This is a genomic window from Phocaeicola plebeius DSM 17135 (assembly GCF_000187895.1).
Classification (GTDB): Bacteria; Bacteroidota; Bacteroidia; order Bacteroidales; family Bacteroidaceae; genus Phocaeicola; species Phocaeicola plebeius.
Map to the genome: position 1 here is coordinate 115,343 of NZ_DS990133.1, position 115,343 is coordinate 230,685.

General features: G+C 43.2%; 93 protein-coding genes and 7 tRNA genes (2 of these 100 running past the window's edge). 48 read left to right on the forward strand and 52 right to left on the reverse strand.

Features of this window, described 5'->3' with window-relative positions:
* The 8 genes from fucP to BACPLE_RS13345 form a co-directional block, all read right to left on the reverse strand.
* On the reverse strand, positions 1-1,207 hold the 5' portion of the coding sequence (fucP, locus tag BACPLE_RS13310) for an L-fucose:H+ symporter permease (RefSeq protein ID WP_007562852.1). It extends 107 nt beyond the left edge of the window; the window shows 1,207 of its 1,314 coding nt (coding positions 1-1,207); the start codon lies at positions 1,205-1,207; its stop codon lies beyond the left edge, outside the window.
* Positions 1,208-1,249: 42 nt separating this feature from the next.
* Positions 1,250-2,593: a rhamnulokinase gene (locus BACPLE_RS13315; RefSeq protein ID WP_007562854.1), complete on the reverse strand. Its 1,344-nt coding sequence runs from the start codon at positions 2,591-2,593 to the stop codon at positions 1,250-1,252.
* A complete protein-coding gene (locus BACPLE_RS13320) occupies positions 2,590-3,228 on the reverse strand; it encodes a class II aldolase/adducin family protein (RefSeq protein WP_007562856.1) in 639 nt (212 codons plus the stop codon). Before BACPLE_RS13320 ends, BACPLE_RS13315 begins: the two co-directional genes overlap by 4 nt.
* A gap of 72 nt (positions 3,229-3,300) precedes the next feature.
* Entirely contained in the window at positions 3,301-5,073 is a 1,773-nt protein-coding gene (fucI, locus tag BACPLE_RS13325; protein ID WP_022054688.1) for an L-fucose isomerase, read from the reverse strand.
* Positions 5,074-5,177: 104 nt separating this feature from the next.
* On the reverse strand, positions 5,178-6,164 hold the full coding sequence (locus BACPLE_RS13330) for a GntR family transcriptional regulator (protein ID WP_007562859.1): 987 nt from the start codon (positions 6,162-6,164) through the stop codon (positions 5,178-5,180).
* 143 nt (positions 6,165-6,307) lie between these two features.
* Positions 6,308-6,380, reverse strand: a tRNA-Lys gene (locus BACPLE_RS13335).
* 15 nt (positions 6,381-6,395) lie between these two features.
* Positions 6,396-6,467: transfer RNA gene (locus tag BACPLE_RS13340), tRNA-Cys, on the reverse strand.
* A 25-nt stretch (positions 6,468-6,492) separates the two neighbouring features.
* Positions 6,493-6,564: transfer RNA gene (locus tag BACPLE_RS13345), tRNA-Cys, on the reverse strand.
* A 194-nt stretch (positions 6,565-6,758) separates the two neighbouring features.
* Between BACPLE_RS13345 and rfbA the strand changes: the two genes are divergently transcribed.
* Entirely contained in the window at positions 6,759-7,652 is an 894-nt protein-coding gene (gene rfbA, locus BACPLE_RS13350; RefSeq protein WP_040313217.1) for a glucose-1-phosphate thymidylyltransferase RfbA, read from the forward strand.
* Between the two features lie 20 nt (positions 7,653-7,672).
* Positions 7,673-8,248: a dTDP-4-dehydrorhamnose 3,5-epimerase gene (gene rfbC, locus BACPLE_RS13355; protein ID WP_007562862.1), complete on the forward strand. Its 576-nt coding sequence runs from the start codon at positions 7,673-7,675 to the stop codon at positions 8,246-8,248.
* A gap of 63 nt (positions 8,249-8,311) precedes the next feature.
* Here the strand turns inward: rfbC and BACPLE_RS13360 are convergent, their stop codons facing one another.
* Positions 8,312-9,865 carry a carbon-nitrogen hydrolase family protein gene (locus BACPLE_RS13360; protein ID WP_007562864.1) on the reverse strand — a complete coding sequence of 518 codons (1,554 nt, stop codon included), beginning with the start codon at positions 9,863-9,865 and terminating at the stop codon, positions 8,312-8,314.
* A 109-nt stretch (positions 9,866-9,974) separates the two neighbouring features.
* Here BACPLE_RS13360 and BACPLE_RS13365 point away from each other — a divergent pair, with 109 nt between their 5' ends.
* Entirely contained in the window at positions 9,975-11,168 is a 1,194-nt protein-coding gene (locus tag BACPLE_RS13365; protein ID WP_007562866.1) for a dicarboxylate/amino acid:cation symporter, read from the forward strand.
* An 8-nt stretch (positions 11,169-11,176) separates the two neighbouring features.
* Here BACPLE_RS13365 and BACPLE_RS13370 read toward each other — a convergent pair whose 3' ends face one another.
* Together BACPLE_RS13370 and BACPLE_RS13375 are read right to left on the reverse strand one after the other, a co-directional pair.
* On the reverse strand, positions 11,177-11,605 hold the full coding sequence (locus BACPLE_RS13370; protein ID WP_007562868.1) for a DUF4405 domain-containing protein: 429 nt from the start codon (positions 11,603-11,605) through the stop codon (positions 11,177-11,179).
* Between the two features lie 77 nt (positions 11,606-11,682).
* Positions 11,683-12,213, reverse strand: a complete 531-nt coding sequence (locus BACPLE_RS13375; RefSeq protein ID WP_007562872.1) for a Crp/Fnr family transcriptional regulator — start codon at positions 12,211-12,213, stop codon at positions 11,683-11,685.
* A 144-nt stretch (positions 12,214-12,357) separates the two neighbouring features.
* Between BACPLE_RS13375 and BACPLE_RS13380 the strand changes: the two genes are divergently transcribed.
* Positions 12,358-12,792 carry a DUF6078 family protein gene (locus BACPLE_RS13380; protein WP_007562874.1) on the forward strand — a complete coding sequence of 145 codons (435 nt, stop codon included), beginning with the start codon at positions 12,358-12,360 and terminating at the stop codon, positions 12,790-12,792.
* Positions 12,793-12,969: 177 nt separating this feature from the next.
* On the opposite strand, the gene BACPLE_RS13385 is transcribed toward BACPLE_RS13380, so the two are convergent.
* From BACPLE_RS13385 to uvrA, 3 genes are read right to left on the reverse strand one after another with little or no spacing between them, the layout of a single operon-like run.
* Positions 12,970-13,755, reverse strand: coding sequence for a DnaJ domain-containing protein (locus BACPLE_RS13385; RefSeq protein WP_007562876.1), 786 nt, complete (start codon positions 13,753-13,755; stop codon positions 12,970-12,972).
* 26 nt (positions 13,756-13,781) lie between these two features.
* Complete coding sequence (gene ybaK, locus BACPLE_RS13390) at positions 13,782-14,264, reverse strand: Cys-tRNA(Pro) deacylase (RefSeq protein WP_007562878.1); 483 nt, start codon at positions 14,262-14,264, stop codon at positions 13,782-13,784.
* Complete coding sequence (gene uvrA, locus BACPLE_RS13395; protein ID WP_007562880.1) at positions 14,264-17,101, reverse strand: excinuclease ABC subunit UvrA; 2,838 nt, start codon at positions 17,099-17,101, stop codon at positions 14,264-14,266. Before uvrA ends, ybaK begins: the two co-directional genes overlap by 1 nt.
* Positions 17,102-17,296: 195 nt before the next feature.
* On the opposite strand from uvrA, the gene BACPLE_RS13400 reads away from it, so the two are divergent.
* Genes BACPLE_RS13400 through BACPLE_RS13420 form a run of 5 tightly spaced genes read left to right on the forward strand, consistent with a single transcriptional unit; the run spans position 17,297 to position 21,509 of the window.
* Positions 17,297-19,096 (forward strand): amino acid ABC transporter substrate-binding protein, encoded by a 1,800-nt coding sequence (locus BACPLE_RS13400; protein WP_040313221.1) that lies wholly within the window; start codon positions 17,297-17,299, stop codon positions 19,094-19,096.
* A 1-nt stretch (position 19,097) separates the two neighbouring features.
* On the forward strand, positions 19,098-19,805 hold the full coding sequence (locus BACPLE_RS13405) for a porin family protein (RefSeq protein WP_040313285.1): 708 nt from the start codon (positions 19,098-19,100) through the stop codon (positions 19,803-19,805).
* A gap of 5 nt (positions 19,806-19,810) precedes the next feature.
* Positions 19,811-20,569 (forward strand): exodeoxyribonuclease III, encoded by a 759-nt coding sequence (locus tag BACPLE_RS13410; RefSeq protein ID WP_007562885.1) that lies wholly within the window; start codon positions 19,811-19,813, stop codon positions 20,567-20,569.
* Between the two features lie 8 nt (positions 20,570-20,577).
* Positions 20,578-20,955 carry a diacylglycerol kinase family protein gene (locus tag BACPLE_RS13415; RefSeq protein ID WP_007562887.1) on the forward strand — a complete coding sequence of 126 codons (378 nt, stop codon included), beginning with the start codon at positions 20,578-20,580 and terminating at the stop codon, positions 20,953-20,955.
* Complete coding sequence (locus tag BACPLE_RS13420; protein WP_007562889.1) at positions 20,952-21,509, forward strand: phosphatase PAP2 family protein; 558 nt, start codon at positions 20,952-20,954, stop codon at positions 21,507-21,509. Before BACPLE_RS13415 ends, BACPLE_RS13420 begins: the two co-directional genes overlap by 4 nt.
* 73 nt (positions 21,510-21,582) lie before the next feature.
* On the opposite strand, the gene BACPLE_RS13425 is transcribed toward BACPLE_RS13420, so the two are convergent.
* Positions 21,583-22,047 (reverse strand): MaoC family dehydratase, encoded by a 465-nt coding sequence (locus tag BACPLE_RS13425; RefSeq protein ID WP_007562891.1) that lies wholly within the window; start codon positions 22,045-22,047, stop codon positions 21,583-21,585.
* A 155-nt stretch (positions 22,048-22,202) separates the two neighbouring features.
* Positions 22,203-22,409, reverse strand: a complete 207-nt coding sequence (locus BACPLE_RS13430; RefSeq protein ID WP_007562893.1) for a hypothetical protein — start codon at positions 22,407-22,409, stop codon at positions 22,203-22,205.
* Between the two features lie 171 nt (positions 22,410-22,580).
* On the opposite strand from BACPLE_RS13430, the gene BACPLE_RS13435 reads away from it, so the two are divergent.
* Positions 22,581-23,495, forward strand: coding sequence for a cation diffusion facilitator family transporter (locus tag BACPLE_RS13435; RefSeq protein ID WP_040313224.1), 915 nt, complete (start codon positions 22,581-22,583; stop codon positions 23,493-23,495).
* Between the two features lie 72 nt (positions 23,496-23,567).
* On the opposite strand, the gene BACPLE_RS13440 is transcribed toward BACPLE_RS13435, so the two are convergent.
* The 4 genes from BACPLE_RS13440 to BACPLE_RS13455 all read right to left on the reverse strand — a co-directional run bounded on the left by BACPLE_RS13440 (position 23,568) and on the right by BACPLE_RS13455 (position 26,648).
* Entirely contained in the window at positions 23,568-23,771 is a 204-nt protein-coding gene (locus BACPLE_RS13440) for a winged helix-turn-helix domain-containing protein (RefSeq protein ID WP_022053671.1), read from the reverse strand.
* Between the two features lie 133 nt (positions 23,772-23,904).
* Positions 23,905-24,372, reverse strand: coding sequence for a C-GCAxxG-C-C family protein (locus tag BACPLE_RS13445; RefSeq protein ID WP_007562898.1), 468 nt, complete (start codon positions 24,370-24,372; stop codon positions 23,905-23,907).
* Between the two features lie 12 nt (positions 24,373-24,384).
* Entirely contained in the window at positions 24,385-25,344 is a 960-nt protein-coding gene (locus tag BACPLE_RS13450) for a D-2-hydroxyacid dehydrogenase (protein WP_007562900.1), read from the reverse strand.
* A gap of 29 nt (positions 25,345-25,373) precedes the next feature.
* Entirely contained in the window at positions 25,374-26,648 is a 1,275-nt protein-coding gene (locus tag BACPLE_RS13455) for a replication-associated recombination protein A (protein ID WP_007562902.1), read from the reverse strand.
* Positions 26,649-27,106: 458 nt separating this feature from the next.
* Between BACPLE_RS13455 and BACPLE_RS13460 the strand changes: the two genes are divergently transcribed.
* Positions 27,107-28,846, forward strand: coding sequence for a glutamine--tRNA ligase/YqeY domain fusion protein (locus BACPLE_RS13460; RefSeq protein WP_007562905.1), 1,740 nt, complete (start codon positions 27,107-27,109; stop codon positions 28,844-28,846).
* A 264-nt stretch (positions 28,847-29,110) separates the two neighbouring features.
* On the opposite strand, the gene BACPLE_RS13465 is transcribed toward BACPLE_RS13460, so the two are convergent.
* A complete protein-coding gene (locus BACPLE_RS13465; RefSeq protein ID WP_007562906.1) occupies positions 29,111-30,025 on the reverse strand; it encodes a DUF368 domain-containing protein in 915 nt (304 codons plus the stop codon).
* A 128-nt stretch (positions 30,026-30,153) separates the two neighbouring features.
* On the opposite strand from BACPLE_RS13465, the gene tpx reads away from it, so the two are divergent.
* A complete protein-coding gene (gene tpx, locus BACPLE_RS13470) occupies positions 30,154-30,657 on the forward strand; it encodes a thiol peroxidase (protein ID WP_007562908.1) in 504 nt (167 codons plus the stop codon).
* Positions 30,658-30,745: 88 nt separating this feature from the next.
* On the opposite strand, the gene BACPLE_RS13475 is transcribed toward tpx, so the two are convergent.
* A complete protein-coding gene (locus tag BACPLE_RS13475; RefSeq protein ID WP_007562911.1) occupies positions 30,746-31,810 on the reverse strand; it encodes a mannose-1-phosphate guanylyltransferase in 1,065 nt (354 codons plus the stop codon).
* Between the two features lie 82 nt (positions 31,811-31,892).
* Here BACPLE_RS13475 and thiD point away from each other — a divergent pair, with 82 nt between their 5' ends.
* From thiD to BACPLE_RS13500, 5 genes are all read left to right on the forward strand, one after another.
* The gene (gene thiD, locus BACPLE_RS13480; RefSeq protein ID WP_007562913.1) at positions 31,893-32,726 is read left to right on the forward strand and encodes a bifunctional hydroxymethylpyrimidine kinase/phosphomethylpyrimidine kinase; all 834 of its coding nucleotides are present in this window, start codon (positions 31,893-31,895) and stop codon (positions 32,724-32,726) included.
* A gap of 60 nt (positions 32,727-32,786) precedes the next feature.
* Positions 32,787-33,674, forward strand: a complete 888-nt coding sequence (fabD, locus tag BACPLE_RS13485; protein WP_007562914.1) for an ACP S-malonyltransferase — start codon at positions 32,787-32,789, stop codon at positions 33,672-33,674.
* A gap of 113 nt (positions 33,675-33,787) precedes the next feature.
* On the forward strand, positions 33,788-35,488 hold the full coding sequence (locus tag BACPLE_RS13490; RefSeq protein ID WP_007562916.1) for an alpha-amylase family glycosyl hydrolase: 1,701 nt from the start codon (positions 33,788-33,790) through the stop codon (positions 35,486-35,488).
* Between the two features lie 126 nt (positions 35,489-35,614).
* Positions 35,615-37,273 carry an AMP-binding protein gene (locus tag BACPLE_RS13495; RefSeq protein ID WP_007562918.1) on the forward strand — a complete coding sequence of 553 codons (1,659 nt, stop codon included), beginning with the start codon at positions 35,615-35,617 and terminating at the stop codon, positions 37,271-37,273.
* A gap of 11 nt (positions 37,274-37,284) precedes the next feature.
* On the forward strand, positions 37,285-38,532 hold the full coding sequence (locus BACPLE_RS13500) for a hypothetical protein (protein ID WP_007562920.1): 1,248 nt from the start codon (positions 37,285-37,287) through the stop codon (positions 38,530-38,532).
* Between the two features lie 35 nt (positions 38,533-38,567).
* On the opposite strand, the gene BACPLE_RS13505 is transcribed toward BACPLE_RS13500, so the two are convergent.
* Positions 38,568-39,158 carry a Crp/Fnr family transcriptional regulator gene (locus tag BACPLE_RS13505; protein WP_007562922.1) on the reverse strand — a complete coding sequence of 197 codons (591 nt, stop codon included), beginning with the start codon at positions 39,156-39,158 and terminating at the stop codon, positions 38,568-38,570.
* A 21-nt stretch (positions 39,159-39,179) separates the two neighbouring features.
* Positions 39,180-40,067: a YitT family protein gene (locus BACPLE_RS13510; protein WP_040313286.1), complete on the reverse strand. Its 888-nt coding sequence runs from the start codon at positions 40,065-40,067 to the stop codon at positions 39,180-39,182.
* A gap of 157 nt (positions 40,068-40,224) precedes the next feature.
* Here BACPLE_RS13510 and BACPLE_RS13515 point away from each other — a divergent pair, with 157 nt between their 5' ends.
* From BACPLE_RS13515 to BACPLE_RS13530, 4 genes are all read left to right on the forward strand, one after another.
* Positions 40,225-41,454, forward strand: coding sequence for an LL-diaminopimelate aminotransferase (locus BACPLE_RS13515; protein WP_007562925.1), 1,230 nt, complete (start codon positions 40,225-40,227; stop codon positions 41,452-41,454).
* A gap of 55 nt (positions 41,455-41,509) precedes the next feature.
* Positions 41,510-43,699, forward strand: a complete 2,190-nt coding sequence (locus BACPLE_RS13520; RefSeq protein WP_007562927.1) for a glutamine synthetase III family protein — start codon at positions 41,510-41,512, stop codon at positions 43,697-43,699.
* A 161-nt stretch (positions 43,700-43,860) separates the two neighbouring features.
* Entirely contained in the window at positions 43,861-45,522 is a 1,662-nt protein-coding gene (locus BACPLE_RS13525) for a putative transporter (RefSeq protein ID WP_007562929.1), read from the forward strand.
* A gap of 23 nt (positions 45,523-45,545) precedes the next feature.
* A complete protein-coding gene (locus tag BACPLE_RS13530; protein ID WP_007562931.1) occupies positions 45,546-47,543 on the forward strand; it encodes a fructose-1,6-bisphosphatase in 1,998 nt (665 codons plus the stop codon).
* A 153-nt stretch (positions 47,544-47,696) separates the two neighbouring features.
* On the opposite strand, the gene BACPLE_RS13535 is transcribed toward BACPLE_RS13530, so the two are convergent.
* From BACPLE_RS13535 to BACPLE_RS13565, 7 genes are read right to left on the reverse strand one after another with little or no spacing between them, the layout of a single operon-like run.
* Positions 47,697-49,775 (reverse strand): rhamnogalacturonan lyase family protein, encoded by a 2,079-nt coding sequence (locus BACPLE_RS13535; RefSeq protein WP_007562932.1) that lies wholly within the window; start codon positions 49,773-49,775, stop codon positions 47,697-47,699.
* 46 nt (positions 49,776-49,821) lie between these two features.
* On the reverse strand, positions 49,822-51,573 hold the full coding sequence (locus BACPLE_RS13540) for a RagB/SusD family nutrient uptake outer membrane protein (RefSeq protein ID WP_007562934.1): 1,752 nt from the start codon (positions 51,571-51,573) through the stop codon (positions 49,822-49,824).
* 18 nt (positions 51,574-51,591) lie between these two features.
* A complete protein-coding gene (locus BACPLE_RS13545) occupies positions 51,592-54,612 on the reverse strand; it encodes a SusC/RagA family TonB-linked outer membrane protein (RefSeq protein ID WP_007562936.1) in 3,021 nt (1,006 codons plus the stop codon).
* Between the two features lie 40 nt (positions 54,613-54,652).
* A complete protein-coding gene (locus tag BACPLE_RS13550) occupies positions 54,653-56,635 on the reverse strand; it encodes a RagB/SusD family nutrient uptake outer membrane protein (RefSeq protein ID WP_007562938.1) in 1,983 nt (660 codons plus the stop codon).
* Between the two features lie 19 nt (positions 56,636-56,654).
* A complete protein-coding gene (locus BACPLE_RS13555; RefSeq protein WP_007562939.1) occupies positions 56,655-59,822 on the reverse strand; it encodes a SusC/RagA family TonB-linked outer membrane protein in 3,168 nt (1,055 codons plus the stop codon).
* 23 nt (positions 59,823-59,845) lie between these two features.
* The gene (locus BACPLE_RS13560) at positions 59,846-61,444 is read right to left on the reverse strand and encodes a fimbrillin family protein (RefSeq protein WP_007562941.1); all 1,599 of its coding nucleotides are present in this window, start codon (positions 61,442-61,444) and stop codon (positions 59,846-59,848) included.
* A 19-nt stretch (positions 61,445-61,463) separates the two neighbouring features.
* On the reverse strand, positions 61,464-62,489 hold the full coding sequence (locus BACPLE_RS13565; RefSeq protein WP_007562943.1) for a fimbrillin family protein: 1,026 nt from the start codon (positions 62,487-62,489) through the stop codon (positions 61,464-61,466).
* Between the two features lie 771 nt (positions 62,490-63,260).
* Here BACPLE_RS13565 and BACPLE_RS13570 point away from each other — a divergent pair.
* Both BACPLE_RS13570 and BACPLE_RS13575 read left to right on the forward strand, forming a co-directional pair.
* Positions 63,261-63,332, forward strand: a tRNA-Glu gene (locus tag BACPLE_RS13570).
* Positions 63,333-63,375: 43 nt separating this feature from the next.
* Positions 63,376-63,447: transfer RNA gene (locus BACPLE_RS13575), tRNA-Glu, on the forward strand.
* A 58-nt stretch (positions 63,448-63,505) separates the two neighbouring features.
* Here BACPLE_RS13575 and BACPLE_RS13580 read toward each other — a convergent pair.
* Genes BACPLE_RS13580 through BACPLE_RS13590 form a run of 3 tightly spaced genes read right to left on the reverse strand, consistent with a single transcriptional unit; the run spans position 63,506 to position 65,342 of the window.
* A complete protein-coding gene (locus tag BACPLE_RS13580; protein WP_007562945.1) occupies positions 63,506-64,132 on the reverse strand; it encodes an outer membrane beta-barrel protein in 627 nt (208 codons plus the stop codon).
* Between the two features lie 18 nt (positions 64,133-64,150).
* Positions 64,151-64,774: a DUF4136 domain-containing protein gene (locus tag BACPLE_RS13585; protein WP_007562947.1), complete on the reverse strand. Its 624-nt coding sequence runs from the start codon at positions 64,772-64,774 to the stop codon at positions 64,151-64,153.
* Between the two features lie 16 nt (positions 64,775-64,790).
* Entirely contained in the window at positions 64,791-65,342 is a 552-nt protein-coding gene (locus BACPLE_RS13590) for a DUF4251 domain-containing protein (protein WP_007562949.1), read from the reverse strand.
* Between the two features lie 174 nt (positions 65,343-65,516).
* Here BACPLE_RS13590 and BACPLE_RS13595 point away from each other — a divergent pair, with 174 nt between their 5' ends.
* The gene (locus BACPLE_RS13595) at positions 65,517-66,176 is read left to right on the forward strand and encodes a hypothetical protein (RefSeq protein ID WP_040313288.1); all 660 of its coding nucleotides are present in this window, start codon (positions 65,517-65,519) and stop codon (positions 66,174-66,176) included.
* Here the strand turns inward: BACPLE_RS13595 and BACPLE_RS13600 are convergent.
* The 4 genes from BACPLE_RS13600 to BACPLE_RS13615 all read right to left on the reverse strand — a co-directional run bounded on the left by BACPLE_RS13600 (position 66,139) and on the right by BACPLE_RS13615 (position 70,242).
* Positions 66,139-66,765 carry an epoxyqueuosine reductase QueH gene (locus BACPLE_RS13600; RefSeq protein WP_040313226.1) on the reverse strand — a complete coding sequence of 209 codons (627 nt, stop codon included), beginning with the start codon at positions 66,763-66,765 and terminating at the stop codon, positions 66,139-66,141. The two genes, BACPLE_RS13595 and BACPLE_RS13600, sit on opposite strands and share 38 nt — an antisense overlap.
* Positions 66,766-66,779: 14 nt before the next feature.
* Positions 66,780-67,169, reverse strand: a complete 390-nt coding sequence (locus BACPLE_RS13605; protein WP_007562955.1) for a MarR family winged helix-turn-helix transcriptional regulator — start codon at positions 67,167-67,169, stop codon at positions 66,780-66,782.
* 2 nt (positions 67,170-67,171) lie between these two features.
* Positions 67,172-69,616 carry an FAD-dependent oxidoreductase gene (locus BACPLE_RS13610; RefSeq protein WP_007562956.1) on the reverse strand — a complete coding sequence of 815 codons (2,445 nt, stop codon included), beginning with the start codon at positions 69,614-69,616 and terminating at the stop codon, positions 67,172-67,174.
* Between the two features lie 131 nt (positions 69,617-69,747).
* Positions 69,748-70,242, reverse strand: coding sequence for a GNAT family N-acetyltransferase (locus BACPLE_RS13615; RefSeq protein ID WP_007562958.1), 495 nt, complete (start codon positions 70,240-70,242; stop codon positions 69,748-69,750).
* 118 nt (positions 70,243-70,360) lie between these two features.
* On the opposite strand from BACPLE_RS13615, the gene BACPLE_RS13620 reads away from it, so the two are divergent.
* The 5 genes from BACPLE_RS13620 to BACPLE_RS13640 all read left to right on the forward strand — a co-directional run bounded on the left by BACPLE_RS13620 (position 70,361) and on the right by BACPLE_RS13640 (position 76,443).
* Positions 70,361-70,434: transfer RNA gene (locus tag BACPLE_RS13620), tRNA-Ala, on the forward strand.
* Between the two features lie 80 nt (positions 70,435-70,514).
* Positions 70,515-71,210 (forward strand): response regulator transcription factor, encoded by a 696-nt coding sequence (locus BACPLE_RS13625; RefSeq protein WP_007562960.1) that lies wholly within the window; start codon positions 70,515-70,517, stop codon positions 71,208-71,210.
* On the forward strand, positions 71,207-72,577 hold the full coding sequence (locus BACPLE_RS13630) for a HAMP domain-containing sensor histidine kinase (RefSeq protein ID WP_007562962.1): 1,371 nt from the start codon (positions 71,207-71,209) through the stop codon (positions 72,575-72,577). The genes BACPLE_RS13625 and BACPLE_RS13630 overlap by 4 nt, the downstream gene beginning before the upstream one ends.
* A 180-nt stretch (positions 72,578-72,757) precedes the next feature.
* Positions 72,758-75,412 (forward strand): magnesium-translocating P-type ATPase, encoded by a 2,655-nt coding sequence (gene mgtA, locus BACPLE_RS13635; protein ID WP_007562964.1) that lies wholly within the window; start codon positions 72,758-72,760, stop codon positions 75,410-75,412.
* Positions 75,409-76,443 carry a carbohydrate porin gene (locus BACPLE_RS13640; protein WP_148374565.1) on the forward strand — a complete coding sequence of 345 codons (1,035 nt, stop codon included), beginning with the start codon at positions 75,409-75,411 and terminating at the stop codon, positions 76,441-76,443. Before mgtA ends, BACPLE_RS13640 begins: the two co-directional genes overlap by 4 nt.
* 6 nt (positions 76,444-76,449) lie before the next feature.
* Here BACPLE_RS13640 and BACPLE_RS13645 read toward each other — a convergent pair whose 3' ends face one another.
* The 4 genes from BACPLE_RS13645 to BACPLE_RS13660 form a co-directional block, all read right to left on the reverse strand.
* Positions 76,450-78,507 carry a glycoside hydrolase family 20 protein gene (locus BACPLE_RS13645; RefSeq protein ID WP_235777938.1) on the reverse strand — a complete coding sequence of 686 codons (2,058 nt, stop codon included), beginning with the start codon at positions 78,505-78,507 and terminating at the stop codon, positions 76,450-76,452.
* A gap of 134 nt (positions 78,508-78,641) precedes the next feature.
* A complete protein-coding gene (locus BACPLE_RS13650; protein WP_040313289.1) occupies positions 78,642-80,408 on the reverse strand; it encodes a RagB/SusD family nutrient uptake outer membrane protein in 1,767 nt (588 codons plus the stop codon).
* A gap of 13 nt (positions 80,409-80,421) precedes the next feature.
* Positions 80,422-83,655, reverse strand: a complete 3,234-nt coding sequence (locus BACPLE_RS13655; RefSeq protein WP_040313228.1) for a SusC/RagA family TonB-linked outer membrane protein — start codon at positions 83,653-83,655, stop codon at positions 80,422-80,424.
* A 353-nt stretch (positions 83,656-84,008) separates the two neighbouring features.
* Positions 84,009-84,093, reverse strand: a tRNA-Ser gene (locus BACPLE_RS13660).
* A 147-nt stretch (positions 84,094-84,240) separates the two neighbouring features.
* On the opposite strand from BACPLE_RS13660, the gene BACPLE_RS13665 reads away from it, so the two are divergent.
* The 8 genes from BACPLE_RS13665 to bla all read left to right on the forward strand — a co-directional run bounded on the left by BACPLE_RS13665 (position 84,241) and on the right by bla (position 93,229).
* Positions 84,241-86,742, forward strand: coding sequence for an endonuclease MutS2 (locus BACPLE_RS13665; RefSeq protein ID WP_007562973.1), 2,502 nt, complete (start codon positions 84,241-84,243; stop codon positions 86,740-86,742).
* Between the two features lie 71 nt (positions 86,743-86,813).
* Complete coding sequence (locus BACPLE_RS13670) at positions 86,814-88,022, forward strand: L-serine ammonia-lyase (RefSeq protein ID WP_081458135.1); 1,209 nt, start codon at positions 86,814-86,816, stop codon at positions 88,020-88,022.
* A gap of 195 nt (positions 88,023-88,217) precedes the next feature.
* Positions 88,218-88,724, forward strand: a complete 507-nt coding sequence (locus BACPLE_RS13675) for a methylated-DNA--[protein]-cysteine S-methyltransferase (RefSeq protein ID WP_007562975.1) — start codon at positions 88,218-88,220, stop codon at positions 88,722-88,724.
* Positions 88,725-88,730: 6 nt separating this feature from the next.
* Complete coding sequence (locus BACPLE_RS13680) at positions 88,731-89,375, forward strand: HAD family hydrolase (protein ID WP_007562976.1); 645 nt, start codon at positions 88,731-88,733, stop codon at positions 89,373-89,375.
* Between the two features lie 148 nt (positions 89,376-89,523).
* On the forward strand, positions 89,524-89,841 hold the full coding sequence (gene rplU / locus BACPLE_RS13685; RefSeq protein ID WP_040313291.1) for a 50S ribosomal protein L21: 318 nt from the start codon (positions 89,524-89,526) through the stop codon (positions 89,839-89,841).
* A gap of 21 nt (positions 89,842-89,862) precedes the next feature.
* Positions 89,863-90,126, forward strand: a complete 264-nt coding sequence (rpmA, locus tag BACPLE_RS13690) for a 50S ribosomal protein L27 (protein ID WP_007562978.1) — start codon at positions 89,863-89,865, stop codon at positions 90,124-90,126.
* 180 nt (positions 90,127-90,306) lie between these two features.
* A complete protein-coding gene (locus BACPLE_RS13695; RefSeq protein WP_007562980.1) occupies positions 90,307-92,226 on the forward strand; it encodes a BACON domain-containing protein in 1,920 nt (639 codons plus the stop codon).
* Between the two features lie 109 nt (positions 92,227-92,335).
* Complete coding sequence (gene bla / locus BACPLE_RS13700; RefSeq protein WP_007562981.1) at positions 92,336-93,229, forward strand: class A beta-lactamase, subclass A2; 894 nt, start codon at positions 92,336-92,338, stop codon at positions 93,227-93,229.
* On the opposite strand, the gene BACPLE_RS13705 is transcribed toward bla, so the two are convergent.
* Positions 93,208-94,506, reverse strand: a complete 1,299-nt coding sequence (locus BACPLE_RS13705; protein WP_007562982.1) for a cytidylate kinase family protein — start codon at positions 94,504-94,506, stop codon at positions 93,208-93,210. The genes bla and BACPLE_RS13705 overlap by 22 nt on opposite strands.
* Before the next feature lie 125 nt (positions 94,507-94,631).
* Here BACPLE_RS13705 and BACPLE_RS18630 point away from each other — a divergent pair, with 125 nt between their 5' ends.
* Complete coding sequence (locus BACPLE_RS18630; RefSeq protein WP_007562983.1) at positions 94,632-95,528, forward strand: helix-turn-helix domain-containing protein; 897 nt, start codon at positions 94,632-94,634, stop codon at positions 95,526-95,528.
* Here the strand turns inward: BACPLE_RS18630 and BACPLE_RS13715 are convergent.
* The 5 genes from BACPLE_RS13715 to BACPLE_RS18980 form a co-directional block, all read right to left on the reverse strand.
* Positions 95,525-96,301 carry an SDR family oxidoreductase gene (locus tag BACPLE_RS13715; RefSeq protein ID WP_007562984.1) on the reverse strand — a complete coding sequence of 259 codons (777 nt, stop codon included), beginning with the start codon at positions 96,299-96,301 and terminating at the stop codon, positions 95,525-95,527. The two genes, BACPLE_RS18630 and BACPLE_RS13715, sit on opposite strands and share 4 nt — an antisense overlap.
* A 91-nt stretch (positions 96,302-96,392) precedes the next feature.
* Positions 96,393-98,729, reverse strand: a complete 2,337-nt coding sequence (locus tag BACPLE_RS13720) for a CHAT domain-containing protein (protein ID WP_157131894.1) — start codon at positions 98,727-98,729, stop codon at positions 96,393-96,395.
* A 53-nt stretch (positions 98,730-98,782) separates the two neighbouring features.
* Positions 98,783-99,532: a hypothetical protein gene (locus BACPLE_RS13725; protein ID WP_007562986.1), complete on the reverse strand. Its 750-nt coding sequence runs from the start codon at positions 99,530-99,532 to the stop codon at positions 98,783-98,785.
* A gap of 3 nt (positions 99,533-99,535) precedes the next feature.
* Positions 99,536-100,045: an RNA polymerase sigma factor gene (locus BACPLE_RS13730; protein WP_148374566.1), complete on the reverse strand. Its 510-nt coding sequence runs from the start codon at positions 100,043-100,045 to the stop codon at positions 99,536-99,538.
* Between the two features lie 86 nt (positions 100,046-100,131).
* A complete protein-coding gene (locus tag BACPLE_RS18980) occupies positions 100,132-101,058 on the reverse strand; it encodes a caspase family protein (protein ID WP_040313229.1) in 927 nt (308 codons plus the stop codon).
* Positions 101,059-101,245: 187 nt separating this feature from the next.
* Here BACPLE_RS18980 and BACPLE_RS13740 point away from each other — a divergent pair, with 187 nt between their 5' ends.
* Entirely contained in the window at positions 101,246-101,824 is a 579-nt protein-coding gene (locus tag BACPLE_RS13740; RefSeq protein ID WP_040313294.1) for a hypothetical protein, read from the forward strand.
* Between the two features lie 30 nt (positions 101,825-101,854).
* A complete protein-coding gene (locus tag BACPLE_RS13745) occupies positions 101,855-102,274 on the forward strand; it encodes a DUF4878 domain-containing protein (RefSeq protein ID WP_007562996.1) in 420 nt (139 codons plus the stop codon).
* Between the two features lie 85 nt (positions 102,275-102,359).
* Here BACPLE_RS13745 and BACPLE_RS13750 read toward each other — a convergent pair whose 3' ends face one another.
* The 3 genes from BACPLE_RS13750 to BACPLE_RS13760 form a co-directional block, all read right to left on the reverse strand.
* Complete coding sequence (locus BACPLE_RS13750; protein ID WP_007562998.1) at positions 102,360-103,223, reverse strand: fimbrillin family protein; 864 nt, start codon at positions 103,221-103,223, stop codon at positions 102,360-102,362.
* 250 nt (positions 103,224-103,473) lie between these two features.
* Entirely contained in the window at positions 103,474-104,235 is a 762-nt protein-coding gene (locus BACPLE_RS13755; RefSeq protein ID WP_007563000.1) for an SDR family NAD(P)-dependent oxidoreductase, read from the reverse strand.
* Positions 104,236-104,265: 30 nt separating this feature from the next.
* The gene (locus BACPLE_RS13760; protein ID WP_007563002.1) at positions 104,266-104,499 is read right to left on the reverse strand and encodes a putative signal transducing protein; all 234 of its coding nucleotides are present in this window, start codon (positions 104,497-104,499) and stop codon (positions 104,266-104,268) included.
* 138 nt (positions 104,500-104,637) lie between these two features.
* Here BACPLE_RS13760 and BACPLE_RS13765 point away from each other — a divergent pair, with 138 nt between their 5' ends.
* The 5 genes from BACPLE_RS13765 (at position 104,638) to BACPLE_RS13785 (ending at position 109,422) form a co-directional block, all read left to right on the forward strand.
* On the forward strand, positions 104,638-105,228 hold the full coding sequence (locus BACPLE_RS13765) for an FKBP-type peptidyl-prolyl cis-trans isomerase (protein ID WP_007563004.1): 591 nt from the start codon (positions 104,638-104,640) through the stop codon (positions 105,226-105,228).
* Between the two features lie 83 nt (positions 105,229-105,311).
* The gene (locus BACPLE_RS13770; RefSeq protein ID WP_007563005.1) at positions 105,312-106,166 is read left to right on the forward strand and encodes a hypothetical protein; all 855 of its coding nucleotides are present in this window, start codon (positions 105,312-105,314) and stop codon (positions 106,164-106,166) included.
* 194 nt (positions 106,167-106,360) lie between these two features.
* On the forward strand, positions 106,361-107,065 hold the full coding sequence (locus BACPLE_RS13775) for an SIMPL domain-containing protein (protein ID WP_007563007.1): 705 nt from the start codon (positions 106,361-106,363) through the stop codon (positions 107,063-107,065).
* Between the two features lie 199 nt (positions 107,066-107,264).
* Positions 107,265-109,049 carry a 30S ribosomal protein S1 gene (rpsA, locus tag BACPLE_RS13780; protein ID WP_007563009.1) on the forward strand — a complete coding sequence of 595 codons (1,785 nt, stop codon included), beginning with the start codon at positions 107,265-107,267 and terminating at the stop codon, positions 109,047-109,049.
* Positions 109,050-109,146: 97 nt separating this feature from the next.
* Positions 109,147-109,422, forward strand: coding sequence for a putative quinol monooxygenase (locus tag BACPLE_RS13785; protein ID WP_007563011.1), 276 nt, complete (start codon positions 109,147-109,149; stop codon positions 109,420-109,422).
* Between the two features lie 131 nt (positions 109,423-109,553).
* On the opposite strand, the gene BACPLE_RS13790 is transcribed toward BACPLE_RS13785, so the two are convergent.
* The gene (locus BACPLE_RS13790) at positions 109,554-110,939 is read right to left on the reverse strand and encodes a threonine/serine exporter family protein (RefSeq protein WP_007563013.1); all 1,386 of its coding nucleotides are present in this window, start codon (positions 110,937-110,939) and stop codon (positions 109,554-109,556) included.
* A gap of 85 nt (positions 110,940-111,024) precedes the next feature.
* Here BACPLE_RS13790 and BACPLE_RS13795 point away from each other — a divergent pair, with 85 nt between their 5' ends.
* From BACPLE_RS13795 to BACPLE_RS13805, 3 genes are all read left to right on the forward strand, one after another.
* Complete coding sequence (locus tag BACPLE_RS13795; protein WP_040313230.1) at positions 111,025-111,330, forward strand: nitrous oxide-stimulated promoter family protein; 306 nt, start codon at positions 111,025-111,027, stop codon at positions 111,328-111,330.
* A gap of 179 nt (positions 111,331-111,509) precedes the next feature.
* Positions 111,510-112,706: an efflux RND transporter periplasmic adaptor subunit gene (locus BACPLE_RS13800; protein WP_007563016.1), complete on the forward strand. Its 1,197-nt coding sequence runs from the start codon at positions 111,510-111,512 to the stop codon at positions 112,704-112,706.
* Positions 112,707-112,729: 23 nt separating this feature from the next.
* Positions 112,730-115,343: the 5' portion of an efflux RND transporter permease subunit gene (locus BACPLE_RS13805; protein ID WP_007563018.1), read on the forward strand. The gene runs 491 nt beyond the window's last position; the window shows 2,614 of its 3,105 coding nt (coding positions 1-2,614); the start codon lies at positions 112,730-112,732; its stop codon lies beyond the right edge, outside the window.

Sequence of the window (115,343 nt, forward strand, 5' to 3'; positions counted from 1 at the left end):
AATCAATGATAGCGGCCTGCAAAGGAGGAAGTACCGACCCGCCCAAAATAGCCATAATCAATCCTGCGGCACCAAACTTGGCATCATCGCCCATTCCTTTCAATGCGATACCGTAAATGGTAGGGAACATCAGCGACATGCAGGCTGAGATGCCTACCAGACAATACATACCGTATATGTTCTGCAAGAAAATTACTCCCAGCACACACAAGGAAGCAGCAATGGCCAGCACTTTCAATAACTGTCCCGGATTAATATACTTCAACATCAGGGTACACACAAAACGGCTGATACAGAAAATGACCATGGCCACGATGTTATATTTCTGTGACAAGACTTCGGCTGCCTGTTCCTCCATTCCTTGTGCCATGAACAGACGGGTACCATACTGGATAATGAAAGTCCAACACATAATCTGTGCACCGACATAGAAGAACTGTGCCACTACTCCATAACGATAACGTTTCACGGCATACAAACGTTTCAATGTAGGAAGAAAGTTTATGGAATGAGACTGATCCGCATTCTTCGGCATCTTGGACATACGAATGATGAGAAGCATTACCAAGATTACAATACCAATGGTCAGATAAGGAGTAATGAGAATAGTCAAATCAGCGTCACGAATTGCTTCAAATTCAGCCTGACTAAGCTGGGCACGTTCGGCCGTATCCATCGGATGCAGCTGGTTCTGAATGAAGTTCATAGCGACAAACATCCCCATCAGTGAGCCTATAGGATTAAATGCCTGAGCCAAGTTCAAACGACGGGTGGCCGTTTCTTCCGTTCCCATTGACAAGATATAAGGATTACAGCTAGTTTCCAGAAAAGATAATCCGCAAGTCATGACAAAATAAGCCAACAAGAACGGATAATAGCTTCCGGTCAGCTTGGCAGGAAAGAAAGCCAAGGCTCCCACGGCATACAAGCCCAGTCCCATCATGACTCCGGCTTTATAAGTATATTTACGGATAAACATGGCTGCCGGAAAGGCCATAGCAAAATATCCGCCATAAAAAGCCACCTGAACCAAAGTCCCGTCGGTTACGCTCATCCTGAATATTTTGGAAAAAGCCTTGACCATAGGGTTTGTAATGTCGTTGGCAAAGCCCCATAGGGCAAAGCAGAAGGTAATCAGAATGAACGGAACCAGATAGCTTATTCCATCCTTCTTCAGTATAGATTTGTTTTCTGATGTATTACTCATGGTGTTAGATTTTAAGTGACGGCTACAGCCCTCTTGATTATTTTACTTCATTTGCTGCCTGATGTTACCGATGGCAGTTGCCTCAACCGGTCCTTCTACCACAGGAATGCCAATAGCTTCTTCTGTCAACCGGTTCAGGTATTTGTTCTGACTTCCTCCACCAATCACATAAAGCTTTGTTACTGGTTCAGGCAAAAGCTGGTTCAGTGCTTCCATACCCGTTTTATAGCGCAACGCCAATGACCGAAGGACACATTTCACAAATTCTCCCTGCGTGGAAGGTGGTGTTTGCTGATGTGCAATACAATAATTCGTAATCGCCTCAGCCATACTTACCGGACACTGGAAAGCTGTATCGTCCACGTCAATCAAAGCATCGGTTTCTGCCACTTCCGCAGCCGGCAGTAAGATGGAATAAGCTACATCCTTTCCCTCTTCCTTCCATTCCTGCATCAGTTTCTGAAGTATCCAAAGTCCGGTAATATTCTGTAAAAAACAAATTTTTCCATCCGAGCCTCCTTCATTGGTAAACCCTGCCAGACGGGCTTCTTCCGTCAAAATCGGTTCGTCGCTCATTACCCCCAGCAAGGACCAAGTGCCTGAACTCAGGAAAGCAACCTTTTCTCCTTTGGCAGACAGAGGCACTACACTGGCCGCGCTGGCCGTATCGTGTGAAGCTACAGCAATCACTTCTACCTCGTAGTCTATTCCTATCTGTTCCTTGATTTCCGGTTTCAAAAAGCCGCGAGAAGTTCCCGGCATAACCACTTCGCCGAAAAGGTGCTCCGGAAGCCCCAGTTCCCGAATCAACTTGAAATTCCAGGTACGTGCTTTGGCATCCAGCAGTTCCGACGTAGAAGCTATGCTATACTCATTATTAGCCACTCCCGTAAGATAATAGCTGAACAGATCGGGCATGAAAAGCAACTTGTCGGCTACCTTCAACTGCGCATTATCTTCCTTCTTCATGGCATACAACTGAAACAAGGTATTGATGGCCATGACCTGCGTACCCGATTCTACATAGTGCGCCTTTACGTCCACTTTCGAGAAAAACTCTTCGGGCATCCCTTCCGTACGACTGTCACGATAACACACCGGATTGCCCAACAAATTTCCCTGTTTATCTATCAGTCCGAAATCCACACCCCACGTATCAATTCCGATACTCTTCAACGTATAGCCTTTTTCTACTGCCATACGGATGCCGGTCTTCATATCCTCAAACAGGGAAAGGAAATCCCAGTATACATGTCCTCCCATCCGTACCTGACGGTTAGGGAATCGGTATATCGTATCCAGCACGAGTTCACCCTCGGAAAGGTAGCCGGCAATCACCCTGCCACTACCTCCTCCAAAGTCAATTGCCAAATATGCTTCTTTCATTTTGTCTTCTTGCCTAAAATGTACGTTTCAAGGTCGTCAATCTCTTCCTTTGTCAAGGTCTTGTATTTTCCCCCGGAAAGCACAATTATGCGACAAGCCATCTCAAAAAACATGGCCCGCTCAAAAGCCTGATTGAAGTCTTTTCCGCAAACCACCTGTCCGTGCTTCTGAAGCAATACGGAGTTATGGTCTTTCATGGCCGCAATCACGGCTTCGGCCAACTCTTTAGAACCCGGACGGAAATAAGGAATAACCGGAATCTCAGCCCCAACATGGCAAGGAACTTCGGCTGTCACATTAAAATCTTTCGGCGTATTTTCCATACATGCCACTGCGGTAGCGTATGGAGACTGGAAGTGAAGTACTACATTAACGTCGGGACGCTCTCTCAAAACACCTAAATGGAACACACTTTCCATAGAAGGTTTTACCCCATTGAGTATTTCACCCGTTTCCAGACGGCAAACAGCCACTTTATCTTTTGTCAAAGAAGGCACCCATGAACCTGTACCGGAAACCAGCACTTCATCGCCTACACGCCATGAAAGGTTACCACTACTGCATACCGTCAATCCGGCATCACCTACCCGATGAGCCTGTTTTACAAACTCTTCAATATGTTCGTTATGAATCATGATTTTTTTATTAGTAGAAAATAAAAGCCGGAACAGACGGAGAATCCGCCAGTTCCGGCAGCGTAAAATTAATTATTTATAGATCGGTCCGTAATTTTGACATGCTCTGTAATCAGCGCCTTCTTTATCCATACCGAAAGCATTCCATGCAGCAGGGCGGAAAATCTTATCATCTTCCACATTGTGCATACATACCGGTATACGAAGAATAGAAGCAAGCGTAATCAAATCCTGACCTATATGTCCGTAACTGATGGCACCGTGATTGGCTCCCCAGTTATTCATTACAGAATATACATCCTTGAAGGCTGGTTTATCGCACAAACGAGGTACAAACCAGGTAGTAGGCCATGTACGGTCGGTACGTTCATCAAGCAGCTTGTGGATTTCCGGATCAATTTCTACCGTCCATCCTTCTGCAATCTGGAGTACCGGACCCAGTCCCTTAATCAGATTCAAGCGGCTCATGGTCACAGGCATACCGCCTTTTGACAGGAAGTTAGAAGAGAAACCACCACCACGGAAATAATCCCGGTTAGCAGGATACCATGTAGTAGCTTCCAAACATTTTTCAACCTCAGCTTCTGTAATCTCCCATGACGGTTTCATGGTTGGATTACCTTCTGCATCTGTCTGCTGGCCGGTACCATCCAAAGTAGTTGCTCCAGAGTTAATCAAATGGATAATACCATTCTTTGCCAGTCCGGTCAGTTCCTTACCAGTCACACGTTTCACAGCTTCCGGGCTCCAATAAGTACGTACGTCAGAGAAAATCTGTGCACGGTTAGTCAGCAAATGGCCGAAGAGCATAGCTACTCCGTTGCAAGCATCATTTTCAGTAGCCAGTACGTAAGCTTCACGAATACCGTTCCAGTCGAAAGAAGTATTCAGCAAGGCTTCAGAGAAGTCACCGTTCGGGTAGAAGTCCGTCCACTGACGCTGTCCCTGGAAACCAGCCGCAATAGCATTGTGACCAAGTGCTTCTTCCTTGAATCCCATTTCCTTCAACTTCGGATTACCTTTCATCAAATCGCGCATGATAATGGTCATCTTCACAATGAAATCCCAGTCAGCATCTTTTTCCGCACGTGTCTTAGTCTTGGCTTCTACATTGAAATCCTTTCCTTCGTTTTTCTTGCAATATTTTTCAGTCCAAGCCATCGCTTTGGCGTATTCTTCCTTATCGTAAATTCCTTCAGTCATACGGCGAATGATTTCTGTCAAATCTACTGACTCACAACGCATGCCCAAATATTCCTGGAAGAAATCAGGATTCACAATTGAACCGGCAATACCCATAGACACACTACCCATAGAAAGATAAGACTTGCCTCTCATGGTAGCTACCGCCTGAGCTGCACGGGCAAAACGCAAAATCTTTTCTGCCACATCAGCCGGAATGGTATTATCTTCAATATCCTGCACATCACGTCCGTAAATACCAAATGCCGGCAAACCTTTTTGTGCATGCCCAGCCAGAACAGCAGCCAGGTATACGGCACCCGGTCTTTCCGTACCGTTAAATCCCCATACCGCTTTCGGGTAATACGGATTCATATCCATTGTTTCTGCTCCATAGCACCAGCAAGAAGTGACTGTAATGGTAGCTCCTACGCCTTCACGCTCAAATTTTTCGGCACAAGCTGCGCTTTCAGCTACACGACCGATAGTAGAATCCGCAATGACACATTCTACCGGACTACCATCACCGTTTCTCAAATTAGAAGAAATAAGTTCTGCTACGGCTTTGGCAAGATTCATAGTCTTTTCTTCAAGGCTTTCACGTACGCCACCCTGACGTCCGTCGATAGTGGGACGAATCCCGATTTTCGGATAATTTTTCATGTTTCGATTATTTATAAAGTTAATGCAATTTCTTTTCTTTCTAATTAAATCCATCCATACTGAACTGTGCTGACACTACAATATAATAATATTGAATTTTATACTTACACTGAATTCCGCAGATGTACTTCGGTGGGTAAAAACTCCTGCACCACATCACCCGTAAGAATAAAATGTGCTGCTTTTCGGCCCATTTCCTCCCAATTAATACTGAGAGCGGTAATCCCTTCGTCTATCACCTCGTATGCCGGCGTATCGTTATATGCTATCAGTCCAAAATCGACTCCACATTTCAAACCGTTCAGCCTGCTTCGCTTAATCACATTCACCACATCCGTCTGACGGATGACTACATACACCACCCCTTTTTCTACCTCTTGTATATCTTCCTCGTTCACTACTTCACCTACAAAATGATTATCTGAACAATAAGCTTCAAAACTTTGAACAGAGGTTTGTGGATGTTTAGACTCTTGGGGCAACTGGAATACAATTTTCCGGTAACGCTCCAGACGAGCAGTCAACTGAGTCAAGGCTTTATAAAAAGCATCATCAAAATTCTGACAGATATAGGAGTGATTTCCTTTTTCAAACTTACCGAAATCAAGCAGCAAAAGGCGGGAAGAAGGAATCTTATCAAATAAAGGAGAAAACTTCTCATTATCAAAGTTCATCACCACATAATAATTATACCTTCCTATGGCCTCGCATAAAATGGTATTAAAAATATGTTCATTATATTGATGAAACCAGAGATCTACCTTGTATGACACAGAAAGTTTCTTGACAAAACTATTATATAAGGTATTCTTGAAAGGAGAATATTCGTCCAGCAATAAAAAAATCTTTTCTTTCCGGTTAGTTACATAATACCCTTTACCGGGAGTAGAATCAATCAATTTTCGCTCACGCAAATCCGCAAAGGCTTTAAATACGGTATCCCGTGACACATGATAAGTCTTACTCAACGCATTAATGGAAGGCAGACTCGTATCGGTACGGTACTTTCCTACCAAAATATCCTGTTCGATGAGATCCGACAGCTGCTTCACTTTGGTAGACTGTTGCCCGAATTTTATATTCTTTTCCATATCAATACTTTATCTGTGCTGAACTATCCTGACACAAAGGAAAAGATTTTATACAAGACCGCAAAAGTATTAGCTATGTTTAAGAACAGATTTTAGAAAAAAGGCATAAAAAAAGAGATTACCACGATGGTAATCTCTCTTCGTACACCCTCAGGGATTCGAACCCTGGACCCACTGATTAAGAGTCAGTTGCTCTACCAACTGAGCTAAGAGTGCATTCAAACTTTCTAGAGGTTCCTGGCGGATTCGAACCGCCGTACACGGTTTTGCAGACCGCTGACTAAGCCACTCATCCAAGGAACCAGAAGTTCTCTCTTTCTAATTTGCGAGGTTCCTGGCGGATTCGAACCGCCGTACACGGTTTTGCAGACCGCTGACTAAGCCACTCATCCAAGGAACCAGATGCTCGCTGCACTTGTTTTTCTCAAATGCGTTGCAAAGGTACAACTATTTTTTAAACCTGCAATACCTGAAGACAGGAATTTGTATTTTTCTTTACAAAAACAACTTTTTATCCCCTTTTACCTCCTCTTATCTTTGAGTTCTCACAAAAAACGTCTTTCTTTGCAAGAAACCAATTTAAATACAATAGAAATGAAAGGTATTGTTCTTGCCGGAGGTTCAGGTACCCGCCTTTACCCCATTACAAAAGGAGTTTCCAAACAACTTCTTCCTGTTTTCGACAAACCCATGATTTATTATCCCATATCCGTCCTGATGTTGGCAGGAATACGTGACATCCTGATTATTTCTACTCCCTATGATTTGCCGGGATTCCGCAGACTGTTAGGTGATGGAAGTGATTTCGGAGTACACTTTGAATATGCAGAACAACCTTCACCCGACGGATTGGCACAGGCATTTCTTATTGGAGAAAAATTTATCGGCAATGATGCAGCCTGTCTGGTACTAGGAGATAATATCTTCCATGGCAACAGCTTTACCGTCATGCTGAAAGAAGCAGTACGCATGGCCGAAGAAGAAGGAAAAGCTACCGTATTCGGTTACTGGGTAAGTGACCCGGAACGTTACGGAGTCGCAGAATTCGACAAAGAAGGAAACTGTCTCTCCATTGAAGAGAAGCCACAGCATCCTAAATCAAACTATGCCGTAACGGGACTTTACTTCTATCCTAATAAGGTAGTAGAAGTAGCCAAACAAATCAAACCCTCCGCACGCGGAGAGCTGGAAATCACCACCGTCAACCAGCGTTTCCTGGCCGACGGTGAACTGAAAGTGCAAACTTTAGGCAGAGGATTTGCCTGGCTGGATACCGGTACACACGATTCATTGGCTGAAGCATCCACTTATATCGAAGTTATCGAAAAACGCCAAGGCCTGAAAGTAGCCTGCCTGGAAGGCATTGCCCTGCGACAAGGATGGATTACTCCTGAAAAGATGCGTGAACTGGCTCAGCCGATGCTGAAAAACCAGTACGGCCAATATCTATTGAAGGTAATTGACGAATTGGAAAGAAACAACCAATAAATGATTTTCATCATATAAAAATGGAAGTAATAAAGACTGAGATTGAAGGAGTGGTCATCATTGAACCTCGCCTGTTTAAAGATGAAAGAGGTTACTTTTTTGAATCTTTTTCCCAAAGAGATTTTGACAAACAGGTACGCACCATTCATTTTGTACAAGACAATGAAAGTAAATCCTGCTACGGAGTATTGCGTGGACTGCATTTCCAGAAACCACCCTTTGCACAAAGCAAGCTGGTAAGGGTCATAAAAGGAGCCGTACTGGATGTGGCGGTAGATATACGAAAAGGCTCTCCGACATTCGGACAGCACGTAGCCGTGGAGCTGACAGAAGACAACCACCGCCAGTTTTTCATTCCACGCGGATTTGCTCACGGATTCAGCGTATTGAGCGACGAAGTTATTTTCCAGTACAAATGTGATAACTTCTATGCACCTCAAAGCGAGGGAGCCATTGCCTGGAACGATCCGGCACTGAAAATTGACTGGAGAATTCCGACGGAAAAGGTCATCCTTTCAGAAAAAGACAAACACCATCCTCTATTGGCCGATGCGGAATGGCTGTTTGATTATCATGAAGATTTATACAAAGAGTAAGCATAAAAATCCCCGGGTTGCATTGAACGACTCGGGGATTTTTTATGCCTTTTATTTTACTCTTCAATTATTCTCCAACGCATTCTTCTTCATACGAAGTTCATACAAGTCGTTACGACGGTCGCGCAGATTACGTACGCTTCCGTAAGTATGAAGTGCATTCAGCAAATCCAAGTCAATATCTGAAACCAGAATCATTTCCGTATTCGGAGTAGCTTCCGCACGTTTTCCGTCGGTCGGGAAGGCAAAGTCACAAGGAGTAAAGACTCCCGACTGCGCATACTGGATGTCCATATTATGCACACGAGGAAGATTACCTACACTTCCGGCGATAACCACAAAACATTCGTTTTCGATGGCACGTGCCTGCGCACATACACGTACACGTGAATATCCGTTCTGCGTATCGGTCAGGAACGGAACAAACAGAATTTGCATGCCCTGATCTGCCATCAAACGAGACAGTTCCGGGAATTCTACGTCATAACATATCAACACACCGATTTTAGCACAGTCGGTTTCAAAGGTCTGCACTCTTTTTCCTCCACTCAATCCCCAGCTCTTTACTTCATCGGGAGTGACATGAATCTTTTCGTACATCTCGTATGTTCCGTCACGACGGCAAAGGAAACCTACATTATAAAGACCACCATCTTCCTTCACATAAGGCATACTACCGGTAATGATGTTGATGTTATGCTTAATGGCCAGATTAATGAAACGATCTCTGATTTCTTCCGTGTACTGTGCCAATGCACGAATAGACTGAGCCTCACCCATGTGGTTGAACTTTGCCATCAGCGGTGCATTAAAATATTCAGGGAACAGCACGAAATCGCTCTTGTAGCCCGATACGGCATCGATAAAAAACTCTACCTGCTCAAACACATCATCCAACGTCTGATAAGAACGCATCTGCCATTGCACCAGTCCGACTCTCACCGTCGTCTTTTTATCCACAAACGAGTCTGTAGGCGGCTGATAATAAATATTATCCCATTGAAGCAAGGTTGCACAGTGCTTTGACTCCTCGTCGTTTGGAAGGTAATTACGCATCACTCTGCGAACATGAAAGTCATTAGAGAGCTGGAAAGTCAGTACCGGGTCATAGATTTCACGCGAACGGACTTTCTCTATATACTCCTTCGGACGCATCTGGTCTGCATATTTGTAATAGTTGGGGATTCGGCCACCAAACATGATAGCTTTCAGGTTCAACTTTTCACACAACTCCTTGCGATACTCATACATACGACGTGCCAAACGTAATCCACGATATTCCGGATGAATAAACACCTCAATACCATACAAAATATTACCTTTCGGATTATGCGTATTGAAAGTCTCATTTCCGGTCACCTTGGCATAGGTATGATCACCTTTCACCATATCATAATCTACGATAATGGAAAGTGCACACCCCACTATCTTATCATCTACAACCGTTACAATCTGTCCTTCGGGAAAAATACTAATTAGTTTCTCAATTTGTTCGTGTGTCCAGAACACATCTTTATCTGCATATACGCGGGTAAACGACTGGGCAAGCTGTGCGTAGTCTTCAATCTGCAAGTTTCGAAGCTCTACTTTGTTAATCTTCTTTTGAGTCGATTCCATAATTTCGTTAAATTATTTTTTCACGGGCACAAAAGTAATCATTTCTTCAGGCAGGGTGTATCATTTATTCAGGATTATTATACTATCTTTGTTCCAAAAGGTCAACGATATGAAAAAGATTAAACTAGGCCTCCTGCCACAAATTCTGATTGCCATCGCATTGGGTATTGCCGCCGGAACGGTTTCACCGGAATTTCCCGTACGCGTGTTCGTGACATTCAACGCATTGTTCAGCCAGTTCCTGAATTTTATCATTCCGCTTATCATCGTCGGACTGGTTACTCCCGCCATTGCCGATATTGGGAAAGGTGCCGGGAAGATGCTGGTAGCCACTGTACTTCTGGCTTACGGAGCCACACTGTTCTCCGGTTTTCTTTCATTCGGTGTAGGAGAAACCTTCTTTCCTGACCTTATTACCCGAAATATTCCTTTATCCGAAATCAGTGAGGCCAAAGGTGTTACCCCTTTCTTCACGGTAGCCATTCCGGAACCTCTCAACGTGATGACTGCCCTCGTTATGGCATTTACTGTCGGACTAGGACTGGCACACCTAGATACAAATTACTTGAAAAATGCATGCAACGACTTCAAGGAAATCATTGTCAAGACCATACAGGCTGTCATACTTCCCCTACTTCCGATTTACATCTTTGGAATCTTCTTCAACATGACTCACTCCGGACAAGTATTCCACGTGCTGGCTGTCTTTGTCAAGATTATCGGAATCATCTTCCTCCTGCATATTTTCCTGCTGATATTCCAATACTGCATTGCCGGAATGTTCGTGGGCAAGAATCCGTTCCGCCTGTTAGGAAGAATGATGCCGGCCTACTTTACGGCATTAGGTACACAGTCATCGGCCGCTACGATTCCCGTCACCCTGAAACAGACTATACAAAACGGAGTGAATGAAGGTATCGCCGGATTTGTCATCCCTCTGTGTGCCACCATCCATCTGTCCGGAAGCACCATGAAGATTGTAGCCTGCGCCCTAGCTTTGATGATGATGCAGGACATTCCCTACGATTTCCAGATGTTCGCCGGATTCATCTTTATGTTAGGAGTGACAATGGTAGCTGCGCCGGGCGTTCCGGGAGGTGCCATCATGGCCTCGCTCGGTATCCTGTCGTCCATGCTGGGGTTCGATGAGAATGCACAGGCACTGATGATTGCTCTTTACATTGCCATGGACAGTTTCGGCACTGCTTGCAATGTAACTGGCGATGGAGCATTGGCACTGCTCATTGACAAATGGTTCGGGAAGTCGAAAACGAATACGTCCAGTACATTCCCTCAAAACTGACCGTAATCTTACATCCTACAATTCAGCGACTTACGAAAAACAGGAAGTCGCTTTATCACATGTCCAAGGGCTATAACTATGGTTATAACTCCTATTTTATAATGCCATAATCCCAACAGAGAGTTTGCCCCATTTATACCCAATAGTGCGAGACCTGTGACCGACAGCAATAAAAATATGACAGAGAGGACAGCTGTAACTTTACTCTTACTGCCTATTCCCTTTTTTATAATCCCTTTATACCATTCCAAGTGCATTGCCACGTGGAATATTACGGCTATAAGAAATAATATACTACCCAAAACATGAAACACAGCCCAGTTATGCCAGATTTCATGACTGCTACCATGTCCAGCCACATGCAAACCAAATCCTGAAATGGCTGACACAATAAATACAACTATCAATATCCAGTCAATTACAAAAATTCTTTTCATACATTTCCGTTTTTATTACGCGACAAAGGTTACTACTTTATTGGAAATGGACGATAACAATTGTAAAGAAATGGAGTTTAACGACGATTTCTAATACGGGACAGCGAAACAGGTGTAATACCAAGATAGGAAGCTATGTAATGTTGCGGTACCCGTTGAATAATATTAGGGTATTCCTTCAACAGTTCTTCGTACCTCTGCTGTGGCGTATTCTTGATACGGGACAGGAACAGGTGCTGATAGAAGCTGAACCGCTCTATAATTTTCTCTTCATATAGCAGTCTCAATGAAGGATTGCTTTCTATTTTGTGATAGAAATCTTCTTTTTTAATTGACACAACTTCAGACGGCTCAATGCTTTCCAATGAAAACAAGCTGGGTGTACCTCTATACAGACTGTCAAATGAGGCCACAAAATCACCTTCAAAAAAGAATTGAAAAGTTATATCCTTTCCTTCATTGTAAAAAAACAACCTCAAGCATCCTTTACGGACAAGATATATCTTATCCGCAATCTTGCCTTCCTCCAATAATACTGTTTTAGAGGGAATGGAAAGGGTTTCGATTTCTTTTACATTAAAAAATATATTATCTGACACTTCTTTCATCACCTGAAGAATAATAAAAGTTTTGGAAAGTCCTGTTCAAAACACAATTTGCTTTACAAATCAGACTTTCTTATCAATCAAGCATAAAAATCTGTTTTTTTGTATAACTTTGTCATCAAACTCAAACATAAAAAAAACACGTTTATGAAAAAGAATCCTTACAAAGAGGCTCCGGCCAATTTTTCCGTATGCGCACATACAGATTGCACTTGCGGTTCCACCTGTCTTCGTCAACTGGCTTATCCGGTATTGCTGGAAAGAGAAGCTTTTCTACATCTGGCCAATCCTACCCGATGCACTAAAGAACTTTCATGCCCGTATTACCGTGATGCAGCTCCCGTAACCTACATGCGTGGCTTCACACAAATGAAAAAGCGAATGTATCCCGAACAATACCAGAAGTTTATGAATTTTCTGATTGCACACTTCGGACGGAATCCTTACTTTGAAAGAAGAAGAGGAGACAGAAAACTGAATCTCCAAGAACAAGAAATCATTCGCAAGGCCCTGAAACAAGCAGGAGTCACAGAAAATCTGGACTTTGACCTGAAGGAAGAAGGATTCAACTGGTTCGATTAGCCAGTACTTTCTAAGAAGTACTCGAGTACTTTGCTGAAAGTACTGCAGTACTGCCAAGGAAGTACTACAGTACTCCTTAAGAAGTACTCACGGAATATATAGTACTGTATATCAAAACAATAAAAAGAAACACAATAAAGGCCTGCAACATAAGAACGAAGCAGGCCTTCATGCTATTTATTTCATTCCTCTTGCCTTGAAAATACGCTCCTTGGCATCATTGATGCGTTGCAGCTTTTCTTCGGCAGCTTTCCGAATGTCTTCACCCAATGTAGCCACACGGTCAGGATGATGTTTCAGTACCAGGTTACGATATGCCTTACGGACTTCCTCATCTGAAGCTGTAGGTTCGATTTCCAGCACCTTGTAGGCATCTTCCAGCGAATCGCCTCTCAGGTTCAACATGGAATCGACTTCCTGCATGGACAACTGCATGGACTGAGCCACTTCCTTTAAGGCATCCACTTCTGCCGAGCAAACATTTCCGTCGCTCTGTGCAATCTTCACCAGAAAATCGAGCAACTGCAGACGCTGTTCATACGTCAGATTGGCAGCAATCTGTGCCCCACACTCCCGAATGGTACGACGAAAGGCAGAAGGGTCATTCTGCTCCATGCGCTTGCGTTGTTCAAACAGATTCAGCAAAATACGCTCTCCTTCACTGACAGAAGCCTCTCCGAAATTCACGCGCAAGAACTGACGCACAAACTCCATTTCGCTGTGCATGATGCGTCCGTCGGCACGAATGATATACGAAGCCATGACCAGCATGGAGAACAAAAAACTGTTGCGCTGGCCTGTGTACACATCTTCTTGTGCCGTGCTTCCATAGCCACCGTCCATTTCCTCCTGTGCTGTCACGCTTTTATCAAACAAAGAACCGATGGCAAATCCTGCCAAAGCTCCAAGAGGTCCCATGGTCATAAATCCCATGATTCCCCCGATCCATTTTCCGTATCCCATAAATTATAAATTCTTTTTCTATCAAGTTAAAATAAAGTACAAACTTCAGCCTGACTCACTTTGATTAAATCAGCCGGAGCCAGTTTCACCTGCAAGCCTCTCACTCCTGCACTTACGTATATATAAGGGAAGTCATTGCATGTGTGATGAATATATGTAGGGAAATGCTTCTTCATCCCTATCGGAGAGCATCCTCCACGAATGTATCCCGTCAGCGGAAGCAGTTCTTTCATCGGTATCAGGTCGCATTTCTTGTTGCCTGAAATCTTGGCTGCCAGCTTCAGATCGATTTCGTGCTCACCGGGAATCACACAGACAAAGTAACCCGACTTATCTCCTTGAAGCACCAACGTTTTGAATACCTGTTCGATGTTCTCTCCTAAAGTAGCGGCTACGTGTACGCAACTTAAATCATTTTCATCTACCTCGTACGGAACCAGTTCATATTTCACCTTATCCCGGTCCAGCAAACGGGCCGCATTGGTTTTTGCAATCTTGTCTTTTGCCATTATTTTGTTACTCCTTTCAGTTCTTCTTTTAAAAATCCGGATGTATATCCTTTACCCGACTGGGCCACTTCTTCTGGTGTACCGCATACCAGTAACTGACCTCCGGCCTTTCCGCCTTCCGGTCCCATATCGATAATATAGTCTGCCATCTTAATGACATCCAAGTTGTGCTCTATGACAATGACGGTATTTCCTTTTTCTACCAGACGGTTTAGCACATTCATCAGTACTCGAATGTCTTCAAAATGCAGTCCGGTGGTCGGTTCATCCAAAATATAGATAGTCTTTCCGGTATCCCTTTTAGCCAGTTCAGTAGCCAGTTTCACACGCTGGCTCTCTCCTCCCGACAAAGTGGTAGAGGGTTGTCCCAACTTGATGTATCCTAATCCCACTTCCTGCAGCACCTTGATTTTGTTCAGTATCTGCGGCACGTTTTCAAAGAATTCCACTGCACGGTTGATGGTCATGTCCAGCACGTCGGCAATGGATTTACCTTTATAGCGTACTTCCAACGTTTCACGGTTATAACGCTTTCCGTGACACACCTCACACGGTACCAGCACATCGGGAAGGAAGTTCATTTCAATGGTCTTGTAACCGTTTCCTCCACACGCCTCACAGCGACCGCCTGACACGTTGAAAGAGAAACGACCTGCCTTATAACCGCGGATTTTAGCTTCCGGAAGCCCGACAAACAAGTTACGGATGTCGGAAAAGACTCCGGTATAAGTAGCCGGATTCGAACGCGGGGTTCGCCCCAACGGCGACTGGTCTACGTTCACCACCTTGTCAATGTATTCCAGCCCTTCAATGCTATCATACGGCAAAGGATCTTGCAGCGAACGATAGAAGTGCTGGGAAAGAATCGGTTGCAGGGTATCATTTATCAAAGTAGACTTTCCGCTACCGGATACTCCGGTCACACAAATCAATTTTCCCAATGGAAACTCCACATCATCGCCTTTCAGGTTGTTCCCACGCGCCCCTTTCAACACGAGAGAATGCCCGTTGCCTTTTCTTCGTTCTGCCGGAACCTCGATACTCATTTTTCCATTCAGGTACTGCGATGTCAGGGTGTTGGTCTTCATCATTTCTTCCGGTGTACCGGAGAAAACGACTTCACCACCCAAACGACCGGCTTTTGGTCCCATATCCACCACGTAATCCGCAGCCAGCATCATGTCCTTGTCATGTTCCACTACGATAACGGTATTTCCCAAATCGCGCAGTTCTTTCAAGGAGTTAATCAACCGGATATTGTCACGCTGATGCAGTCCGATACTGGGTTCATCCAGAATATACAACACATTCACCAACTGAGAACCAATCTGTGTGGCCAGACGAATACGCTGACTTTCTCCTCCCGAAAGTGTGACTGATGAACGATTCAACGACAGATAATCCAGTCCCACATCCAACAGGAATTTCAGTCGCGTACGTATTTCTTTCAGGATTTCCGTTGCTATCAGGCGTTGCTTGTCTTCCAAAAAGTCTTCCACGTGGCACACCCAGTCATACAACTCACTGATGTCCATCGTGACCAATTCATAGATATTCTTATCGTGAATGCGGAAATGCAAGGCTTCCTTATTCAGACGTGCTCCTTTACAATCCGGACACACATCCGTCTTGGCAAATTGTTCCGCCCATTTCTGTGCGGTGGCAGAAGCTTCCTTTTCCTGCATCATCTGAATATATTTCACGATGCCCTCATATAAAATAAAGTAATCGGAAGTGGCATGAATCAGTGTACTCTTGATTTTCAGGCGTTCATCGCATCCATACAGAATCTCATTGATGGCATCTTCCGGCAACTCACTCACCGGTGTCTTCAACGTAGCTTCATATCGTTCAAGCAACGCTTCCAACTGCCAGAATATCATTACGTTCTTGTATTTACCCAACGGAGCCACAGCCCCTTCATACACCGAAAGCGAGCGGTCCGGAATCACCTTGTCCACATCAATCAAGTTGACATATCCCAGTCCCTTGCAACGCGGGCAGGCCCCCTGCGGAGAGTTGAACGAGAAGTTATGCGGTGCCGGCTCCTTGTAAGAAAGTCCCGTCACCGGACACATCAGGCGTTTGCTGTAATGACGCACACTTTCCGTCTGCGCATCCAGTATCATCAACAATCCGTCTCCCTGCTGCATGGCTGTAGCCACGCTCTGCTTCAACCGGCTTTCTTCCTTTTCCGTGACCACCATCTTGTCAATCACCACCTCTATGTCGTGATTCTTGTAACGGTCCAGCTTCATGCCGTGTACGATTTCCTTCACTTCTCCATCTACACGTACATAGAGATAGCCCTTCTTACGTACCTGCTCGAACAATTCCTTGTAATGTCCTTTACGCGTACGCACCAGAGGTGCCAGGATATAAATGCGTTTTCCTTTATAGTCACGGTGTATCAAATCCAGGATCTGTTCTTCGGTATATTTCACCATCTTCTCGCCCGAAAGATAGGAATAAGCCGTACCTGCACGGGCAAACAGCAGTCGCAGATAATCATAAATCTCCGTGGTTGTTCCCACAGTAGAACGCGGATTCTTGTTCGTCGTCTTCTGTTCGATGGAAATCACCGGACTCAATCCCGTAATCTTGTCCACATCCGGCCGTTCCATCCCTCCCAAAAAGTTACGGGCATAGGCAGAAAAAGTCTCAATATAACGGCGCTGTCCTTCCACAAACAGCGTATCAAATGCCAGAGAAGACTTTCCGCTTCCGCTCAACCCGGTAATCACCGTCAAGCTGTCACGAGGGATTTCCACATCTATATTTTTCAGGTTGTGTACCCGAGCTCCTTGTACACAAATCGTTTCTGTTCCTTCAGTCATACATTATCCTTCAATGATATCTTTGCAAAGATAGTGAAAGGTGAGAGAAGTATGAACGAAAAACGTATTTTTCGGTTCTACTTCCGAACCGCATCCTATCTTCAGGAATCAAAGATAGAGATATTTACTTCCCCATTTTCATTCGACAATGCAATTTTTTTTGTACTTTTGCCACTCAACAAATCCATAATAACCATGAGATTCTTTCAGATAGTTTGTCTTTCACTGGCCTTGACTTTTGGAAACGCCGGAATAACTACTTTCGCACAGAACGGAAACAATTACTTTTTACATACGGTAAGTAAAGGACAGAGCCTTTACTCCATTGCAAGCATGTATCATGTATCTATTGATGACATTGTTCGCCTGAATCCGGGAAGCGACAAACAAATCCGAGCAGGAGAAGCATTGAAAATCCCCCAGACAAACTCCTCTTCTTCCAATAAAAGTGGAAGATTCCACACTATACAAGCCGGCGAAACACTTTACCAGCTGACGGTGAAATACAACGTCAGCGCACAAGCTATATGTGATGCCAACCCAGGTCTGAGTGCCAGCAACTTCCGCGTAGGACAAGTAGTATCTATCCCGACAGAAGATGTGACGGAACCAGCTACCCCACTTGCCCCGACACAACCCTCTACACCTTCCACTTCTTCAAAAGAATGGAAAGAAATGCATAAAGTGGAGCGAAAAGAGACTATCTTCAGTATCTGTCAGGAATATGGTATTACGCAAGAAGATTTACTGGCTCTGAATCCGGAATTGAAAAACGGAAAACTGAAAAAGGGCATGTTCATCTTTATTCCTTACCCTAAAAGCAGCCAGCCTGCAGCAACGACTACTCCCACAATGGTTCAAACACCTTCTAATGAAGAGTTGTTCAAGCAAAGCAAGGTCGCTTCTAAGTCTTTGCATACCATTCAGGCAGCTGTGATGCTTCCGTTTACGGCTTCCGGAAGTATCAAACCTGAAGAGCAGACCCGCATGGTGGAATATTACGAAGGATTCCTGATTGCTGTAGACAGCCTGAAACGCCAAGGAGTGTCAGTTAATTTATATACTTACGACACAAAAGGCAGTGCCAATGTGATCTCTAATATTCTCAGTAAGCCAGAGATGAAGAATATGGACATTATCTTCGGACCTGTTCACACTTCAAACATCGAACCGCTGGCGAATTTTGCAGAGCGTAACAAGATACGACTGGTCGTTCCTTTTGCTCCGAAAGTAGACCAGGTGTTCAATAATCCGATGGTATATCAGATTAATACACCCCAATCTTATTTCTACTCAGAAGCGTATGACCATTTTCTCCGTAAATTCAGTAAAGCCCGCATCGTATTTGTCGATCCGGCTAATGGAGACAAGGAAAAAAATGAATTTATCAACGGCCTGAAAAGCGAGTTGAAAGACAACCGTGTAGACTTCAAGCAGATTCAGCTAAGCAGCGAAATCGCTCCAGAAAGAATCATTGCAGCCATGGATACACTGAGGGAAAATATTTTTATTCCAACTTCCGGACGCAGTTCGGCGCTGACCCGGATACTTCCTCAGCTGACCAATGTACTACGTTCACATCCGCACTTCAACATGCACCTGTTCGGTTACCCGGAATGGCAGACGTATACACAAGAACATCTGGCCAGTTTCTATGAACTGGATACGTATTTCTATTCATCGTTCTATACCAACAATTTGTTTCCAGAAGCTGTCCGCTTCACCCAAAGTTACCGCCGCTGGTATAGCAAAGACATGGCGAACACTTTCCCCAAATACGGCATGCTGGGATTTGATACGGGATACTTCTTCCTGAAGGGTTTGTCACAGCAAGGCAACAAATTTGAAGAAAACCTGGACAAAGTATCTGTTACTCCCATTCAAACCGGATTCAAATTTGAGAGAGTCAACAACTGGGGTGGCTTTATCAACCGGAAAGTATTTTTTGTTCATTTGACCAAGAATTACGAATTGATCAAACTTGATTTTGAATAAAATGAAAAGATACCGACAACTGATTTTTATATGCTGCCTGCTTTGCATGCTACCCTTATCGTTGTTTGCCCAATTGCAGGACGAACGGCATAATCTGTCCGTGGGAATCAATGGAGGAGTAAACTTAAACTCTGTCAGTTTTACTCCGAGCATTAAGCAGACGAACTTCATTGCACCGGAATTTGGTCTTACAGTCCGTTATATCTCTGAGAAATACTTCAAAATGATTTGTGGTATACAGGGAGAAATCAACTTTTCCCAACGAGGATGGAAGGAAGTCATTGAAGACGGAAGTAACAATACCTACCACCGTGCCATGAATTACATAGAAATCCCTTTATTAGCCCATCTTGCTTTCGGGAAAGACAAAGGAAACGGTGCCCGGTTCATCATCAACCTGGGTCCGCAGGTAGGCTTCCTGTTAGGAGAAAAAGAATTTTACAGCGACCCGTCTACCTGGGATACCACCAACCGTCCGCAAGGAACTGATGAACAATACGGAAAGTTTGCCGACCGAAAATTTGACTACGGAATCGTAGGAGGAGGTGGCGTAGAAATACGTACAGGTATCGGTCATTTCCTGCTGGAAGCCCGTTACTATTTCGGTCTGAGCGACTTCTACAACAACAGTAAAAAAGATTATTTCTCACGTTCTGCCCACTCCTATATTGGCGGACGTCTGACTTATTTATTTGATTTGAAAAAATAATTTGTATGATTAAACTTATATCCTGGAACGTAAACGGGCTGCGTGCCTGCTGCGACAAAGGTTTCCGAGACATATTTACCCAACTTGATGCTGATTTTTTCTGCCTGCAAGAAACCAAAATGCAGGAAGGACAGCTTGACCTCTCTTTTGAAGGCTATACTTCCTACTGGAATTATGCCGAGAAGAAAGGATATTCCGGTACTGCCATCTTTACCAAGCACCAGCCCCTGCAAGTAACTTACGGTCTGGGAATTGATGAGCACGACCATGAAGGACGTGTCATTACATTGGAGATGGAAAAATTCTTTCTGGTAACGGTCTACACACCGAATTCGCAGGATGGTCTGAAACGTCTGGACTACCGCATGACATGGGATGATGACTTCCGCGCTTACTTGCAAAAGTTAGACCAGAGCAAACCCGTATTGGTATGCGGTGACCTGAATGTAGCCCACAAGGAAATTGACCTGAAGAATCCGAAAACCAACCGGATGAATGCGGGCTTTACCGACCAGGAACGCGAAAAATTTCAATTGCTGTTAGATGCCGGATTCATCGATACCTTCCGCTACTTCTATCCCGAGCAAACCAATATCTATTCCTGGTGGTCTTACCGTTTCAAGGCACGCGAGAAGAATGCAGGGTGGCGTATTGACTACTTTTTGGCCTCAGCCAGTCTTGCCGACAAGCTGAAAGAAGCGAAGATTCACACAGAAATATTCGGCTCGGACCATTGCCCCGTGGAAGTGACCGTTGAAATTTGATTTGCCGCATGAAGAACGAAGGATTTACCTTACGAAAGCGTTTACGGAGTTTTAAATTTGCTGGAAACGGTATCCGTCTGCTGATTACACGCGAACACAATGCCTGGATTCATTGTTTTGCCGCAGTATGTGTAACCCTGGCAGGATGGCTAATTGGACTTTCTGCCACTGAATGGATAGCTATCGTGTTTGCCATTGGTTCCGTACTGGCTGCAGAAGCAGTCAATTCTTCCATTGAAGCACTGGCCGATTTAGTTTCGCCAGAATACAACGAAGCCATCAAGCGTACAAAGGATCTGGCAGCTGGTGCCGTATTGATTCTGGCTATCAGCGCAGCCATTGTCGGATTAATAATATTCATCCCTAAAATTCTTACCTTGTCATGAAACCTATCATGATTTTGTTGGCAGCACTCTGCCTCAGCGTGTCTTTACAGGCACAACAGCTTGATATCAGCCAGCCCCGAAAAGCCGTGCGTACTTCCGGCGATGTGGGTGCCGTACTGCTTCCCGTAGCCGGACTAACAGCCATACTTATTGAAAAAGACTGGCAAGGACTGAAACAGGGCGCATTGGCTGGAATTACCACATTAGGAGTTACATACGCATTGAAATATGCGATTAAAAAAGAACGTCCCGACCACAGCGACAATCATTCATTTCCGTCCATGCATACCTCTGTATCTTTTACAGCTGCCTCTTTCATCCAGCGACGTTACGGATGGAAATGGGGACTGCCGGCCTATGTGGTCTCCACTTATGTAGGCTGGAGCCGTGTATACGGAAAAAAACATGACTGGTGGGATGTAGCGGCCGGTGCGGCCATCGGAGTCGGAAGCTCCTATCTTTTTACTCGTCCGTTTGCCAAGAAACATGATTTAGCCATCAGTCCCGTAGCTGGTGACGGTTATTGCGGATTCTATACCTCTTTAAAATTCTGAATAATCCCGGAAGCATGTACGCAGCAAACCATTTCCTGCTGCGTCCACTTCCGAACAGATTCTTTGCTGCGTATTAGTTGAAATAATACAAGAAAGTAGCAATACCTTCCAAAGCTTTCTTCTTCTGGTCTTTAATTTCAATGGAGAATTTGATTTCAGCCTTTGCCACTCCACGCAGATTTACCAGTGAGTGTAAATCAGCAACCAGGCGCACACTCTGACCTGACAATACCGCCTGGCCGAACTTCATCTTGTCCATTCCATAATTCACCATCATCTTCAAATTGTTTACCTCGATAATCTGATTCCACAGATAAGGCAACAAAGACAAGGTAAGATACCCGTGTACAATTGTACTCTTGTAAGGACTTTCCACTTTTGCACGCTCTGCATCCACATGAATCCACTGGTGATCCAATGTAGCATCTGCGAACTGGTTGATGCGTTCCTGTGGGATTTCAAGCCATTCTGATACTCCAATCTGCTGGCCTACCAATTTTTCGAATTCTTCGTACGAGTTAATAATAACTTTCTCCATAATTATCCTTATTCTTTAAAAAGCATAAAATATAGACAAAGATAAGTATATTTTCTTATTTCGGTTCTTTTTCTTATCAAAATAAAGTAGCCTAATCCTCATGATAAATAGCCAAATCCTCAGATTTCGGCTATTTTACTTCTACAACAACGACATTAATACTTTACTAATCGTTTAGGATTTCCATGCCAGGAACAACCCAGACAAAAGACCTCGTTTAAATCAAATCCTTCAAGCGACTCTTCTTCTTTTTTCGGTACGACTTCTCCTTCAGAAGTCACATACACCAACCGACGCTCTCCTGCTTCATTTTTTACATACATCGCTGCAATTTTGCATTGCGGGCATAACATTTTTTTCATGTCCTATACTTTATTAATCTGCACAAAGATACATATTTCCATGAAATACCAACTCTATGCCGTCATTATCCCTATTGATTTATGCAACCAGGTTGTTATTGTTACATAACTGATACAAGAAATTAAAAAAGGAGGTAAATTCGCTACATAATAACAAAAAAACTTGCAACTATGTCACATTCTCATTCACACGTTCACAGCCATCATGCCATTGAATCGGTCAGTACTACTCTCATCGTGTGCATCATCCTGAACCTGTTGTTCGTGATTGCCGAAGCGGTCATCGGTTTTTCCTACCATTCCTTAGGGCTGCTCTCCGATGCCGGACATAACCTGAGCGATATTTTCAGCTTACTGCTTTCACTCTTTGCCATTCGGATGGCTACACGAAAAGGCAATCGCCATTTCACCTATGGCTATAAAAAAAGCACCATACTTGTTTCACTGGCCAATGCCGTCATACTTCTCATTGCCGTAGGAGGAATTCTTATTGAAAGCATCTATAAATTATATACCCCCGGCACCGTTTCCGGTGAAGCCATCTCATGGACTGCCGGAGCGGGTATATTAGTGAATGGAGCTACTGTCCTGCTACTAATGAGCCGACGGAAAAACGACTTAAATATCAAAGGAGCTTTTCTGCACATGGCCATGGATACACTGGTATCTGTCGGTGTAGTCATCTCGGGTATACTTATCAACCTGACCCATTATTACGCACTCGATGCGTTCATCGGAATGGGCATAGCCCTCATTATCCTGATTTCTACCTGGAAACTCTTGAAAGAGAGTCTTTATCTTACACTGGATGCCGTGCCTGAACACATCCACCTCGATAAACTGGAGCAGGAAATCAGCCAGACACCGGGAGTGGAAAGCTGGCATCACCTGCACGTATGGGCTGTCAGTACAACTGAAAATGCCGCTACCCTTCACGTGGTAATTACCAGCCTGAACGAAATAGAGTGTATCAAACATGCACTTAAACAACTGTTGTCCCAACACGGAATTACCCATTCTACCATTGAATTTGAAACCCTAGGTTCGCAATGTGAAGATGCGGCCAAAGGATGCTATCACTCCTGAACACCACAAAAAGAAAGTGCGCTGACCAGAAAAAATTTCCAACCAGCGCACTTTTCTATTTTTCTATAAGAATTATTTCAACTTCACGAATAACTCTCCATCCACTTCACTTGTCTCAATTTTGTCTTCTCTCAACAACCAACCTAAACCCAGGAACAAGTCCTTGTCTGCTTTCAATTTAGCTTCTTTCTTAAGCTGTTTCTGAGTTTTGCCTTCTGTTTCATTCAGTGCCTCCCAGATTTGTCCGGCAATGACACCTGCTTTTTCTTTTAACATAGTCTTTTTGCTTTTATAATTATACATCTAAACTTGACGTGCATTAAACTGCGGCAAAATTAACAAAAAACAAGAAAAGGAGTGAAGAAAAAAGAGAAAACTTTCATTTTACAACCTAAAAAACAGCTTCTTATTACAATTTCCCTTCATTTTCCAAGAAATCGCCCCAAATTCTTGCTGCCGTTTCCACCATTCGTGCACACGGACGTTTGGCATAATATTGTGCGGTCCGGGCATCGGGTGTAGCCACAATAGGTTCTTTCTTTGACAAGCCCAACAGTTCACTGCAATGAATAGTACCACATTCTTCCTTAAACTTTTTAGCCAGTTCCTGCACCAATTTATAATTGGCAGCCTTTCCTTCCCTGTCTGCCCCTTCCACTGCACAGCGTTCCAAACCTGCCAGCAAAAACATACCGCAAGCCGCACCGCATATCTCCCGCATGCGACCGATACCTCCCCCAAACGAGGCAGCCATATGCAATGCCTGCTCAAAGGTAAAACCATACATATCGGCATAAGCCCCCACTACCGACTGAGAGCAATTATAGCCCTCCTTGAACAGCGCAACAGCTTTCTGTATACGTTCTTCTTTCGTCATAACTTTCTTCTTTTAGTTATTGACTACATTTACCGGTTTGCCTTCCAGAAAAGCCTTCAGATTATTTACGGCCAACTGCATCAAGCGTACACGCGCTTCTTTCGTAGCCCATGCCTGATGTGGCGTGATAAAGCAATTACGTGCTTTCAGTAACGGATTATCTGCACGAGGCGGTTCAGAAGAAAGCACATCCAGTCCCGCAGCAGCAATTTTGCCACTGTTCAGTGCATCCGCCAAATCCTGCTCGTTTACCAAGCCTCCCCGACCGGTATTAATCAAAATAGCAGACGGCTTCATCAATTCCAGCTTACGGGCATCCACCAATTCACGGGTCGTTTCCGTCAACGGGCAATGCAAACTCACGATGTCACACTTGCGGAACAATTCATCCATTGAAGGACACTTATGTACATCAGCAGGAAGTTCCATGGCCGACTTACTGGTATAGACATATACATCCAAGCCAAAACCGACTGCGATACGTGCCGTAGCCCGTCCCGTATTTCCAAAACCGATAATACCTATCTTTTTGCCATCAAGTTCATGCAACGGCGCATCCCAGAAAGAAAAATCAGCCTGACGACTCCATTTTCCGTTACTTACTTCCTGGGCATAGTATCCCACACGCTGCACAATATTCAGAATGTGTGCAAACGCCATCTGAGCTACCGAGCTGGTGCTATAAGCCGGAATGTTCGTCACCACAATCCCCTTTCGGGCCGCAGCCGCCACATCCACTACATTATATCCTGTAGCCAGTACGCCTATATATTTCAGTGAAGGAAGTTTTTCAAGCACAGCCTCATCCAGCACTACTTTATTCGTAAACACCACTTCCGCTCCTTCTGCTCTTTTGCAGACATCTTTCGGAGCCGTACGTTCATACACGGTCACTTCACCCAATTCCTTCAAGGGTTCCCATGACAAGTCTCCCGGATTCAATGTATATCCGTCTAATATTACAATCTTCATATCTTTCTTCTTAAAACTATATATTCATATTATTCTTTAAAACGATCACCCCACAGGCTCACCATCCGCTCTTTCAGCTTCTGCTCGGAAGGATTATCCTGTGCATGCCAGATACGCTGTGTACGAATCTCTTCCGGAAGGAAATCCTGCTTGACAAAATTTCCCTTATACGCATGCGCATACTTATAGTCCTTTCCATATCCCAATTGCTTCATGAGTTTGGTAGGTGCATTGCGCAAATGTAGCGGAACCGGAAGGTTTCCCGTCTGCCGTACCAGCTCCAATGCCGAATTGATTCCTTCATAAGCCGAATTGCTTTTCGGACTGGTGGCCAGATACACCGTAGCTTCAGCCAATGGAATACGCCCTTCCGGCCACCCTATTTTCATCACTGCCTCAAAGGCCGCATTGGCCAGCAACAGTGCATTCGGATTGGCCAGACCAATATCTTCTGAAGCAGAAATTACCAGACGCCGGGCTATAAAGGCCGGATCTTCTCCTCCTTCTACCATACGGGCCAGCCAGTACAAGGCTCCATCGGGATCACTGCCACGAATGGATTTGATGAAAGCGGAAACAATATCATAATGCATCTCGCCTTCCTTGTCATAGGCCAAAGGATTCTGCTGCAAGCTTGACACCACTTTTTCATCGGTTATAACCACCGGATTAGCTGTATCCGCTTCTATCACAAGCTCCAGAATGTTCAGTAACTTACGCGCATCTCCTCCGGAGTAACGCAACATGGCATCCGTTTCCTTCAACTCCACCTGCCGTTCCTTCAATATCGGATCTTTGGTCAAGGCTAAATGAAGCAGTTCAAGCAAATCTTCCTTTTCCAGTGACTTGAGTACATACAACTGACACCGGGAAAGCAATGGCCGGATTACTTCGAACGACGGATTCTCGGTAGTGGCACCTATCAGCGTCACCACCCCCGTTTCGACCGCTCCTAACAATGAGTCCTGCTGTGACTTACTGAAACGGTGAATTTCATCAATAAACAATATCGGACTTTGCTGAGAAAAGAAACGGTTGGCTTTTGCCTTTTCTATCACCTCACGCACTTCCTTCACTCCCGAAGTAACCGCACTCAGTGTATAAAAAGGAACTTCCTGCCGGTTCGCTACAATCTGTGCCAAAGTGGTCTTCCCCACTCCCGGCGGTCCCCACAAAATAAACGAAGAAATCCGCCCCGCTTCAATCATCCTGCGCAACACGGCCCCTTCTCCCACCAGATGTTTCTGGCCAATATATTCATCCAGCGTCTTCGGACGCATTCTTTCAGCCAATGGTTGTGCCATAGTTCTACCTAAATTAATATCCCCCAAAGATACGGAAAGTTTCTGAATACACGCAAAGAAAACCCGCGACGGCACACAAAAATCACACGATGAAACACAACTGAAATGCAAATGTAAGGGCAAAAAAAAAGGCGCTTTTCACAAAGGGCCTTTTTAAGTTTTCAATAGGTATTAGTTTTTTTTCTTAAGGTAAAAAGATTGTTTTCAGGATAACGGCACAAAGATGCGGCCTTTTTTTCAGGTAACCAAATAAAAAAACATGTCATAAAACACATTCTGCGTTTTTTTTCATTTTCTTTCCTTTGGCATTATTAACAACATGCATCTTTGCGCTCTACAAAGATAAGCAAATTTAAGTAAAAGGATATGGCACCGAAGAAATATTCTTCCCATTTATCTATAAGGAGATTATTTTTACTATTTTTGCAGAGTTAAAAGAAAAAACAAAAAGTTTCCGTATGACAGAAATAAATACAACCGAAAATTCAGAAAAGAAAAGCCTGAATTTCATTGAGCAAATTGTAGAGAAAGACTTGCAGGAAGGTAAAAACGGTGGAAGAATTCAAACCCGTTTCCCGCCAGAGCCTAACGGATACTTGCACATCGGACATGCAAAAGCCATTTGTCTGGACTTCGGAATCGCACAGCGATACGGAGGAACCTGTAACCTGCGTTTCGATGATACAAACCCGACGAAAGAAGATGTAGAATATGTAGAAGCCATTAAGGAAGACATCCAGTGGCTGGGCTTCCAGTGGGGAAATGAATATTATGCTTCCGACTATTTCCAGCAACTCTGGGATTTCGCTATCCGTCTTATCAAAGAAGGAAAGGCGTATGTAGACGAACAGACCTCGGAAGAAATTGCAGCCCAGAAAGGTACACCAACACAGCCGGGAACGGAAAGTCCTTATCGCAACCGCCCGATTGAGGAAAGCCTGGAACTGTTCCAGAAAATGAATGCCGGAGAAATTGAAGAAGGCAAGATGGTGCTGCGTGCCAAGATTGACATGGCCAACCCGAACATGCACTTCCGCGACCCGATTATCTACCGTGTGGTAAAAACTCCTCACCACCGTACCGGTGACAAATGGAAGGCTTACCCGATGTATGACTTCGCACACGGACAGAGCGACTTCTTTGAAGGAGTAACACATTCACTGTGTACACTGGAATTCGTGGTACACCGTCCGCTTTACGACCTGTTTGTAGACTGGGTAAAAGACGGAAAAGACCTGGACGACAACCGCCCGCATCAGTATGAGTTCAACAAACTGAACCTGAGCTATACACTGATGAGCAAGCGTAACCTGCTGACACTGGTAAAAGAAGGACTGGTAGACGGATGGGACGACCCACGTATGCCGACTATCTGCGGTTTCCGCCGTCGTGGATACTCTCCTGAGTCTATCCGCAAATTCATTGACAAAATCGGATATACCACATACGATGCACTAAACGACTTTGCTTTGCTGGAAAGTGCCGTTCGTGAAGACCTGAATGCACGTTCTACCCGTGTATCTGCCGTACTGAATCCGGTGAAACTGATTCTGACCAACTATCCGGAAGGACAAGTGGAAGAAATGGAAGCCATCAACAATCCGGAAGATTTGAGCGCCGGTACACATACCATTGAATTCAGCCGTGAATTGTGGATGGAACGCGATGACTTCATGGAAGATGCACCGAAGAAATATTTCCGTATGACTCCGGGACAGGAAGTTCGTCTGAAGAATGCCTACATCGTAAAATGCACAGGCTGCAAAAAAGACGAAAATGGAAATGTGGTGGAAGTGTATGCAGAATACGACCCGAACACCAAGAGCGGTATGCCGGAAGCTAACCGTAAGGTGAAAGGAACACTCCACTGGGTAAGCTGCAACCACTGCCTGAAAGCAGAAGTACGTTTGTACGACCGCTTGTGGAAGGTAGAAAATCCGCGTGATGAAATGGCAGCAATCCGTGAAGCCAAGGGATGTTCTCCGCTGGAAGCCATGCAGGAAATGATTAATCCAGACTCATTGAAAGTACTGAATGAATGCTACGTAGAAAAATTCCTGGCCGATGCCAAACCGCTCGACTATCTGCAGTTCCAGCGTATCGGTTACTTTAATGTAGACAAAGATTCTACTCCTGACCACCTGGTATTCAACCGCACCGTATCATTGAAAGATACATGGAGTAAAATCAACAAATAAAAGTAAGGAGATAAAAGCACTCCTTTATTACACTGATTTTAAGGAGTTAAAGAACTTATAAAAATGCCCTTGTGTTTGATTCAGAACGCAAGGGCATTTCTTTTCAAACGCTTCGACGTTTGAGTTCAAATGTACTTACATTTCATATCAAACGCACTTACGTTTTTTCACTCCTTCTCTTGCTCTCATGAAAAGCATAAAAAATACCGCTGAAAAGACTCTAAAAATCTCTCCAGCGGCATCGTATATCTATTAAGAAACTCCTTAGCGAACCGGTGTCTTAGCCGAAAGTTTCTCCAGGAAATACACTAAGAAAAAGCCTACCACCATCAGCACTACTGCTTCCGGCACATGCGCATTAGGCAATATATTGGTTTCTATCAATGGCTTTACTTCTCCGTGGCTGTCGACAAAAGTCTCTACCACCTCTTTCCAAGGCCAAACCTTATTCAGGGAGCCCAGCATAAATCCTGTCAGAACTGCCAGCGTAATATTACGGAAATGCGCCAACGCATACGACAAGATACGTGAAAAAGAAGTGATACCCACACAAGCACCTGCTCCAAATACAGCTATCACCACTACATCAAGCGTTTTCACTGCATCCATAATGAAAAAATACTTGCCTAACAGCACCAGAATGAAACTACCGGAAATGCCCGGAAGAATCATGGCACAAATGGCAATGGCTCCACACAGGAAAATGAAAAGCAGATTAGAAGGTGTTTCAGCCGGAGTTGCCACGGTAATATAAAAAGCTACCACCGCCCCAATGACAAAAGCCACCCAGGTTTTCCAGCTCTTCCACTCTTTGATGTCTTTCGATACAAACCAGGTAGACGCCAGCACCAGTCCGAAGAAGAACGACCAGACCAATATCGGCTGATCCACCAATAACCAGGTGATGAGCTTAGCCAATGAAAAAACGCTGATACCGATACCTGCCAGCAAGAAAAACAAGAAATTACCATTGATTTTCTTCCAGAAAGCCGCCCATTTCCCAGAAAAGAAAAGTTTCAGGCTTTCCAGGTTAATACTTTTAATCGAATTAATCAATTCGTCATAAATACCTACAATAAAAGCAATGGTTCCTCCTGATACTCCGGGAACTACATCGGCAGCTCCCATCCCCATTCCTTTTAACATCAGAACCGCATAGTCTTTCAGTTTTCGTTCCATCAATTTTTATCCATAAATGATTAGCGAATGCAAAGTAAGTGAAAAAAACGCTCGGAGTCACTATCTCCAAAAACATTTTATGGTTTTTGTTGTTATATTTATGACGAATATTCAAAAATAGAATCATTATGGCTACAACTTTATTTCAAGGAACTCCCGTAACACTGGCCGGAGAGTTTATACAAAAAGGAGCGCTGGCTCCCGATTTTTCACTGGTAAAAGGTGATTTAAGCACTTTTTCTCTGGCTGATGCCAAAGGAAAATTTGTAGTATTGAACATTTTCCCCAGCATGGACACTGGAGTATGCGCTGCTTCCGTACGTAAATTCAACAAACTGGCTGCCGGAATGGAAAATACACTGGTACTTGCTATTTCAAAAGACCTTCCGTTCGCACAAGGCCGTTTCTGTACGGCTGAAGGAATTGAACATGTCATACCTTTGTCTGACTTCCGCTATACTTCTACCTTCGGAAAGGATTACGGAGTGCTGATGACCAACGGCCCGCTGTGTGGACTATTGGCTCGCGCCGTGGTTATCCTCAATCCGGAAGGAAAAGTTATCTACACCCAGCTGGTTCCGGAAATCGTAGAGGAACCGGATTATGATGCCGCACTTGCTGCACTCAAATAAATTTAAAGGTATATAAATAAGAAAAGGGACAGTCCGTACTTTCACGCCTGTCCCTTTTCCTTTTTATCTATCTTCTATCAGTCCCTTCTTATTCTGCAGAAAATTCCTTGATTCGCTGTTCTTCCGTCAGACGGCATACCAGCAACGTATTATCTTTTTCAGCCACAATATACCCGTCAAGTCCCTGCACCACTACTTTCTTTTCCTGAGTAGCATGTACGATGCAATTTCGCGACTCATACATTTTTATATTCGAACCTATGCAGACATTGTTATGCGCATCACGTTTGGAGTTTTCATGAAGAGATCCCCACGTACCCAAATCACTCCATCCAAAAGAAGCAGGAAATACATAAATTTCATCTGCTTTTTCCATTACTGCATAGTCTACCGAAATATTTTCACATGTCGGGAAGAGTTCATCCACCATCTCCTGTTCCTTGTCTGTATAATAATAAGGGAGCAAGCGTTCGAACACCCTTGCCATGGCAGGTTGATATACCCGGATGGCATTGACAATGGTATTGACATTCCATACAAAGATTCCTGCATTCCAGAAATAATTGCTGCGCTGCAAATAGCGTTCTGCCGTAGCCAAATCAGGTTTCTCACGGAACGCATCTACCCGATAAATTTCCTTATTGGAAGGACACGCCATCGACAAGTCTGCTTCAATATAGCCGTAACCTGTTTCCGGACGATTGGCTTTCATACCCAATGTGACAATAGCATCCGAGTCGGCCGTAAACTTCATAGCCGATGTGACAACACGACCAAACTCACGTACGTTCATTACCACATGGTCACTCGGTGTCACCACGATATTGGCCTTCGGATTACGTGCCTTGATTTTCCAACTCACATACGCAATACAAGGGGCTGTGTTACGGCGGCAAGGCTCCAACAAAATATGATCAACAGGAACCTCAGGGAGCTGTTCTTTTACAATCTCCGCATATTTGGCCGAGGTTACCACCCATACATTTTCCGGCAGGCACACATCTTTAAAACGATCGACGGTCAATTGAATGAGCGTACGTCCACAACCCAGCACATCAATAAACTGCTTGGGCATCTCCGGGCTACTCATCGGCCAAAAGCGACTGCCTATGCCTCCGGCCATAATGACCACATGATTATTCATTGGATTCATAACAAACTTTTCTTGGTAACTTCGCAAAGTTAACTCATTAATTTGAATATTTCCTATCTTTGCAAAAAATTATCAACTGAAAATGAGAACATATCCATGCGTCCTGACCATCGCCGGATCTGACTGTAGCGGTGGTGCAGGCATACAAGCCGATATCAAAGCTATATCCGCCCTGGGAGCATACGCAGCCAGTGCCATTACTGCCATTACCGTGCAGAACACGCTCGGAGTAACAGGCATTCACCCCGTCCCCCCTGCTTACGTGAAAGGACAAATAGAGGCCGTTATGGACGACATACGTCCTAAAGCTGTAAAAATCGGAATGATCAATGATGCGGAAATCGTAAAGGTAATAGCAGAATCTATTCTCAAATATCATCCTGAATATGTGGTGTTCGACCCGGTTATGGTGTCGACCAGCGGATGCAAGCTGATGGAAGACGAAGCCATCGAAGCCATCACTACCCGGCTTATTCCTCTGGCCAGCCTCATCACTCCTAATCTGAGTGAAGCGGAAATCCTGGCCGGACAAAAAATCAGCACTGTGGAAGACATGAAGCGTCAGGCAAAAGAAATGTTGAAACTAGGATGTAAAGGAGTGCTCATCAAAGGAGGACACCTGGACGGAGGACTGATGTGCGATGTGCTGCAAACGGCTACGGAAGAAGCCCCACACTTGTATACAGCCCCGAAAGTAGACAGCCGGAATACACACGGCACGGGATGTACCTTGTCTTCTGCCATCGCTACATTCCTGGCATTGGGAGAACCCATGTCCGTAGCTGTAGAAAAAGCCAAACAATATGTATACAAAGGTATTGAATCTGGAAAAGACGTTTGCATCGGAGGCGGACACGGCCCGTTGAACCACTTCCACTCTCCCGTCGCCATGCACATTTTCGACAAAAACGAGTAATATCTCAAAAGAATCATTACCTTTGCAGACAATAACTTATAAACAAGAAAGATAATCATTATGAAAGCATTTGTATTTCCTGGACAAGGAGCACAATTCGTAGGTATGGGAAAAGACCTGTACGAAAACTCTCCGCTCGCTAAAGAATTATTCGAGAAAGCCAATGATATTTTAGGTTATCGCATTACAGACATCATGTTCGAAGGTACTGACGAAGATTTGCGTCAGACTAAGGTGACACAGCCTGCCGTATTCCTGCACTCTGTAATCTCTGCCTTGTGCATGGGCGACGCTTTCCAGCCGGAAATGACTGCCGGACACTCTTTGGGCGAATTTTCTGCCTTGGTAGCTGCCGGTGCTTTGTCATTCGAAGACGGATTGAAACTGGTGTATGCACGTGCCATGGCTATGCAGAAAGCATGCGAAGCTCAGCCGTCAACCATGGCTGCCATCATCGCATTGCCTGATGAGAAAGTAGAAGAAATCTGTGCTTCAGTTGCCGCTGAAGGAGAAGTTTGTGTGGCAGCCAACTACAACTGCCCGGGACAGATTGTTATTTCTGGTAGCATCGAAGGTATCAACAAGGCTTGCGAACTGATGAAAGCTGCAGGTGCCAAACGTGCCCTCCCGCTGAAAGTGGGTGGTGCGTTCCACTCTCCACTGATGGACCCTGCTAAAGTGGAACTGGAAGCTGCTATCAACGCTACTGAATTCCACACCCCGAAATGCCCGATTTATCAGAACGTGGATGCACTTCCACACACTGATCCGGCTGAAATCAAGAAGAATCTGGTGGCACAGCTTACCGCTTCTGTACGCTGGACACAGACTGTACAGCAGATGATTGCTGACGGAGCTGATGACTTCACAGAATGTGGTCCGGGTGCAGTATTGCAGGGATTGATCAAGAAAATCAACAAAGACGCCAATGCGCATGGAATAGCATAATCAGGCCATGAGTCTGACAAGGGCACGAATTATACAAAGCAGACGGATTCTCTTTTTTATCCGTGCGAAAGTATAATTCGTGCTTTTTTCGTTTTTAAAATTATTCAAGCAATATGGAAACAACAGAAAAAATTATCATATACCAAGTTTTTACCCGCTTGTTTGGGAACCAGAACAAGACCTGCCGTCCAAATGGCAGCCTTGAAGAAAACGGATGTGGAAAAATGAATGATTTTACCAAACAGGCCTTACACGAAATAAAAAAATTAGGTGCTACGCACATCTGGTACACCGGACTGATAGCACATGCTTCGCAAACAGATTATACCGCATACGGCATTCCCAAGAACCATCCTTCCATTGTGAAAGGGAAAGCAGGCTCTCCGTATGCCATCCGCGATTATTATGACATCGACCCGGACTTGGCCGAGCATGTAGACAAGCGTATGGAGGAATTCGAACATTTGGTTACACGCAGCCATGAATGCGGACTGAAGGTCATCATGGATTTCGTTCCGAACCATGTGGCACGGCAGTATCACTCTTTGGCCAAACCGGCTGGTGTAAAGGATTTGGGTGAAAATGATGACTGCTCTCAGGATTTCAATCCACAAAACAATTTCTACTATATACCGGGACAGAAGTTAGCAGGTGAAATTGACCTTTATGACCCGGAACAAGGGAACTACGAGGAAATGCCGGCCAAGGCTACCGGAAATGACCGCTTTGACGCATGGCCCAACCGGAACGACTGGTATGAAACCATCAAGCTGAATTATGGAGTGGACTACCTGCATCACACCGGAGGACATTTCGACCCGATTCCGGACACCTGGAAGAAAATGGAAGACATACTGAGCTACTGGGCCGGAAAAGGTATCGACGGTTTCCGTTGCGACATGGCCGAAATGGTACCTTGCGAATTCTGGGGATGGGTCATTCCTCGCATCAAGGCCGCATTCCCGCAGATTATCTTTATTGCCGAAGTATACAACCCGAATGAATACCGTAACTATATTTACAACGGACATTTCGATTACTTATATGATAAGGTAGGACTGTATGACACACTGAGAAACATTACTTGCGGATATGGTTCAGCCACCGGAATTACCCATTGCTGGCAAAGCGTGGACGATATTCAGGACCACATGCTGAATTTCCTGGAAAACCACGATGAGCAGCGCATTGCATCCGATTTCTTTGCCGGCAATCCTTTCAAGGCTGTTCCTGCCTTCATCGTATCTTCCTGCCTGCGAAGCAATCCAGTCATGATTTATTTCGGACAGGAATTGGGCGAAAAGGGAATGGACTGCGAGGGTTTCAGCGGACAGGACGGACGAACCACCATCTTCGACTATTGGAACGTGGACAGCATTTACCGCTGGAGCAACCGCGGGCGTTGGAATACGCATCTGCTCAGTGAAAAGGAGAAGGAGCTGCGTAAAACTTACGAAACCATCCTGCATATCTGCCAGAAAGAACAGGCTATCAGCAAAGGTGAATTCTTCGACCTGATGTATGTGAACCTGAACGGCTGGCAGATGAACGAACACAAACAGTACGCTTTCTTGCGCAAATACGGTCAGGAAGTACTCTTTATTATCGTAAACTTCAGTGATACGGCAAGTCAGGTAGCAGTTAATGTACCGACTCATGCATTTGAATACTTTAAAATGACTCCATCTGCCCAATGCAATGCCAAGGACCTGCTTACCGGAAAAACAGAGAAAATCTGCTTCACGCCCGAAAGTCCCACTTGCACGGAACTGCCTGCATACGGTGGAAAGATTTTTAAACTAAAAGTAAAATAAGCAGCCGAAACAGGACCGATAGCTTTCAAACGTAAATAGTTTTAATTTATTTTGTTTGGAAACTTGAAACAAAAAGGTATCTTTGCACAAATAGCATAACTTTGTGCAAACTATAAATACAATTATATGGAAAAAAGTTTTCTGGCCTTCATTGAGGACAGTATCAAAAAGAACTGGGACCTGGATGCCCTGACAGACTATAAAGGTGCCACTCTGCAATATAAGGATGTAGCACGTAAAATAGAAAAACTGCATATTCTGCTGGAAGAAAGCGGTATCAAGCCGGGCGATAAGGTGGCCTTGTGCGGACGCAACAGTTCGCACTGGGGAGTAGCCTTTTTAGCTATCCTGACATACGGTGCGGTAGCAGTTCCTATTCTTCATGAATTTAAGGCAGACAATGTACATAATATCGTCAATCATTCTGACGCTCGTCTTCTCTTTGTAGGAGATGTGGTATGGGAAGCATTGAACGAGGCTGAAATGCCAAATCTGGAAGGTATCATTCTGATGACCGACTTTACCTTGTTAGTATGCCGCAGCAAGCAGCTGGAATATGCCCGCGAACACTTGAATGAAATGTTTGGAAAGAAATTTCCACGCAATTTCCGGAAAGAGCATGTCAGCTACCGAAGAGATACTCCGGAAGAGCTGGCACTTATCAACTATACCTCCGGAACGACCAGCTTCTCCAAGGGGGTAATGCTTCCTTACCGCAGTCTGTGGTCGAATACACAGTTTGCATTTGAGGTATTGACCCTGCAACCTGGCAATAAGGTAATCTCCATCTTACCCATGGCACACATGTACGGACTGGCATTTGAATTTATCTATGAATTCTGTGCAGGCTGCCATGTGTACTTCCTGACCCGCATGCCAAGTCCCAAGATTATTTTCCAGGCCTTTTCGGAAGTAAAACCCAACATTGTCATTTCAGTTCCACTTATCATTGAGAAGATTATCAAAAAGAATGTGTTGCCTAAGCTGGAAACACTGAAAATGAAACTTCTGCTGAAAGTTCCTTTGATTAACGATAAGATTAAGGAAGCCGTACGCGAACACATGGTGCAGGCTTTCGGTGGAAATTTCTACGAAGTCATTATTGGAGGAGCAGCCTTCAATCAGGACGTAGAAAGACTACTCAGAAGTCTGGATTTCCCGTATACGGTAGGATATGGAATGACTGAATGCGGACCGATTATCTGCTACGAAGACTGGTTGCGCTACAAACCGGGATCTTGCGGAAAAGCAGCCCCACGCATGGAAATAAAGATCGACAGTCCGGACCCTCAAAATATTGTAGGAGAAATCCTTACAAGAGGAGAAAACGTGATGCTGGGATATTACAAGAATCCGGAGGCAACTGCACAAGCCATCGATGCAGAAGGTTGGTTGCATACAGGTGACTTGGGAGTAATTGATAAGAACGGAAATGTTACCATCAAGGGACGAAGCAAGAATATGCTGTTAGGACCATCCGGACAAAATATCTATCCGGAAGAAATCGAAGAAAAGATTAGTAACCTGCCGTATGTATGTGAAAACATTGTGATTCAGCAAAGTGATCATAAACTGGCTGCACTTATCTATCCAGACTTTGAAGAGGCATACAAACAGGGATTAACCGACGCCGATATTGAAAGAATCATGGAAGAAAACCGCATGGCAGTAAATGCGGAACTTCCTGCTTATTCTCAGATTACGCGCATCAAGATTTATCCGGAAGAATTTGAAAAGACACCTAAGAAGAGCATCAAGCGTTTCTTATACCAAGAAGTCAAGTAGCAAGTAGCATCATGAAACGAACATTTATATCCGCGTTCCTGTTAGGAAGTATCCTGACAGGAACGCACTTATCTGCACAGGAAATGAAACAGGCCCCAGCTCTGAAAAAAGGCCCGAACGTTTCAGTGAATATCGCGAATAAGAAGAAATTTCCACCCAGGACTTACGTAAACCTTGGTTTATTTAGCAATTATTCTTGCCTGAACGGATTTGGAGTCAATGTAATATCCAGCCTCCAGCACTACAATTCATATGGTATGCAGATTTCCGGATTTACCAATGTATCTGGACTAAAGTCTACAGGGGTACAAATCTCCGGTATTGCCAATGTAACGGGTAAAAGAGCTTGCGGATTTATCCTTTCCGGTCTGACAAACGTCACAGGTACTTCTGCATACGGTTTATCTATTGCCGGTTTAGGAAATATTTCCGGAGGAGACATTAAAGGCGTAGGTATTGCCGGTTTGGTGAATGTCAGTGAAGATACCAGAGGACTCGCCATCTCTGGCTTGGCCAACGTAAACAAGGACATTCAGGCAGGACTCATTATTGGAGGACTGATGAACGTTTCTGGAAACTCCTCCAGAGGTGTACAACTGACCTCGCTATTGAACGTAAGTGGAAAGTCTAACCAAGGATGGCAATTAGCCGGACTTGGGAATGTGAGTGTAGAAAACAAAGGGGTACAAACCGCATTGCTCAACTACAGCGTCAATAACAGAGGAGTACAGTTAGGAGTAGGAAATGTCAATACTAAAAACAGTTCCAAAGGTTATCAGATTGGAATTGTCAATGTAAGTACAGACAGTACGGCCCATCAGATTGGCTGTATCAACCTGAAGCCACAAACCCGCGTACAAATGATTATATCCGGAGGTAATGCCAATAAAGCCAGCCTGTCTATCCGGTTCAAGAACAAATATACTTATACGCAAATCGGTACAGGTGCATACTATCTGGGCGTAGACAATAAGCTTTCCGTCACAGGGTTCTATCGTGCCGGCGTGTATCACAGCCTGACTGACAAATTAGACCTCAGCGCCGACCTTGGATATTATCACATCGAATCATTGGAAAACAAGCACAACGGCTATCCGGCCCGCTTATACGCTCTCGAGCCACGAATAAGTTTGGAATATAGCTTGACAAAGAAATTCGGTCTGTTCCTTTCCGGTGGATACGGATGGACCCGCACATATAAAGGCAACCAGGCTTATGACAAGAAAATGGTGATTGAAGCAGGAATGGTTTTGTTCTAAACAAAGCCATTCCTTTTTTATTGCAATAAAAAATTTTACTTATCCATCAAACTTGCAGAACGCACACGGCTCAGGGTTTCTGGTGTCATTTGCAACAAAGAAGCGATATAGACCAGAGGAGCACGCTTCAGGATTTCGGGATGCAGCTGAAGCAGTTTATTATAACGTTCATGAGCCGGTTCAAAACGCAAAGTATCTGCTTTCACCTGAGATTCAATCAGAGAAGCCTCAAAAAGTTTACGGTAAAAAGCACCAATTTCTGCATCTTTCAAAGCAAGTTGTTCTATTTTATCCTTCGGAATATCCCATGCAATGGTAGGTTCCAAAGTTTCAATCATCAAACGAGTAGGCTCTTCTTTCAAATAACTTTCCAGACAAATGACTACTCCTCCTTCATAAGCAATATGTTCAGTCAGGTCCTTATCGTATTTAAAATAAAACTGACGCGTCAATCCCTTTTCCAGATAGAGCATGGAACGACAAACATCGCCTTCATCCAGTATACGTTCACCCTTCTTAAATTTCCGGCAAATCAATATATCGGCCAGTTCATGAATCTGCTCCCGGCTTAAAAGACATTTCATCCCGGAAACCATAATCTTGGCTACTTCTATATTTGTCATCATATCATTCTGTTTATAAAATACTTATTTGACCTTGATGCGATCGAAACCTTCTCCAAACACACCAATAACGGCACTCTGCGAAACAAAAGCCTTGGGATCAATGTCTTTAATCAGACGGAAAATAGTGTTGGATTCTCTTTTCTTAGCCAGCACAAACATCATTTTCACTCCGTTATGAGTATAGCAACCTACCCCGTCAATAAACGTAACTCCACGATGCAAGTCTTTATTGATACGGGCACCTATTTCCTCATATTTGCTGGATATAATAAAGAACTGCACAGACTGACGGGCACTGTTTACTACCTGATCCAGTACAAAACTGGATATAAAGAGCACCACATATCCGTAAACCACTTTTTCCCAATTATGCAGTACCAAATAACTTGAAGAAATAATAATCACGTCACAAATCAAGATAACCCTTCCCAACGTAATGTCACGATACTTATTGATAATAGCTGCAATAATATCGGTACCTCCCGTACTTCCATTGGCAGAGAATGCGACTCCAATACCGGCTCCACAGAAAGAAGCTCCCAGCACACACGACATAAAAGGCTGGTCATGAATCAGTTCTCCGGTAACAAACTTCTGAATTACACTCAATATAAACGTCAACGTAAAGACGGCAAATATGGTCTTCAGACAGAATTTCAACCCTAGAATCTTCAAAGCCAGAAGAAGCAAAAGAAAATTTATAATCAGATAAGTATATTGTACAGGAAAACCTGTGCCCCAATAAACGATAGATGCAATACCCGGCACCGCTCCCGAAGGAATATCACTTGGCAACAGAAACACGGTCCATCCAATACCATACATAATCATACCCAAAGCAATCATTAAATAATCTTTGGTCTCTCTCAAAATTTTCTGCTTTCTAGTAGCAGGCAAAGCTGGATTCATTTTCGTATAGATTATCTTTAAAATTTCCAGGTGCAAAAGTAAGAAAAATTCCATACAATTGACTTATATCAATTTCAAAAAATAAGAAAAATAAAGCAGGGACAATCTTTTAAAAATGACATGATTTTCGTACTTTTGCCGCCAAATAGAAGAATAAATGGCATTAGTCAACGAACACCTGCTCAAATTACCGGAAAACTACTTGTTTACCGATATAGTGAAAAGAGTTAATTCTTTTAAAGTGACACATCCCCAGGCCCGCATTATTCATTTGGGAATCGGCGACGTGACCCTCCCCATCCCCAAAGCATGTGTAGAGGCTATGCAAAAAGCGGCCGGTGAATTAGGAAATCCCAACACATTCAGAGGGTACGGACCTGAGCAAGGATATGACTTTTTAATCGAAGCTATCTTAAAGCATGACTACGCCGCCCACAGCATTTATTTTGATGCCAATGAAATTTTCATCAGCGACGGTTCCAAATCGGATACGGGCAATATCGGCGATATACTGCGCCACGATAACAGTATCGGAGTGACAGACCCTATCTACCCGGCTTACATTGACTCTAACGTTTCATGTGGAAGAGCCGGTACATTGGAAAAAGACGGCAAATGGAGTAATGTGGTGTACATGCCCTGCCGTATAGAGAATAATTTTATCCCGGAAATTCCCAAGCAGCGCATTGACATTATTTACCTCTGCTACCCCAACAATCCTACTGGAGCCGTATTGAGTAAAAGTGAACTCAAAAAATGGGTCAACTATGCCATAGAGAACGATGCACTGATTATCTTTGATGCCGCATACGAACGATACATACAAGACCCGGATATTCCTCATTCCATTTATGAAATAAAAGGAGCAAAAAAAGTGGCCATTGAATTCCGCAGTTTTTCAAAAACTGCAGGCTTCACCGGTGTACGATGTGGTTATATGGTAATCCCTAAAGAAGTGACAGCCGCCACTTTGGAAGGCAAACGGATTCCGCTGAACAAATTATGGCTCAGAAGACAGTCCACCAAGTTCAACGGTGTATCTTACATCACCCAGCGAGGAGCAGAAGCTATTTATACTCCCGAAGGAAAAGAGCAAGTGAAAGCCATGGTACAATATTACATGGACAATGCACGAATCATGAAAAAGATGCTCTCTAAGACAGGCATACAATTTTTTGGAGGAGAAAATGCTCCGTATCTATGGATAAAAGCACCGGATAACCAGACTTCCTGGAAGTTCTTCGACAAACTTCTGTACGAAGCTCAGGTGGTAAGCACGCCTGGAGTTGGTTTCGGACCAAGCGGAGAAGGATATGTACGACTGACATCTTTCGGCGAACGCCACCAATGCGAAGAAGGCATCCAACGTATTTGTCAGTGCCTGTAAACAAAACGACTTGTAAATATAGAAATCAAATAACTCAAATAAGAAATAAGGTATTATGTCAAAATTAAGATTCAGAGTAGTAGAAAAGGCATTTCACAAAAAACCGGTAGAAGTGGCCTCGCCAGCAACACGCCCAAGTGAATACTTTGCGAAATATGTATTCAACCGCGAAAAAATGTTCAAGTATCTGCCGAGCAACGTATATGCCAAACTCATTGATGTGATTGACAACGGTGCCACCCTCGACCGCAGCATCGCCAATGCCGTAGCCGACGGAATGAAAAAATGGGCGATCGAATTAGGGGTGACCCACTATACACACTGGTTCCAGCCGCTGACGGAAGGTACAGCCGAAAAACATGATGCTTTTGTGGAACACGATGGAAAGGGTGGCATGCTGGAAGAGTTTTCAGGTAAATTGCTTGTTCAGCAGGAATCAGACGGTTCTTCATTCCCCAATGGAGGTATCCGCAATACATTCGAAGCCCGCGGATATAGTGCATGGGATCCGTCTTCACCAGTCTTCGTGGTAGACGACACCTTGTGTATCCCGACCGTATTCATTGCTTACACAGGAGAATCACTCGACTATAAGGCTCCATTGCTGAAAGCATTGAGTGCCGTAAACAAGGCTGCTCTGGATGTAATGCATTACTTCGATCCCTCTGTAAAGAAAATCATTTCGTACCTAGGATGGGAGCAGGAATACTTCCTGGTAGACGAAGGTTTGTATGCTGCTCGCCCGGACTTGCTGCTGACTGGCCGCACTTTGATGGGACACGAAGCTTCCAAAAACCAACAGTTGGAAGACCATTATTTTGGAGCTATTCCAAGCCGTGTAGCTGCCTTTATGAAAGATTTGGAAATCCAGTCACTGGAACTGGGTATTCCTGTCAAGACACGCCACAACGAGGTAGCTCCGAACCAGTTTGAGCTTGCTCCGATTTACGAAGAATGTAATCTGGCAGTAGACCACAATATGCTGGTCATGTCACTTATGAGAAAAATAGCACGCAACCATGGTTTCCGTGTGTTGCTTCACGAAAAGCCATTCAAAGGCGTCAACGGTTCCGGTAAGCACAACAACTGGTCACTTGGAACTAGTACCGGTACTTTATTGATGGCTCCGGGAAAAACTTCTGAAGAAAACCTGCGTTTCATCACCTTTGTAGTAAATACCCTGATGGCTGTTTACCGTCACAACGGACTGCTGAAAGCTTCCATCATGAGTGCTACTAATACTCACCGTTTGGGTGGTCACGAAGCTCCTCCTGCCATCATTTCTTCTTTCTTGGGAACACAGCTCAGCAAAGTGCTCGATCACTTGGAAGAAAGTACCAACGACGACTTAGTGTCTTTGGGAGGCAAACAAGGCATGAAACTGGATATTCCTCAGATTCCGGAACTGCTGATTGACAATACAGACCGCAACCGTACTTCTCCTTTTGCATTTACAGGAAACCGCTTTGAATTCCGTGCTCCGGGTTCAGAAGCTAACTGTGCCAGCGCCATGATTGCGCTGAATACAGCGGTAGCCGAACAGCTCATTGAGTTCAAGAAAGAAGTAGATGAACTGATAGAAAAAGGAGAACCTAAGATTTCTGCTATCATCCAGGTGGTTCGCAAATGCATCAAGGAATGCAAGCCTATCCGCTTCGACGGCAACGGCTACAGCGATGAGTGGAAGGTAGAAGCAGCACGACGCGGTTTGGACTGCGAAACCAGCTGCCCGGTAATTTTCGATAACTACCTGAAACCGGAGAGCATCCGCATGTTCGAATCAACTGGTGTCATGACCCGCAAAGAGCTGGAAGCCCGTAACGAGGTGAAATGGGATATGTATACCAAGAAAATCCAGATTGAAGCGCGTGTATTAGGTGACCTGGTGATGAATCACGTGGTGCCGGTAGCCATTGAATACCAGACAAAACTGATAGACAATGCATACAAGATGAAATCATTGTTCTCAGAAGAAGAAGCTCAAACCTTATCTGCTGAAAACTTGGCTATCATCAAGGAAATTTCAGAACATACTTCCTTCATCAAGAAGCATGTGGACGAAATGGTAGAAGCCCGCAAAGTGGCTAACCGTATTACCAGCGAACGCGAAAAAGCCATTGCTTATCACGATACAGTAGCTCCGATGCTGGAACAAATCCGTTACCACATCGACAAACTGGAACTGATTGTCGACGATCAGATGTGGACACTTCCGAAATATCGCGAACTGTTGTTCGTTCGATAATTCCGGCATACAAGTCCTACCATTATTTTATTATCCCCGAAAGACTTTTATTGGCCAAATTGGTCCTGAAAGCCTTTCGGGGATTTCTTTTCTGCATACTTTTTCTAACATTTTGTCTGACACGAAAGAATTATTTTCCACAAAGTATATATCTTTGCAGCATGGAATGGCTAATTAATTTATTTGTGGAACAATCCGCTCTTCAGGCGGTCATCATACTGTCGTTGATTACGGCAATCGGATTAGGATTAGGGAAAATTCATGTCTGCGGTATCTCCCTTGGAGTCACATTTGTTTTCTTCACCGGAATTCTGGCCGGGCATTTAGGGCTCGCCATCGATCCGCAAATGCTCAGCTATGCAGAAAGCTTCGGATTGGTTCTCTTTGTCTATTCATTAGGACTACAGGTCGGTCCAGGATTTTTCAGTTCATTTCAGCGAGGCGGGTACCGGCTGAACCTGTTAGGATTAGGAGTCATCTTCCTCGGTACAATAATGGCCGTAGTACTGAGCATGACCACTCCCATCAGCCTGCCCGACATGGTAGGTATTCTTTGTGGAGCCACCACCAATACTCCTGCATTAGGTGCCGCACAGCAGACACTGAAGCAATTAGGAGAACCCACCAGCGGAGCTGCCCTCAGCTGTGCCGTGACCTATCCGCTCGGAGTAGTGGGAGTTATTTTTGCCATCGTTGTTATCAGAAAGTTCTTTGTACGCCCATCTGACATGCAGGAGCATGAACATGACGATTCCAACCACACGTACATCGCTACTTTTCAAATACATAATCCCGCCATCTTCAACAAAAGCATACAGGATATTGCTCAGGTAGGCTATCCCAAATTCGTCATCTCACGACTCTGGCGTGAAGGTACCGTGAGCATTCCGACTTCCGAAAAGATACTGAAAGAGAACGACCGTATTCTGGTAATCACGACCGAAAAAGATGCGCCTACACTGACCATTCTGTTCGGTGAACAGGAAAAACGGGACTGGAACAAAGAAGATATTGACTGGAATGCCATCGACAGCAAACTGATATCCAAGCACATTATCGTCACCCGACCGGAAATCAACGGAAAGAAACTGGGTTCACTTCGTCTGCGCAACACATATGGCATCAATATCAGCCGCGTGCTACGAAGTGGTGTGCAACTGCTGGCCACTCCGGGACTGGTACTGCAATTAGGTGACCGTCTGACGGTAGTAGGTGAAGCGGCAGCCATTCAAAATGTAGAGAAAGTGCTAGGGAATACCGTAAAAACACTTAAAGATCCTAACTTAGCCTCTATTTTTATCGGCATCATACTGGGACTCATCGTAGGGTCCATTCCTATTGCCATTCCAGGCATCAGCTCACCTGTCAAATTGGGATTGGCAGGCGGACCGATTGTAATCGGCATCCTGATTGGAGCCTACGGGCCTCGTCTGCATCTGGTGACTTATACCACACGTAGTGCTAACCTGATGCTCCGAGGTATTGGATTGTCTCTCTATCTGGCTTGTCTTGGACTAGATGCCGGAGCACACTTCTTTGAAACGGTTATGCGTCCGGAAGGAGCCTTGTGGGTAGGCATCGGATTCCTGATAACCTTTATTCCTGTCGTTATCATGGCGTTAGTATCCCTTCGCCTGTGCAAAATGGACTTCGGAAATACATGCGGTATGCTCTGCGGAAGTATGGCCAACCCAATGGCACTGAACTATGCCAATGACATTATTCCAGGAGATGAACCTTCGGTAAGCTACGCGACAGTCTACCCTCTCGGAATGTTTACCCGCGTCATTATTGCACAATTAGTGCTTATGTTATTTTTATAGAAACTTTTAAATCACTCGATATCATGAAAACCTACAAACAAATTACCCCGGAAATGATACAGAAGGACATCCGCTACCTGGAACTCCTTTCACACGATTTCCCCAACCTGGCTGCAGCCAGCACGGAAATCATCAACCTGGAGGCCATTCTAAACCTTCCGAAAGGAACAGAACATTTTCTGGCCGACTTGCACGGGGAATACGAAGCTTTCCAGCATGTGCTCCGCAATGCTTCCGGAGCTATCAAACGGAAGGTAAACGAGATTTTCGGCAACAACCTCCGCGAAATGGAGAAAAAGGAACTCTGCACGCTGATATATTATCCGGAGCAGAAGTTACAACTGGTAAAGGAAGTGGAAAAAGACCTCGTGGACTGGTATGTCATCACTCTGAACCAGCTGGTAAAAGTCTGCCAGAATGTATCATCCAAATATACACGTTCAAAGGTACGCAAGGCACTGCCTGAAGAATTCTCCTACATCATTCAGGAGTTACTTCACGAAAGTCCCATGGACCCCAATAAGCAGGCCTACATCAATGTCATTATCCGTACCATCATTGACACACGCCGCGCCGATGACTTCATCATTGCACTGTGTAACCTGATACAGCGACTGACCATCGACTCACTGCATATCTTAGGAGACATTTTCGACCGTGGTCCTGGTCCTCACATCATCATGGACACGCTTTGCGACTATCATAACTTCGACATCCAATGGGGTAATCACGACATCCTCTGGATGGGAGCCGCATCAGGAAATGATTGTTGTATTGCCAACGTACTGCGTCTGGCTATGCGCTACGGCAATCTGCCGGCACTAGAAGACGGATACGGTATCAACCTGCTTCCGCTGGCTACCTTTGCCATGGAAGCATACGCCAACGACCCATGCGAATACTTTGCTCCTAAGATTGCCCCCGAAAGCAGTTCATACAATGACAAGACCTTACGGCTCATCTCACAGATGCACAAGGCCATCACCATTATCCAGTTTAAGCTGGAAGCTGCTGCCATCCGACGTCATCCGGAATTTGACATGGACAGCCGTCTGCTGTTACACCACATTGACTTCAAGCGGAAAGTATTCCAGCTAGACGGAAAAGATTACGAAATGCGCGACTGCCTGTTCCCGACCATCGACCCGGAAAACCCATACCAGTTGACGGAAGAAGAAGAAGAAATCGTACAGAAATTGCACAAATCTTTCACGGGAAGCGAAAAGTTGCGCAAGCACATGAAATGTATTTTCCGCTACGGATGCATGTACAATGTATGCAACTCGAACCTACTCTTCCACGCTTCTATGCCCATGAATGCTGACGGAACACTCAAGGAAGTTGAAATTCTTGGAAAGAAATACAAAGGAGAGGCCTTGCTCAAGCGTGTTGGCCAGCTTATCCGTACGGCTTATTTTGCAGAAGAGGACAATTCGGAAAAAGCATTTGCCAGAGACTTCATCTGGTACCTGTGGTGCGGAAAGAATTCTCCCGCCTTCGACAAGAGTAAAATGGCTACCTTCGAACGTTATTTCCTGACAGACAAAGAAACCCACAAAGAAGTGAAAGGCTATTATTACACCTTACGCGACCGTGAAGATATCTGTGACATGATTCTGGATGAATTCGGCGTGGAAGGAGAACATCGCCACATCATCAACGGACATGTACCAGTAAAAGCGGTCAAAGGAGAGAAACCGATTAAGGCCAATGGTAAACTGATGGTTATTGATGGAGGTTTCTCCAAGGCTTACCAACCGGAAACGGGTATTGCAGGCTACACGTTAGTATACCACTCACGCGGTTTCCAGCTTGTACAGCACGAACCCTTCACTTCTACCCAAAAAGCCATTGAAGAAGGCCAAGACATTAAGTCGACCACCCAAATCGTAGAATTGAGCAGTCAGCGCATGATGGTGAAAGATACCGACAAAGGACGCGAACTGATGGTACAAATTGAAGATTTGAAGAAACTGCTGGTAGCTTACCAAAACGGTATCATCAAAGAAAGAGGTATTTAAGCTTCTACCATATTATTCAATCAAAGAAAAAAGAGACTATTTCGTTTTACCGGAAATAGTCTTTTTTTTAATTACACAAAATAAAAATGGTTGGCGTCCACACAATCACTTGCTCACACGCCAACCGAAATCTAACTAACTTTTGTTTAACTATTATTTATTGCCAATATAATAGCCTAAATGAGTAGGTTGATTATAACCTATATTCTGCATCGCCTGACTCATGTCATAAGTATGATCTGTCATAAGATGCGGGAAACGATACTCTGTCGGATAATTCGTAGAGAAAATATAAATCGCTGACTGATCTGGAGAACCCATTATAACTTCCTCACGCCAGTCACCCAAGAAATCACCATAATAACAAGGATTATATTTTGTACTATGATTACCGTCATTACTTCCATATCCAGTTGCAAAATTCACAAGACGGTTCTTGTTCGTTCTCGGATTAGCTTTATAGCTTACAATCAAGGCACGGTCAAACAACTCACGTGTCAGCTCTCCACTCCACCAAATTGCCGCATTATATAGTGTACCACCACCAATACCAGTAGGCATATCAGAACTTACAGGTACATCTGTAGGACCACCACAATTGTACATTCCAGAATTCATCGAAGACCAATATTCCATATTCGGACTATCAGGATCTACATCTGCTACAATACAACGTCCCACATCACCATGCATTCCAGCTCCATGAGCAGAAATCAAAGAACCATCACGCGCATCAATAACCTGACATCCATATCCTAATCCTTGTACAGAATATGTATTTTCTTCCTCAAATGAAGCAACAATCTGCAAACCGTCACGATCTTTGATAAACTTACCTACATGCAAACAGTCTCCATGTCCGTTTCCTGTACACCAAAGCTCATTTCCATTGTCATCAATTGCAGCTTGTCCATACAATACTTCATCTTTTCCATCATTATCCAAGTCTGCTACACGGAAAGCGTGAGAACACATTGCCAGCCATTTTTCGTCATGATCTTTTGTATCAAACTTCCAACGGTTTTCCAACTCTGATCCCTTCAAATCAAAGGCCCAAACCTGCCAGTTCTTATACACACCACGAGTTACAATCAGACTTGGATTAGAAGTTCTAGCGCCTGTTGTTGGATCTGGAATTCCATCCAAATAAGCAGCTCCAATAAAGAAACGATCCATACGGTTTCCGTAATCGTCACCCCAGTAATCTCCCCAATATTCAGCACGTTCCACTTTAGAACCTTCTCCTCCGCGAGGAATATTATCCGTACGTGCAATTTCACGACCGTCATATCCACGACATATTGAGATATACTCAGGACCTTCAAAAATCAGACCACAAGTAGTAGGAAGTCCAGCACCTGAAGCCCATCCGGTACCATTTAAATCACGGATACGATAATCATGAACTTTTCCATCTTCACCTGTAATCATCTTTCCATCTGCAAACTGAGTACCTTCAGCAGAACGGAAAGCGATTTCACATAATCCATCACCATCAAAATCGTACAATATATAAGAAGTATAATGAGAGCCTGAACGAATATTAACTCCCAAGTCAATACGCCAAAGGAAAGTTCCATCCAGTTTATAGGCCTCCAACAAAGTGGTACCACTATGCCATCCCCCTTGATTAGCTCCATCATAAGGTTCACGTTTAACCACAATTTCCATTTCACCATCACCATCCAGTTCACCTACCTGAATATCATCTGCTACATAAGAACCGCTTTCCGGCAATTCAATTGTAGAAGGATTTGCATTCAATGTAATTTTACGGTAATAAGTTTGAGCCATCTCTGGCGTAAAATCACACTCACAAATTGTTTCAGTGTTTCCAGATAATGTAACACGATAATGATTTGCTTTTGTAGCATCTATATTTTCATCCAGAAAACAAGTTGAATTAAGCAGTGCCTCGCCATTCAATTTTACTTCCTGCCCTCCATCTACCGATTTATAAATATCAAATGCCACGTTAGACGGATCGCTTTGTAATAGTCGCCAACTAACTAAAGCACCGTGTATAAAAGTAGTAGAATTAGCATCCGCATCAGGAGTAGGATCATAACTTACCCACATAGCCCGACCGTCTTTTACCACTTCAGAGGGAAGTGCAGGCAGTTCTTCTGTATCACCACCTCCTGGTTGCGGAGCCGGAGTTTCTTCATCCGAACATGCTGATAATGCAAAAAGACAGACAGCACCTAAGAAACTTGTAAATAGTCTTTTCATGATATCTTATATTTTTAAATATTTATACTTTTCCGGAATCCGGGACTTACCAGCCCGGATTCTGACTTAAATTAGGATTTTTCATTCTCTCGGATTGAGGTATCGGGAAAAGATACATCTTATCGTCCCACTGACGAGTATTTACCACTGTAGAATAAGAATAAGCAGTATTATCTCCTGTTTTTGAGATTTGCAAACCTTCTATATTTACAAAATATTTGTCAGCTTCTTTCCAACGACGTACATCCCAAAAACGATGTCCTTCAAAAGCAAGTTCCACCATACGTTCTTTTTTATAAGCCTCCCAAAACGCATCATTTGACATATTTAACGGGAAGGCAGGCATTCCTACTCCTTCACGTTCACGCGTCATACTAGCTGCCTGGCGAGCCGACATGGTAAACTCAGCATCCGTTGCATCCGCACTTCCTAAATAACGGAATACAGCTTCTGCATAATTCAAATAGAATTCTCCCAAACGATAAGTTATCCATGTATGATAAGCCGACTTATTGGTACTATTAGAACGAAGGTCAATGTCTCCCTGGCAATATTTTTTCAAATAATATCCAGTTGGGGTACCTCCGTTCAGAGGTTGTCCGTTTGCTCCTCCCTGGTAAGTATAAATCGGAGTTTCATTCCATGTCGGCCATCCAGTTTCCTCATTTACACAAATAGTCATTCTCAAACGTGGGTCACGGTTTTCATAAGGTTTTGCCGGATCAAATACACGGCTCCCCTCTGCTGTCCATACTCCATCAACTAGGCGAACTGAATAACCATCAGTAGTCTCATATGCATCTACCAAGTTTTGTGTCGGACAGTTTCCTCCATTTCCACCTTCAATTCCGGCAGGATAATTATACGACTCCATGGTACTGGACTCACGATTCGCACGACGACCAAAAATCAATTCATCTGTAGCATTCTTATAGTTATTTTTATCCCATAAAGAAGCATAGTCACTAACCAGTTTCATGCCACGTTCATTCACACAATAATCCAACAATTCTTTATTTGCTGTAGCTGCACGATGCCATAGTTCTGGATTGTTATCCGTATTAAACAACGGACTTGCTGCATAAAGAGCCGCACGAGCTTTCAAGGCCAGCACTGTAGCTTTATTTACACGACCTGTTTCAGGAGATTCGCTAGGCAACACCACATCTGCAGGAAGGTTAGCATAGTCTTCAATAATGGAATCCTTAATTTCATCACACTCCGAAATAATATAATCAAAAATATCTTTAGCCGGAGTACGACTCAATGTATTACTCTCATCTGCACTCAAGAAATGATCGGTAAACGGCACATCTCCATACTGACGCACCAGATTAAAGTAAAAATAGGCACGCAGAAAACGTACTTCATACTGATAGTTATTGTAACGGAACATCTGAGGTTTATAGTCTGCATTCTGCTCTAATTCCGGAAATGTTAGTCCAAGATATTTATCCAAAAACAAATTGCAATTTGAAATACCCGAATAACATGTACTCCAAGTTCCGCTTTGAGCATTGGTCGGACTCCATGAGCCATTATAAAATGTCTCAATAGAATTTCCTGTATATGCATACTGTGACTCATCAGTAGCCGATCCTAATATTGCTCCAGAATAATTACCAAAATCAGTATCCAAATCCAGGTAAATAGTGGTAATCAGACCTCCGACATTACTAAAATTCAGCTTCACAAAATCTTCATCATAATTATTATATTCATGGTAGTTCATTTGGTCTGAGCACGAAGCCAATGCTCCCATACACAACATACCATAGACAATTTTTCTAAATTTCATTCTTCGTTTCTTTTAAGATTAAAAACCTACTTTCAAACCAACAATCAGACTCTTGTTCAATGGGTTTGTTGCTCCATAAGATTCAGGGTCTAACACATCAATCTTATCAAAGCACAGCAAATCAACTCCTCGTACATACAATCTTGCATCGCCGATGAATTTTGTTTTCTGCAACCATGATTTAGGGAAGTTATAATAAACTTCAATATTGCGGAGTTTCAAGAACGAACGATCTGCCAACCACACTGTATTTGTCTGGTAGTTGTTCGTATTACTCTGAGTACTCAATCGAGGATATTTTGCATCTTGATTATCAGGAGTCCAACGATTTTCATAATAATGAGTAGAAAGCGTTGTTGTGCTCAGCAAAGGCCAGAACATACTCTTCGTATTCAGGATGGCAGAATAACGGCCTGTTCCCTGGAACTGTGCGTCAAAGCCAAGTCCTTTCCATTCTGCTCCCAAATGGAACGTATAGTAGATTTCTGGAGCAACAGTGCTATAACCTATAGCCGTTACGTCATTACTGTCGATTATCTTATCTCCATTCACATCACGATACTTAATATCTCCTGGATATACAGTTCCGAAACTTTGAGGCAGGCTATTAGCAATATCATCCGCATCTTTGAAGAAACCTACAGCTTCCAAACCATAAATCTGATTCAAAGAGTGACCAGTTTGCACAAGATTATCATACATTCTAGGTTCTTCCAACTGCTCTTTAATTTCGTTTCGATTCCAGTTAAAGCTACCTCCTGCATTCAATACTACATCTCCGATACGCTTCGTATAATCAAGGCTAAACTCACCTCCCCAACTATCTACCACACCTGCGTTTTCATACGGAGGAGTCTGTCCTAAGACAGCCGTATATTTACCTTCAGAAGAAACCCAGATATTATTTCTACGCTGGTAATACGCATCTACTGAAAGATTCAAGCCCTTAAAGAGCGTAGCATCTACACCGACATTATATTTATATCCTCTTTCATGTGTATAATTTGTGCTAGCCAAACGACTGAGTTCCGTAGTACCAAATGAAGAATCATACGCACTATTGAACATATAGCGTGTACCTGTTGTAGTGTAAATCTGATCCCAGTAATCATACACATCACTAGCCGGCAAATAATCTGCATTGATAATACCAAATGAAGCACGAAGTTTCAAGAAATCAATCCATGCTGCATTATTCATAAAATCTTCTTCAGAAAGTACCCATGCTGCAGACACTGTAGGAGAAAATGCCCATTTATGTCCTGGAGCAAGCAGACTAGAACCAGAACCAACCAAAGCCAGATCCAGGAAATAACGCTTGTCATATCCATAATGAGTAAACCATGACACATTCTGACGATAAATTGTCGTATTCAATCCGTATGAATCACGATATTCATATTCCCATTTCAATTGAGAATACACGTCATGTTTATCGGCAAAGTTTCGGTTGTAGCTAAATCCACCAGAGAAGTTAAACTGACGTGTCCAGTTGTTTATGCTTCCGTCTTTTCCCATTTCTGTAGGTTCACCTCCAGTTGTATGTGTATACAAAGGACCTGTTAAATCAGTATAGCTTACCGAGTATCCACCGTAAGTATAAGCCTGGCTATGATCTTCCCATATAGAAGAATAATTATCGTATGCCAGTCTGAAATTAAATCCCAATCCTTCAGTCACAGCAGACAAGTCTTGCTCCAGAGTCAAATCAGCAAACAAGCTACGAGTATGTCCTTTTGAATAAGCAGCCCCTTGTGATTGAGCTACCGGGTTCTGAGTTCCTAACCAAGTGGTATTGTTTCCTCCCCACAATCCATCTTCATCTTTAATAGGAAAAGCTGCTGCAGGCACAGTATAAATCATATCCCAAAGATTTGCAGAAGCACCCGGACGAAGAGATTCAGACAAAGTACCCAAAATATTTACTTTCAACTTTGTGGTATTGCTCACGTCAATATCCATGTTAGTACGTAAATTTGCACGAGAGTATTTGTTTTGTGTAGAATATCCTTCGTTCATATCACCTTCTTTTACAAATCCTCTATCTGTTACCAGATCAAGCATAGAATAGTAACGGAACTTAGAACCACCGCCACGGAATTCAATTGTATATTTATTGGAAATACCTGAATCCTTAAACGTCTCATCCAACCAGTTCACATTCGGATACAAATAAGGGAAATCTCCATTACGGAAATATTCCACTTCCTTATCTGCATAACGAGGAGACAAACCTTCATAGCCACGTGCCTCATTATAAGCTTGTGCATAAGTAGCCGCGTCTACAAATTCCGGTTTACGATCCATATAATTATTTACGTGATCATACGTAAACCTGATTTCCTTAGAATTGTATTTACCTCGTTTGGTTGTAATTAAAATTGCTCCGTTAATGCCTTTATAACCATACAAAGCAACCGCTGCGGCATCTTTCAGAACTGATACAGATTCTACTTCTTCAGGACTTAGCAAACTCATATCTCTTTCCAGTCCATCAACCAATATTAATGGAGAACTGCTAGACAGACTCTGAAGTCCTCTCACATAGAAAGTGGGTTCCACATCTGCATAGTTTCCTGAGTTTTGCAGAACCATCATACCCATCCCCTGTCCTATCAGAGAGTTAGATACATTTTTAGCACTGCGCTTATCAAAATCTTCATTATAAATAGTAGACACTGCAGCAGTAGATTCAGCTCTGGTAAAAGTACGGCCTGCTCCTACATCGATAGACTGTCCCTCATAATTCAATACGACCTTTATCAATGATTTTCCTTCTGCTTTTACTGTAGTCATACCTTTATCCACAGATACTATATTCAATTGTTGTCCAGCAGAAGCCTCTATTGAAAATTTTCCATCCTTATCAGTCTCTACTCTAGTTTCTGGCATACCTTTCACCATGACCGAAGCACCATAAACCGGATGCCCCCATTTATCGACAACCATACCTCTGATATTGTTGTCTGCATCTTGAGCACCTGCAGGAATAGCCAAACAGGCAAGGCATGCCCACATCAGATTTTTATATTTTTTCATAAAGCTATTATCAAAAATCAATTACTTATATATTTACCAATCACCAGCCAGGATTTTGAATCAGTCCATATCCCTTGTTTATTTCTGTCTGAGGGAACGGTGACAAATACCATTTTGAGTCAAAACCATAATCCCACCAATAACGACGGATATTATGTAATGTAAACTTCTCATAGTCAAAATGAACTGGCTGAGCTGCCCCCTGATTTTGATCACCTTCAAACCATTTTGTTTCTATACGGTTTCCATTCTCATCCAAACGATAAATCAAAAGTCCATGTAACTCTTTTTCAAACCGGTCTGCTCGTTTATAACGAATCAAATCAAAGAAGCGAGCATCTTCCATACCAAGTTCACAGACACGTTCGCGTAACAACTCTTCCAACAAATTATCCTTATTTGAAGTCAGATTCTTTTCAGGATTACAATCCTCCAACTTACCAAGTCCCACGCGTTCACGTACTTTATTAATCCAAGTCAAAGCTCCCGCATTATCTCCTTTAGACTGAAGTAAAGCTTCTGCATAAGTCAAATATATATCAGAAAGACGCAAAGTAACCCACTGGCAATATTGACGCTGATACTCAGTACCCAGGTAATATTTCATGTTATCATAACCAGTTGCAAAGCGCATTGTTTCATCGCGTGAATTATTTCCAGCGTCATAACCACCTACCCAAAGCTCATAAGGCTGTCCAGACATTAAACCGGCTGTATTTGACCAGTCTAACATTTTAGGTAAGCCATTTACAATTACGCTTTCATATAAACGAGGGTCACGAGTGAGTTCAAGGTTATTTTCTGCCAATGTACCTTTCATGAACATCTCATCCAATTTACCTTCGGATTCGGTTTCTTCCCAATTGAAAGGTTTTCCATCAGCCCATGGGAACATTTCCACATATTCCTGCGTAGGAGTATAAGAATTACGTCCCAGGTCACTCCAACTATGCCAATAATAAGTACTAGAATTAAAGGCATCACCCATCTGAACTCTGACAGAATGAATGACTTCCTTACTTCCCTGATAAATATATCCCATACGATAGGCATAACGATAACCGGCAGGCGTTGTATTAACAGACTGGTTCAATTCATAAAAACCACGGGCGTTCAATTCACGCATGAAATCTTCACAAGCTTTCAAGCAGTTGTCCCACAATTCCTGACGATATCCTCCATACCATACCAGATGCTGTTGCTCAGCTTCAGATGCCCCTCCGGCATAAGCCTGATTGTCATTAAACAAAGGAGATGCAGCAAATTGCCAGATTTTACATTTCAAAGCCATAGCTCCAGCCATAGTCCAACGTCCTACATAAGTCGCACTTCCATCTGCACCATTTCCATAAGCCCAAGGAAGTGCTCCTGAATCAATAGCTTCGTCCAGCATCTTAATCATATAATTTACGGTTTCTTCTACCGTAGCACGCGGGCATTCATAACTAGATTCGTTTCCTTCAAAAGATGCATAAAGTAAAGGAAGCCCTCCGTAATGACGAAACATATCAAAGTAACGTACAGCAATCAAGCATTTGGCTTCCGCAATCATACGTGCCTTTTCATTAGCGTCCAAATCTGGTACACGATCTATATTTTCCATCAATAACCAGCACCAGCGCACTACTTCCCAAACCTTTTCGTCGTTATAACAAAATTTATCCTGACGACGACTATAGTTAGCGGTATGAATGCCACTGTAATATTGAGAATAAAGCTGAGCATCACGCCAATGCAATTGCCAGCAATCTGTTAAAGCCTCTACCTTACCACAATACGGACTACTTGACACCGGTAAGGATGTATCATCCTTATAAGGCAATCCATAATACTGTCTTCCATAAATAGAATTTAGAAATTGTTGTGTGTATACCACACTCCCAAAAACCGTATCTACAGTAGCAGTACCACCCGGAGCCTTATCCAAAAATGAATTTCCGAATTTTATATCGTCCACGCAAGACGTAGCAATCAAATTAGCTGCTACACATGCGCCGAACAGAAGTTTATATCCTAATTTCATATTTTCTATCTTTAATTATTTAGAATCCAAGTTTCAAACTCAAAGTATAGGTCTTTGACAACGGATAAGAAGGAGCATTTGAAGCTCTAGTTTCCGGATCTCCCCACATATAAGGCGTCAATGTCCACAAGTTATAACCACTAAATGCCAACTGGAAAGTATTCAACCCCAACTTCTTCATTATTGGAAGATTAAAATTATAAGCAACCTGCAAAGTTTTCAAGCGCAAATATTTTGAATCCTGCTCATACAATGTAGAAGTGGCATAGTTATTATCACGGTTAGTAAATGTAGCACGAGGATATTTAGCACTTTGTGAAGGATTTTCCTCTGTCCAAGTATTATCCAAATGGTATGCCAACAAACCTCCCTGAGAAGCATCTGAAGATGAATAGAAAGGCTGACGGAACACATCTGAAATCATACGGCTCACGTTCCATGCCCCTGTCCATTGTGTATTAACCTCCCAGTTTTTCCAGCTAAAACCAAGCGTGACACCTGCCATATATTCCGGATCATCTGTATAACCGTAATCATAACTCATATCATTTGCATCAATCTTTCGGTCACCATTCAAATCGACATATACCGCATCTCCATCGCGCAAAGTCTGAATTTGTTCCGGATAAGGACGATTAAATGTCTGCTCATACAATTCTGGAGTCTGTTCATCATAATAACGGAAAAATACATACTGTGAGCGTGCTCCAATACGATGGCCTTTCGTATATTGATAATCATAGCTTTGAGGAGCTTGTTTATCTTCCAGAATTTCATTCTGGTTATAAGAAAGATTAAATGTTGCCCAATACCGGAAATTATCTCCAATTTTATCATTCCAGTTTAATGACAATTCCCATCCCCAGCTCTTTACTTCACCAAGATTTGCATAAGGAACTGTAAAACCAAGCAAGCCTGGAGCTGTACCGTCTATCAAAAGAATATCTTTACGATGTTCCTTATAGTAGTCTACAGATGTACGCAAACGATCGTCAAAGAAGTTCATATCTACACCATAGTTCTGCTTTAAAGCTGTTTCCCATCCTACATCTGCATTATTTTTAGAAGACTCTATCGCACCAAGACTGGCCGTACTATTCTCAATACCAAATGAATAGCCGTATCCTCCATTTCTATTAGGCAAACTACTATTATTCACCTGATATGGATCGGCCAAATAAAGGAATCGCAGACTGGCATCAGACGGTTTATCATTACCAACCAAACCGACACTGGCACGCAACTTGAAGAAACTAACCCAAGGTTTTAATGGCTGGAACCATTTTTCTTCACTCATAATCCAACCGATAGATCCTGCTGGGAAAGTACCAAAACGACGTTCTGGCGCAAAGTTTTCAGAACCATTGTATCCAATATTGAACTCTGCCATATAACGGCTCTTCCAGTCATAAGTAATACGGCCAACCAATCCTACATAACCACGGGGAATATCACGATATTGTGAACCACTACCTCCATAATAATATTCTTTTGACTGATTGTAAAGCAACAAAGCTGTTACATTATGATCACCAAAAGAGCGAGCATAGTTCAAACTGGCTTCCATATACCAGTCACGTGATTTTCCTGTACTATAAGAATAACTTACATCTGTATTTTCACCCGATTTACGGTAAGCCAAGCTTCCGTCTTCCTGTAAAACAGGAGTATAAGTTGCTACAGCTCCTCCCGTACCAGTTTTGGTTACCACAAAGCCACTATTATAAGAACCTTTTAGTTTCACAGAAAGTCCTTTCGTGATAAAGTCCAGCTTCTGGTCCAATATAAGGTCGGCTGTCAATTTATTATTACTTGTCTTATCGAATCCTGCTCCATAATAAGCCATACCCGTACCACCTGTAAATGGCAACCTTTCATCATCATAGTCTGTAGCTGTAGTAATAAATTTACCGTCTACAATACCCGGAGAAGAAAATGGAGTGGCATAATACATGTTTTTAATCATACCTGATGTTCCCTGGCTGGTATGAGGCTTGCTGTTATTATCCACATTTCCTGCTACATTGAATGACAAAAGTGTAGACTTCGTAACATTAATATCGAAGTTTGCACGATAGTTGAAACGTTTATAAGAATAGCTTACATCGTACGGCAAATCAAAACTATTAAACAAACCTCCTTGTGTATAAGCACCGGCAGAAATAAAATAGCGTACCTTATCCGTACCTCCAGATACACTCATATTATGCTGACTTTGTAAAGCCGAGTTTTTCATAATATAATCGGCCCAACGAGTATCCGGAAAACGTATCGGATCAGAATGTGTCCGGAATTTCTCAATAATTGCATCCGAAAAGACTGGATCTTGTCCGTCATTAGCCATCAACTGGTTATAAAAAGTAGCATACTGATAAGAGTTTGCCTGTTCTACCATCTTTGTCGGCTGTAACACACTGGCAGAAGTTGAGAATGAGATTTTAGGTTTTCCCTCTTTACCACGCTTTGTAGTAATCAAAATTACACCATTCGCACCACGGATACCGAATACGGCAGTAGCAGAAGCATCCTTCAACACAGTCACACTTTCAATTTCATTCGGGTCAAGATCGGTCATGCTTCGTTCCACACCATCCACCTGAATAAGCGGAGAAGAATCACCAAAAGTAGCTTTACCACGCACCAGGATATCTGCTGCATCCGCACCCGGTTCACCAGAATACTGTACGGTTGTCAAACCTGTCATCTGACCACCCAACACATTAGTGACCGAACTTACTGGAGTACGCAGCAATTCTTCAGAACCTACACTTGAAATAGCTCCAGTCACACTGACTTTTTTCTGTACACCGTATGCCACTACTTGTACCTCACCCAGCATGGTCGAATTGTCTGATAAGGTTACCCGCATATTTGCTTTTGCAGGTACTGTTACCGACTCATATCCGATGAAAGAAATTGTCAATTTCGTACCAGGTTTGGCATTAATCATAAACACACCATCAATATCTGTAATAGTACCCGTAGAAGTACCTTCAATGATGACATTCGCACCAATAACGGGTTCACCATTACTATCAACAACCGTTCCTTTGATAGTTCCCTGCTGTTGAGTTGCTTCTACCGCAGCATATGCCTTTTCCCCAAAAAGTGGAGAAACAGCTACAGCTGAAAGAAGCATCGCCATAGGAAGGGCGGTTCTTTTTATATAATTCTTTTTCTTATTCATATTGCCGTTTTACATTTTTGATTTTAAAAAGCTAACATCATGCGGAATTGTCCAGCACGTGAACCACGTTCACAAATCAAGTTATATGCTCCTCCGTCCATACCATGAGTCCACTGATACGTATCATTACGTTGAGTACTTGACCAATAATGTCCTGTTAAAGCACCACTATCAACAGATGTCATTTCTTCACCGCCAACTTTTATAATACTTTTATTAATATTGGTCAGATTATCAGCAACTTGCTGCCAATCCTTAATAGAAGGAATATACCAGGGAGTCGCAGCAGAAGGAACTGCTACAGCATTGCGATAGGCCACGATAAAGCTATAAGCATTATCGCAAGTAGAAGGAGAACCTTTACCTTCTTCTGTTACCATAGTCATCAAGACCGTATTGTTATAACCAAAGAAAGCCGGGAACATAGTCAAAGCATCATTCTTCAAATTACCATCACGATTTGAATTGCAGTAAACAAACTTACCAGCCCATTCCTCATCTGAATCAAACCATGTATCATAAGTTCCACTCTTGCTTGTATGATACTGAGATGTAGCTGTTCCATCAGGTAAAACAGCATTATTTAAAGAAAGAACTAACCCATGAGAACAGTTAGGATAATCACGATACAAAGCATCCTGAGTTTCGGAACAAGCATCTGGAGCATACACATGCGGCTGAGGATTACCCACATAACATACAACACCAATTGCATTGTCAGGAACTGTTGCAGCATCTACACTTACCAGATTACCATCGGCACAAAGGTAATCACCAATCTGTAAAGTGTAATCTAGCTTATTAGCATCATTAATGGTATACATTTTAGCCTTACCACCAGCCAGACTTCCTGTTGCGCTAAATGACATTTCCTTAGCTCCCTGATAAGTACCAGAAATAGAATAATCAGTTTCAGGCTTTACCAAAGCCATATAAGTACCACTGGCAGCATCGTAATATGGAGTTGTTTTCACATCATTTATAAACAGCTCTTTAGGAGCCACATTCAAACTATAATCGTCCAAACCACCATTTGTGAAGTCGTATACCAAATTAGGCATTTTAAACACAGCTAAAGCCATACGATGTTCCATTGCAAAAGTTACTTTACCTTGCAAACGACCATCTTCTGCCTGACTTGCACTCGTCATTAAATCACTCTTTGTATACTTTGAACTTCCCTGATCTGCTGCAATTTCCCAGCTACTTACAAACTCAGCAAACGGATCTTCGGCAGCAGGATTAAACACCACATTCTCCTGATATGGATAATAGGCATAAAATGTGATATTTTTGAAACGCTCACTATCATACTCTATAGGGTTTCCATCCAAATCCCATACTCCCTTTTCATTGAGAGTAAATTTACGATTGGAAATTCCCTCTACCAGCTGACCATTTTCTACGCCATACATTCCAATGGCATCTCCTTTAACAAAAGTTGTCTTATAGTTTTCATCCACAGCACGTCCATCCGATATTCCCTGGAAACCCATATCGGAAACACTGATCTGAAAAGACTGTGCCACAGAACTGCCTTCCATACTATCCTCTTTTGTACAGCTAGTAAAAGCAAGCAATCCTGCCAATGCACATATTGAAAGGTTATTATAAATTTTCATCACTTATCCATTTAAATAATTATTTTACAACAGGAACAATTTCTTCATTTTCCATTTCACCCCATTCGGCTCCGTTTACATGTGCTTCAGTACCTAAAGCCTTTGCATCGGGAGTTTCTTCTTTATTTACTTCTGTCCAAGGGTTAATATCTGTACCTGAAATTTCCAAAGCAGTAGGATCGGCTGTCATATAGTCATTAGCGGTCAACGTATAATTATAAGAATATCCAGATTTCAGTTCAGGCCAATCAGTTGCAGGTAATTCCAAATAATAATAAATCCGTCGACCATCTGCTGTAGTCATGGCAGCTTCGATTTCCAATCCTTCTGCACCTATTGTCTGAGGCAATAAATACGCTGTGAAGGTATATTCATTATCAGCTGTCAATATTTGTCTTAAATCACCCAGCTCCGCATCTTCAGCTACTGCTGCTACACCTGTCGTAGTGTCGAATGTACCTTTCAACTTCATACCAACCAGATAACATTCAATGTTAGTTAAAGTAACAGGATTTCCGTCAGGATCTGTTCCAGGAACAAATTTCAGGTTTACACGACTCATCACGTGATTAAAACTCAAATGCACATTGGGCTCAGCCTTTGTCGCCTTAGTAGCCGCATACAAGAAATCATATTTAACTCGTTCTTCTGCATTTGCCTGATTTTCGGTAGTAATCTCTACACTTTGAACTGGAGGAGTAGTTCCTTCTTCTCCCATAAACGGATAGTAAGCTGTTACATCATACTCTTCATTTCCCAGCAACCAGATTTCATCAAAACGATTAACAGAGGTAAAAGAATTGTCTGCAGCATTGTAGCGATAAGAAACATTGTGCTGTGTAGGACCACAAGATATACTTACCACATCACCGTCATCCCACGTTACGCCAGAAACACGAGATACATCTTGAGCATTCTGTTCGTTGATTGATGCACTAAAGGTAACTTTCGCACCTTCCTCACCAGCAAACTTCACTTCGGCATCCTGTTTACAACTAGCTAACAGGAAAGCGGCAAATACCGCCATGAAACTAATGTTTTTCATACATACACTTTTTTAATAAATTTGTTAATTACTTTTTTTGTTTATATACGCCTCTCTATTATTTCGTCTATATTTAAGGTTTTTATTTCTGATTTACATTGCAATGTTATAGATTATTTAAATGTATGTATAATTAGTATTGTACAAATACATGGAAAATTGTACAAAAACGCGTTTCAGGGTATTATAAGAGAGATTATACCCGTATACTTCGCTTCAGAAAGGTCCAATTTTAAATATTGCTTATATACATTTTCAGGATTCTCAAAAAGTTCAAAATTCCCCAATCATCCCCATAAGCAATCATACAATTCCGAAGATAGTTCTTGAATGAGGGTGAGTCTTAATTAAAGAAATCAGTCATAGAAAACACAAAAGAATTGTCCAAAGCAAAACTAAAGAAGAAAAAAAATGAACGTTTAATGAGAATTTTAAAGAACCTTTTTTAATCTTCACCACAAGTAAAAATCAGGTTAAATTATTACCTTTGAAAAAACACAAGGACATTTGAAAAAAACGTCTTTGCGTCTTACCTTAAACGCAAGTGCGTTTCAATCAAAACTCTTTAGCGTTTGACCTAAAACGTACTTGTGTTTTCAGTCAAACATACTTTCGTCTATTTTTCACCTCCCTCCAGACAGGCTTTAAAAGCCATTCCAGCACTTTTTTGAATCATTATGCATATTTTTTTTCACAAAACGCTTGCATATTCAAAAATAAGTCGTACCTTTGCACCCGTGATTGAGAAACACCTCAACACAAAGCCAGGATGGCCCGTTCGTCTATCGGTTAGGACGCAAGATTTTCATTCTTGAAAGGGGGGTTCGATTCCCCCACGGGCTACTGAAAAAAAAATAACGCACACGGTACTCCGGTGCAAGAGGATGGCCCGTTCGTCTATCGGTTAGGACGCAAGATTTTCATTCTTGAAAGGGGGGTTCGATTCCCCCACGGGCTACGAAAAAAGGTCTGAACTTTTGTTCAGACCTTTTCTTTTATACTATATTCTGATTCTATCAGAAGATTACTCCCAGACGGAAACCGGCATGGTTCTGCCCCTCAATGTCGCAAGTCAATGTCTGCGTCTTGTTGGTAGCATAACTGTAGTAGCCGGCTACATGGAATCCCCATTTCTTTCCTGTCGGATAGATCTTCAGACCGATTTCCGGAGAAACATAAAATCCCCACGATTTGTCGTACACACCTCCGCTACCAAAGTAAGTGGTATTACGGGCAAACATAGCACCTGCCTTCACTCCGATGTAAGGCTTTACATAACGGTTGGTAGAAAGATTATATGCTCCCATCACACCAAACGGTACTTGAAATGCCGAACGCTGTTGGTCGGTAGTCAGTGACTCCGTAGGCGACAATGACAAGGTCTGACGTCCCACATACTTATGATTGGTATGGAAAGAAGCAAAGACTCCAGCTTCCCAACGAGGCGTAAACTGATAGCCCAACTCATAGTTCATTCCCCATCCGCTCAACTTATCTGCAAAATCAGTGGAAAAAGGCGCATTCATCTGCCAGTCCACCTTCAAAGTTGTCTTGCTGATATCGAATTGCGAAAATCCTTTTACAGCCACTCCCAGACACATAAAGGCCAGCAGTGCCATCTTTTTCAATACATTTATCTTCATTTCAAATTCCTCCTCTAATTAATTAACCGATTTAATATAAGGTGACTGCTCAAAAGCCTGTACCACCGAGTTCTGCAGCATCATCTGATTAAACTGTCCGCTGTACTGGAATCCAGATGCGCTGGCATACCACACCACCGGAAGGCTTTTCTGTGCGCCGTCCTCATCGGCAGTCAGGTCGACCATCTCCATCACCAAGGTATTGGTATTATAAGAATAGGATACAGGATACGGATAATACCATCCGGACCAAGGCCCCCAAAAGCCATAGTCCCACCAGCCGCCCCAATAGCCACCGGTAATGACCTGAGTTGTCTGAGCTACGTAGGAAAGCTGCAAGCCCACATTGGCTTCTTCCTTCTTTTCCGGATCAAGGATACGAGTATATCCGCGCGCATCCATTTCTGCAGCTACCTTATTAATAATAGCCTTTGCATTCTCATCCTTCCAGTAAGTAGCACGATACCCGCCGGCCTCCAAAATACTGTCAGGCAAGAAATAGGTTTTATAGCTACCAAAGTCGGCATCCTTATCATAATCGGTATAGACTACCAAATCCGCGTCCAGCTGATTCATGTCAGGGTCTTTCTCACATGCCGACAACCCCAACAACAGACACGCAAAAAACAACATCTTTCTCATAATTCATCTTGTTTTATTAAATTGAACGTCCTTTAAATACTGAGCTCTTGAAAGACGGAAGTATCACCCCGTTCAGGGTCAGACGATTAGAATTAAAATTCGGAGTAATGGTAACCGTGGCATTGTTCGTTCCCTTCGGCATACTAATATCCAAACGAGCCGAAATGCCAGTCCCCATCACATTCATAGATAAATACAGCGTACCTTTCTTGTCAGTCTTTACTTCATAAGAAGAAACCTTTCCGTCTACCGTCACACCTCCCAATCCGTTTGGGCCTGCAGCCGGAATATTAAAAGCTACCTGCACCACCGCATTTTCTCCGTCTACAGAAACGAAATTAGTATTCGATGTCACGTAGGCCGTCTGCCCGTACTTAAACACTACCTGATCTGCTTCAAGGGTAAACTTCTTTGCATTAACAGCTTCCATGGCTTCTGCATGATGAATACTGTCTATTTTCTCTTGAAGAGCTTTCTTTTCTTCTTTGGTCAACTCAACTTCTTGAGCCTGAATATGTCCGACCATCAAGGCCAGAGCGCATATCAGAATTGATACCATTTTTTTCATACATCTACGTCTTTAATTGATTACATACTATAAACAACGGATTCAGCGTTTTGCTGCATAATTCCTGTTTAAAAAAGTATAATGTATTTCCTCGTTTTCAAATAAAATTGTTATCTTTAGAATATATAAAGAAAAAATCTATTCATTACCTTAAAAAACCGTACCATGACACACATCAGCGAAATAACCTTATTGATTGCCGTCATTGCACTGGCCCTCTGGCCGGTCGTATTGTTTGCCTTGCGTTTCTTGCGCGAGCGTCAGAAACGGTTAGAATACATTGAAAGAATGACAAAAGACGAACAGGACGAAGTCACGACAAAAGACCTCGTCATCAGTGTACTAAAGAAAATAGGCTGTCAACCTAAGGTGAATGAAGAAAATCACATCACCTTTAAATATCAGGGAGACGATTTCTATATTGCAGCAGAAGAAGAGAACCGATTTATCATGATCTGGAATCCTTGGTGGGGCTCCATTAATGCCGATAACGAAGCGCTTCCCTATCTGAAAGAGATTATCAATTTAGCCAATGTAAACTCACTGGTCACTACCGTCTATATGGTGGACGAGGATGAGAAGACCATCGGACTGCACTCCCGTTGCCACACATTTTTCTCTCCCAGAGAAGGAGAACTGGAAGAACACATGAAAATGCTGCTGGACTATTTCTTTGACATGCACAATGTGATAAAGGACAACATGAACCAGTTAGGCCAGGCAGCTATCAACGAGGAAGAGAAAAAAGAACGCGTAAAAGTAAAAGGCTTCTCCGCCTATAAGGAAAACACCATGCCTATTGAGACGAAGAAGGAGGAAGAGAAGAAGGAGTAGGTTCTTCGTCATGCTTCCGCATACTGAATTCACAGCCGCAATACTGCTGGTTATAGAAATTATATTCCTTGATAATGGCTATACGGCGTTCACTCAAGCCCCCCTTGCGCCAGTTCTGTTCCCACCAGGTTACATCGGGATAAGCAGCTACAGCCCAATGCCCTGCTTCATTAATCTGCTCCAGACTTTTCCAGCGAGAGGAAGCTAACGTGGTCGTGATGACTGAAAAACCGTGCTCATGTGCATAACGGGCCGTATCGGCCAGACGCATTTTGAAGCATTTCAGGCAACGCCCTCCGCGCTCCGGTTCGTTTTCAAGTCCGGCCACCGTACAACGCCAGGATGCATGGTCATAATCTGCATCTATAATATCCAAGCCCAACGACTCGGCATAGCGGGTACACTCGTCTTTACGGATATTGTATTCCTCCAACGGGTAGATATTCGGATTACAATAATAAATAGTAGGACGTATGCCATGATTCAACAGGCATTCGATAATAGCCGATGAACACGGTGCGCAACAGGTGTGCAGCAAGACTTTGTCGGCTCCACCGGGTACTTCCAATTCAAATTTCTTCTTTTTCATCCTTTCACTCACCTTTATTCACACGAATCAGATACTCCCTCCGCATAAGAAGCAAACAAGGGTTGCAACAGTTCCGGTATATCTATCCCCTGCTCGCGTATTCCCTTCAGGCAGTTATGCGCTTCTTTTGTCAGAGAGAAATACATTTGCCGCTTGTCTTTCTCGCCTAAAGCACGCACTAACAGATTCCGCTCCTCCACCGCACGAATCACCTTGGAGGCATGCGAGGGAGTCAGTCCCGTACGTTCTACAATCGTACTAGCTGCTACCCGCTCCTTGCCAATAGCACATAACACCATGGCTTCGTTCAGCGACACTCCATGCGACTGCATCAAACGGGATTCAAGTTCAGAGAGAGCCCGAAAGAGCTCTCTCATCACACAAATACATTTTATTTTTTCCATACTTAAATAAACAGATTTACATTGGCTTCCTCGGCACGGTCCATATAGGTCGCTACCCCACCGATGGTGACGTTGTCCAGCAGTTCCTCCTTTTTCACTCCCATCACATCCATCGACATCTGGCAAGCAATGAATTCTACTCCATTATCAATGGCCTGCTGGCGAAGTGATTCCAACGAATCGATTCCTTTACGATTCATGATGTAACGCATCATCTTCGTACCTATACCTCCCATGTTCATCTTTGAAAGCTTGAGTTTCCGGGAGCTGGAAGGCAACATCATGCCGAACATTTTTCCAAAAATGTCTTTCTGCACCGAGGGTTTCCGTTCTTTCTTGATGGCATTCAGTCCCCAGAAGGTAAAGAAAATGGTCACTTTTTTGCCCGTAGCCGCCGCACCATTAGCCAGCACAAAGGTAGCCAAAGTTTTGTCAAGGTCATCACTGAAAAGGATGAAAGTTTTTCCCTTCTCTCCCACGTCCTGACGGGAAGCCTCTATGGCACAAGGAGTCGCTTTCTCTACCACTACCTTATAGATTCCCCCTTCCGACTTTGAAGAAAGGAAGCGGTTTCCGGTAGTACGACACCATGACTCTGCATCTCTCGGGAATCCGGCATCCGTAGCATGAATTTCCATCTGCTCACCGGCTTTCAGTTCCTCCATCCCTTTTTTCAAACGCAAGATAGGACCAGGACACTGTATGCCACAGGCATCTACCACATGAACCTTTTTACAATCCGAATTTCCTTCTGCTGTCTCACACGAGCATACGGCACATGTTTCTTCCGGCTGGCAAACTGGAGTAACCGCCGCATTGTAGGTCTTGATACCTCCTATCAAGTTGCGCACATCCTTATAACCGTTTTCTTTCAGAATATTAGAAGCCAGATAACCGCGCAACCCTACTCCACAATACAAGAAAACTGGTTTGTCCGATGGAATCTCCTTCATCCGTGAACGCATCTCATCCAAAGGCACGTTCACTGCTCCAGGAATGTGTCCCAGTTCATGCTCGTCTTTTGTCCGCACGTCTACCAAGGTCACTTTAGTCAAATCGGCCTGCTGCAACTCTCTCCAATAAAGAGGAGTCATCTTGCCGTTCAAGATATTTCCAGCCACATAACCCGACACCGCTACCGGATCTTTAGCTGAAGAGAAAGGAGGTGCGTATGCATGTTCCAGTTGCATCAAATCATATACGGTTCCTTTCTGCTTGATAACCAGTGCATATTCATCAATACGCTTATCCACTCCATTGTATCCCACAATCTGTGCCCCATACAAACGACCGTCTTCAGGAGAGAAAGTAATTTTGATGTCCATCTGCAAAGAACCGGGATAGTAACCGGCATGCGAACCTGAGTGAATGGTTGCCGACAGATAAGGTATACCAAAAGCTTTCAGACGCTTGGCGGGAAGTCCCGTAGAAGCTACGGTCAAATCAAACACTTTCGCTATGGCTGTCCCGATAGAACCTTCATATTTCACCCGGTTGCCAAATGTCATGTTATCGGCTACGATACGTGCCTGACGGTTAGCCGGTCCAGCCAGGAAGTTCAACCACGGCTTACCGGTAATCGGATGCGGATATTCAATGGCATCACCTACGGCATACACCGACTCATCGGAAGTCTGTAGATATTCATTTACATAAATACCCTTCATTTCTCCTAACTTCAGTCCGGCTTCTACGGCCAGACGAGTTTCAGCCCGTACACCGATAGAAAGAATAACCAGCTGAGCTTCTGCCTGTAAACCCGACTGGAATTTAACTCTCAGTCCGGAATCAGTCTTTTCAAAGGCTTCCACAGCCTGTTTCAGATACAGCTTGACACCCTTCTGTTGCAGATGACCGTGCACCAGTGCTGCCATAGAGAAATCAATCGGTCCCATCACCTGATCTGCCATCTCTACTACAGCCACCTCAATACCAGCATGATGAAGGTTCTCGGCCATTTCCAACCCAATAAAACCACCTCCTACAATCACCGCTTTCTTTATCTCATGGCTCTGCATGTAAGTCTTAATGCGGTCTGTATCTGCCACATTTCTCAGGGTAAAGATTCCTTCATTATCAATTCCCGGCAAAGGAGGACGCACAGGCGATGCTCCCGGTGAAAGCAGCAGTTTATCGTATGTTTCAGTATATTCTTTTCCGTCCGAAGTACGTACCTTTACTTCTTTACGGGCAGTATCAATTGCCATAACCTCCGAACGTACCCGCACATCGATGCGGAAACGAGTGGAGAATGCTTCCGGAGTCTGTACAAACAAGCGGTCGCGCTCCTGAATTACCCCACCTATATAATAAGGTAAACCGCAATTGGCATAAGAGATGTATTCACCACGCTCAAACAGAATGATTTCAGCCTTTTCCGTGTTTCTCCGAATACGGGCAGCCGCAGTGGCTCCACCTGCTACCCCACCTACAATTACATACTTCATAACTATTTATTTTCTTTGTTATTATTTTCTAATGGAAACTTTTTGCAAAGAAAATAAATAATTACATAAAGAATAAATTTCCAATGGAAAATATTCACCAATTAAGCATTATTAAGGGAAAGCGTCTCTTTCTAAGCTAATTTCTGGTAAGCCAGTCGCGGAGTTCCATTACGCACATAGATAATTCCACAATACACAAAGCCTGTAGAAAGCAGCAGATGTTGCATCACCTTGTTGTCCGCATGGGTATCGGCTCGTAGGCACGGCCACTGACGGAAACACCAGTCCACACACAGTTTTCCTATCCCCTTGCAGGAACCGTCGGATGCCAGCCGATGAATCACATAATAAGGAGAGTCGTCTCGCCATTCCCCGTTTTCAATGCGTGCATAGGTTGGATCGGGGCCCTGAATGAAACAGAAGGTGGCTACTGCTCTTCCCTCTTCCGTTACACACACATAACAGTGAGAAGCCTCTATTTCCTCCTGTATCAGTTCCCGCTGGGGATAGCCGTTAATCCACTGATTAGGGTTTCCCGTACGACACATGAAACGACGGGCTTCTTCAAATATCTCCATCAAACGGTCCAAATCATCCAATGTAGCCTTGCGTATCTGTAAATTCATAAGTCTTTTCTATTTTGATAAACCGACGCAAAACTAATGGTTTTCTTCTGTTTTATAGAGCAGGTTTCTTGTTTTTTTGAAATAATGTTGTACCTTTGTGACAACTTCAAAAACAAATGGGGCATTAGCTCATCTGGCTAGAGCGTTTGACTGGCAGTCAAAAGGTGGCAGGTTCGAGTCCTGTATGCTCCACTTTTTCTTTTCTACTCCACTTGACTTTTCCCTGATTAAATATAAAAACAGACCTTGTCTGACTTATTCAATTTATTATTATGTACAGTATTTTAATCATAGAAGACGATAAACGAGTAGCCGATTTGCTAAAAACCGGACTGGAAGAAAATGGCTATCACACCATGGTGGCATACGATGGAGCCATGGGACTTCGTCTGTTCCAATCTCACTCTTTTCAGTTGGTTATTTCGGATATTATTCTTCCCAAACTGGATGGCTTTGAACTCTGCAAAGAAATACGCAAAGCAAATCCGCATATCCCTGTACTTATGCTGACAGCTTTGGGCTCAACCGACGACAAACTCGACGGATTTGATGCAGGTGCAGATGACTACATGGTAAAACCTTTCGATTTCCGGGAACTGAACGCACGCATTAAAGTACTTCTGAAAAGAAAAGCAGAAGCAACTGTATCTGTTGTTGCTCCCGAGAAACTTACCTACAAAGACTTGCAGATTGATACCAACCGCAGGGAAGTGATGCGCCAAGGTAACCTCATCCGTTTATCTCCGAAAGAATACAACCTGCTTACTTACATGGTGCAGAATGCAGAACGGGTCATCAGCCGGATAGAAATTGCCGAAAAAGTCTGGAATACCCACTTCGATACCGGTACCAACTTTATCGATGTGTACATCAATTACCTGCGCAAAAAGATAGACAAAGACTTTGAAACCAAACTGATTCATACCAAACCTGGAATCGGATTTATTCTTACTGACGAAAAGCCATGAAAATTAAAACCGCACTTACGCTCAAAAATACCGGAGTCATAGCTGTGGTATTTCTGCTTTGCATGACCTTAATCTATCTGGTCAGCGAGCATATCCGAAGCAATACCTTCTTCCATAACCTGAAGAGTGAAGCTGTCACTAAGGTACATCTGTTCCTGCAAAACCAGGTAGATGCCGACATCATGCAATCCATCTACCTGAATAATAAGGAGTTTATTAATGAGGTGGAAGTGGCTGTATATACTACAGACTTTCACATGCTCTACCACGACGCCATCGACAATGATATTGTCAAAGAGAATCCGGAAATGATTGCCCAGATTCTTCAACAAAAGGAAATTGAATTTTATATCGGAAAATACCAGGCCGTCGGGATGGTTTATCCTTTCAACGGACAGACTTATATTGTAACGGCTGCAGCTTACGATGGTTACGGACACACCAACCTGCTGGAGCTTCAGAAAACACTGGTCATCCTGTTTTTTATCGGTCTCTTACTTTTATTTATCACCTGCTATTTCCTGGTTCGGGCATCCTTAAAACCTATCCGGGAAATCGTAAAAGAAGCAGAAACGATTACCGCTTCGCGTATTGACCAGCGTCTGCCTGTAAGAAACGAGAAAGACGAATTAGGAGAATTAAGCCAGGCCTTCAATGAACTACTGGAGCGACTTGAAATTTCATTCAACTCCCAGAAAATGTTTGTCAGCAACGTGTCTCACGAAATGAGAACTCCACTGGCTGCCCTCATTGCGGAACTGGATTTGTGTCTGCAGAAGGACCGTGCAGAAGCACAATATCGTCAAGCGATGCAGAACGTGCTACAGGATGCCCGACGAATGACAAAACTGATTGACGGACTGCTTAATTTGGCTAAAGCAGATTACCAGAAAGAACAAATCAAGATGCATGAAATCCGGTTGGATGAATTATTACTTGATACACGGGAAATCATTCTTCGTGCCCATCCAGAATACCACATCGAACTGATTTTTGAACAGGAAGATGCGGAAGACGACCGGATGATTACCGTCATGGGCAACGACTACCTTCTGAACATTGCCTTTGCCAACTTGATTGAGAATAACTGCAAGTATTCGGACGACAAATCTTCTTTCATCCAGATTTCCTACTGGGATAAATGGACCATTATCCGTCTGTCGGATGACGGAATTGGTATGTCGGATGCAGAAAAAGAAAAGATTTTCACCTTGTTCTACCGCGGAGAACAGGAACAGCATACGGAAGGACACGGCATTGGGATGGCGCTTGCACAGAAAATCATCGCTCTGCATCAGGGCAGTATAGCCGTACATTCAAAACAAGGAGAAGGAACGACCTTCATCATCGAACTTCCTCACATTTAATCTTTTGGCACATCCATTCAAAGAAACATAAACTCCATCAGAGTGGTATCAGGAAATTAGTCTCACAAATTCTAATAGTTTTCTAATACCACTCTAATATTTCTCTAACAGCCTCTGTCGGGGGCATTGCCTACTTTTGCCACGTGAAAAGAAAACATAGTAATCACCCTATGAATTTTAATGATCATGTGGAAGAAAAGAAAAAGTAGCACCACATTCACCTTCAATGGCGAAAAGGTATTTTTAGCAGCAAGCCAGACACTAGGCACAGTTTTCAGCTATTTCCAGACAAGCCGTATCGGACTTACACAAGAAGAAGTGGAAGCCAGACAGTCTCTCTATGGGAAGAACGAAGTGGAACATGAACAGAAAAAGAACCCCATATCGACTTTCATCAGAGCTTTTATCAATCCTTTTATCGGCGTACTCACGGCACTGGTCATCATTTCTTTTGTGCTCGACGTACTGTTGGCCAACCCAGGTGAACAGGACTGGACAGCCATTATAATCATCCTGACCATGGTTATCGCCAGCAGCATACTGCGTTTCTGGCAAGAATGGAAAGCCAATGCCTCCAGTGAAGCTTTACTGAAAATGGTGACCAATACCTGTTACGTAAGACGAGCTGGTAACCAAGATGAAGAAATCAACATTGCAGACCTGGTTCCTGGAGACATTGTTATGATTGCTGCAGGAGACATGATTCCTGCCGACATGCGTATCATCGAAGCAAAAGATTTGTTTGTAAGCCAGTCTTCCCTGACGGGAGAATCAGACCCGATAGAGAAACGTCCGGAAGCCAAAGGAAACAAGCACAGCAAAGGAAGTGTAATTGAGCTGGAAAACATCTGCTTCATGGGGTCCAACGTAGTCAGCGGATCGGCTACCGGTATCGTGTTTGCAACCGGCAACAGTACGTATTTGGGCACCATTGCCCGCGGCATTGCCGGACACCGTGCGGCTACAGCTTTCGACAAGGGAATCAGCAAAGTCAGTTTCCTGCTGATACGATTCATGCTCATCATGATTCCGTTCGTTTTCCTGGTAAACGGTGTGACTAAAGGCGACTGGTTGGAAGCATTTATATTTGCCGTATCGGTAGCTGTAGGTCTTACCCCTGAAATGCTCCCGATGATTGTTACTGCCAACCTGGCCAAAGGTGCCGTAGCCATGTCAAAGAAGAAAACCATTGTAAAAGACCTGAATGCCATTCAGAACTTCGGGGCGATGAACATTCTCTGCACGGACAAAACCGGTACCCTTACCTGCGACCAGATTGTATTGGAAAAGTACATCAATGCCGATGGAAGCAACGACGAAAGTCGACGCATCTTGCGCCACGCTTATTTCAACAGTTTCTTTCAGACCGGATTAAAGAACCTGATGGACAAAGCCATTCTGTCGCACGTAAAGGACTTATCCTTAGAATACCTGAAGGATAATTATACAAAGGTAGATGAAATCCCGTTTGATTTTACCCGGCGAAGAATGTCGGTAGTGGTAGAAGACCGTCAAGGAAAACGACAGATTATCACCAAAGGAGCCGTAGAGGAAATGCTGGACATCTGCTCGCATGCTGAGTTTGATGGAGAAGTGCACCCCATGACCATCGAACTAAAAAACAAGGCACGCGACATCATTGAACAGATGAACAAGCAAGGTATGCGTGTCATTGCCGTAGCCCACAAAAGCTACCTGGACAAGACTTGCGATTTCCGTATTGAGGACGAGAAAGATATGGTACTGATTGGGTATCTGGCTTTTCTGGATCCTCCTAAGCAATCGGCAGCCAGCGCCATCAAGCAATTGCATGAACATGGCATTGAAATCAAGATTCTGTCCGGCGACAATGATGCGGTGGTTCGCACCATCGCCCGCCAAGTGGGTATCCGCACCGACAATGCCCTGACAGGCCCCATTTTCGAAACGATGAGTGAAGAGGAAAAAATGAAAGCAGTCAACCAGACAACCGTATTTTCCAAACTTACTCCGATACAGAAAACGGAAATCATCACCCTGCTTCAGGCGCAACAGCACACAGTAGGCTTCTTAGGCGACGGAATCAATGATGCCGCAGCGTTACGTCAGTCAGACATCGGTATCTCGGTAGATTCTGCTGTAGACATTGCCAAAGAAAGTGCCGACATTATCTTGCTGGAGAAAAGTCTGATGGTACTAGAAGACGGTGTACTGGAAGGAAGAAAAACATTTGGTAACATCACCAAATACATCAAGATGACAGCCAGTTCCAACTTCGGAAACATGTTCAGTGTAATGGCAGCCAGTGCGTTCCTTCCCTTCCTGCCCATGCTCCCCATCCACCTACTGATTCAAAATCTGCTGTACGATATTTCGCAGACCACGATTCCGTTCGACCGGATGGATGCAGAATACCTCCGGAAACCACGTAAATGGGATGCCTCCGATTTGAGCCGCTTCATGATATTCATCGGCCCCATCAGTTCCATTTTCGACATCGTTACCTATCTGGTGATGTGGTATGCGTTCGGATGCCAAAGCATGGAACATCAGACGCTGTTCCAATCCGGATGGTTTATCGAAGGCTTGCTGTCGCAGACCCTGATTGTGCACATGATACGTACCCGGAAAGTCCCCTTCATACAAAGCTGTGCCTCCTGGCAAGTAACCGGACTTACCCTGCTGATTATGGCCATCGGTATCCTGCTGCCTTTCACCCCGTTTGGAAGCTCTATCGGGCTGGAAGCACTGCCATTAAGCTATTTCCCCTGGCTCATCGGTATCCTGTTGTCCTACTGCATACTGACTCAATTAATTAAGAACTGGTATATTCATCGTTTTACCAAATGGTTATGACAAGATTCATGAAACTGTTCCTGTCCTTCGCCGTAGTGTCCTGTCACTACGGCCTGGCTCAGGAGCTTCAAGTAAGCTACACCACAGAACTACAAAGCGATTTCAAGCAAGGAAGTAACTGGGTTAATCTGCTGAGACTGGATTTCACTCATTCATTAGGCAAACACACGACATTACAAGCCGCTACCATTAGTACAGCCAGAACCCGTACCGAATCACTAGCTGATGATTTTCAGACATTTTCCAACATCGAAGAAGAAAACCATCCGCTTGCCTTCGCTACATTGGGCGTCCAGCAACAGTTCGGTCATTCCTCGCTCTTTTTCGGTATCCGGAACTTGAATGAAGACTATTTCACTTCCCCTGTCACCTCGTTATTCACCAACAGTTCATGTGGTATCTTCCCTACCTTGTCCGCCGATTACCAGATAGCCAATTATCCGGTAGCTTCTGTCGGACTGCATTATGAACTGCAATTCACACGATGGTCCTTACAAGCATCGGTATACAACGGAAAAGGTTACTACCGGTTTTCAGGAAAAGAAAACGTATTCCGGTTCTGCCCACAAAGTGACGGAATACTCAGTATCACTTCACTAAACTATCAACAACATGGCAGCAATTATCATGTGGGCTTTGCTCTACATAGCGGCATGTATATGGACTATGAAGAGGGAACTCCAGAAAAGACAAAAAAAGAAAGGAGAAAAATAATCTGGGGATATGCAGAGCAACGTCTTGCTCCCGGTCTGCATGCACTCCTGCAAGGTTCATTCCAGTCAGGTACCTCCAGAGGATGCAAAAGTTATGCCGGCACAGGTCTCACCTGGCAATGTGGAAAAACAGAAGGCGGACTATTCACCGACTACGCCCGATTTTCTCCTTCATACGAATGGGCCAGTGAATTTACATGGAAAATTCCCTTTTCAGGCAACGGATTTATACAACCCACCTTACATTTCATTCAGCAAGCGGGAGCACGCTATCTGATTGGCTTATTGCGTTTCAGCTATGTACTCCCGACTACCTGACTTTTATTATTTTACAACAAATTCATCAGTAAACAAGAAACCACCGGCCTCAGGATTGATATCAGCCTGCACGCGTACGTAACGAGCCTCACAACTACCTGTCCAATCATACGTCTGAATGGTCAACTGTTCGTCCGTAATGGGCAGCGTAGTAGTGATGGTTTTCAAAAGTGTATATTCTTTTCCATCGTTTGAAATCAGGAAGCTGACTTTCTGCGGGAGGAACACACCCGGACCTCTCAACTGCATGAAATCAATGGAAAGCTGCTGAATAGATTGTGATTTTTCCAAATCCACAATCACATCGGCCCCTTTTCCAAGGAATCCCTGCCAGCGCTGGTCGGTATATACCCAACCGCCATGTATGCCGTTAGTCAATGCCGATTCTCCTCCTGCCGGATAAGAATCCGAATAAGGACGTACATATTCCACCTTCTTACCCTTTGCCAAATGATTATCCACGCTCAATGCCACCGGACGGTTTCCTACCTCATTTTGCAAGTCAAAAGTATGGTAGCCCATTGAGTTCAATACCTTTACTTCCTGCAAAGCCTCTGCATGGAAACGTTTCCAGTCTTTCTGCTCCGGATTTGTCCAGGCAACTTCAGCCAAAGCCAGCAAACGAGGATAAATCATATATTCAGCATGCTCGGGTGTCGGTATATATTCCGTCCACACATTTCCCTGTACGCCCCACACGCAATCCAGTTTATCAGCAGGAAAAGCTTTCGTCACCGGTTCGTATGAATAAACCTTTTCCAGCGGGAGGTATCCTCCGATGGCTTCCGGTTGCGTACGCGGTGCATCCTGGTAGCTGTCAAAATAGCAATACGCTCCCGGTGACAAGATGGTACGCAATCCTCTTTTTACCGATTCTGCACCTTTATCTTCTCCACGCCACACCGTTACGGCAGAAGTTTCGTCCAGCTCGCCTGTCAGAATCTCATCCCAGCCAATCATCTTACGGCCGTTTTCTTTCAAAAACTTCTCAATTCTGGATACAAGATATTCCTGCAATTCACCTTCTTCCTTCATTCCCTCTGCTTTCATGAGTGCCTGACAGTCGGGACATTGTTTCCAATGGTTCGTACTTGCCTCATCTCCACCAATATGGATGTATTCTGAAGGGAACAACTCCATCACTTCTTTCAATACATTGGTCAGGAACTCATAAGTCAGTTCCTTTCCCGGACAAAATTCTCCACTAGGTTTCAAATCACCTCCACAAGCCAGCTGCGGAAGAGCTGCCAATACTTCTTCTGAGTGAGCCGGCATTTCAATTTCCGGAATCACCGTGATATGACGCTGGCGGGCATATTCTACAATTTCCTTCACATCTTCCTGCGTGTAATATCCTCCAGAAGCTCCAGGAGCATCTTGTCTGCAATACGTACGTCCGCCGTTCCACCAGCTTTTCCAATCTGGGAAAGGACGATAAGCCGTTTCACGCGTCAGTTCCGGATATTTCTTGATTTCAATTCTCCATCCGGCTCCATCCGTCAAGTGCCAGTGGAAACGGTTCAGCTTATACCGTGCCAGTGCATCAATCTGTTTCTTGACAAATTCTTTTGTATAGAAATGACGTGACACATCCAAGTGCATGCCTCGATACGAAAAACGAGGAGCATCTTCTATCGTCACTTCAGGAAGCTGGTACGTATTGTTTCCGCTCTCGCGCGCCAGCTGCACAATAGACTGAAAAGCATAAAACAACCCCGAAGCTGAAGTAGCCTCAGCCTGAATACCTTTTTTTGTCACTTTCAAACGATAAGCCTCTTCTTTCATCTTCGCATTTTCCGGACTGACAAGTTTAAAAGTAATGTCAGCCTTTCCTTTCTTCTTATAAGTCAGCGACAAAGGAGAGTTACTTACATAAGATACAAAATCGTCTTTATCAGTTCCTGTCAGGTTACAGGAGAAAGATGCCTGTGCACGAAGCACAAAATGTCCGTCCCCACATACCATCTGCTGAGGATTAGGAATTACATACGTGTCAGATACCGAAGAAGCCATGGCTGAAAAGGCCATTGCCACACAGAAATAAAGGAATAACAAGGATTTCATTTTATAAATTATTTTAGGATACATATTAATAAGAAATTACCCAAGCTTACGATTTCAATGTATGCTTGGGTAAACTTCTTAAATGTAAATATATAAATTTATTATCAGATCACCATAAAATTAAAGTCATAATTTTACCAACCAGGATTCTGTTTGATATTAGGTGCCTTACCAATTTCATCCGTTGGGATTGGCGACAAATAGTGTTTCGGATCCTCAAATATCGGAGTAGGACTCTGACCCACATAACGCTTTTCATAAATAGTCAAAGCTCCATCTTCATTAACACCCACTGTCTCTTTTAAAGCCGCTATATCTTTCTCTGAATATCCAGCTCCTTCTATAATGATACCTAAACGTGGTGCAGTCAATAAATTACCACATTTCCAACGACGAATATCATCATAACGTACTCCTTCAGCAAACATCTCAATACGACGTTCACGACGAATTTCTCGAATCAATTTTGCATTATCTCCTGAAACATTAGGATAAGCAGCTGCTATTACAGGATCATCAAATGGTACAGCCAATTCTAACTTTTTATTAAATCCTACACGCTCACGCAACTTATTGATAGTCTCATTTAAATCAGTCTGAGTGATAGTTCCCAATTCTGCTGCAGCTTCAGCTCGAATCAACATAATTTCACCCAAACGGAAAACTGGAGCATCTTCTGTACCCTGATAATGAGAGGCACTATACTCTGCCGCATTATAAAATTTTACAATCGGATATCCCGTTGCACATCTACTAGGGTTGCCCGTATTAGTCACAGAAGCAATATTAGGAGCCAAACCTCCCATGTAATAACAATGATCCACATCATTTACATCTGGAGTTGCTGTTGTCTGAAGCATACGCGGATCACGATTAGCTAATTCAGCAATCAAAGTAGTATGCACCGTATGACCTGGACAGTTACACAAAGAAATGGGTAAACCCGTAGTTGCACACAGGTAAGAATCAGCACAATTCTTGCTCATACCAAGAGGAGTTTCACCAACAAAAATCTGTCGGGTCAAATTATTACCTTTATCTATTCCCGGATCATACGCTTTCGATAAAATCACTTCTGGATTGTTAGACTGATCAGCCAGACAGAATAATTCATGATAAGCTGTTGCCGGATTAGAACCTTCATATAAAGAATATCCATATTCCGGTTTCATTAATTCACAGGCCGCATTATAAGCTTCCTGCAAGAATTTGTCAGGATTTTCAAGGCCATGATATTTACGCCAAGTACCTTCGAACAGACACATACGAGCTTTTAAAGCCAATGCTGCATCCTTACTGATCACTGTCACATCGGTCTTCTTAGGCAACCAGCTGATTGCCTGATCAATATCTCTCAACATATTATCCATTACCAGGATTCGGGAATCACGCGCCTTATACATTTCCTCATCACCCGGATTCATTACATTTTCAAACCAGGGTACATCACCATAGGCTTTTACTTTATTAAAATAATCCAAAGTCTTAAAGAAAAGTATCATCCCTGCATATTTCTGTTTTACCTCTTCACTTTCTGGAGATTTTTCATAATTTGCCAGGAAATCATTACAAGCACGAATATTCTCCCAATTCCATTGAGTACCACTTGCACTAGAAGGTACCGTAGCCAGACCAAAACTTGTTCCATTACGTTTCCATGGCAATACATCATCACTTGTAAAATCTTCGCCCAGCATACCCCAGTCATAACTTTTTGGGGCTCCATATCCCACGATTAACTTTGGATAAAAATCATTACAATATTGTTCCAAAGCAGTTGCATTTGCAATTGCAAAAAACTGATCTTTTCCAATGGCATCCAATGGTTCTCTATCCAAAAAGTTACAACTAGACAACGCCACTGTAAACAAACATCCGGTTAATATAGATATTTTTTTCATACTCATAATTCTTTTAGAACGTTAGATTAATACCAAATGAATAAGAACGGCAGAAAGGATAACTCTTCATATCCGAATTCAATGTACCCACCATTCCATCAGAAGACTTCTGATAAGTATTTCCTGTCATATCCGGATCTACATACTTATATAAACCAGTAGCTTCCCACAAATTCTGACCACTGAAGAAAATCTTCAATTGAGAAATACCTACAGGTTCCAACCATTTTTTCGGAAGTGTATATCCAATAGTCAAGTCACGCAAGCGTATATAAGATGCATTTTGCAGATATTTTGTTTGCGTTTTACGGCTTCGGTCACTATTAAACAAAGGTACAGGATAATATGCATTAGGATTATCTTCAGACCATGAGTTATCTACGTGATAATCATTGATAGCACTGTTCCATACCCCACTAAATCCCCAGAACACCTCATTACCAAGCCACAAATCACGCTTCAGCACTCCTTCAAACAAAGCACGTACATCAAAATTCTTCCAACTTAATCCGAGGTTAATATTAAAACGATAACGAGGAGTTTCATTTCCAATAATAGATTTATCACCATGATTACTCAAGGTATTGATAGGTCCCTTCTCGCTGTCACCTTCATTCACCACTCCGTCACCGTTCAAGTCTGCATAACGGATATCTCCCGGAATCCATGTATTTGAAATATAAGACTGACGCTTAGATTGTTCAGCTGCTTCTGCTGCATCCATTATAAAACCATCCGTTGTATAACCCCAGATTTCACCCAAACGCTTACCGACATAAAGATCATTCAACGTTCCGGTAGGATTATCATACTTAGTAATAGTTGAATAACTATCAGAAAGTCCGATTCCTACATTATAGTCCAACGGACTTCCAGCCACATCTTCAATACGATCATTCCAATTCAAAGAAAGTTCCCATCCATTAGTTCTCATACTTGCCAGGTTCTCTTTACCACCACTTGTACCCATAGTATTAGGATAAGCCTTCGAAACCACCATATCAGTTGTATAACGAATATAGTAATCAAAAGAAGCAGTCAAACGATTATTCAACAAACCCAAGTCAAGACCAAAGTTAGCAGTTGTCACCTTTTCCCATGTTACGTTATTATAGGCCAATGTAGCAGGTGTAATACCTGAAGGAATAGCTCCTGAAAGCACATAATTCAAGGTTTCACTTCCAACTGTTCCTATGTAGTCAAAGTTTCCATTTGTTACCTGATTACCTAAGGATCCTACAGAAGCACGAAGTTTAAAGTTGTCAAATATTTTACGTGCTGGTTCAAAGAATTTTTCCTCAGAAACACGCCAACCTAATGAAGCTGAAGGGAAGAATCCCCACTGACTACCTGAAGCATATTTTGAAGAGCCATCATAACGTCCGTTCAATTCCACCAGGTAACGTCCTTTATAGTCATAATTCAAACGGAAGAACGCGCCCTGAACAGCCCATACAGTAGCTTCTTCAGACAATGTTTCCTTGTCTTTTGCCATATCAATAATAGGGAAGTCGTTCACATACAAATTGGCTGCTACACCATACATATTACTTGTATTTTTTCGTTCCTGGTTATAACCAGCCATTATAGAGAATGAATGATCTTTAATCTGTTTCTTATATTCTGCCCACACATTCAAAGCCTCATAAGTATCATCATACTTTCTCAAGCCTGCTTTATTTGTAGGCATCTTTGCTGTTTGTGAACCATCCGGATTCAACTGATAAATAGTTTTCAAATGCTCACGTTGCGTACGGAAATAACGGTTTCCTGTATAATCTCCCTTAATTGAAAGTCCTTCTAAAGGAGTAATATTAAATGAACCTGTATACCAAATATCATCATACACATTCTTCAAGCGTCCTGCTTCAGCCAAGATACCGGCATAGTTATAATTGAAGTTACTACCTTCCATAGCTGCAAAGTTCTTTCCATCTGGCAAATAAATAGGGATAAATGGGAACGAACGATACACTTCGTAATAAGGAGAACTACCCATATATGCCTGAGTATTAGGCTCATCAGATTCACTTCGATTGTATTTTGCGCGGAAACCTATTTCCAGCCATTTAGTTATCTGCGAAGTAAAATTAAACGACATATTGATACGCTTATAAGTATCTGTACCATACGCTAACAATCCATCCTGTCCTTTGTAACCGATAGAAGCATAATAAGTATTCTTATCTGTACCACCTTGAATACTAGCATTATGCTGCTGCATGAAGGCCGCACTTTTATAAAATTCATCAAACCAATCGGTATTTCCTGCATAAGCCCACTGACCTTTAGCAGTAAACGCTCCCGTTTCATCCAAGAAAGCAGAAGGACGACTTGGATCTTGGCAGTAAGCATGTACAGCATCCACCAATTCCTGACTAAAATAACCACTACCACTAGCATTTGTATTAGCTAATTGTACAGCATCAATCCATTTATCTGAAGAGATACCATCAGGAAGGCGTGACGGCGCAGACCATGAGAAATTATTGTTATAATTCACAGTCACCTTCTGACCTTTCTTACCCTTCTTTGTAGTAATAAGTACCACACCAAATGCAGCACGTGCACCATACACAGCTGCAGATGAAGCATCCTTTAATACAGACACACTTTCTATATCCTGAGGATTCAACAAAGAAATGTCATTGGTTTCTACTCCATCTACCAAAATCAAAGCCGATCCTCCATTTAATGATGTAATACCACGTACATTAAATGTAGCCGTTGCATTTGGATTACCACTTGGCATAGTAATATTCAGGTTGGGAATAGCACCCTGTAAACCCTGAGCCAGATTCGCAATCGGACGATCTTCCAGCATATCACCTTCTGTCATAGCAACAGCTCCTGTCAGATTCACTTTCTTCTGTGTTCCATAACCTACTACTACAACTTCTTCCAAAGCTTGAGAGTCCTCTTTCAAAACGACAGTCAATGGCTTACCATTCCATTTTATTTCCTGAGTCTGAAAACCAATAAAAGAGATTTGAATAACATCTCCGACTTTGACACCAGGTAACGTAAAATTACCATCTAAATCTGTCACCGTACCATTTGTCGTGCCTTTCACAATAATAGAAGCACCGATTACGGTTTCACCTGTAGCATCTTTTACTACACCATTACAATTTTCCTGCTGCTGTCCAATACCTGTCAGACTTTCTGCAAAAAGCGGAGCATTTACACCAAATGAACCACCTAATAACAGCACTAATGCGTGTACTAATCTAAATCTTTTTAGCATAACAACAAAATTTGATTTAAGAAACAAGGCTAGCATTTATACTTTAACCGAAAAATTAGAGATAAGGCTAACATTAACTTTACAAATATAGTAAAATTTTAATAGAACAGCAAACAAACACAAACTTTTTAAAAAAGACCAATAATTAAGATAATAAAGAACAAATCTGCTACAAACTTAAAAAACAAAAACACGATTTATAGATTCAAGACCCCATTTTAAATAAAAACCAGATAAAACCTAGAAGCAAAGACTGAGGTCATTTAGCCTTGTTTTTACATTGACATCTATAAAAAAGAAGGGAATAAAAAAAAGAAAACCCACTGACAATCAGTGGGTTTTCAATAACAAAGCGGAGAGACAGGGATTCGAACCCCGGGTACCTCGCGGTACAACGGTTTTCAAGACCGCCGCAATCGACCACTCTGCCACCTCTCCAAAACTCCTCATGAGAGTTGCCTTGTTTTTCAAAGGCGATGCAAAGGTACGCATTATTTTGAAATCTGCAAATATTTACCGTCTTTTTTGATTATTTTTTTTCATTGTCGTACCTTTGCAGGCAGAAAAAAACGAAATAAACCAATCATGATATACCCTCATAATTTCGAACAGAAGATAGGATTCGACCAGATACGACAACTGCTGAAAGGCAAATGCCTGAGTACATTAGGCGAAGAACGGGTGGACGAAATGACTTTTTCGGACAATTACGATGAAATCAACCAACGGCTGGAGCAGGTGGTTGAATTTGTACGGATTACGCAGGAAGAGGAAGATTTCCCGGCACAATATTTCTTTGATGTACGTCCTTCTCTGAAACGTATCCGTGTAGAAGGCATGTACATGGACGAGCAGGAACTGTTCGACCTTCGCCGTTCACTGGAAACCATTCGCGACATTGTACGATTCCTTCAGCAATCTGACGAAGAAGAGGAAACGGAAAATTCTCCTTATCCTGCCCTGCGTGAACTGGCGGGAGATATTTTAGTATTCCCCCAGCTTATCGCACGTATCGACAGCATTCTGGACAAGTTCGGAAAAATAAAGGACAATGCTTCTGCGGAACTTCTGCGTATCCGACGGGAACTCTCGGCTACTACAGGAAGCATTTCACGCAGCCTGAACAGCATTCTCCGTGCCGCACAATCGGAAGGATATGTAGACAAGGATGTTACTCCCACCATGCGCGACGGACGTCTGGTCATCCCAGTTGCTCCGGGCATGAAGCGCAAAATCAGAGGTATTGTACACGATGAATCAGCTACCGGAAAGACGGTGTTCATCGAACCGGCAGAAGTGGTGGAAGCCAATAACCGCATCCGAGAGCTGGAGGGAGAAGAACGCCGCGAAATCATCCGCATCCTGACGGAATTCTCGGCTACGGTACGCCCACAAGTTCCTGCCCTACTCTCCTCGTATGAGTTTTTGGCAGAAATCGACTTCATCCGCGCCAAAGCCTTATTCGGCATAGATATAAAAGGACTGAAACCGTCTTTTGAAAACCAGCAGATTGTCGACTGGTTTCAGGCTGTGCACCCGCTTCTGCAAATGTCGCTGGCCAAGCATGACAAGAAAGTAGTGCCGCTGGATATCATCCTGACACGCGACAAGCGCATCCTGCTTATTTCCGGACCAAACGCAGGTGGTAAATCTGTCTGCCTGAAAACCGTGGGACTGCTGCAATACATGCTGCAATGCGGCATGCTGGTATCCATGCACGAACGGAGCCATGCCGGTATCTTCAGCCACATATTTATTGATATTGGCGACGAGCAGAGTATTGAAGACGACCTGAGTACCTATTCTTCGCATCTGACCAATATGAAGATGATGCTGAAATCATGCAACGGTGAAAGTCTCATCCTTATCGATGAGTTCGGAGGAGGTACGGAGCCACAGATTGGCGGTGCCATTGCCGAGGCCGTATTGAAACGCTTCAACTTGAAAGGTACGTTCGGCGTGATTACTACTCACTACCAGAACCTGAAGCATTTTGCCGAAGATCATGAAGGAGTGGTGAACGGAGCCATGCTGTACGACCGACACGAAATGCGGGCACTGTTCCAGTTGCAGATTGGTAATCCGGGAAGTTCGTTCGCTGTAGAGATTGCCCGTAAAATCGGGTTGCCGGAAGAGGTTATTGCTGACGCATCGGAAATTGTGGGAAACGAATACATCCAGAGCGACAAATACCTGCAAGACATTGTGCGCGACAAGCGTTACTGGGAAACCAAGCGTCAGAACATACGCAAGCGGGAAAAACAGATGGAAGATACCATCGCCCGTTACGAACAGGAAATACAGGAGCTGGAACGCAGCCGCAAGGAAATCCTGAAGAAAGCCAAAGAAGAGGCAGAACGGTTATTACAAGAATCGAATGCCAAAATCGAAAATACCATTCGTACCATCAAGGAAGCGCAGGCTGAAAAGGAACGTACCCGCACGGCACGTCAGGAACTGAGCGACTTCAAGCAGCAGGTAGAAAACCTGGAAAAGGCGGCTTTGGAAGAGAAAATCGCGCGCAAGATGGAAAAACTCCGCGAAAAGCAGGAGCGTAAAAAAGACAAGAAAGCGAAACAAGCCAATGCTCCTGAAACTCCGGTTGCTCCTAAGGTACGTCCTATTGAAGCGGGAGACTATGTGCGCATCAAAGGACAGACCAGCGTGGGACAAGCCATGGAAATCAGCGGAAAGAATGCCGTGGTCATGTTCGGACTGATGAAAACCAACGTGAAAGCCGAACGACTGGAACGGACGGATGCACCGAAAGCTGCCCCGTTATCCAGCAAGACGACTTTTGTCAGCAGCGAAACCCAAGACCGGATGTACGAAAAGAAACTGAATTTCAAGCAGGACATCGATGTCAGAGGTATGCGGGGTGACGAAGCCATACAAGCGGTCACCTATTTCATCGACGACGCTATTCTGGTAGGAGTCAGCCGCGTACGCATCCTGCACGGTACGGGCACAGGTATTCTGCGCACCCTCATCCGGCAATACTTAGCTACCGTGCCGGGAGTAGCCCATTTCCAGGATGAACACGTACAGTTTGGCGGCGCAGGCATCACCGTGGTGGATTTAAAATAAACCCTACGGGATTTCTGCACATATATGCGATTATTGCGTATCTTTGCAGAAAACTTACACCTAATTTTAATATGAAATCAATCAGAGAATTATATCGCATCGGCACGGGGCCATCCAGCAGCCATACCATGGGGCCCCGCAAAGCTGCCGAACAGTTTCTTGCCCGCAATCCGGAGGCTGCCTCATTCGAAGTGACTCTGTATGGCAGTCTGGCCGCTACAGGACGTGGTCACATGACCGATGTGGCTATTTTAGACACCCTGCAACCTCACGCTCCCGTAGAAATTCTCTGGAAACCGCATATTTTCTTTCCTTTCCACCCGAACGGAATGACTTTCAAGGCTTTCGATGCACAGAAGAAAAAGCTGGACGAATGGACCGTATTCAGTGTGGGAGGTGGTGCACTGGCCGAAGAAGGACACGACCGCACAGCCACCAACGATATTTACAACATGAATACCATGAGCCAGATTTTGTACTGGTGCGAACACACCGGACGCAGCTACTGGGAATACGTGGAGCAATGCGAGGGTCCGGAGATATGGGATTTCCTGGCAGAGGTATGGGAGACCATGAAAGCGGCCATCCATCGCGGACTGGATGCCGAAGGCGTATTGCCCGGGCCATTGAATCTGCGCCGCAAGGCATCGGCTTATTACATTCGTTCGAAAGGCTATAAAGACTCTCTTCGCTCACGCGGACTGGTATTCGCATACGCACTGGCTGTCAGTGAAGAAAATGCTTCTGGAGGAAAAATCGTTACCGCACCGACCTGTGGAGCCTGCGGAGTGGTTCCGGCTGTCTTGTATCACCTGCAGAAAAGCCGCGACTTCAGCGACGCACGTATCTTGCGGGCATTAGCGACTGCCGGACTGGTGGGAAACATCGTCAAACACAACGCTTCCATCTCGGGAGCTGAAGCCGGATGCCAGGCCGAAGTGGGAGTAGCTTGTTCCATGGCATCTGCGGCGGCCAGCCAGCTGTTCGGAGGCAGTCCGGCCCAGATAGAATATGCAGCCGAAATGGGACTGGAACATCACTTGGGTATGACATGCGACCCGGTATGTGGACTGGTACAAATTCCTTGTATTGAGCGTAATGCGTATGCTGCCGCACGTGCACTCGATGCGAATATCTATTCAGCCTTTACCGACGGGCATCACCGGGTATCATTCGACAAGGTGGTAGAGGTGATGAAACAGACCGGACACGACCTTCCATCCTTGTACAAAGAAACAAGTGAAGGAGGACTTGCCAAGAACTATCAACCCATGGAATAAAAGGGTAAAAAAACGTAAGGACGCCTTCTCAAAAACGCCTTTACGTTTTATCTTAAACGCCCTTGCGTTTGAACCAAAACGTACTTGTGTTTTACTTAAAACGCATTTACGTTTTTAGCTAAACGCAAAGGCGTTTTTTCGGGACTGTAAACCGTATCATTTTTCTACTCTTTCACCTCAAAAATACTGTTGAAAATGACTTTCACCTGTCACTATGATTCACCTTTGGGAGGAATCACGCTGGCTGCCACGGAAAGCGGACTGTGCGGCCTCTGGTTCGACGGACAAAAATATTTCGGTCACGGACTGAAAGAAGAAGCCATAGCGAAGGAAACTCCGTTGCTGCTTCAGACGCGGCAATGGCTCGATGTTTATTTCTCCGGCAGGCAACCCGATTTCTGCCCTCCCCTGCAACCTTCCGGCACTCATTTTCAGCAAACCGTCTGGCAAATCTTATCCACCATTCCTTACGGAGAAACCCAGACCTACAAAGATATAGCCATGGAAACCGCTCGCCGTTTAGGGCGTCCTCACATGGCGGCCCAAGCTGTAGGGAATGCCATCGGACACAACCCCATCAGCATCTTGATTCCTTGCCACCGCATAGTAGGAAGCAACGGAAGCCTGACCGGATACGCCGGCGGCATCTCGCGCAAGCAGTCACTTTTAAAACTAGAACATATACCTTATTATATAGAGTAAAATCGTATGAAATCTTACCAAGCCTATTTATTTGACTTTGACTATACCTTGGCCGATTCTTCCAAGGGGATTGTGATGTGCTACAGAAACGTACTTGAACGCCATGGATTCCATCAGGTGGACGACCTCTCTATCAAACGTACCATCGGAAAGACACTGGTTGATTCCTTTTCCATCATGACCGGAATAACCGACGCAGACACGCTGGAGACATTCCGGAAAGAATATGTCAAGGAAGCCGACCAGCACATGACGGCCAATACCGTACTTTTTCCGGAAACGGAAGAAGTGTTACGCGCCCTGAAAGCCAATGGAGCCCATATCGGTATCATCTCCACCAAGTACCGTTACCGCATCATGGAACTGATGGGTAAAATATTCCCCGAGGGATTCATTGACATCATCGTAGGAGGAGAAGATGTGAAAGAAGCCAAACCCTCACCCGAAGGTCTGCTGCAGGCCGCTTTTCGTCTGAACTGTCCGAAAGAGCAGATTCTCTACCTCGGCGACAGCACCGTCGATGCGGAAACCGCCCAAAATGCAGGAGTTGATTTTGCCGGAATTCTTCACGGAATGACCACTCATGAAGAACTGGCAGCCTATCCGCACACAGCCATTTTCCCCGATTTGCTTCCACTGATAAAAAAATAGGAAATATATCCGTTTTTTTCAGATAAATAGTTGGTTATGTAAATATAAAGCCGTAACTTTGCAGCCGATTTTAGTCCGTGTAGGTAAAAAAGTAGCTACAGAGAACAGCTCACCTTACGGAGGAAACCCGTTTAATATTTATTTTAAAATGTACGTAATCGTAGAAATTAACGGTCAGCAGTTCAAAGCAGAAGAAGGCAAGAAACTGTTCGTTCACCACATTCAGAATGCTGAAAACGGTGCAACTGTTGAATTTGACAAAGTCTTGTTGGTTGACAACAACGGTACTGTAACTGTAGGTGCTCCTACTGTAGATGGTGCAAAAGTGGTTTGCGAAGTAGCTTCTCACTTGGTAAAAGGTGACAAGGTATTGGTATTCCACAAGAAGAGAAGAAAAGGTTACAAGAAACTGAACGGTCATCGCCAGCAGTTTACTGAATTGACAATCAAACAAGTTATTGCTTAATCATTAAAAACGTAGAAGAAAATGGCACATAAGAAAGGTGTAGGTAGTTCTAAGAACGGCCGTGAATCAGCTAGTAAGAGATTAGGCGTAAAGATATTCGGTGGTTCAGCTTGCAAAGCTGGTAACATCATTGTTCGTCAAAGAGGAACAGTTCACAACCCGGGTGAAAACGTAGGTATGGGTAGTGACCACACTCTTTACGCATTGGTAGATGGTACTGTATGTTTCAAGAAAGGTCGCGAAGACAGAAGCTATGTTTCTGTAATTCCTTGCGCTGAAGCATAATCTACTGAAAATGAAATTGTAAAAAGGATATTCTTGCGAGAATATCCTTTTTTTATACCCCTCAAAAAACTGAAAACAAGTTTTTTCTTTTCCTTCAAATACTTGTACCCAACAAACAGCAATGTTTTTTTAAGTTTACTTTGTTATATAAATTATCTATCTATTAAAAACATTGTAAGCATGAAAAAAATCATTTTTTTATTCTGGCTTATTCTTGGGGCATTGTCACTATCATCATGCACTGAAGAAGAAGAAATCACACAAGGGGACATTGTGGGAGTAGTAACGGATGCTGCCAATGGCACACAACCTTTAAGCGGCGTACAAGTAAGCATCCTTCCTAATGGAGCTAGTACCAGTACGGGAAGTGATGGAAAATTCAGCTTTCCGAAACTGGAAGCCGGAGAGTACAAGATTCAATTTATGAAAGAAGGGTATGAAACCAACACAAAAAGTGTAACAGTCGTACCTGGACAGGTTTCCAATGCAGACATGCAGCTGATTGCCGTAAAACAGGACGCGCTTATACAAATCACTCCTTCTACATTAAACTTTGGAACTACACAGACGGAACTCTCCGTAAAAATTCAAAACAATGGCAATACAAGTACTGACTGGAGCCTGGATTTAGGAAGCCACACTTGGATTACAGCCAACCCGGCAGCCGGACAAATTGAGGCCGACAAACAGCAAAGCATCATTTTTACTGTAAACCGTGACAAGATAACCGAAGTACAAACTGTCATCATCAAGTTATCTGCATTTGGTAATTCTTTCCCAATCAGCGTAACGTGTGCTCCTAAAAATGCACAATCTTACATGAGTGTAGAGCCTGAAATCCTTGATTTTGGCAGCGACCTGCAAGAGTTACCTCTCACCATCAAGAATACAGGAAACACTGCCTTGAACTGGACTATTGCTGACCCGACAGAATCTGCTATCACTTTATCAGAGAACAGCGGCTCCATTACGGCACAAGGTTCTAAAGTTGTAAAGGTTTTTCTCAACCGCAGTAATGGAGAAGTAAACATCAACACTACTTTGGTAGTATCTGACGGAATTAAAGAACAAACCGTACAGATAGTCTCCGGTACAGAATCGCTAACTGGTATCATGAATATTGAACCTGAAATCCTTGATTTTGGGAAAGAAAGCAGTGAAGCATCGTTTACTATCAGTAATACCGGAAAGGGAGAATTAAACTGGTCTATCGAAGAAATCAATGAAAGCAGCCTGTCGGCAACTCCTACTGAAGGAAAAATTGCGGCAGGAAGCAGTCAGACTGTAAATGTGTTGTTAGATCGAGACAGTATGCCAGAAGAACTTAATGCTACACTGACTATTTCGGATGGAAAGACACAAAAGACTATCCAAATAACAGGACAGAAAGACAATTCTTCCAGCCTTGTAGTCGGTCAGGGACTTTATGCATACTACAAATTTGACGGAGACTTTAACGATGCAACAGAAAATGCCATTAATGGATTCGGAAATAACTCTCCGTCTTTTGTTGAAGGAATAGACGAAGGCTCACAGGCAGTTAAGTTCAGCCTTTCCGATAACAGTTCATTCATCGTTCCTAAACCTATTACTGACAGCCGCACCCTGACAGTCAGCTTCTGGGGAAAAGACTTCAGTGATGGCAATATTTTCTATTTGGTATCGTCTCACGACAATGCTTCCATGTTCACATTTACAATGAGTAATGGAAGTCTCAAGTTTGTGACAACACGTTATTATAATGAATACCAATATAGCAACAAGCCCACCTTCACACATCCAACTATCACAGATGGTAAATGGCACCATATTGCATTGGTCTCTGATTTTAATGTGACTGAAAATTCCAAAACTACCACTCTACTTTATGTAGATGGAGTTTTTGTAGATACTGTTACAGAAGATGTCAACCCATTTGAAGAAGGTACTCCTTCGCAAGCATCTTATGGCACAGGTATCAAATTCATCATGGGAGGCAATGTAACCATAGAAAGAAAAACCGTAAATGGAACAAATATGTCAATAGACAATTTCCGGGTATACAATACTCGCTGTCTTTCTGCCAATGAAATCAAACAAATTTATGATGCCAGACAATAAGTAAACTCCAGCTATAAAAAAATCCGGACATTCCTCAAAAAGAATGTCCGGATTTTTTTGTAACTTCTCCACCCAAAGGCTAACTTTGTAGAAAATTCTCTGCATTAATATGAAAACAAACCGTCTGATTCTCTTATTATTCATCCTGCTCCCAGCCTATGTACTGGCCGGCAATCGCTTTCAAAAACTATACGCCAATATCCATCAGTTTATCTCACAGCAAAAGGCTGAAGTGGGAGTAGCTATCATAGCAGACGGAAAAGATACTGTTACCGTAGAAAACAACCGACGCTACCCGTTGATGAGCGTATTCAAATTACATCAGGCACTGGCTGTGGGAGATTACTGTAAAAGACACCAGCTCTCCTTTGACACCTTACTTACCGTAGACAGCACTGACCTGCAGCCCAATACTTACAGTCCGTTAAGAGACCGATATCCTCACGGAGGGAAATTCTCACTCAAGCAATTAATGGAATATACCCTCCACTTAAGCGATAACAATGCATGCGACATCTTGTTTAAATTTACCGGAGGACCTGCGGTGACCGACCGTTATATCCGTAGTCTGGGAATCAACGATTTCTCTATCCAATATACAGAAGACGATATGCACCAAGACCTGAACCTTGGCTATGAAAACTGGAGCACTCCGCTGGCTACCGCAGAAGTCATCGAAGCCCTGCTTACCCGGACTTTATTTGACAAGCCTCATCAGGAATTCATCAAGGAATCTCTTATCACCTGTCAGACTGGAACAAACAGAATAGTCCATCCCCTACAAGACAAGCAAGTCACCGTAGGACATAAAACCGGTACCGGCGACCGTAACGCATCGGGACAACTCATTGCCATTAACGATGCCGGATTTGTGCAGCTCCCCAATGGCCACCGTTATACCCTGGTCATTTTTGTCAAAGACTCACAGGAAAGCATGGAGGATACGGAAGCCATTATCGCACAGATCTCTGAAATGGTTTATCAGGCCTTCTCCAAGCCCTGATAAATCCCTTTCACCAACTGACAAGCTGTTTTCAAGTCAAGAGCCCCGGTATTCAGCATCAAATCATACCGATGAGGTTCTCCCCATTTTTCTCCCGTGTAATACTCATAGTGATGAATACGGTTACGGTTCACTCGCTTGATTTCCGCTTCAGCACTTGCTTGTGCGATACCATATTCACTCACGCAACGGGTCACGGCATGAGATAAATCAGAATAACAGAATAGTTTCAACACTTTCGGATAGTCTTTCAATACAAAATCGGCACAGCGTCCCACAATGATACAAGATTCCTTTGCGGCCAGTTCCTGAATGATTTTGCTTTCCGACACAAACAATACGTCGTCTGAAGAAAGACTGGATTCCAACGGCTGCTCACTATTTTTTGAAAGAATGCACTTCAACCAGAATGAAGGAATGGACTGCTCGTTTTTCACAATATACTGTTCATCCATCCCACTCCGCTGGGCTGCCATACGTATGAATTCTTTATCATAAAGTTTGATGCCCAATTCTTTGGAAAGCATTTCACCCAGCAGATGCCCTCCACTACCATATTCACGTGCAATGGTAATGACCACATGCTGTCCCTTTGAGAACTCCGATACACTCCGCACAGAAGCATCTGTAATCCATTTATCCAGAAAGCGGTAATACGGGCTTACAAAATGTACTATCGGACCAACTACCAAAGCCGAAATCACGGTTCCTTCACGTACTCCATATACCCCCGACATAAAAACAAGCGACAACAAGCAGGCAATAGCCACCAGCGTCACATCAAATCCAAGTTTTATATAGCCGAACTCCCCGCGAAACCGACGGGTAATGACCTTTACAAAATATTCCCCGGCCATCATCGCGGCATTAGCCTTTACCTCAAGCGCAATTCCTACAGCCAGAATTACACACCCAACCAGCAAAGCTACAATCATATACACATATTCAACCGGATCAAGCCAGAAAAGAATATAATGCATACAAAGATCAATAAACATACCAAAGCAGAAAGAAATAGGAATCTGCAGAAGATACATGCGTAAATCAGATTTCAAGTCCTCACGTGTCATTAAGAACAATTCCAGTACCACGAAAAGAAGATTCAACAGAATGGTCCACTGACCAATGGTGAAAGGAGTGAACATACTCAATACATAAGTCACACTCGTAATAGGCGAAGTACCTAATGCAGCTTTGGTAATGAAGGCAATTCCTAGTGCATTGACAAACAAGGATATGCAAAACAGCAGGTAACGCCGGCACATAAATTTATTCATATTCGTTCTCTTTATCAAAAGTGCCGCAAAGTTCCCTCATTTTTTTCATTCCTTATTCATAAAAGGGAAACTAATTTTGGTCAAAAACGAAACAACTCTTAATTTTACCCACAAAAAGAAAGACAATGAATCCGACTTTGCTTGAAATCATACAAACGCATGGCAACAGAACTGAAAGCACATGCTACTGCGAACTTACTCCCTCATTAGTTCCTACAGGAAAAGCCGAATTGAAAGAAGGATTTTTCTTTCTTCTCGTCACAAACGGAACAGCCCAATTGACAGATGAATATCAGACTTATGAACTTCAGTCTGCACATTTAGTCATACTTACTCCCAGCACAAGGTGCATGATTCAAGCCATAAGTTCTCACTTCCAGGCCATACTCCTTTATCTGAAACCAACTTTCTTTGATAGCTTACCCGACGGACAGCCACTATATGAACAACTGGCACACTACTTGGGGCACTATCAGCTACCGATGTTTTTATTGAAAAACGAACAAGCTACTTACCTGCAAAAAATCTTCGCTCTATTTTCACCATGCAGAAATAATGCAGTCAACTATTACGACAGTATTCTGAACCACTTATGCAGTTTCTTTCTTCTACAGATAGCTGATATATTGACCCAAACCCGCCATGAAACCCCGGATTATGCAAGACGCTCTACTGATATTTTCAGACTATTCAAAAAAACATTGATGGAAAATTATCGCCAACACCATGACATAGGATTTTATGCAGAAAGTCTGCACATCTCAACCACCTACCTTTCACGTATCGTAAAACACATCACCGGACACACCGTCCGTTTTCATATCAGCGAATTGCTCTGTGCTGACGCGCGTAAGTTGCTGAAATGTACAGACCTGGATATTAAGGAAATTGCGGAAAAGTTAGGATTTTCAGACCAGTCTGTCTTTGGTAAATTTTTCGTAAAGAAGACAGGTATTTCTCCTATGAAATTCCGCACACAGCGAGAAAGAGACAAAAAGAATTATCTCCTTCCCGATACTTAAGGCTCATAAGTCCATCCACAATCATTATGATATACCATCAAACGGCTCATACCTCCATCGACCGTAATATTTTCTCCATTGATAAATGAATTACGCTCGTCACAAAGAAAATCCACCACACGGGCAATGTCGTCAGGTTCTCCCACCCTGCCTGACGGATGCTGAGCCATATCACCCGTACTATAGGCTGCTTCATAATGCGCTTCTTCATGATAGGCACCGGTATCAATCCATCCGGGAGCTATCGAATTCACACGCGCTACACCCGACAAACTAACGGCCAAAGCATGGGTCAGCGCTGTAATCCCTCCTTTGGCTGCTGTATAGCTCTCCGTATCCGGCTGTGACTGAAATGCACGTGTAGACGAAATGTTTACAATCGCTCCCATCCCTTGGAAATGGTCTTTGAACAACCGGGCCAACATATAAGGTGCCACTACTCCCACACGCTGCACATACAGGAAATCTTCATACTCACAGTCTGAAAGGATACCTCCCCGCATCAGGCAAGCATTATTAATCAGGCAATGTATACCTTCAGGGTGTTCACGAAGCACCAAAGCTACAAATTCCTCTAAGTCCTGCTTTTCTGCCACATCGCCGACAAAACCAGTCACCTGCCAGCCTTTTTTACGCATTTTTTCCATCTGAGCAAGAGTAGCCTGCCGATTCTGGTCTATAAAATATACACTATCACCTTGAGAAGCAAAATGTGCTACGATGCAACGGCCAATGCCTCCAGCTCCACCTGTCACTACTATAATTCTATTCATAATACTTTTTATATTTTCAATTCTTCTTTGTATCTAAATATCCAAACTCATCCAAATAAAAATTTATGGGACACAATATCTCCCCTATCAATTACTCGAATAAAACGAATCCAGTCCATAAAAATTCATTCTCCGGATCTACATTCATCAGTTCACGCTGCGTTCTGCAAAAGGCATCGAACATACTGTTTCCCTCCATCCAATAACGGTAAAAAGTGGTAATAAACGAAATCGTCTCCGAATCAGATATATTGTTCACATTTGCAAGAACGGCTTTAGCTCCTGCCACTTTGAATGCCCTTATCAGTCCAAACAATCCTTCTCCATCTTTCGTTTCTCCAGAAGCCGACCGACAAGCCGATAGAATCACTAAATCCGTCCCAAACAAATTCATCTGTGATACATCCTGCGCTGTAACAATCCCCGAATCTATCGCATCATAAGGAACTGGTTTGTTCCAATAGCGATTCGCTCCTGTGAGTAAAAATCCATGCCGCATCATCGGATCTTTATACGCACTGGTTCCTATCCATGAATTCTCTTTAAAAGATACAATTCTTCCATCCGAAACAGTTTCATCATATAGCAATGAAAAACCATGAGTAGCAATATGAATCACACTATGTGGCGCTGTTCGAAAAGACAACTGAAGGAAATTGGACTTATTAGCCTCACGACCTAAAAACAAATGTGATTTCCATCCTTCGGGCAACATGGTATCTATACGGCACAGTTCCTCTCTACTTCCAGGTAGATATTGTGCTCCCTGGCCACGCATTCCTTTCAATGAAGGAGGGGCAGAAAAATAAGCTCCTCCAAATCCATACAAGTCCCGTTTAAAATGTATACTATCGGCCTGTTCCTGCTTTAACTTTACGAAATCACTGGTACTCAGCAAATAATGCAAATTATATATATCCAATAGTTTTTTCTTCTGAAACGGAATGTTACTCCATTGAAAATCAATCAAATCACCCTCCAGACAAAAATACAAATCCTTCCGATTTCCAAGAAACTGATAAATTGGATTCCATATTTTCTCTATTTCCTGATTTTTCAAAAGAATACGAAAAAGATCCCGCTTCTTTGGCAATAACACCATGCCCGGCGAAGATGAATCAGAAGTAACCACTAAAGCCACATACTGCCTGTCAAAAAAATTAATCGGTAAATCTATTATTTTCACAAGCGCTTCATGCGGCTCCAAGTATTTTTTTAAATCATTCCAGTCTGTCCATTCCACAGAAGTATTTTTCAATAATCTCTTATTTTTAATCAGAGACACTTGCTTTCGTTTCAAAGCCATCAGTTCGGTCTGCAACTGAAATTTATTGAAATAAAGAGGATTTCCTGGCAATAAATAGTAATCAGAAGCCGTATAAATAGAATCTATCGCTTGCTGCAAGTCCACAATAAGCGGCTGCCTTCCCTCTTCTGTCTGACAAATAGGAGAAGGACCGATAGATAATATATCTTCTTTCAATAAACTATAATCTAGCAACAATTCACTGACAGGGCCATACTCAATATGACGGAGTGAAAAGTATTGCACCGTATCCAGATAGTATTGCAACAACAGACCTATTTCCTTTTTCTCCTCTGCCAGCAAATAAGGAATATCTTTATTCAAATATTTCCTGATTTCAATCAGCAATAACCGATAAGTTTGAATGGCTTGCGTCAAATCTCCTTTTTCTTCATATCGACGTGCTATCTGCATCACACATAAGTAAAACAAGAGTAAAGTCCCTTTACGAAGAATTTCATCTTTTGTAAAGACTGGGGAAACAAGCTGTCTTAACCCAGCTATGACCTCTTGTGCCCCTCCAACAGAAGGCTGCATAAGGTACTGAATAGTACGTTTTTGACAAGTAACATCAGCTAATAAGCACGTATCATAACACTGAATCAAATCCAAAGCTTCCTCACTGGAAGTCAGTGCCTTTTGCATCTCCCCTTTCTTTATTCTGTACAAAGCACAATCCGACAAATAACGAGCCTTACATTTTTGAAACCAGTTGCTATAAAAAATGTGCAGACTATCCGGTTGTTCCGGATAGTTTTCCAAAATAGTTTTGACACGGACCAGATTCGTACTTACTTTCAACAAATTGAATATGGAAGCTATTTCCAGACCACTTTCTTCATCCTTATCGATAAGCTTTCTATTCCTGCTTAAACTGATTTCCAGATTTCGTAAGGCTATTTCCAAATAGTACCACGAAAAATCACAATTTTCCAACTTCCGGTTGAATATTCTCTCTGCCTCTTCTGATAGTGCAAAACAAAGTGAAGGATAAGCTTTCTCTTGCCAGTCCACACTCTTTGTATAAAGCCTCCAGGCATATTGCAGGCTGTCATCAGTAAGTGTCTGCAAATAAGGTGTCTGGTTCAATTCTGAAAAATCCTTAGCGCATACAAAACTCACTTTTAAGATGCATAACAATACAATTGCAAGCAAGCGAAAACGAAAGAACCTCATCAGAACCATCGACGTTGATTTAATGTATCATAAATTTTTTGCGCCTCTTCACTATACAGCCCTTCCTTCTTACTGATACGAAAAGCCAAATCCAGCGCATCCTTCCTTTTTCCGTCATGCAACAAACAGCCAAGCAGCAACCAATCTCCGGCCTCCTTATTTTCACCTTTCAGAAGTTCCTCTGCTAATACATATGCCTGCTCAATGCTATCTTGATACAGGCAAGCTATCCCGACCGACATCTTACTCTCCTCTGTAAGGAAAGACAAATAGCCTTCAACCGACAACTGCCGATAGTAATTCACCAAACTGTCATTCTTTCCTTCTGAGTACCATTGTGCTATACGACGATTTATTCTTGCAGTCTCAGGAGTAGAAAAGCCACCAGAACGGGCACTCTCCCATACAGGAGGAGTATATACCGTCTGCCAAACTTCCCGAGTCTGGAAACGATACGTTCTCCCATAAAAGCCAAGGCTTATCATAAGTACACACAGACAAGCTGCCGCCCAACGAATCCGCATATCGTAAAATAATCGATGTTTCTTAGACTGCAATCCACGTAAAATATCCGCTTCTGCCTTCTTCCTTTCAGCCTCCACCACCAATTGCCTGAGAAAGACCTGCTCTTTAAGCGTTTCTTCCCTCTCCATACGAGCAATAAAAGCATCTTCTTCTTCCGGAGTCATTTCATAATTCAGAAAACGATCAATCTCATCCTGCATCCGATTGTCTTTATATCTATCCATAGCTTATTTTTTCAATTTATAATAAATACCCCTGCTTTCCAGTCTACGTTTCAGTTCAAAAGAGAAACGGCGCATGCAGGAATTCTTTTTACTCTTAGCCACATCCGCCGACTGATATCCCATCTGCTCTGCTATATCACTCATGCTCAATCTTTCCCAATAAAAGAGCTGTAATATCCGGTTACATACCGTATCACACTCATTAACCAACCTGCCAGCCTCTTCCAAAGCACTTTTCCAGTCTGTATCCGGCAAAAGTTCGCTTATCCATCCAGCAACAAGAGGACGTTCACTTTTCTTCTGAAGCTTCTTCAATACAAGATTTTTACCAATCCCCAATAAGTATGTCAAAAGCGAAGCATCCTGCTTCTGATATTTCCCAGTACGGATATTATCCATCATTAGCAGAAAGCTGTCATGATAAATATCTGATACCACATCTTCCTCAAGCTGGTACCGTTTCTGTATATAGCCAATAAACTGCCCTCTATACAAAGTATAAAGTTGCTCCATGCCCTTTTCTGAAAAAATATTCTCAGAAACAGACTGACTAGCACTTCGTTTTTTCCAATTAAACAGCAAACGCATGAATTCTAAATTTAATGGATCACAGACAATACAAACCTCTCTTTTTCATCGCTACATTCCATATAAGGATGCTGCAATCTGGCCAATGCACTTGAAGGCAATTGCCGCATAGTCTTTTCAATTATCTTACACCAGTCTCCGGCCGTAAATGCCTGAGAATTCCGTGTGGCCACCTGCACAAAACTATAAGTCAATTTTCCATAATGACATCGAGATTTCCGACTATAATACTCATAATTTGTTTCTTCCGGTTTACAAGCACTCAAGACCAATGCCGGAGCCAGATTGTCAAGCGGCTTCAATTTCAGACTTCGTTCCAGATGTGTTCCGGGTTTCGGACAATATCCATCCGGAGCAAAAATCATATTGACACCACGTATAAACAAACCAGGTGTATACCTATTTGCAGTCCCGCTATGACAGGCATCCAAAAGCACAAAAACCTGTCCCGTTCTCCCGGCTTTATGCCTTAATCTATCAATCCAGCTACCCAGTTCATCATCACAAAGATGTTTCTCTCCCTCGTATACACTGGGAAGATACCAGCACAATGCATCATAAGGAATCAAAGCCTCATCCAATCCGTCTTCTTCATCCCCGTTCAAGTCCATCATCTGCTGCCCATGGCAAGAAAAATGCAAAAACAAATAATCGCCTGGAACTGTATTGTCACACAACTGTTGCAAAGACTTATCTATAGCTTCCTTTGTAGCCTTTTCATTTTTCAACAATATAATCTGACTATAATGATGCCTTCTCAATAATTCAGCTATCAATACCCCATCATTATCCCCATGAATATTCTCCCATCCCCCATCTGCCGGGTACTCACCAATAGCCACAATCAATGCTCTTCCTGTACGGGCATTAACAAGACTTCCCCATCCCCATACAAACATAAATAACACACAGAAAAAGCGGAAAAAACTCATATGCATAAAAAAAGTGCAATTGTCCGTTTACCTTTTACTACTTTGATGGATAAAGATAAAAAAGATGTTTTGAATATTACTACTCAAAACACCTTTTTCTGCAAACAAGGTTTTTGTCATTTGGTAACAATCTTGTTTTGAATGAGAGTAGCGATTATTTTAATTTAAATTTGCAATATTAAAAAACATGGCCATGAATCGGAAATTGAATATTTCATATTACACAGCAAAAAAGATGTTGATGGAATTGCTTGCCAATGATAAGTTGCTGGAAGATGAAGATATAAAAGAGATGCTGAAAGATATGGCGTTACAGAAGGGGAAGACCGATACATGCTTTAAAGACACACCCATTGTCATAGACACACAATGCCGTCTGTTCTTTCCTATATATAGCGAAAAAGAAGTAAAAATGTCATATTTGCCCAAGACCGTATACATATTTTTCCTGCTACATCACACAGGAGTGGAGTTCAAAAATCTGGATAGTTACATGAAAGAACTATATCAGATTTACCAAATTGTATCTGAAGAAAAAAACATAGAAGCGGGGAAAATCAAAAGAAGCCTCAGCAATCTGGTGGCTCCGGGAAATAACCGAATCTATGAAATCTGTTCTGTAGTACGGAGGAAATTATCGGAAATTCTTCCAACAGAACTTGTTGCGCAATATGCAATTACAGGAAAGTGGGGAGGACTACACAAAATTGAAGTAGAACGTTCGCTTGTAGATATCAGACATAAAAAATTAAAGCAAATCGCATTTGAATAATCATTATTGTTTCACATAAATATATTAAGTATGAAAAAACTAACTATGATGCTAATAGCTGCATGTGGCATATTACTGGCTGCATGTTCGTCAAACACTCCGACCAACACCGTTGAGAAAGCATTTGATGCAATGATTAAGGGAGATTATGAAACTTACGTCAGAAGTTTCTATGTAGAAGACAAGTCTGAGCCTGAAAAAGTAGAAAATGACATTCAGGATTTAGTCAAAATGATACAACGAAATGCAGAAAATCACCCTGAAGAAAATATCAAGAGCTACGAAATTCTGAAAGAAGAATCAAGTAAAACCGGGAAATGGGTTCGGGTAGGCTACAAGCTAATTTATCAAAACGGAAAAGAAACCACCTCTGATTTCTACCTGACAAAAGATGAGGACGGCAGCTGGAAAATACAGATGTTCGGTACTGATAAATTAATGGAAGAATAAGCTCATAACATAATATAATAACGACACGGGGCTGACTCTATAAACCTAGAGTCAGCCCCGTGTCGTTATTAACCGAGCTATAGAATCAACCTATGGTCAATTCACCATCTACTGTAACCTGGTCTTCCCAAGCACCAATAGAACCACTTTCTACGACAATGCTGTCACGACCCACTTTCAGAGTAATGGTACTTTTGGCACCTCCCTTCAAATTAAGCTGAGAAGTCCCCAGCTGCTGCAACAAATCACTCAGAAGCATCGTCTTTACCTCACCACCTACGGTGATTTTCAAAGTAACATCAGCAGTCGGCTGTGGAACAAGGCAGAATGAAGCCTTAGTTCCAGTCACATTGTAATCTCCTTTTACAGATTTCACCTCCTTAATTACTCCCTGAGAAGCATCCACAACACACGTAGTTTTTGCATTCAACGAAAGAGTCAGACTCTTCAAATCATCAGCAGAATAACCATCACCAGCTGTAAAAGACAAGTCAAGACAATGTAAGGCATGATTAAAAGTCAAACGAATCGCCTCCGCTGTCCCTACCGTTACAGTCTGTGCCGCAGAAAGAAGCAAATCTCCATTCACAGCTGTTAACGTATTAAAATCAAAAGTTCCTTCCTGTGACACAGTCTGCTTGGGATAGCAAGCAGATAATTTTATCTGCCCGGTAATTCCTGCCGGATTAAGCATTCCCCAAGTAAGCCCATCTTCCTGATAAGCATAATCCAGAGATGGGTTATTCTCTACGCAAAGCGTCATCACATCACCTTTGGTAAAAGTACCACTTCCATCCTCCCCTAACTCTGGAGCACGAGATTGAGAAGATACGTCAGCCACAATTGTAACCGACTGACTGATGGCATCATTGGGGACTTCATTCGTGGTACACGAGGCTGTTACTAAAGCAGCAGCCATAAATGCATAAAAACTGTTTTTGTTCATCATATCTTTTTGTTTTTCCTGTTTTTACCTTAAAAAATATCTTATGATATCTCACTACTCTTGAAATACACATTATAAGCATTCCAATAATCAGTACCTGATAAATAGAATACGACTCATATCTACATTTAGTATTTACACCAGAATAGAAGACTTTGTTCAAATGATACCATAAAGAAACCGTATTTTTCTACTTTTTTCACCAAAAAAGAAACTAAAACAATAGATTACATTACAAATAAACTTTAGAATCTTATTTTTTTCGGGAACAAATCGTTCCTGTGGCCTGATATGTGGGCATCACCAGCACCTCTGCTATCTGTACATGAGCTGGAGCAGATGCCGCATAATACACTACCTCAGCAATATCATCCCCCGTCAACGGACGAATTCCTTCATACACGGCATCAGCCTTCTCTTTATCTCCACGGAAACGAACCACAGAGAAATTGGTTTCTACCATACCAGGTTTCACATTTGTCACACGCAAGGGGGTATCAACCAAGTCAATACGCAACCCGTCAGAAAGTGCCTTTACCGCCGCTTTAGTGGCACAATACACACTGCCACCCGCATAAGCCGCATCTCCCGCAATGGAACCTATATTGATAATATGTCCGCATCCACGTGCCACCATACCCGGCACAATCATCCGCGTCATAGCCAGTAAAGCTTTGATATTGGTGTCAATCACCACATCCCATTCATCAAGGGAGCCCTCATGTTCCTTGTCCATTCCAATGACCAGTCCGGCATTATTCACCAGCACGTCAATCTCTTTCCATTTTCCCTCTAAAGAGTCTACCGCCTGACGCATTGCCTCACGGTTACGCACATCAAAAGGTAAAGTAAGCACCTCTACTCCTTGCGCAGCCAACTCTTGTTTCAGACTCTCTAATTTTTCGATATTTCTTCCGTTCAATATTAAGTTACTACCCATGGCGGCAAACTTCCGCGCACATCCTTCACCGATGCCACTTGTAGCACCTGTAATAAAAACCAGCTTTCCTTTCATACATTCAATTTTATTTCCTGATTCATTAATTTATTTTCCACTCTTAAAAGCACTCAGCACCGCAAGGCCTTTTTCTGCATCCTCTTCCCTTATCATCACCTGTATCTGCTGAGCCGCCATCACAACAGGCCCATAACCACTACGCAGAGTATTGACTAAAAAGCAATCTATCCCTTCACTTTTCAAGATGCTCTCCAATAACTGACACTCCCACAACTCTCCACGATACAATTCTACTATTCGGCTCTGATTCATCGTATTCATTTTTTATGATATGCAAATATAAAAAAGCATTCTGACAAAATCAGCTCTGCATTCATTCTTTCATTTTTATTCGCTAAATATCGTGATATTATTTATCTTTGCGGCTGATAACTATTAATGCACATTTAAATTTTAAACATGGAAAATAAATACATCACAGTAGCATATAAACTTTATGCGGTAACAGACGGAGAAAAAGAATTGCGCGAAGAAGCTCCTGCAAGCCATCCCTTCCAATTTATCTCAGGAATAGGTTATACCCTGGAACGCTTCGAAAAAGAAATTCTGGCACTGAAAAAGGGTGACAACTTCAACTTTACAATTCCTTGTGCTGAAGCATACGGCGAAAGAGACGAAGACAACGTACGCCAGGTGCCCAAGTCTATGTTCTGCGGTCCGGATGGAAAATTCGATAGCGACAACATCTTCGAAGGCAACATCATCATGCTGAACGATGCAGAAGGTCATCAGTTCTATGCCAACGTAGGTGAAATCACTGAAGATAAAGTGGTGCTCGACCTGAACCACCCGCATGCTGGCAAAGACCTGATTTTTGAAGGTACCGTAATGGAAATGCGTGATGCCACCAACAAGGAAATGGAAAGCATCCTCAAACTGATGAGCGGTGAAGGTTGCGGATGCGGCTGTGACAGCTGTGGAGGCGGATGCGGCGAACACGAAGCTGAAGAAGACGGTTGCTGCGGTGGCGGTTGCGAACATTGTCACTAATAATCAAATCTTTGCTTAACATAAAAAAGAAGACGGCATGTTCCGTCTTCTTTCTTTTTCTACCTTTCTAATTCTGCTTTTACATGATTCTCATAGCCGATAGCGGAGCTACCAAAACCGACTGGTGCTTCGGAACTACTTTACATGATTGCCAACTTGTTCATACCGAAGGTATCAACCCTTTTCATCTGACAGAAGAGAAAATAAAACAGATTATTCAGGAAAGCCTGCTTGCACAACTGCCTTTTCCACAAGAAGAAGTGAAAGCCATTTTCTTTTATGGGGCTGGCTGTACCCCTGAAAAAGCCGGCAAACTTTCCGGTTTGCTTGCTGAAGTATTCTCACACGCAAGTATCCAGGTAGAAAGCGATTTGCTTGGAGCTGCCCGGGCATTGTGCAAGCATCAGCCAGGAATTGCCTGCATACTAGGAACGGGAGCAAACTCCTGCTTGTACGATGGGCAACGAATCACGCATAACACTCCTCCATTAGGATATATTTTAGGAGATGAAGGAAGCGGAGCCTATTTAGGAAAACGATTTGTAGGCGACTGCATCAAGCAACAGTTACCTTCCAATCTGCTGGAAGGCTTATTGAAGGAATATAACCTGACCGTAGCAGACATTTTAGATAAAGTGTACAGACAGCCGCAAGGCAACCGTTTTCTGGCCAGTCTTACACCTTATATATATAAGCATAAAAACCTGCCGGAAGTCCAGCAGTTCCTGACCGACTGCTTCAGCGATTTTTTCCGTCGCAACATACTTTCTTATCCGGGACATGCCCAGGTTCCGGTCTCTTTTGTAGGTTCCATTGCATGGTTCTTCCAACATGAACTAAAGGAAACAGCCCTAAAATTCAACCTTCATACGGGCATTTTCATTCAGTCTCCCATACAAGAATTGAAGGGTTTTCACCTCCCTGAAAAAACGCTTTGACGTTTACTGTCAAACACAAGTACATTCTCATTCAAACGCCTTTGTGTTTCACTTAAAACGCAAAGGCGTTTGAGTTAAAACGTAAAAGAGTTTTTCAATCTATAATAAAGACAGGGAAAATTCATTGGAAAATCCAATAATTTTCAATACCTTGCACTCAGATTCCGAATATCTAACTATAAATAAAAATCATCATGAAGAACTTTAGAATCGAAGCCATTATTCTGGCCATCGGCCTACTGCTATTAGGCGTATTCATCGAAAAAGGATTCAGTAAGTTTGCAGAAAAAGACCGTAGTGTCACCGTAAAAGGCCTGGCCGAAATAGAAGTCCCAGCCAATAAAGTAACCTGGCCACTAGTGTACAAAAGCCTGGGAAATGATTTGGGAAGATTGTACGACGACATCAAGCGTTCCAATCAGACCATCACCGGTTTCTTGAAAGAAAAAGGACTGACAGAACAGGAAATCAGCGTGAATGCCCCGGAAATCATCGACCTGGCTGCCGAACGTTATGGCAACAACCAGAATCCGGCCAACCGCTACAATGTGACTACAGTCATCACCGTTACTTCCGACAAGGTAGATTTGATACGGGGACTTATCAGTGAGCAGGGAGAACTGCTAAAAAGAGGCATCGCCATCACTTCTGGAGAATACCAGTACAAAGTACAGTATGAATATACTGATTTAAACAAGGTAAAACCGCAGATGATTGAAGAAGCCACCAAAAACGCACGCGAAGCAGCCGAAAAGTTTGCCAAAGATTCCGGCAGTAACCTCGGCAAAATCCGTCAGGCCAATCAGGGGCAGTTCAGCATTACCGACCGCGACCCGAATACCCCTTATATCAAGAAGATACGCGTAGTCACCACCATAGACTATTCACTTGAAAACTAACAGAAAATCCAAAAAACTTATAAAAAACCGGAAAAACCTCCCATATGGAGCCTTTTTCCGGTTTTTCTATTTTTCTTCCTCCTAAAAAATGCAGGCAAGCCTTTTAATATTCAGGATTTTATTATACCTTTGCAGCCGATTTATATAAACAATATAAAGTCTAACACAATTAGTTATTTAAAAACAATTTTTTTATTTAATGGAAAACTTAAAGAACATTGCTCCTATTGAAGATTTCAACTGGGATGCGTATGAAAATGGTGATGCAGTAACCAGCGTAAGCAAAGAAGATCTTGAAAAAGCTTATGACAGCACGCTGAACAAAGTAAACGACCGTGAGGTTGTAGACGGTACTGTAATCGCAATGAACAAACGCGAAGTGGTTGTTAACATCGGTTACAAATCAGATGGTATCATTCCATTGAGCGAATTCCGTTACAATCCGGATTTGAAAGTAGGTGACACTGTAGAAGTGTACATCGAAAACCAGGAAGACAAAAAAGGTCAGTTGATCTTGTCTCACAAGAAAGCTCGCGCTACTCGTTCTTGGGATCGTGTTAACGCTGCTCTTGAAAACGAAGAAATCATTAAGGGTTACATCAAGTGCCGCACTAAGGGTGGTATGATTGTTGACGTATTCGGTATTGAAGCATTCTTGCCGGGTTCTCAGATTGATGTGAAACCTATCCGTGACTACGATGTATTCGTAGGTAAGACTATGGAATTCAAGGTTGTTAAAATCAACCAGGAATTCAAGAACGTGGTTGTTTCTCACAAGGCTCTTATCGAAGCTGAACTGGAACAGCAGAAGAAAGAAATCATCAGCAAACTTGAAAAAGGTCAGGTACTGGAAGGTACTGTTAAGAATATCACATCTTACGGTGTATTCATCGACTTGGGCGGCGTAGACGGTTTGATTCACATCACAGACTTGTCTTGGGGCCGTGTAAGCGATCCTCGCGAAGTTGTTTCTTTGGATCAGAAGTTGAACGTTGTAATCTTGGACTTCGACGACGAAAAGAAACGTATCGCTCTTGGTTTGAAACAGTTGACTCCGCACCCATGGGATGCACTGGATCCTAACTTGAAGGTAGGTGATCACGTGAAGGGTAAAGTAGTCGTTATGGCTGACTACGGTGCATTCATCGAAATCGCTCCGGGCGTAGAAGGTTTGATCCACGTATCAGAAATGTCTTGGTCACAGCACCTGCGTTCAGCTCAGGACTTCATGAAAGTGGGCGACGAAGTAGAAGCTGTTATCTTGACTCTGGACCGCGAAGAACGCAAGATGTCTTTGGGTATCAAACAGCTGAAAGCAGATCCATGGGAAACTATCGAAGAAAAATATCCTGTAGGTTCTAAGCATGTTGCTAAAGTTCGCAACTTCACTAACTTCGGTGTATTCGTAGAAATCGAAGAAGGTGTTGACGGATTGATCCACATCTCTGACTTGTCTTGGACTAAGAAGATCAAACATCCTTCTGAATTCACTCAGATTGGTGCAGACATCGACGTAGTAGTTCTGGAAATCGACAAGGAAAACCGTCGTCTGAGCTTGGGTCACAAGCAGCTGGAAGACAATCCTTGGGATGTATTCGAAACAGTATTCACAGTAGGTTCTGTTCACGAAGGAACTATCATCGAAATGCTGGATAAGGGTGCTGTTGTAGCATTGCCTTATGGTGTAGAAGGTTTCGCAACTCCGAAACACCTGGTAAAAGAAGACGGTTCTCAGGCTCAGTTGGATGAAAAATTGCCGTTCAAGGTAATCGAATTCAACAAGGATGCAAAACGTATCATCGTTTCTCACAGCCGTATCTTCGAAGATGCTGCTAAGGCAGAAGAAAAGGCAGAAAAGAAAGCTTCTAAGAAGACTTCTAAGAAAGAAGAAACTCCGATGATTCAGAACCAGGCAGCTTCAACTACCCTGGGTGACATCGACGCTTTGGCTGCATTGAAAGAACAGCTGGAAGGTAAGAAATAATTCTTTCTAAATAAACTCAAAAAGGGATTGTACACTTGTACAGTCCCTTTTTTTTATCCTATATTTGCAACGTCAAATAACTTAAAACAAAACAACAATGATCAGACTAAACGTATTTATTCAAGTAGAGAAACAGAACTACGACCAGGTAGTAAACATAGCAAAAGAACTGGTAGCCGCTTCACAGAAAGATAACGGATGCGTAGCTTACGACCTCTTTCAGAGCACTACACGCCAGGATGTCCTGATGATTTGTGAAACATGGAAAGATGCGGCTTCTCTTGCAGCACACGAACAAGCTGCACATTTCACTACCCTAGTTCCAAAGATTCAGGAATTAGCCGCTATGAAACTGGAAAAATTTGAATTCTAACAAGAACTCAAGAATCCGTATGATACGAAAAATCCCACCTGACTTCTAAAAGTCTCGGTGGGATTTTTTCATAAAGAAGTAAATCTTCTTCACTTCTATAAAGAATAATGAACGAACAAATCAAAGTTTAATTACCATTCAACGAACTTGCCGCGAGCCTTACGTTCTTTCAAAAGCTCTGCCAGACGCTTATTCTTTGAAGAAGCAATGAAACGACGTCCGAAGATGTTCGGAATAGCAACTCCTAAAGCAATACACATAATCACAAGTCCGGAATTTACACCGCTTTCTATTGCTTTCATCAGAGGAGTTACCTGATCAATGCTCTGCACATTGATATTGATGATACCAAACAGCATACGATACATCAGTACTCCCGGAATCATCGGGATGACAGAAGGAATAGTCAGCACATGGTTGGGCACATGGAACCAGTGAACTGCCTTAATGGCAATCAAGCTAACCAGCACAGCTCCCGAGAAAGAACCAATAACCAGTCCCATATCCAAACCGATATTGTCTGTGCTCGGTCCTAAGTTCACAAAGTTACGCGTACATACGGCAATAATACCTCCGATAGCTACTACCCACAACAAACGACGCTGTATATTGAAAATCATCGAGAATCCCATGGCTGAAATAGCTGCAGCGATGGCATACTCCCAATACTGATGATGAGGAACCATACTGATGGTCGGGAAGAAGTTTTCAATATGGCAAAGTTTCACGGCAAATGCGATACCGAAAGCCATGGCAGCCACCATCAGCAAGGTATTCACCGCTCTGACAATACCTACCTGAATATAATTATCCAGCATATCGTCCACAAAGTTAATCAAAGGAACTCCAGGCACAATAAACAAGGCACAGGCAAGCAACGGATGCCAGGGAGTAGATGTCCATTCTGCAGGCAACAAAGTAGATGCCCATGCAATGATGGTAGCCACAAAGGCAGAAATAGCGATTCCCATGTAATGATTCAAACCAGACTCATTGCATACCTGACGCAAGCGCATACCCAATATGGCAGCAATTGATGCATACAAGAATGCCACCCAGTCACAACCGAACTGAATGCAGAATCCGCCACAGGCAAATCCGGCGCCAATCGCCACTTGCCACGGAGTGTAATTACGTTTTTTCTTACGAATCTTTTCCAGTTCTTCTTCATACTGGTCGAGCGTGTAATCATTTTCAATCGCACGCCAGGAAAGCTTGCTGACTTCCGAAATGACCGTCATATTCACTCCATGACCTTCAATTCGCTGGAATTTAGTAAAAGAATAGTCACCATCACTCACGTTCACCATCAACATGGTAAAACTGACGTTGATGTGAAGCTTCTCTTCGGGGATACCAAGATAAGCAGCCGTACGTTTCATGTTTCTTACAATACGGTTCGTATCGGCAAGACTCTCTACCAATAATTTTCCCGTACGCAACAATAAATCCACTCTACGATGCAATTGCTGATCGTGAGCCTTTACAGTTGTCTCTAAATGTTCCTCTAATATCATTTTGTTTAAAGATTATTTTGAGCGCAAAGTTACGAAAAATATCAATTCTATTCGTACCTTTGTAAACTGAAGTTCTATATAAAATATGAATAAACTTTCACGGATAGAAGAAGAAAAACAGACCATAGCACAAATGATTCATTTTTATTGCCGGCATAAGGAGAAAAATCAGACCTTATGTTCTGCATGCAGCGAGTTGCTCAAATATGCACATCAAAGACTGGAGCACTGTCCGTTTGGAGAACGAAAGAAAACGTGTCGCCAGTGTACCGTGCACTGTTACCACCCCAAGATGAGACAAAAAATAAAAGAAGTCATGCGTTTTGCTGGTCCTCGAATGATATGGTATCACCCCATCTGGACCCTCAAACATTTGTGGAGAGAACGATGACCACAGTCCGATTGTGGATTTTTTCTACAACAACTTGTAAAATTCCCCAATACATCTTTATTAAATCGAGGTTAAATCTATCTGATTTTCAGCTTATAAAACATTTTTGTATCTTTGGCACGAATCTTGTTCGCCATTTTAAAGATAATGGCATCTAAAACTATAAAAAAATTGAACTTATGAAACGCTTTTTGACTAGGAAAGAATTTAAGGTAAAAAGAAAGGAAATGATTTACATGGTTATCGGCATCGCAGTCATTTTATCCCTTTACTTCATTTTTACTCGAGAGAAGAAACCCGTAGCTGAAACGCCGATTGTGTCAGTTATGCCAGCTAGCCAACAAAATGTACAAATTTTCGGTGAATATGTAGGCCGTATCCGTGCCCAGCAATTCGTGGAAGTACGTGCACGTGTAGAAGGTTTTCTGGAACAAATGCTATTCGAGGAAGGAACCTCAGTCAAGCGTAATCAAGTATTGTTTGTCATCAATCAAGATCAATATCGTGCCAAGGCTGACAAAGTACGTGCTCAGCTGAAAAAAGATCAGGCACAGGCGCAAAAAGCGAAACGTGACCTGGAACGTATCCGCCCGCTGTATGAACAAAATGCAGCCAGCCAGCTGGACCTGGACAATGCGGTAGCTGCTTACGAAACAGCTGTAGCCAGCGTAGGTATGAGCCAGGCCGACCTGGAACAGGCTGAACAGGAGTTAGGCTACACGATTGTCCGCTCGCCGATTTCAGGAGAAATCAGTGAACGTCACGTCGACTTGGGAACACTGGTAGGAAGCAATGGAAAATCGCTGCTGGCTACTATCGTAAAAAGTGATACCATTCTGGTGGACTTCAGCATGACAGCCCTGGACTACTTAAAAAGCAAGGAGCGAAACGTTACATTCGGTCAGAAAGACTCTACCCGTTCCTGGCAGCCTACTGTAACCATCACATTGCCTGACAATACTGTATACGAGCATAAAGGTCTGGTAGACTTTGCTGCTCCTCAGGTGAATCCCAAAACTGGAACATTCTCCGTACGTGCCGAACTGGCCAATCCGGACCACGTATTGCTGCCGGGACAGTTCACCAAAGTAAAGGTATTGCTCGACGTACGTGAAAATGCCACAGTAGTTCCCCAGAAGGCTCTTATCATTGAAAAAGGAGGAGCTCATATCTTTGTCATGCGAAAAGACTCAACCGTGGAAAGACGATTCATTGAGTTAGGCCCTGAATTCGAGAACGATGTAGTAGTAGAACGCGGATTGTCGGCCGGCGAAATGATTGTCTACGAAGGATTCCACAAACTGGCTCCGGGAATGAAAGTCCGCGTACAAGATCCGGCCAAATTACAGAGCGAAGCGAAAAAAGAGGAAGAATAACTCACCCCTAAACAAATTTACGCATGAAAGTCAGCTTTTTTATTGACAGGCCCGTATTCTCGGCTGTCATCTCTATATTAATCGTGATTGTAGGTATCATCGGTTTGATGATGCTGCCTATCGACCAATACCCGCAGATTACTCCGCCTGTGGTAAAAATCAGTGCCTCCTATCCGGGAGCCAGTGCCGTAACGGTATCGCAGGCTGTAGCTACTCCTATCGAACAGGAATTGAACGGAACACCGGGTATGCTTTACATGGAATCCAGCAGTTCCAACTCAGGAGGATTCTCTGCTACTGTTACTTTCGATATTTCTGCCGACCCAGACTTGGCGGCGGTAGAAATCCAAAACCGTATCAAACTGGCGGAATCTCGTCTGCCGGCGGAAGTGATTCAGAATGGTATCTCCGTAGAAAAACAGGCACCCAGTCAGCTGATGACGCTGTGCTTGACTTCGGACGACCCCAAATTCGACGAAATTTATTTAAGTAACTTTGCCACATTAAACGTACAGGACTTGCTTCGCCGTATCCCGGGAGTAGGACGTATCTCCAACATCGGAAGCCGTTACTACGCCATGCAGATATGGGCCGACCCAGCTAAACTGGCAAACTTCGGATTGACGGTACAAGACCTTCAGAACGCATTGAAAGACCAGAACCGTGAATCAGCTGCCGGTGTACTCGGACAGCAACCCGTAAGCGGAGTGGATATTACCGTGCCTATCACCGCACAGGGCCGTTTGTCATCGGCCTCTCAGTTTGAGGAAATTGTATTGCGTGCTAACCCCGACGGTTCACTTGTACGTCTGCGCGATGTGGCAAGAGTATCACTGGAAGCTTCTTCCTATAGCACAGAAAGTGGTATCAACGGAGGAAATGCAGCCATTCTTGGAATCTACATGCTTCCTGGAGCCAACGCCATGGAAGTGGCACAGAACGTCAAAGAGGCCATGAAGGAAATCAGCAAAAGTTTCCCGGAAGGTATGGAATACAACTTCCCGTTCGATATGACCACTTATATCTCGCAGTCTATTCATGAGGTATATAAGACTTTGTTTGAAGCATTGGTGCTGGTAATCATCGTGGTATTCCTTTCACTGCAGAGCTGGCGTGCTACACTGATTCCAGTCGTAGCAGTTCCTATCTCTTTGATTGGTACCTTCGGATTCATGCTGATATTCGGCTTCTCACTGAACATGCTGACCTTGTTAGGACTGGTACTGGCCATTGGTATTGTGGTGGACGACGCCATCGTAGTAGTGGAAAATGTGGAACGCATTATGGAAGAAGAGAAACTCAGTCCATACGAAGCCACCAAGAAAGCCATGGAAGGTCTGGTAGGCGCTATTATTGCTACCTCACTCGTATTGGCAGCGGTATTCGTTCCTGTAAGTTTCTTGTCAGGTATCACCGGACAGCTTTATCGCCAGTTTACTATTACTATCGTAGTATCTGTGCTTCTGTCTACGGTTGTAGCGCTGACCTTGAGTCCGGTAATGTGTTCACTCATCCTGAAACCAGTTGATCCGAATAAACCCAAGAACAAGGTGTTCAGACTGATTAATGAATGGTTGGCTATCGGAAACAATAAATACATTATTTATATCAAGCATGTCGTCAAACACCCGCGCCGTATAATGGCAGGCTTTGGAATGGTATTGGTTTTCATCTATGTATTCCATCGCCTTGTTCCGACCAGCTTCCTTCCGATAGAAGACCAGGGATATTTCACTGTGGAACTGGAACTTCCGGAAACAGCCACTTTGGAAAGAACACGTATCATAACTGACAGAGCTATTGACTTTATCATGAAAGACCCGGCAGTGGAATACGTACAGAATGTAACAGGTAGCAGTCCGCGTGTAGGTACCAGCCAGGCCAGAAGCCAGTTGACCGTCATCTTGAAAGAATGGAAGGAACGTGATAACACGACCATTGACGAAGTAATGGACCGCATACAGAAAGAGCTGGAAAAATATCCGGAAAGTAAAGTGTATCTTTCTACTCCTCCGGTAATTCCCGGACTTGGTACTGCCGGTGGTTTTGAAATGCAGCTGGAAGCCCGTGGCGATGCAACGTATGACGATTTGGTAAGAGCTACGGATACGCTGATGTATTACGCTTCACAACGGAAAGAAATTGCAGGATTGTCTTCATCACTTCAAGCAGAAATTCCTCAGTTGTATTTCGATGTAGACCGTGATAAGGTTAAGTTAGCAGGTGTTCCGATGGCAGATGTATTCTCTACCATGAAAGCTTACACTGGTTCTGTTTACGTGAATGACTTCAACATGTTCAACCGTATCTACCGTGTATACATTCAGGCAGAAGCTCCGTATCGTCAGCAACGCGACAATATCGGTCTGTTCTTTGTAAAAGGATCTGATGGTGACATGATTCCGCTGACAGCCCTTGGAACTACTGATTATACAACCGGACCGGGAAGTATCAGACGCTTTAACATGTTTAATACAGCCGTTATCCGAGGAACTACAGCCAATGGAGCAAGTTCCGGTCAGGTAATGGAAACGCTGGAACAGATTGCACGCGAAAAATTACCCGACAATATCGGTGTTGAATGGAGCGGTCTGTCCTATCAGGAAAAGAAAGCCGGCGGACAAACCGGACTCATCC

What these genes read in the sequence shown, in the direction of transcription:
- BACPLE_RS13315 (WP_007562854.1), bottom strand. Translation starts at nt 2,593, where the DNA reads ATGAAAGAAGCATATTTGGCAATTGACTTTGGAGGAGGTAGTGGCAGG.
- BACPLE_RS13320 (WP_007562856.1), bottom strand. Translation starts at nt 3,228, where the DNA reads ATGATTCATAACGAACATATTGAAGAGTTTGTAAAACAGGCTCATCGG.
- fucI (WP_022054688.1), bottom strand. Translation starts at nt 5,073, where the DNA reads ATGAAAAATTATCCGAAAATCGGGATTCGTCCCACTATCGACGGACGT.
- BACPLE_RS13330 (WP_007562859.1), bottom strand. Translation starts at nt 6,164, where the DNA reads ATGGAAAAGAATATAAAATTCGGGCAACAGTCTACCAAAGTGAAGCAG.
- rfbA (WP_040313217.1), top strand. Translation starts at nt 6,759, where the DNA reads ATGAAAGGTATTGTTCTTGCCGGAGGTTCAGGTACCCGCCTTTACCCC.
- rfbC (WP_007562862.1), top strand. Translation starts at nt 7,673, where the DNA reads ATGGAAGTAATAAAGACTGAGATTGAAGGAGTGGTCATCATTGAACCT.
- BACPLE_RS13360 (WP_007562864.1), bottom strand. Translation starts at nt 9,865, where the DNA reads ATGGAATCGACTCAAAAGAAGATTAACAAAGTAGAGCTTCGAAACTTG.
- BACPLE_RS13365 (WP_007562866.1), top strand. Translation starts at nt 9,975, where the DNA reads ATGAAAAAGATTAAACTAGGCCTCCTGCCACAAATTCTGATTGCCATC.
- BACPLE_RS13370 (WP_007562868.1), bottom strand. Translation starts at nt 11,605, where the DNA reads ATGAAAAGAATTTTTGTAATTGACTGGATATTGATAGTTGTATTTATT.
- BACPLE_RS13375 (WP_007562872.1), bottom strand. Translation starts at nt 12,213, where the DNA reads ATGAAAGAAGTGTCAGATAATATATTTTTTAATGTAAAAGAAATCGAA.
- BACPLE_RS13380 (WP_007562874.1), top strand. Translation starts at nt 12,358, where the DNA reads ATGAAAAAGAATCCTTACAAAGAGGCTCCGGCCAATTTTTCCGTATGC.
- BACPLE_RS13385 (WP_007562876.1), bottom strand. Translation starts at nt 13,755, where the DNA reads ATGGGATACGGAAAATGGATCGGGGGAATCATGGGATTTATGACCATG.
- ybaK (WP_007562878.1), bottom strand. Translation starts at nt 14,264, where the DNA reads ATGGCAAAAGACAAGATTGCAAAAACCAATGCGGCCCGTTTGCTGGAC.
- uvrA (WP_007562880.1), bottom strand. Translation starts at nt 17,101, where the DNA reads ATGACTGAAGGAACAGAAACGATTTGTGTACAAGGAGCTCGGGTACAC.
- BACPLE_RS13400 (WP_040313221.1), top strand. Translation starts at nt 17,297, where the DNA reads ATGAGATTCTTTCAGATAGTTTGTCTTTCACTGGCCTTGACTTTTGGA.
- BACPLE_RS13405 (WP_040313285.1), top strand. Translation starts at nt 19,098, where the DNA reads ATGAAAAGATACCGACAACTGATTTTTATATGCTGCCTGCTTTGCATG.
- BACPLE_RS13410 (WP_007562885.1), top strand. Translation starts at nt 19,811, where the DNA reads ATGATTAAACTTATATCCTGGAACGTAAACGGGCTGCGTGCCTGCTGC.
- BACPLE_RS13415 (WP_007562887.1), top strand. Translation starts at nt 20,578, where the DNA reads ATGAAGAACGAAGGATTTACCTTACGAAAGCGTTTACGGAGTTTTAAA.
- BACPLE_RS13420 (WP_007562889.1), top strand. Translation starts at nt 20,952, where the DNA reads ATGAAACCTATCATGATTTTGTTGGCAGCACTCTGCCTCAGCGTGTCT.
- BACPLE_RS13425 (WP_007562891.1), bottom strand. Translation starts at nt 22,047, where the DNA reads ATGGAGAAAGTTATTATTAACTCGTACGAAGAATTCGAAAAATTGGTA.
- BACPLE_RS13430 (WP_007562893.1), bottom strand. Translation starts at nt 22,409, where the DNA reads ATGAAAAAAATGTTATGCCCGCAATGCAAAATTGCAGCGATGTATGTA.
- BACPLE_RS13435 (WP_040313224.1), top strand. Translation starts at nt 22,581, where the DNA reads ATGTCACATTCTCATTCACACGTTCACAGCCATCATGCCATTGAATCG.
- BACPLE_RS13440 (WP_022053671.1), bottom strand. Translation starts at nt 23,771, where the DNA reads ATGTTAAAAGAAAAAGCAGGTGTCATTGCCGGACAAATCTGGGAGGCA.
- BACPLE_RS13445 (WP_007562898.1), bottom strand. Translation starts at nt 24,372, where the DNA reads ATGACGAAAGAAGAACGTATACAGAAAGCTGTTGCGCTGTTCAAGGAG.
- BACPLE_RS13450 (WP_007562900.1), bottom strand. Translation starts at nt 25,344, where the DNA reads ATGAAGATTGTAATATTAGACGGATATACATTGAATCCGGGAGACTTG.
- BACPLE_RS13455 (WP_007562902.1), bottom strand. Translation starts at nt 26,648, where the DNA reads ATGGCACAACCATTGGCTGAAAGAATGCGTCCGAAGACGCTGGATGAA.
- BACPLE_RS13460 (WP_007562905.1), top strand. Translation starts at nt 27,107, where the DNA reads ATGACAGAAATAAATACAACCGAAAATTCAGAAAAGAAAAGCCTGAAT.
- BACPLE_RS13465 (WP_007562906.1), bottom strand. Translation starts at nt 30,025, where the DNA reads ATGGAACGAAAACTGAAAGACTATGCGGTTCTGATGTTAAAAGGAATG.
- tpx (WP_007562908.1), top strand. Translation starts at nt 30,154, where the DNA reads ATGGCTACAACTTTATTTCAAGGAACTCCCGTAACACTGGCCGGAGAG.
- BACPLE_RS13475 (WP_007562911.1), bottom strand. Translation starts at nt 31,810, where the DNA reads ATGAATCCAATGAATAATCATGTGGTCATTATGGCCGGAGGCATAGGC.
- thiD (WP_007562913.1), top strand. Translation starts at nt 31,893, where the DNA reads ATGAGAACATATCCATGCGTCCTGACCATCGCCGGATCTGACTGTAGC.
- fabD (WP_007562914.1), top strand. Translation starts at nt 32,787, where the DNA reads ATGAAAGCATTTGTATTTCCTGGACAAGGAGCACAATTCGTAGGTATG.
- BACPLE_RS13490 (WP_007562916.1), top strand. Translation starts at nt 33,788, where the DNA reads ATGGAAACAACAGAAAAAATTATCATATACCAAGTTTTTACCCGCTTG.
- BACPLE_RS13495 (WP_007562918.1), top strand. Translation starts at nt 35,615, where the DNA reads ATGGAAAAAAGTTTTCTGGCCTTCATTGAGGACAGTATCAAAAAGAAC.
- BACPLE_RS13500 (WP_007562920.1), top strand. Translation starts at nt 37,285, where the DNA reads ATGAAACGAACATTTATATCCGCGTTCCTGTTAGGAAGTATCCTGACA.
- BACPLE_RS13505 (WP_007562922.1), bottom strand. Translation starts at nt 39,158, where the DNA reads ATGATGACAAATATAGAAGTAGCCAAGATTATGGTTTCCGGGATGAAA.
- BACPLE_RS13510 (WP_040313286.1), bottom strand. Translation starts at nt 40,067, where the DNA reads ATGAATCCAGCTTTGCCTGCTACTAGAAAGCAGAAAATTTTGAGAGAG.
- BACPLE_RS13515 (WP_007562925.1), top strand. Translation starts at nt 40,225, where the DNA reads ATGGCATTAGTCAACGAACACCTGCTCAAATTACCGGAAAACTACTTG.
- BACPLE_RS13520 (WP_007562927.1), top strand. Translation starts at nt 41,510, where the DNA reads ATGTCAAAATTAAGATTCAGAGTAGTAGAAAAGGCATTTCACAAAAAA.
- BACPLE_RS13525 (WP_007562929.1), top strand. Translation starts at nt 43,861, where the DNA reads ATGGAATGGCTAATTAATTTATTTGTGGAACAATCCGCTCTTCAGGCG.
- BACPLE_RS13530 (WP_007562931.1), top strand. Translation starts at nt 45,546, where the DNA reads ATGAAAACCTACAAACAAATTACCCCGGAAATGATACAGAAGGACATC.
- BACPLE_RS13535 (WP_007562932.1), bottom strand. Translation starts at nt 49,775, where the DNA reads ATGAAAAGACTATTTACAAGTTTCTTAGGTGCTGTCTGTCTTTTTGCA.
- BACPLE_RS13540 (WP_007562934.1), bottom strand. Translation starts at nt 51,573, where the DNA reads ATGAAATTTAGAAAAATTGTCTATGGTATGTTGTGTATGGGAGCATTG.
- BACPLE_RS13545 (WP_007562936.1), bottom strand. Translation starts at nt 54,612, where the DNA reads ATGAAAAAATATAAAAATCTGATGTGGGCATGCCTTGCCTGTTTGGCT.
- BACPLE_RS13550 (WP_007562938.1), bottom strand. Translation starts at nt 56,635, where the DNA reads ATGAAATTAGGATATAAACTTCTGTTCGGCGCATGTGTAGCAGCTAAT.
- BACPLE_RS13555 (WP_007562939.1), bottom strand. Translation starts at nt 59,822, where the DNA reads ATGAATAAGAAAAAGAATTATATAAAAAGAACCGCCCTTCCTATGGCG.
- BACPLE_RS13560 (WP_007562941.1), bottom strand. Translation starts at nt 61,444, where the DNA reads ATGAAAATTTATAATAACCTTTCAATATGTGCATTGGCAGGATTGCTT.
- BACPLE_RS13565 (WP_007562943.1), bottom strand. Translation starts at nt 62,489, where the DNA reads ATGAAAAACATTAGTTTCATGGCGGTATTTGCCGCTTTCCTGTTAGCT.
- BACPLE_RS13580 (WP_007562945.1), bottom strand. Translation starts at nt 64,132, where the DNA reads ATGAAGATAAATGTATTGAAAAAGATGGCACTGCTGGCCTTTATGTGT.
- BACPLE_RS13585 (WP_007562947.1), bottom strand. Translation starts at nt 64,774, where the DNA reads ATGAGAAAGATGTTGTTTTTTGCGTGTCTGTTGTTGGGGTTGTCGGCA.
- BACPLE_RS13590 (WP_007562949.1), bottom strand. Translation starts at nt 65,342, where the DNA reads ATGAAAAAAATGGTATCAATTCTGATATGCGCTCTGGCCTTGATGGTC.
- BACPLE_RS13600 (WP_040313226.1), bottom strand. Translation starts at nt 66,765, where the DNA reads ATGAAAAAGAAGAAATTTGAATTGGAAGTACCCGGTGGAGCCGACAAA.
- BACPLE_RS13605 (WP_007562955.1), bottom strand. Translation starts at nt 67,169, where the DNA reads ATGGAAAAAATAAAATGTATTTGTGTGATGAGAGAGCTCTTTCGGGCT.
- BACPLE_RS13610 (WP_007562956.1), bottom strand. Translation starts at nt 69,616, where the DNA reads ATGAAGTATGTAATTGTAGGTGGGGTAGCAGGTGGAGCCACTGCGGCT.
- BACPLE_RS13615 (WP_007562958.1), bottom strand. Translation starts at nt 70,242, where the DNA reads ATGAATTTACAGATACGCAAGGCTACATTGGATGATTTGGACCGTTTG.
- BACPLE_RS13625 (WP_007562960.1), top strand. Translation starts at nt 70,515, where the DNA reads ATGTACAGTATTTTAATCATAGAAGACGATAAACGAGTAGCCGATTTG.
- BACPLE_RS13630 (WP_007562962.1), top strand. Translation starts at nt 71,207, where the DNA reads ATGAAAATTAAAACCGCACTTACGCTCAAAAATACCGGAGTCATAGCT.
- mgtA (WP_007562964.1), top strand. Translation starts at nt 72,758, where the DNA reads ATGATCATGTGGAAGAAAAGAAAAAGTAGCACCACATTCACCTTCAAT.
- BACPLE_RS13640 (WP_148374565.1), top strand. Translation starts at nt 75,409, where the DNA reads ATGACAAGATTCATGAAACTGTTCCTGTCCTTCGCCGTAGTGTCCTGT.
- BACPLE_RS13645 (WP_235777938.1), bottom strand. Translation starts at nt 78,507, where the DNA reads ATGAAATCCTTGTTATTCCTTTATTTCTGTGTGGCAATGGCCTTTTCA.
- BACPLE_RS13650 (WP_040313289.1), bottom strand. Translation starts at nt 80,408, where the DNA reads ATGAAAAAAATATCTATATTAACCGGATGTTTGTTTACAGTGGCGTTG.
- BACPLE_RS13655 (WP_040313228.1), bottom strand. Translation starts at nt 83,655, where the DNA reads ATGCTAAAAAGATTTAGATTAGTACACGCATTAGTGCTGTTATTAGGT.
- BACPLE_RS13665 (WP_007562973.1), top strand. Translation starts at nt 84,241, where the DNA reads ATGATATACCCTCATAATTTCGAACAGAAGATAGGATTCGACCAGATA.
- BACPLE_RS13670 (WP_081458135.1), top strand. Translation starts at nt 86,814, where the DNA reads ATGAAATCAATCAGAGAATTATATCGCATCGGCACGGGGCCATCCAGC.
- BACPLE_RS13675 (WP_007562975.1), top strand. Translation starts at nt 88,218, where the DNA reads ATGACTTTCACCTGTCACTATGATTCACCTTTGGGAGGAATCACGCTG.
- BACPLE_RS13680 (WP_007562976.1), top strand. Translation starts at nt 88,731, where the DNA reads ATGAAATCTTACCAAGCCTATTTATTTGACTTTGACTATACCTTGGCC.
- rplU (WP_040313291.1), top strand. Translation starts at nt 89,524, where the DNA reads ATGTACGTAATCGTAGAAATTAACGGTCAGCAGTTCAAAGCAGAAGAA.
- rpmA (WP_007562978.1), top strand. Translation starts at nt 89,863, where the DNA reads ATGGCACATAAGAAAGGTGTAGGTAGTTCTAAGAACGGCCGTGAATCA.
- BACPLE_RS13695 (WP_007562980.1), top strand. Translation starts at nt 90,307, where the DNA reads ATGAAAAAAATCATTTTTTTATTCTGGCTTATTCTTGGGGCATTGTCA.
- bla (WP_007562981.1), top strand. Translation starts at nt 92,336, where the DNA reads ATGAAAACAAACCGTCTGATTCTCTTATTATTCATCCTGCTCCCAGCC.
- BACPLE_RS13705 (WP_007562982.1), bottom strand. Translation starts at nt 94,506, where the DNA reads ATGAATAAATTTATGTGCCGGCGTTACCTGCTGTTTTGCATATCCTTG.
- BACPLE_RS18630 (WP_007562983.1), top strand. Translation starts at nt 94,632, where the DNA reads ATGAATCCGACTTTGCTTGAAATCATACAAACGCATGGCAACAGAACT.
- BACPLE_RS13715 (WP_007562984.1), bottom strand. Translation starts at nt 96,301, where the DNA reads ATGAATAGAATTATAGTAGTGACAGGTGGAGCTGGAGGCATTGGCCGT.
- BACPLE_RS13725 (WP_007562986.1), bottom strand. Translation starts at nt 99,532, where the DNA reads ATGGATAGATATAAAGACAATCGGATGCAGGATGAGATTGATCGTTTT.
- BACPLE_RS13730 (WP_148374566.1), bottom strand. Translation starts at nt 100,045, where the DNA reads ATGGAGCAACTTTATACTTTGTATAGAGGGCAGTTTATTGGCTATATA.
- BACPLE_RS18980 (WP_040313229.1), bottom strand. Translation starts at nt 101,058, where the DNA reads ATGCATATGAGTTTTTTCCGCTTTTTCTGTGTGTTATTTATGTTTGTA.
- BACPLE_RS13740 (WP_040313294.1), top strand. Translation starts at nt 101,246, where the DNA reads ATGAATCGGAAATTGAATATTTCATATTACACAGCAAAAAAGATGTTG.
- BACPLE_RS13745 (WP_007562996.1), top strand. Translation starts at nt 101,855, where the DNA reads ATGAAAAAACTAACTATGATGCTAATAGCTGCATGTGGCATATTACTG.
- BACPLE_RS13750 (WP_007562998.1), bottom strand. Translation starts at nt 103,223, where the DNA reads ATGATGAACAAAAACAGTTTTTATGCATTTATGGCTGCTGCTTTAGTA.
- BACPLE_RS13755 (WP_007563000.1), bottom strand. Translation starts at nt 104,235, where the DNA reads ATGAAAGGAAAGCTGGTTTTTATTACAGGTGCTACAAGTGGCATCGGT.
- BACPLE_RS13760 (WP_007563002.1), bottom strand. Translation starts at nt 104,499, where the DNA reads ATGAATACGATGAATCAGAGCCGAATAGTAGAATTGTATCGTGGAGAG.
- BACPLE_RS13765 (WP_007563004.1), top strand. Translation starts at nt 104,638, where the DNA reads ATGGAAAATAAATACATCACAGTAGCATATAAACTTTATGCGGTAACA.
- BACPLE_RS13770 (WP_007563005.1), top strand. Translation starts at nt 105,312, where the DNA reads ATGATTCTCATAGCCGATAGCGGAGCTACCAAAACCGACTGGTGCTTC.
- BACPLE_RS13775 (WP_007563007.1), top strand. Translation starts at nt 106,361, where the DNA reads ATGAAGAACTTTAGAATCGAAGCCATTATTCTGGCCATCGGCCTACTG.
- rpsA (WP_007563009.1), top strand. Translation starts at nt 107,265, where the DNA reads ATGGAAAACTTAAAGAACATTGCTCCTATTGAAGATTTCAACTGGGAT.
- BACPLE_RS13785 (WP_007563011.1), top strand. Translation starts at nt 109,147, where the DNA reads ATGATCAGACTAAACGTATTTATTCAAGTAGAGAAACAGAACTACGAC.
- BACPLE_RS13790 (WP_007563013.1), bottom strand. Translation starts at nt 110,939, where the DNA reads ATGATATTAGAGGAACATTTAGAGACAACTGTAAAGGCTCACGATCAG.
- BACPLE_RS13795 (WP_040313230.1), top strand. Translation starts at nt 111,025, where the DNA reads ATGAATAAACTTTCACGGATAGAAGAAGAAAAACAGACCATAGCACAA.
- BACPLE_RS13800 (WP_007563016.1), top strand. Translation starts at nt 111,510, where the DNA reads ATGAAACGCTTTTTGACTAGGAAAGAATTTAAGGTAAAAAGAAAGGAA.